The sequence below is a fragment of the Apibacter sp. B3546 genome (assembly GCF_009827885.1).
Classification (GTDB): Bacteria; Bacteroidota; Bacteroidia; order Flavobacteriales; family Weeksellaceae; genus Apibacter.
In genome coordinates this window covers 1-115,343 of record NZ_WINW01000037.1, presented here as the reverse complement: position 1 = coordinate 115,343, position 115,343 = coordinate 1, and the positions used below count along the sequence as shown (strand labels likewise).

Annotated in this window: 103 protein-coding genes, 4 tRNA genes and 1 riboswitch (1 of these 108 running past the window's edge); of the genes, 54 read left to right on the top strand and 53 right to left on the bottom strand. The window is 30.9% G+C overall.

Features of this window, described 5'->3' with window-relative positions:
* The 8 genes from ccoN to GFU93_RS09065 all read left to right on the top strand — a co-directional run.
* Positions 1 to 1,587, top strand: the 3' portion of a protein-coding gene (gene ccoN, locus GFU93_RS09100) for a cytochrome-c oxidase, cbb3-type subunit I (protein WP_160568895.1). 645 nt of this gene lie to the left of the window's left edge; only the last 1,587 of its 2,232 coding nucleotides appear in the window; its start codon lies off the left edge, out of view; it ends in the stop codon at positions 1,585 to 1,587.
* Between the two features lie 4 nt (positions 1,588 to 1,591).
* Positions 1,592 to 1,792, top strand: a complete 201-nt coding sequence (locus GFU93_RS09095; protein ID WP_160568892.1) for a CcoQ/FixQ family Cbb3-type cytochrome c oxidase assembly chaperone — start codon at positions 1,592 to 1,594, stop codon at positions 1,790 to 1,792.
* Between the two features lie 4 nt (positions 1,793 to 1,796).
* The gene (locus tag GFU93_RS09090; protein WP_160568890.1) at positions 1,797 to 2,801 is read left to right on the top strand and encodes a cbb3-type cytochrome c oxidase N-terminal domain-containing protein; all 1,005 of its coding nucleotides are present in this window, start codon (positions 1,797 to 1,799) and stop codon (positions 2,799 to 2,801) included.
* Between the two features lie 157 nt (positions 2,802 to 2,958).
* Positions 2,959 to 4,419 carry a cytochrome c oxidase accessory protein CcoG gene (ccoG, locus tag GFU93_RS09085; RefSeq protein WP_160568888.1) on the top strand — a complete coding sequence of 487 codons (1,461 nt, stop codon included), beginning with the start codon at positions 2,959 to 2,961 and terminating at the stop codon, positions 4,417 to 4,419.
* Positions 4,420 to 4,421: 2 nt separating this feature from the next.
* On the top strand, positions 4,422 to 4,883 hold the full coding sequence (locus tag GFU93_RS09080; RefSeq protein ID WP_160568886.1) for a FixH family protein: 462 nt from the start codon (positions 4,422 to 4,424) through the stop codon (positions 4,881 to 4,883).
* Positions 4,874 to 5,605, top strand: coding sequence for a sulfite exporter TauE/SafE family protein (locus tag GFU93_RS09075; protein WP_105296788.1), 732 nt, complete (start codon positions 4,874 to 4,876; stop codon positions 5,603 to 5,605). The genes GFU93_RS09080 and GFU93_RS09075 overlap by 10 nt, the downstream gene beginning before the upstream one ends.
* Before the next feature lie 65 nt (positions 5,606 to 5,670).
* Complete coding sequence (locus GFU93_RS09070) at positions 5,671 to 6,417, top strand: ABC transporter permease (protein ID WP_166004694.1); 747 nt, start codon at positions 5,671 to 5,673, stop codon at positions 6,415 to 6,417.
* A 3-nt stretch (positions 6,418 to 6,420) separates the two neighbouring features.
* Positions 6,421 to 7,197 (top strand): ABC transporter ATP-binding protein, encoded by a 777-nt coding sequence (locus GFU93_RS09065; protein ID WP_105296789.1) that lies wholly within the window; start codon positions 6,421 to 6,423, stop codon positions 7,195 to 7,197.
* Between the two features lie 14 nt (positions 7,198 to 7,211).
* Here the strand turns inward: GFU93_RS09065 and GFU93_RS09060 are convergent, their stop codons facing one another.
* Positions 7,212 to 8,309: a mannose-1-phosphate guanylyltransferase gene (locus GFU93_RS09060; protein WP_105296790.1), complete on the bottom strand. Its 1,098-nt coding sequence runs from the start codon at positions 8,307 to 8,309 to the stop codon at positions 7,212 to 7,214.
* The gene (locus GFU93_RS09055) at positions 8,306 to 8,920 is read right to left on the bottom strand and encodes a SprT-like domain-containing protein (RefSeq protein ID WP_160568884.1); all 615 of its coding nucleotides are present in this window, start codon (positions 8,918 to 8,920) and stop codon (positions 8,306 to 8,308) included. The genes GFU93_RS09060 and GFU93_RS09055 overlap by 4 nt, the downstream gene beginning before the upstream one ends.
* 168 nt (positions 8,921 to 9,088) lie before the next feature.
* On the opposite strand from GFU93_RS09055, the gene GFU93_RS09050 reads away from it, so the two are divergent.
* From GFU93_RS09050 to GFU93_RS09010, 9 genes are all read left to right on the top strand, one after another.
* Positions 9,089 to 10,318 (top strand): regulatory iron-sulfur-containing complex subunit RicT, encoded by a 1,230-nt coding sequence (locus tag GFU93_RS09050; protein WP_160568882.1) that lies wholly within the window; start codon positions 9,089 to 9,091, stop codon positions 10,316 to 10,318.
* 19 nt (positions 10,319 to 10,337) lie between these two features.
* The gene (locus tag GFU93_RS09045; protein ID WP_160568880.1) at positions 10,338 to 10,790 is read left to right on the top strand and encodes a gliding motility lipoprotein GldH; all 453 of its coding nucleotides are present in this window, start codon (positions 10,338 to 10,340) and stop codon (positions 10,788 to 10,790) included.
* Positions 10,791 to 10,811: 21 nt separating this feature from the next.
* Positions 10,812 to 13,217: a penicillin-binding protein 1A gene (locus GFU93_RS09040; RefSeq protein ID WP_160568878.1), complete on the top strand. Its 2,406-nt coding sequence runs from the start codon at positions 10,812 to 10,814 to the stop codon at positions 13,215 to 13,217.
* Between the two features lie 225 nt (positions 13,218 to 13,442).
* The gene (locus GFU93_RS09035) at positions 13,443 to 14,120 is read left to right on the top strand and encodes a LysE family translocator (protein ID WP_105296795.1); all 678 of its coding nucleotides are present in this window, start codon (positions 13,443 to 13,445) and stop codon (positions 14,118 to 14,120) included.
* A gap of 83 nt (positions 14,121 to 14,203) precedes the next feature.
* Positions 14,204 to 16,648 carry a TonB-dependent receptor domain-containing protein gene (locus GFU93_RS09030; RefSeq protein WP_160568876.1) on the top strand — a complete coding sequence of 815 codons (2,445 nt, stop codon included), beginning with the start codon at positions 14,204 to 14,206 and terminating at the stop codon, positions 16,646 to 16,648.
* Positions 16,649 to 17,014: 366 nt separating this feature from the next.
* On the top strand, positions 17,015 to 17,584 hold the full coding sequence (locus GFU93_RS09025; RefSeq protein ID WP_160568874.1) for a Crp/Fnr family transcriptional regulator: 570 nt from the start codon (positions 17,015 to 17,017) through the stop codon (positions 17,582 to 17,584).
* 86 nt (positions 17,585 to 17,670) lie between these two features.
* A complete protein-coding gene (locus tag GFU93_RS09020; RefSeq protein WP_160568872.1) occupies positions 17,671 to 18,006 on the top strand; it encodes a cupin domain-containing protein in 336 nt (111 codons plus the stop codon).
* Between the two features lie 400 nt (positions 18,007 to 18,406).
* Positions 18,407 to 20,251 carry a M1 family metallopeptidase gene (locus GFU93_RS09015; RefSeq protein ID WP_160568870.1) on the top strand — a complete coding sequence of 615 codons (1,845 nt, stop codon included), beginning with the start codon at positions 18,407 to 18,409 and terminating at the stop codon, positions 20,249 to 20,251.
* A gap of 9 nt (positions 20,252 to 20,260) precedes the next feature.
* Complete coding sequence (locus GFU93_RS09010) at positions 20,261 to 21,040, top strand: type III pantothenate kinase (protein WP_105296798.1); 780 nt, start codon at positions 20,261 to 20,263, stop codon at positions 21,038 to 21,040.
* A 184-nt stretch (positions 21,041 to 21,224) separates the two neighbouring features.
* On the opposite strand, the gene GFU93_RS09005 is transcribed toward GFU93_RS09010, so the two are convergent.
* From GFU93_RS09005 to GFU93_RS08990, 4 genes are all read right to left on the bottom strand, one after another.
* Positions 21,225 to 22,091 carry a hypothetical protein gene (locus GFU93_RS09005; RefSeq protein WP_160568868.1) on the bottom strand — a complete coding sequence of 289 codons (867 nt, stop codon included), beginning with the start codon at positions 22,089 to 22,091 and terminating at the stop codon, positions 21,225 to 21,227.
* 305 nt (positions 22,092 to 22,396) lie between these two features.
* Entirely contained in the window at positions 22,397 to 23,422 is a 1,026-nt protein-coding gene (gene hemE / locus GFU93_RS09000; protein ID WP_160568866.1) for a uroporphyrinogen decarboxylase, read from the bottom strand.
* A complete protein-coding gene (locus GFU93_RS08995) occupies positions 23,415 to 24,068 on the bottom strand; it encodes a uroporphyrinogen-III synthase (protein ID WP_160541683.1) in 654 nt (217 codons plus the stop codon). The genes hemE and GFU93_RS08995 overlap by 8 nt, the downstream gene beginning before the upstream one ends.
* Before the next feature lie 252 nt (positions 24,069 to 24,320).
* Positions 24,321 to 25,304 carry an ABC transporter ATP-binding protein gene (locus tag GFU93_RS08990; RefSeq protein ID WP_160541682.1) on the bottom strand — a complete coding sequence of 328 codons (984 nt, stop codon included), beginning with the start codon at positions 25,302 to 25,304 and terminating at the stop codon, positions 24,321 to 24,323.
* A gap of 309 nt (positions 25,305 to 25,613) precedes the next feature.
* Here GFU93_RS08990 and GFU93_RS08985 point away from each other — a divergent pair, with 309 nt between their 5' ends.
* Positions 25,614 to 27,710 carry a type IA DNA topoisomerase gene (locus GFU93_RS08985; RefSeq protein WP_160568864.1) on the top strand — a complete coding sequence of 699 codons (2,097 nt, stop codon included), beginning with the start codon at positions 25,614 to 25,616 and terminating at the stop codon, positions 27,708 to 27,710.
* 70 nt (positions 27,711 to 27,780) lie between these two features.
* On the top strand, positions 27,781 to 28,173 hold the full coding sequence (mscL, locus tag GFU93_RS08980; RefSeq protein ID WP_160541680.1) for a large-conductance mechanosensitive channel protein MscL: 393 nt from the start codon (positions 27,781 to 27,783) through the stop codon (positions 28,171 to 28,173).
* Between the two features lie 46 nt (positions 28,174 to 28,219).
* Here the strand turns inward: mscL and GFU93_RS08975 are convergent, their stop codons facing one another.
* On the bottom strand, positions 28,220 to 29,656 hold the full coding sequence (locus GFU93_RS08975; RefSeq protein WP_160564677.1) for an OmpP1/FadL family transporter: 1,437 nt from the start codon (positions 29,654 to 29,656) through the stop codon (positions 28,220 to 28,222).
* A gap of 23 nt (positions 29,657 to 29,679) precedes the next feature.
* On the bottom strand, positions 29,680 to 31,044 hold the full coding sequence (locus tag GFU93_RS08970) for a hypothetical protein (RefSeq protein ID WP_160568862.1): 1,365 nt from the start codon (positions 31,042 to 31,044) through the stop codon (positions 29,680 to 29,682).
* Between the two features lie 177 nt (positions 31,045 to 31,221).
* On the opposite strand from GFU93_RS08970, the gene proS reads away from it, so the two are divergent.
* Both proS and GFU93_RS08960 read left to right on the top strand, forming a co-directional pair.
* The gene (gene proS, locus GFU93_RS08965) at positions 31,222 to 32,694 is read left to right on the top strand and encodes a proline--tRNA ligase (protein WP_185150475.1); all 1,473 of its coding nucleotides are present in this window, start codon (positions 31,222 to 31,224) and stop codon (positions 32,692 to 32,694) included.
* Positions 32,695 to 32,858: 164 nt separating this feature from the next.
* Positions 32,859 to 34,106 (top strand): 3-deoxy-D-manno-octulosonic acid transferase, encoded by a 1,248-nt coding sequence (locus tag GFU93_RS08960; RefSeq protein ID WP_255448673.1) that lies wholly within the window; start codon positions 32,859 to 32,861, stop codon positions 34,104 to 34,106.
* A gap of 87 nt (positions 34,107 to 34,193) precedes the next feature.
* On the opposite strand, the gene GFU93_RS08955 is transcribed toward GFU93_RS08960, so the two are convergent.
* The 3 genes from GFU93_RS08955 to GFU93_RS08945 all read right to left on the bottom strand — a co-directional run bounded on the left by GFU93_RS08955 (position 34,194) and on the right by GFU93_RS08945 (position 35,902).
* Positions 34,194 to 34,895, bottom strand: a complete 702-nt coding sequence (locus tag GFU93_RS08955) for a 16S rRNA (uracil(1498)-N(3))-methyltransferase (RefSeq protein WP_160568860.1) — start codon at positions 34,893 to 34,895, stop codon at positions 34,194 to 34,196.
* A gap of 265 nt (positions 34,896 to 35,160) precedes the next feature.
* Positions 35,161 to 35,487 carry an SUF system Fe-S cluster assembly protein gene (locus GFU93_RS08950; protein ID WP_160568858.1) on the bottom strand — a complete coding sequence of 109 codons (327 nt, stop codon included), beginning with the start codon at positions 35,485 to 35,487 and terminating at the stop codon, positions 35,161 to 35,163.
* A 1-nt stretch (position 35,488) separates the two neighbouring features.
* Complete coding sequence (locus GFU93_RS08945) at positions 35,489 to 35,902, bottom strand: BrxA/BrxB family bacilliredoxin (RefSeq protein ID WP_160541676.1); 414 nt, start codon at positions 35,900 to 35,902, stop codon at positions 35,489 to 35,491.
* Positions 35,903 to 36,058: 156 nt separating this feature from the next.
* Here GFU93_RS08945 and rnpA point away from each other — a divergent pair, with 156 nt between their 5' ends.
* On the top strand, positions 36,059 to 36,430 hold the full coding sequence (gene rnpA / locus GFU93_RS08940; protein ID WP_160568856.1) for a ribonuclease P protein component: 372 nt from the start codon (positions 36,059 to 36,061) through the stop codon (positions 36,428 to 36,430).
* 236 nt (positions 36,431 to 36,666) lie between these two features.
* On the opposite strand, the gene GFU93_RS08935 is transcribed toward rnpA, so the two are convergent.
* The 8 genes from GFU93_RS08935 to GFU93_RS08900 form a co-directional block, all read right to left on the bottom strand.
* Entirely contained in the window at positions 36,667 to 37,260 is a 594-nt protein-coding gene (locus tag GFU93_RS08935) for a MarC family protein (RefSeq protein WP_160568854.1), read from the bottom strand.
* A 61-nt stretch (positions 37,261 to 37,321) separates the two neighbouring features.
* Positions 37,322 to 39,148 (bottom strand): BatD family protein, encoded by a 1,827-nt coding sequence (locus GFU93_RS08930; RefSeq protein ID WP_160568852.1) that lies wholly within the window; start codon positions 39,146 to 39,148, stop codon positions 37,322 to 37,324.
* Entirely contained in the window at positions 39,148 to 39,864 is a 717-nt protein-coding gene (locus tag GFU93_RS08925; RefSeq protein ID WP_160568850.1) for a tetratricopeptide repeat protein, read from the bottom strand. The genes GFU93_RS08930 and GFU93_RS08925 overlap by 1 nt, the downstream gene beginning before the upstream one ends.
* A gap of 130 nt (positions 39,865 to 39,994) precedes the next feature.
* A complete protein-coding gene (locus GFU93_RS08920) occupies positions 39,995 to 40,873 on the bottom strand; it encodes a VWA domain-containing protein (protein ID WP_160568848.1) in 879 nt (292 codons plus the stop codon).
* 144 nt (positions 40,874 to 41,017) lie between these two features.
* The gene (locus GFU93_RS08915) at positions 41,018 to 42,019 is read right to left on the bottom strand and encodes a VWA domain-containing protein (RefSeq protein ID WP_160568846.1); all 1,002 of its coding nucleotides are present in this window, start codon (positions 42,017 to 42,019) and stop codon (positions 41,018 to 41,020) included.
* Complete coding sequence (locus GFU93_RS08910; RefSeq protein ID WP_160568844.1) at positions 42,009 to 42,923, bottom strand: BatD family protein; 915 nt, start codon at positions 42,921 to 42,923, stop codon at positions 42,009 to 42,011. The genes GFU93_RS08915 and GFU93_RS08910 overlap by 11 nt, the downstream gene beginning before the upstream one ends.
* 2 nt (positions 42,924 to 42,925) lie before the next feature.
* On the bottom strand, positions 42,926 to 43,792 hold the full coding sequence (locus tag GFU93_RS08905; protein ID WP_160568842.1) for a DUF58 domain-containing protein: 867 nt from the start codon (positions 43,790 to 43,792) through the stop codon (positions 42,926 to 42,928).
* Positions 43,793 to 43,812: 20 nt separating this feature from the next.
* Positions 43,813 to 44,817, bottom strand: coding sequence for a MoxR family ATPase (locus GFU93_RS08900; protein WP_160556903.1), 1,005 nt, complete (start codon positions 44,815 to 44,817; stop codon positions 43,813 to 43,815).
* Positions 44,818 to 45,017: 200 nt separating this feature from the next.
* Here GFU93_RS08900 and lipA point away from each other — a divergent pair, with 200 nt between their 5' ends.
* Positions 45,018 to 45,875, top strand: a complete 858-nt coding sequence (gene lipA, locus GFU93_RS08895; RefSeq protein ID WP_160541667.1) for a lipoyl synthase — start codon at positions 45,018 to 45,020, stop codon at positions 45,873 to 45,875.
* Positions 45,876 to 45,975: 100 nt separating this feature from the next.
* Here the strand turns inward: lipA and GFU93_RS08890 are convergent, their stop codons facing one another.
* Genes GFU93_RS08890 through yidD form a run of 3 tightly spaced genes read right to left on the bottom strand, consistent with a single transcriptional unit; the run spans position 45,976 to position 48,112 of the window.
* On the bottom strand, positions 45,976 to 47,010 hold the full coding sequence (locus tag GFU93_RS08890; protein WP_160568840.1) for a glutaminyl-peptide cyclotransferase: 1,035 nt from the start codon (positions 47,008 to 47,010) through the stop codon (positions 45,976 to 45,978).
* Between the two features lies 1 nt (position 47,011).
* A complete protein-coding gene (lgt, locus tag GFU93_RS08885) occupies positions 47,012 to 47,866 on the bottom strand; it encodes a prolipoprotein diacylglyceryl transferase (RefSeq protein ID WP_160556900.1) in 855 nt (284 codons plus the stop codon).
* A gap of 6 nt (positions 47,867 to 47,872) precedes the next feature.
* The gene (gene yidD / locus GFU93_RS08880; protein ID WP_160541664.1) at positions 47,873 to 48,112 is read right to left on the bottom strand and encodes a membrane protein insertion efficiency factor YidD; all 240 of its coding nucleotides are present in this window, start codon (positions 48,110 to 48,112) and stop codon (positions 47,873 to 47,875) included.
* Positions 48,113 to 48,296: 184 nt separating this feature from the next.
* Here yidD and GFU93_RS08875 point away from each other — a divergent pair, with 184 nt between their 5' ends.
* The 3 genes from GFU93_RS08875 to GFU93_RS08865 are packed head-to-tail and all read left to right on the top strand — an operon-like array spanning position 48,297 to position 50,365.
* Complete coding sequence (locus GFU93_RS08875; RefSeq protein WP_160568838.1) at positions 48,297 to 49,538, top strand: U32 family peptidase; 1,242 nt, start codon at positions 48,297 to 48,299, stop codon at positions 49,536 to 49,538.
* Between the two features lie 23 nt (positions 49,539 to 49,561).
* Positions 49,562 to 49,792, top strand: a complete 231-nt coding sequence (locus GFU93_RS08870) for a ferredoxin (RefSeq protein ID WP_105296827.1) — start codon at positions 49,562 to 49,564, stop codon at positions 49,790 to 49,792.
* Between the two features lie 3 nt (positions 49,793 to 49,795).
* On the top strand, positions 49,796 to 50,365 hold the full coding sequence (locus GFU93_RS08865; RefSeq protein ID WP_160568836.1) for a 5-formyltetrahydrofolate cyclo-ligase: 570 nt from the start codon (positions 49,796 to 49,798) through the stop codon (positions 50,363 to 50,365).
* Here GFU93_RS08865 and GFU93_RS08860 read toward each other — a convergent pair.
* Together GFU93_RS08860 and GFU93_RS08855 are read right to left on the bottom strand one after the other, a co-directional pair.
* Positions 50,332 to 50,898 carry a hypothetical protein gene (locus tag GFU93_RS08860; protein ID WP_160568834.1) on the bottom strand — a complete coding sequence of 189 codons (567 nt, stop codon included), beginning with the start codon at positions 50,896 to 50,898 and terminating at the stop codon, positions 50,332 to 50,334. The genes GFU93_RS08865 and GFU93_RS08860 overlap by 34 nt on opposite strands.
* Positions 50,888 to 52,015: a hypothetical protein gene (locus GFU93_RS08855; RefSeq protein ID WP_160568832.1), complete on the bottom strand. Its 1,128-nt coding sequence runs from the start codon at positions 52,013 to 52,015 to the stop codon at positions 50,888 to 50,890. Before GFU93_RS08855 ends, GFU93_RS08860 begins: the two co-directional genes overlap by 11 nt.
* Before the next feature lie 164 nt (positions 52,016 to 52,179).
* Here GFU93_RS08855 and GFU93_RS08850 point away from each other — a divergent pair, with 164 nt between their 5' ends.
* The 3 genes from GFU93_RS08850 (at position 52,180) to GFU93_RS08840 (ending at position 53,217) form a co-directional block, all read left to right on the top strand.
* Entirely contained in the window at positions 52,180 to 52,440 is a 261-nt protein-coding gene (locus GFU93_RS08850) for a hypothetical protein (protein ID WP_160568830.1), read from the top strand.
* A 104-nt stretch (positions 52,441 to 52,544) separates the two neighbouring features.
* Positions 52,545 to 52,814: a hypothetical protein gene (locus tag GFU93_RS08845; protein ID WP_160556893.1), complete on the top strand. Its 270-nt coding sequence runs from the start codon at positions 52,545 to 52,547 to the stop codon at positions 52,812 to 52,814.
* 43 nt (positions 52,815 to 52,857) lie between these two features.
* On the top strand, positions 52,858 to 53,217 hold the full coding sequence (locus GFU93_RS08840; RefSeq protein ID WP_160541657.1) for a hypothetical protein: 360 nt from the start codon (positions 52,858 to 52,860) through the stop codon (positions 53,215 to 53,217).
* A gap of 86 nt (positions 53,218 to 53,303) precedes the next feature.
* Here GFU93_RS08840 and GFU93_RS08835 read toward each other — a convergent pair whose 3' ends face one another.
* Both GFU93_RS08835 and prfB read right to left on the bottom strand, forming a co-directional pair.
* Positions 53,304 to 54,215, bottom strand: coding sequence for an SPFH domain-containing protein (locus GFU93_RS08835; protein ID WP_160568828.1), 912 nt, complete (start codon positions 54,213 to 54,215; stop codon positions 53,304 to 53,306).
* A 62-nt stretch (positions 54,216 to 54,277) separates the two neighbouring features.
* A complete protein-coding gene (gene prfB, locus GFU93_RS08830) occupies positions 54,278 to 55,396 on the bottom strand; it encodes a peptide chain release factor 2 (protein WP_160568826.1) in 1,119 nt (372 codons plus the stop codon).
* Between the two features lie 422 nt (positions 55,397 to 55,818).
* Between prfB and GFU93_RS08825 the strand changes: the two genes are divergently transcribed.
* Together GFU93_RS08825 and GFU93_RS08820 are read left to right on the top strand one after the other, a co-directional pair.
* Entirely contained in the window at positions 55,819 to 56,337 is a 519-nt protein-coding gene (locus GFU93_RS08825) for a mechanosensitive ion channel family protein (protein WP_160568824.1), read from the top strand.
* Between the two features lie 24 nt (positions 56,338 to 56,361).
* Positions 56,362 to 57,321, top strand: coding sequence for an MBL fold metallo-hydrolase (locus GFU93_RS08820; protein ID WP_160568822.1), 960 nt, complete (start codon positions 56,362 to 56,364; stop codon positions 57,319 to 57,321).
* Between the two features lie 52 nt (positions 57,322 to 57,373).
* Here the strand turns inward: GFU93_RS08820 and sucC are convergent, their stop codons facing one another.
* The 4 genes from sucC to GFU93_RS08800 form a co-directional block, all read right to left on the bottom strand.
* Positions 57,374 to 58,567, bottom strand: coding sequence for an ADP-forming succinate--CoA ligase subunit beta (sucC, locus tag GFU93_RS08815; RefSeq protein WP_160568820.1), 1,194 nt, complete (start codon positions 58,565 to 58,567; stop codon positions 57,374 to 57,376).
* A gap of 217 nt (positions 58,568 to 58,784) precedes the next feature.
* Positions 58,785 to 60,971 (bottom strand): thiol protease/hemagglutinin PrtT, encoded by a 2,187-nt coding sequence (locus tag GFU93_RS08810; protein WP_160568818.1) that lies wholly within the window; start codon positions 60,969 to 60,971, stop codon positions 58,785 to 58,787.
* A 234-nt stretch (positions 60,972 to 61,205) separates the two neighbouring features.
* A complete protein-coding gene (locus tag GFU93_RS08805; protein ID WP_160568816.1) occupies positions 61,206 to 63,383 on the bottom strand; it encodes a thiol protease/hemagglutinin PrtT in 2,178 nt (725 codons plus the stop codon).
* Positions 63,384 to 63,713: 330 nt separating this feature from the next.
* Positions 63,714 to 65,681 carry a S9 family peptidase gene (locus tag GFU93_RS08800; RefSeq protein WP_160568814.1) on the bottom strand — a complete coding sequence of 656 codons (1,968 nt, stop codon included), beginning with the start codon at positions 65,679 to 65,681 and terminating at the stop codon, positions 63,714 to 63,716.
* 168 nt (positions 65,682 to 65,849) lie between these two features.
* Here GFU93_RS08800 and GFU93_RS08795 point away from each other — a divergent pair, with 168 nt between their 5' ends.
* Positions 65,850 to 66,455 (top strand): 2,3-diphosphoglycerate-dependent phosphoglycerate mutase, encoded by a 606-nt coding sequence (locus tag GFU93_RS08795; protein WP_160568812.1) that lies wholly within the window; start codon positions 65,850 to 65,852, stop codon positions 66,453 to 66,455.
* A gap of 725 nt (positions 66,456 to 67,180) precedes the next feature.
* Positions 67,181 to 67,534, top strand: a complete 354-nt coding sequence (locus GFU93_RS08790; RefSeq protein WP_160568810.1) for a DUF1493 family protein — start codon at positions 67,181 to 67,183, stop codon at positions 67,532 to 67,534.
* A gap of 271 nt (positions 67,535 to 67,805) precedes the next feature.
* Here GFU93_RS08790 and GFU93_RS08785 read toward each other — a convergent pair.
* The 6 genes from GFU93_RS08785 to GFU93_RS08760 form a co-directional block, all read right to left on the bottom strand.
* Positions 67,806 to 67,877 (bottom strand) — tRNA-Glu (locus GFU93_RS08785).
* A 15-nt stretch (positions 67,878 to 67,892) separates the two neighbouring features.
* Positions 67,893 to 68,147 carry a 30S ribosomal protein S20 gene (gene rpsT / locus GFU93_RS08780; protein WP_105296844.1) on the bottom strand — a complete coding sequence of 85 codons (255 nt, stop codon included), beginning with the start codon at positions 68,145 to 68,147 and terminating at the stop codon, positions 67,893 to 67,895.
* Between the two features lie 89 nt (positions 68,148 to 68,236).
* Positions 68,237 to 68,307: transfer RNA gene (locus GFU93_RS08775), tRNA-Gln, on the bottom strand.
* Positions 68,308 to 68,356: 49 nt separating this feature from the next.
* A tRNA-Val gene (locus GFU93_RS08770) sits at positions 68,357 to 68,431 on the bottom strand.
* Positions 68,432 to 68,527: 96 nt separating this feature from the next.
* The gene (locus GFU93_RS08765; RefSeq protein ID WP_160568808.1) at positions 68,528 to 69,751 is read right to left on the bottom strand and encodes a folylpolyglutamate synthase/dihydrofolate synthase family protein; all 1,224 of its coding nucleotides are present in this window, start codon (positions 69,749 to 69,751) and stop codon (positions 68,528 to 68,530) included.
* A 99-nt stretch (positions 69,752 to 69,850) separates the two neighbouring features.
* Positions 69,851 to 70,612: a class I SAM-dependent methyltransferase gene (locus tag GFU93_RS08760; RefSeq protein WP_160568806.1), complete on the bottom strand. Its 762-nt coding sequence runs from the start codon at positions 70,610 to 70,612 to the stop codon at positions 69,851 to 69,853.
* 264 nt (positions 70,613 to 70,876) lie between these two features.
* Here GFU93_RS08760 and nhaA point away from each other — a divergent pair, with 264 nt between their 5' ends.
* Complete coding sequence (gene nhaA, locus GFU93_RS08755) at positions 70,877 to 72,073, top strand: Na+/H+ antiporter NhaA (protein WP_221411326.1); 1,197 nt, start codon at positions 70,877 to 70,879, stop codon at positions 72,071 to 72,073.
* 43 nt (positions 72,074 to 72,116) lie between these two features.
* Entirely contained in the window at positions 72,117 to 75,032 is a 2,916-nt protein-coding gene (locus GFU93_RS08750) for a pitrilysin family protein (RefSeq protein ID WP_160568805.1), read from the top strand.
* A gap of 157 nt (positions 75,033 to 75,189) precedes the next feature.
* Here the strand turns inward: GFU93_RS08750 and GFU93_RS08745 are convergent, their stop codons facing one another.
* The 4 genes from GFU93_RS08745 to GFU93_RS08730 all read right to left on the bottom strand — a co-directional run bounded on the left by GFU93_RS08745 (position 75,190) and on the right by GFU93_RS08730 (position 77,870).
* Positions 75,190 to 75,813 carry an L-threonylcarbamoyladenylate synthase gene (locus tag GFU93_RS08745; protein WP_160568803.1) on the bottom strand — a complete coding sequence of 208 codons (624 nt, stop codon included), beginning with the start codon at positions 75,811 to 75,813 and terminating at the stop codon, positions 75,190 to 75,192.
* A 32-nt stretch (positions 75,814 to 75,845) separates the two neighbouring features.
* Positions 75,846 to 76,235 (bottom strand): peptide-methionine (R)-S-oxide reductase MsrB, encoded by a 390-nt coding sequence (gene msrB / locus GFU93_RS08740; protein WP_255410572.1) that lies wholly within the window; start codon positions 76,233 to 76,235, stop codon positions 75,846 to 75,848.
* Positions 76,236 to 76,388: 153 nt separating this feature from the next.
* On the bottom strand, positions 76,389 to 77,405 hold the full coding sequence (locus GFU93_RS08735; protein ID WP_160568801.1) for an AI-2E family transporter: 1,017 nt from the start codon (positions 77,403 to 77,405) through the stop codon (positions 76,389 to 76,391).
* Between the two features lie 36 nt (positions 77,406 to 77,441).
* Positions 77,442 to 77,870: a type II 3-dehydroquinate dehydratase gene (locus GFU93_RS08730; protein ID WP_160568799.1), complete on the bottom strand. Its 429-nt coding sequence runs from the start codon at positions 77,868 to 77,870 to the stop codon at positions 77,442 to 77,444.
* 97 nt (positions 77,871 to 77,967) lie between these two features.
* Between GFU93_RS08730 and GFU93_RS08725 the strand changes: the two genes are divergently transcribed.
* Positions 77,968 to 78,051 (top strand) — tRNA-Leu (locus GFU93_RS08725).
* 168 nt (positions 78,052 to 78,219) lie between these two features.
* Here the strand turns inward: GFU93_RS08725 and GFU93_RS08720 are convergent.
* The 4 genes from GFU93_RS08720 to GFU93_RS08705 form a co-directional block, all read right to left on the bottom strand.
* A complete protein-coding gene (locus GFU93_RS08720; RefSeq protein ID WP_160568797.1) occupies positions 78,220 to 79,383 on the bottom strand; it encodes an HNH endonuclease in 1,164 nt (387 codons plus the stop codon).
* Positions 79,376 to 81,187, bottom strand: coding sequence for an AAA family ATPase (locus GFU93_RS08715; RefSeq protein ID WP_160568795.1), 1,812 nt, complete (start codon positions 81,185 to 81,187; stop codon positions 79,376 to 79,378). Before GFU93_RS08715 ends, GFU93_RS08720 begins: the two co-directional genes overlap by 8 nt.
* Positions 81,188 to 81,630: 443 nt before the next feature.
* Positions 81,631 to 82,266 carry an NAD(P)H-dependent oxidoreductase gene (locus GFU93_RS08710; protein ID WP_160541640.1) on the bottom strand — a complete coding sequence of 212 codons (636 nt, stop codon included), beginning with the start codon at positions 82,264 to 82,266 and terminating at the stop codon, positions 81,631 to 81,633.
* An 18-nt stretch (positions 82,267 to 82,284) separates the two neighbouring features.
* A complete protein-coding gene (locus tag GFU93_RS08705) occupies positions 82,285 to 82,797 on the bottom strand; it encodes a MarR family winged helix-turn-helix transcriptional regulator (RefSeq protein ID WP_221411325.1) in 513 nt (170 codons plus the stop codon).
* Between the two features lie 248 nt (positions 82,798 to 83,045).
* Here GFU93_RS08705 and metN point away from each other — a divergent pair, with 248 nt between their 5' ends.
* The 12 genes from metN (at position 83,046) to GFU93_RS08645 (ending at position 95,293) form a co-directional block, all read left to right on the top strand.
* Positions 83,046 to 84,077, top strand: a complete 1,032-nt coding sequence (gene metN, locus GFU93_RS08700) for a methionine ABC transporter ATP-binding protein MetN (RefSeq protein WP_160568793.1) — start codon at positions 83,046 to 83,048, stop codon at positions 84,075 to 84,077.
* On the top strand, positions 84,070 to 84,723 hold the full coding sequence (gene metI, locus GFU93_RS08695; RefSeq protein ID WP_105296857.1) for a methionine ABC transporter permease MetI: 654 nt from the start codon (positions 84,070 to 84,072) through the stop codon (positions 84,721 to 84,723). The genes metN and metI overlap by 8 nt, the downstream gene beginning before the upstream one ends.
* A gap of 30 nt (positions 84,724 to 84,753) precedes the next feature.
* The gene (metQ, locus tag GFU93_RS08690) at positions 84,754 to 85,557 is read left to right on the top strand and encodes a methionine ABC transporter substrate-binding lipoprotein MetQ (protein ID WP_221411324.1); all 804 of its coding nucleotides are present in this window, start codon (positions 84,754 to 84,756) and stop codon (positions 85,555 to 85,557) included.
* 29 nt (positions 85,558 to 85,586) lie between these two features.
* Positions 85,587 to 86,246 (top strand): monofunctional biosynthetic peptidoglycan transglycosylase, encoded by a 660-nt coding sequence (mtgA, locus tag GFU93_RS08685; protein WP_160568789.1) that lies wholly within the window; start codon positions 85,587 to 85,589, stop codon positions 86,244 to 86,246.
* Between the two features lie 27 nt (positions 86,247 to 86,273).
* Positions 86,274 to 87,518, top strand: coding sequence for a type IX secretion system plug protein domain-containing protein (locus tag GFU93_RS08680; RefSeq protein WP_160568787.1), 1,245 nt, complete (start codon positions 86,274 to 86,276; stop codon positions 87,516 to 87,518).
* A gap of 113 nt (positions 87,519 to 87,631) precedes the next feature.
* Positions 87,632 to 88,063 carry a hypothetical protein gene (locus tag GFU93_RS08675; RefSeq protein ID WP_160541635.1) on the top strand — a complete coding sequence of 144 codons (432 nt, stop codon included), beginning with the start codon at positions 87,632 to 87,634 and terminating at the stop codon, positions 88,061 to 88,063.
* Positions 88,064 to 88,099: 36 nt separating this feature from the next.
* Positions 88,100 to 89,107 carry an aspartate-semialdehyde dehydrogenase gene (locus GFU93_RS08670; protein WP_160541634.1) on the top strand — a complete coding sequence of 336 codons (1,008 nt, stop codon included), beginning with the start codon at positions 88,100 to 88,102 and terminating at the stop codon, positions 89,105 to 89,107.
* A gap of 107 nt (positions 89,108 to 89,214) precedes the next feature.
* Positions 89,215 to 90,972 carry an ABC transporter ATP-binding protein gene (locus GFU93_RS08665; RefSeq protein ID WP_160568783.1) on the top strand — a complete coding sequence of 586 codons (1,758 nt, stop codon included), beginning with the start codon at positions 89,215 to 89,217 and terminating at the stop codon, positions 90,970 to 90,972.
* 120 nt (positions 90,973 to 91,092) lie between these two features.
* Positions 91,093 to 91,476 carry a DUF3276 family protein gene (locus tag GFU93_RS08660; protein WP_105296864.1) on the top strand — a complete coding sequence of 128 codons (384 nt, stop codon included), beginning with the start codon at positions 91,093 to 91,095 and terminating at the stop codon, positions 91,474 to 91,476.
* Positions 91,477 to 91,692: 216 nt separating this feature from the next.
* On the top strand, positions 91,693 to 92,403 hold the full coding sequence (locus GFU93_RS08655; RefSeq protein ID WP_160568781.1) for a C40 family peptidase: 711 nt from the start codon (positions 91,693 to 91,695) through the stop codon (positions 92,401 to 92,403).
* An 11-nt stretch (positions 92,404 to 92,414) separates the two neighbouring features.
* Positions 92,415 to 92,509: riboswitch (TPP riboswitch) on the top strand.
* A gap of 58 nt (positions 92,510 to 92,567) precedes the next feature.
* Positions 92,568 to 94,706, top strand: a complete 2,139-nt coding sequence (locus GFU93_RS08650; protein WP_160568779.1) for a TonB-dependent receptor — start codon at positions 92,568 to 92,570, stop codon at positions 94,704 to 94,706.
* 89 nt (positions 94,707 to 94,795) lie between these two features.
* The gene (locus GFU93_RS08645) at positions 94,796 to 95,293 is read left to right on the top strand and encodes a DUF255 domain-containing protein (RefSeq protein WP_160541630.1); all 498 of its coding nucleotides are present in this window, start codon (positions 94,796 to 94,798) and stop codon (positions 95,291 to 95,293) included.
* Here GFU93_RS08645 and GFU93_RS08640 read toward each other — a convergent pair.
* On the bottom strand, positions 95,280 to 97,274 hold the full coding sequence (locus tag GFU93_RS08640) for a ComEC/Rec2 family competence protein (RefSeq protein WP_160568777.1): 1,995 nt from the start codon (positions 97,272 to 97,274) through the stop codon (positions 95,280 to 95,282). The genes GFU93_RS08645 and GFU93_RS08640 overlap by 14 nt on opposite strands.
* A 161-nt stretch (positions 97,275 to 97,435) precedes the next feature.
* Between GFU93_RS08640 and GFU93_RS08635 the strand changes: the two genes are divergently transcribed.
* Both GFU93_RS08635 and GFU93_RS08630 read left to right on the top strand, forming a co-directional pair.
* Positions 97,436 to 99,898 (top strand): TonB-dependent receptor, encoded by a 2,463-nt coding sequence (locus tag GFU93_RS08635; RefSeq protein WP_160568775.1) that lies wholly within the window; start codon positions 97,436 to 97,438, stop codon positions 99,896 to 99,898.
* A 188-nt stretch (positions 99,899 to 100,086) separates the two neighbouring features.
* Entirely contained in the window at positions 100,087 to 100,695 is a 609-nt protein-coding gene (locus GFU93_RS08630; RefSeq protein WP_160568772.1) for a TetR/AcrR family transcriptional regulator, read from the top strand.
* On the opposite strand, the gene GFU93_RS08625 is transcribed toward GFU93_RS08630, so the two are convergent.
* Positions 100,692 to 101,903, bottom strand: coding sequence for a mechanosensitive ion channel family protein (locus GFU93_RS08625; protein WP_160568770.1), 1,212 nt, complete (start codon positions 101,901 to 101,903; stop codon positions 100,692 to 100,694). The two genes, GFU93_RS08630 and GFU93_RS08625, sit on opposite strands and share 4 nt — an antisense overlap.
* 95 nt (positions 101,904 to 101,998) lie before the next feature.
* Here GFU93_RS08625 and GFU93_RS08620 point away from each other — a divergent pair, with 95 nt between their 5' ends.
* Together GFU93_RS08620 and GFU93_RS08615 are read left to right on the top strand one after the other, a co-directional pair.
* The gene (locus GFU93_RS08620) at positions 101,999 to 102,499 is read left to right on the top strand and encodes a DUF456 domain-containing protein (protein WP_105296872.1); all 501 of its coding nucleotides are present in this window, start codon (positions 101,999 to 102,001) and stop codon (positions 102,497 to 102,499) included.
* A gap of 40 nt (positions 102,500 to 102,539) precedes the next feature.
* Positions 102,540 to 103,403: an MBL fold metallo-hydrolase gene (locus GFU93_RS08615; protein ID WP_160568768.1), complete on the top strand. Its 864-nt coding sequence runs from the start codon at positions 102,540 to 102,542 to the stop codon at positions 103,401 to 103,403.
* Positions 103,404 to 103,462: 59 nt separating this feature from the next.
* Here the strand turns inward: GFU93_RS08615 and pta are convergent, their stop codons facing one another.
* Both pta and GFU93_RS08605 read right to left on the bottom strand, forming a co-directional pair.
* Positions 103,463 to 105,556 carry a phosphate acetyltransferase gene (gene pta, locus GFU93_RS08610; protein ID WP_105296874.1) on the bottom strand — a complete coding sequence of 698 codons (2,094 nt, stop codon included), beginning with the start codon at positions 105,554 to 105,556 and terminating at the stop codon, positions 103,463 to 103,465.
* A gap of 141 nt (positions 105,557 to 105,697) precedes the next feature.
* On the bottom strand, positions 105,698 to 106,471 hold the full coding sequence (locus GFU93_RS08605; protein WP_160568766.1) for an MBL fold metallo-hydrolase: 774 nt from the start codon (positions 106,469 to 106,471) through the stop codon (positions 105,698 to 105,700).
* Positions 106,472 to 106,505: 34 nt separating this feature from the next.
* On the opposite strand from GFU93_RS08605, the gene GFU93_RS08600 reads away from it, so the two are divergent.
* Positions 106,506 to 107,933, top strand: a complete 1,428-nt coding sequence (locus tag GFU93_RS08600) for a TonB-dependent receptor (protein ID WP_160568764.1) — start codon at positions 106,506 to 106,508, stop codon at positions 107,931 to 107,933.
* A gap of 12 nt (positions 107,934 to 107,945) precedes the next feature.
* A complete protein-coding gene (locus tag GFU93_RS08595; RefSeq protein ID WP_160556856.1) occupies positions 107,946 to 108,263 on the top strand; it encodes a DUF4286 family protein in 318 nt (105 codons plus the stop codon).
* Positions 108,264 to 108,324: 61 nt separating this feature from the next.
* On the opposite strand, the gene hemL is transcribed toward GFU93_RS08595, so the two are convergent.
* The 5 genes from hemL to GFU93_RS08570 form a co-directional block, all read right to left on the bottom strand.
* The gene (hemL, locus tag GFU93_RS08590; protein WP_160568762.1) at positions 108,325 to 109,611 is read right to left on the bottom strand and encodes a glutamate-1-semialdehyde 2,1-aminomutase; all 1,287 of its coding nucleotides are present in this window, start codon (positions 109,609 to 109,611) and stop codon (positions 108,325 to 108,327) included.
* Between the two features lie 14 nt (positions 109,612 to 109,625).
* On the bottom strand, positions 109,626 to 110,711 hold the full coding sequence (locus GFU93_RS08585) for a glucosaminidase domain-containing protein (RefSeq protein ID WP_160568760.1): 1,086 nt from the start codon (positions 110,709 to 110,711) through the stop codon (positions 109,626 to 109,628).
* Complete coding sequence (locus tag GFU93_RS08580; protein WP_160568758.1) at positions 110,708 to 111,613, bottom strand: 1-aminocyclopropane-1-carboxylate deaminase/D-cysteine desulfhydrase; 906 nt, start codon at positions 111,611 to 111,613, stop codon at positions 110,708 to 110,710. The genes GFU93_RS08585 and GFU93_RS08580 overlap by 4 nt, the downstream gene beginning before the upstream one ends.
* 141 nt (positions 111,614 to 111,754) lie before the next feature.
* The gene (locus GFU93_RS08575; protein ID WP_160564768.1) at positions 111,755 to 113,143 is read right to left on the bottom strand and encodes a peptide MFS transporter; all 1,389 of its coding nucleotides are present in this window, start codon (positions 113,141 to 113,143) and stop codon (positions 111,755 to 111,757) included.
* A gap of 33 nt (positions 113,144 to 113,176) precedes the next feature.
* Positions 113,177 to 114,679, bottom strand: coding sequence for a peptide MFS transporter (locus GFU93_RS08570; protein ID WP_185150474.1), 1,503 nt, complete (start codon positions 114,677 to 114,679; stop codon positions 113,177 to 113,179).
* Between the last annotated feature and the right edge of the window lie 664 nt (positions 114,680 to 115,343).

Sequence of the window (115,343 nt, the reverse complement as noted above, 5' to 3'; positions counted from 1 at the left end):
CAATGGTGGTTCGGCCACAATGCAGTAGCATTCTTCTTGACTACTCCTATCTTAGGATTAATGTATTATTATTTACCTAAAGCTGCCAATAGACCGGTTTTTTCTTACAAATTATCTATTATACACTTTTGGTCCTTAATATTTGTCTACATGTGGGCCGGTCCTCACCACCTACTATATACCTCTTTACCTGCATGGGCTCAAATGCTGGGAACCGCATTTTCCATTATGCTAATAGCACCTTCTTGGGGAGGTATGCTTAACGGGTTATTAACTTTACGAGGTGCATGGGACAAAGTACGAGAAGATCCTATTCTTAAAATGTTTGTAGTGGCAGTTACTTGCTACGGTATGGCTACTTTTGAAGGTCCTTTATTAGCTACTAAAACATTAAACAAAATCGGACATTTTACCGATTGGGTTATAGGACACGTGCATTTAGGAGCTTTAGGATGGAACGGTTTCATCATTTTTGGAGTTATTTATTATATCATTCCAAGAATATTTAAAACTAATCTATATTCTGTAAAATTAGCCAACTGGCATTTTTGGTTAGGAACTATGGGAATCATCTTATATGTTATCCCTATGTACATGAGTGGTTTTACTCAAGGCTTAATGTGGAAACAATTTAATCCGGATGGAACTCTTGTTACAAAGAATTTCCTTGAAACCGTTACATCGCTAAGATATTTCTTTATATTTAGATTTATAGGAGGGGTACTTTATCTTTCAGGAGCCATATTATTAGTTATAAACATTATTGCAACTGTTAGAAAAGGTACATTTGTAGCTAACGAAGAGGCAGAAGCCCCTGCTTTACATGTTTCTCCGGCAAAAGGCCCGAATGAAAAAACGCATTCCTGGTTAGAAAGAATGCCTCTATTCTTCTCTGTTTTAGCAATAATTGCTTTGGCAGTTGGTGGAGCCGTGGAAATTTTACCAACCATATTCGTTAAATCCAATATACCACAAATAACAAGTGTAAAACCCTATACCCCTTTAGAATTGGAAGGAAGAGACTTATACATCCGTGAGGGTTGTAATGCCTGTCATTCCCAAATGATACGTCCATTTAGAGATGAAGTAGTTCGATACGGAGAATATTCTAAAGCAGGAGAGTACGTATACGATAGACCTTTCCTTTGGGGATCTAAAAGAACCGGACCTGATTTACACAGAGAAGGAGGAAAAAATCCGGATTCATGGCATTTTACTCACTTATTCGACCCTAGAGAAACTTCTCCCGGATCCATTATGCCTAGATATCCGTGGTTAATTTATAACGAATTAAATGTCTCCAAAACTAAAGAAAAGTTAGAATTAATGAAAAATTGGTTCAATGTTCCTTATGAACAAAAGGATATTGACAATTATAAATCAAATATGGAGGCTCAAGCAAAAGAAATTGCAGCCAGTATATTTACAGACAGACCCGACTATAAAGCCGGTTTTGATGCCTCTGCAAAGGCTGAGGGTGCTAACTTTGTTCCATTGGAAAAAAGGGAAATTGTAGCTATAATTGCTTATTTACAAAGACTTGGTGTTGATATCAAAAAAACACAGGTAGAAACGGCAAATAATTAGAAAAATGCTCAAATTTTATAATAAAATAATTGCAGGAGTAGATAATGCCGTAATTTATCAAAGCTTAGCTCTTCTGCTTTTTGTCTTATTTTTTCTTGGAGTAACTTTTATGGTAATGAACAAACCAAAAAATTACTATAATGATATGAGCAATCTACCCTTAGAAGATAATGAAAAAAGAACTAATAATATAAATACTAAATGATCATATGAAACCTAGAACACCCTTTGTCATAAATGCTATCTTATCGGTATTTTTAATTACCGGTGCATTTTACATGTTCTTGCAAAACTTTGATTTCATCACAAATCCTATATTTTTAGCCACTATTGCCATTTCTTTTGTGTTATTACTTATTAACAATTCTTTAAATGCTTTAATAGATGCTGAAAAATTTAAGTTACTTTCTGACAGTGAAAAAAAGGACTATTTAGAACTTTTAAAAACCCCTTATTTAACTCGACTTTGGAGAGACGCATTCAAACAAAGCAAAGCAGAAGAAACCGGTGAGATTAAATTAATAGATCATGGGTATGACAATATAAAAGAATTGGATAATCAATTGCCTAGATGGTATATAGGTTTATTTGCCGTAACTATCACTTACGGTGTTGTGTATCTTTTTTCCTATGCATTTACAAGTTTTGCGCATCCGGATGTTGAATATGAAGAAGAATATAAAACTCAGATGGCTGAAATTGCCGAATATGAAAAGATAGCTCCTCAAGCCACTATAGAAACCGCTCAATTTAATCCGGATGCAGTAGCAGATGGAAAGGTAATTTATGAACAAATTTGTAAAACTTGTCATGGCGAGGGAGCTAAAGGACTTTCCGGTCCTAACCAAACGGATGATTATTGGATTAATATTCAAGAAGAATACAATAACGCAAAAGAAGACTCTGAATTTAAAAATATTTTTTATACAGTATGGAACGGTAGTAAAAATAATCCTACTATGAGAGCGTTCGGAGCGACCGGAGAAATAAAAGGAAATGATATTGTTAAAGTGGCAAGTTACTTGTACCAACTTAATAAAAATTCTCCTAAAGATTCTGAAGGCCGTTCAGTAGATAAAACCGCCAAAGAACCTCAAGGTAATTTAGCCCCTTGGTCCAAAGCATATAAAGGGGGATCCGGTACAGCTGCAGCACCAACTGAAACAACTCCCCCGGCTGCAACTACGCAAAACTCATCAAACTCAGAGAAGTAAAATAAAAATTATATAAAAGTCTGTTTAGTTTCAATTGAAGATTAACAGACTTTTGTTTTTAAATATAATTTTACTCTTTTTTATAAATGTATAATTTAAAGAAATAAAGTATAATTATAGATATCAAACTTAATAATTAACTAATAAACAAAACACCATGTCTCAGGAAACGGAGGATAAAAAAATTCCTGACCTTGAACAACAAAAGGAAGAATTCAGAGAGAACCTTGCTACTGCAGACGTATCAGGAGAAAGAAAATGGGTTTATGTCCGAAAGCCTCATGGCAAATTCACAAAATACAGAGATATAGTCAGCGCATTCCTTCTCATCATTTTGTTTATATTCCCATTTGTTAAAATCAATGGAAATCCTATTTTCCTATTTGATATATTAAACAGGCAATTCTATATATTCGGAGCTTATTTTTCCCCATCCGATTTCTATCTTTTTGGTATAGGTTTAGTAACAACCACGGTTTTTATCATTGTATTCACCGTGACATATGGGAGAATTTTTTGCGGTTGGATATGTCCACAAACTATATTTATGGAACATGTTTTCAGGAAAATTGAATTTCTTATCGATGGAGACAGAAATATGCAAATTCGCCTCGACAAACAAGAATGGAACGGCCAAAAAATTAAAAAGAGGATTTTAAAATGGTCCATCTTTTTAATTGTTTCTTTACTAATATGTGCTGTATTATTTTCCTACGTTTTAGGCACCGATGAGATACTAAAAATTTTTAAAGAAGGTATTTCAAAAAATGTCACCGTATTTATAGTATATATCATATTTACCACTTTATTTTATTTTGTATTTGCTTGGTTCAGAGAACAAGCCTGTACTTTTGTTTGTCCATATGGCAGACTTCAAGGGGTACTAATTGATAAAGACACGATAAATATTGCTTATGATTTCGTGAGAGGAGAAGGTACTGCCGGAAGAGCAAGTTGGAGGAAAAATGAAGACAGAAAAGCTTTAGGAAAAGGAGATTGTATAGATTGTAAACAATGTGTTGAAGTTTGTCCAACGGGTATTGATATAAGAAACGGAAGTCAATTGGAGTGCGTGAACTGTACTGCTTGTATTGATGCTTGTGATATGGTAATGACCCGAATGAAAATGCCAACAGGTCTAATTAGGTACGCTTCGGAAAATATGATTGAAAAAAGAACGGATTTCAAATTTACTCCGAGACTAATTGCCTACACTATAGCTTTATTGGTTTTGACATCGGTTTGTATATCATTATTGTTCATTAGATCAAGTGTGGAAACCAAATTTTTAAAAATTGTAGGTACTCAGTTTACTATCGAAGAACAATTAGTTGTTGATGAATATCAATTTATATTTTCTAATAAAACTACCGAAAAGAAAAAACTAAACGTAAAAATACTTAAACCCAATCATGCAAGTATAACTTTAGTAGGATATGGTACACAATTTATCATACAACCTAAACAAACTCTCAAAGGTACAGCCACTATTAAAATTCCTCAGTCTGATTTAATTAAAACCAAAGAAGAAGTAATTATTGGTATCTTTGACGAAAATGGTAAGAAAGTAGATGAATATAAAACTAATTTTATTGGTCCGTCTAAAATCCGATTTTAATTATGAAATTTAAATTTACTTGGGGGCACGGGGTTATTTTAGCACTTGCCTGCTTTATTATATTTATTTGTACATTGATATTCACCATAGAATTTTCAAAGAATACTTTTGACCTGGTAACAGATAATTATTATGAAGAAGAAATAAATTATCAAAAAGAGATTGATGCTACCAACCATGCTGCTTTATTACAAGAAAAACCTAAAATTGAAATATTACCTGAATCCGGCATTAAAATAATCTTTCCAAAAGAATTTAATTATACTAATACCACCGGAAAATTTAAACTTTCCAGACCCAATTCTCAAGCTTTAGATATTAACAAGAAAGAACTTGATTTATCTCCTTCTAACACCATATTAATACCGTCTAAAGTCTTAGTAAAAGGAAATTATACATTAAAATTATATTGGGAAAAAGAAAAAACTAACTACCAGATGGAAATACCTTTAACATGGAATTAGATATCGTTTATTTATATACAGCACTTAGTTTAGGGCTATTGGGGGGATTTCATTGCATAGGCATGTGTGGCCCGATCGCTTTTTCCATTGGTCTGGATGCTACTAATAAATTTAAATTCTATACTCAGAATATTTTATATCAATTGGGAAGAATAACTACTTATTCTTTATTAGGAGGCATTTTAGGAATTGTAGGTAAAAGCTTTAATATAGCCGGATATCAAAAATACATATCTATCTTTGCCGGTATTCTATTAATTCTCATGGTATTATTGCCGGGAAAAACCACTGAAATCGGAGATAATTTCAGACCGATAAATAAGTTCATGATTAAAATTAAACTATTTTTAGGTAGATTTCTTCAAAGGAAAGACAATACTTCCCGATACCTTACCGGAGTACTTAATGGATTTCTTCCTTGTGGAGCAGTTTATGTGGCTTTAACCTCTTCGATTGCTGCCGGTGGAATTATTCAAGGTATGCTATTTATGGCCGTTTTTGGATTAGGGACATTTCCTTTCATGTTCATAACAACATTAACCGGTAAATTTATTGGAGCTAAAGTTAGATTCAAGATTCTAAAAATATTTCCCTACTTTATAGTTTTAATAGGCATTTTATTCATACTAAGAGGGTTGGGTTTAGGCATTCATCTATTGTCTCCCTCAGATAAAGCTTTAAAATTGGAACAAAGATCGCATGCGAAAAGTTGTTGCCATTAAAACGGTTTCCTTTAAAAATAATCTTTCTTTTTTTAAAAATAAAAAAATAGTAACTTCGCACCATTATGGGGATGATTTCGAATATTGGAGCATATTCTTTCTTAATGGCAAGGGTTTTTAAAAAACCCCAAAAAAGAAAAATTTTCAGAAAAAATTTACTTAGAGAAATAAATGATTTAGGAGTTAATTCCGTGGGTTTGGTTGCTTTCACCTCTTTTTTTGTGGGTGCTGTCGTTGCCATTCAAATGTATAATAATTTCAAGACATCCTCTTTCCCTATTCCTGATTATTATGTGGGATATGCAACCAAAGTGGTTCTTATACTGGAATTTTGCCCTACAATAATTAGTGTTGTATTAGCCGGAAAAGTGGGTTCTTTTATTGCATCGAGCATCGGTACTATGAGAGTAACCGAACAGATTGATGCTTTGGAAATTATGGGTGTAAACAGCCCATCGTATCTTATTCTTCCGAAAGTGGTTGCTTCTTTATTTTTTAATGTAATCTTAATCATGATTAGTCTTTTGATGGGCATTCTGGGAGGTTATTTTGCGGGAAGTTTTTCAGGAAGCTGGGCCCCGGTAGATTATGTTCAAGGACTACAAATGGCATCACCTGATTTCTTTATTTACTATTGTTTTATAAAAACTATCGTATTTGCCTTTATCATAGCAACAGTACCTTCTTATTATGGTTATACCGTAAAAGGTGGTTCATTGGAAGTTGGGCGTAATAGTACTTCAGCTGTTGTATGGACAACAGTCCTTATCATCATCACAAATTTAATGTTAACTCAACTTTTACTAGATTAAACAATGATTTCAGCAATAAACGTTACTAAATCATTTGATGGTGTAGAAGTCCTTAAAGGGATTACTACTACTTTTAAAAAAGGAAAAACAAATTTAATTATCGGACAAAGTGGTTCCGGAAAAACTGTTTTTCTTAAATGTCTTCTTGGCTTATTTGAACCTACTTCCGGACAAATTCTATACGAAAATACAGATGCATCCAAATTATCTGTATCTGAAAGGCAAAATTTACGAAGTGAAATAGGAACCGTGTTTCAAGGGAGTGCCCTGTTTGATTCCATGACGGTTGAACAAAATGTAAAGTTTCCTCTTGAAATGTTTGCAAATATATCTGAAAAAGATATGAGGGAACGGGTAGATCAAGTATTAGAACGAGTAAATCTAACGAATGCGCGTAAGAAATTTCCATCTGAAATTTCCGGAGGAATGCAAAAAAGAGTAGCTATTGCACGTGCTATTGTTAATAATCCAAAATATTTATTTTGCGATGAACCAAATTCAGGTTTAGACCCTCAGACTTCTCAAATAATAGATAAACTTATTCATGAAATTACTCGTGAATACGACACAACTACTATTATAAATACTCACGATATGAATTCGGTTCTTGAAATAGGTGAAAATATAGTTTACTTAAAAAACGGAGTTAAAGAATGGGAAGGAGATAAAAACTCTATCGTAACTTCTGATAATCAAGCTTTATTAGATTTCGTATTCTCTTCAAAAATATTTAAAATGGCTCGTGAAGCCATGCTATATCATCAAAATAATAAAAAGTAAGAAACGAAGAAATATTATTCTTTTGAAGATTTCTTACTTTCTTCCAATTTTTTAATATTTTCTAAATAATCCTTAATTTTTTGATCATTATTTCGGGGACATATTAATAGTGCTTCTGAAGTATCCACTATTATAAAATCTGTTAGTCCATCAATAATATATATTTTATTCGAGAGGTCTGTTTTTATAATGGTATTACTGGTATCGTATGTATAAATATTGTTACCGTGTACTGCATTCCCTTCTTCATTTTTGTTAAAGTTCTCATATAATGCACTCCATGTTCCTAAATCACTCCATCCAAAAGTAGAAGGAATTACCCAAACATTATCAGATTTCTCTAAAATGCCATAATCAATTGAAATTTTTTCAATTTTAGAATAAATTTTTTCTACAGCCTCCGGCTCTTTATCTGTATTATATTCAGGGATTATAGATTCAAAAGATCGATACATATCCGGAAGATATTTTTGATAAGAACTTAGAATACTTCGGCTTGACCAGATAAAAATTCCTGAATTCCATAAAAAATTCTTACTTTTTAAGAACTCTTTAGCCGTTTCTAGATTCGGTTTTTCTTTAAAAGATTTCACTTGATAAAGCCCCTCTTTGCCTTCCTTAATGTACTCAATATATCCATATCCGGTGTCAGGTCTTGTCGGAGCAATACCTAAAGTTACCAATATATTATCATGACTAGCATGTTTTAAAGCGTTTAATACATTAGTAACAAATTGATTCTCATTGATAATTAAGTGATCTGAAGGAGCAACGATAATACTTGCATCCGGATTTAATTTATGGATTTTTTCTGCCATATAAATGTTACAGGCAGCTGTATTCATCATTTTGGGTTCACCGATAATTTGGTTTTTTGAAATATCGGGTAATTGACTCAATGTAAGATCAACGTATTCTTGATTAGTGATAACAAAAATATTTTCTTTTAAGATAATTTTACTTAATCTTTCAAATGTTTGCTGAATTAATGTTTTCCCTGTACCTAAAATATCATGAAACTGCTTTGGGAACTTTGTGGTGCTTATTGGCCAAAAACGACTACCTATACCTCCGGCCATAATTACACAATAATAATTCTTATTCTTTGTCATAAAACATTTATTTCAGTAACCGGAGCATTCTCCGCAATCAAATATCTTTTACCTGTATTTTTTTCAATGCAAATATAGCGAGTTTTTGATTTCTTTAATTTATAAAAAAATTTATTGTTAATTTTAAATAAAGCATTTACATGTAAATCTTTCAATAACAACGCATTCGGATCTTGTTTTCTTATAAAATATTCAGATAATTTTTTATCTGAATAAAAACTTGCTTTGGGATTCTGCATAAAAACTTTCAATATCACTTTTAATTCTTCTTCATATACATCAATACTTTCAGAAATCATTTCAGAAAATGTTTTTTTCCACTCTTTACCATGAGGTTGAATTCTTCTAGAATACAAATCAAAAGCTCTTAAATGTGCTATTTCATGGGTTAAAGTTAAAAAACATAACGATTTTAACATACCCGAATTTACTGTTATTATATGAGGATTACCTTCTTGTGGAACTCTATAATCTCCTAATTTAGTTGATCGTGGTTTTTTTATAACCAAATGAAACCAATATGGTTCCAGCCATTTTTCAATATAAGCTATTGCTTCCTTAGGGATATGGGGATTTAATTTTGAATAATCTACTTTTTTAGAAGTTTCCACTATATTTTTAAATAATTCTGTAAATTTTCTTCAAAAGTAAGCCTTTTATATTAAATAATGGAATATAACGACTAGATACCTTTCTCAAGAAAGGTAATTGTAAAAAATATTTTTAAGACTTATAACTTTAAAAATATCTATCTTTGTGAATTAGATTAATATCAAAATATGGAAACATGCAGTTCTTGTAGTTCGGGAGAACTACCTAAAGGATGTAAAAATAATGGAGCTTGTGGAACTGGAAATTGCAACAGTAAACTTTCTGTATTCAATTGGTTATCCGACATACACCCCCCTACTCAAAAAAATCAACCCCAATATATTGAAGTACGATTTAAAGACGATAGAAAAGATTTTTATCTAAATGATTCCCATTTACCCCTATCAATTGGCGACATAGTTGCTGTGGAAGCTAATTCAGGACATGATGTAGGGATTGTATCTTTAACCGGAGAATTAGTCAAAATCCAAATGAGGAAAAAAAAGGCTAAAATTGATGAACTGTTTAAAGTTTATAGGAAAGCATCTCAAAAAGATATTGAAATTTGGCAAAACTATAAAAACAAAGAGCACTCGGTTATGCTTGATGCGAGACAAATTGCCAGGAGTTTGGGACTTCAAATGAAAATTTGTGATGTAGAATTCCAAGGGGATGGGTCAAAAGTTACGTTATATTATACGGCAGAAGGCAGAGTAGATTTTAGACAGTTGATAAAGGAATATGCTATGTCCTTTCGCTCAAAAATTGATATGCGGCAAATTGGTTACAGGCAGGAAAGTGCCAAAGTGGGAGGAATTGGATCCTGTGGGCGAGAGTTATGTTGCTCTACTTGGCTGACAGATTTCAGATCAGTTAATACTGCGGCGGCAAGATATCAACAATTATCCATCAATCCGCAAAAATTAGCCGGACAATGTGGTAAATTGAAATGTTGTCTTAATTTTGAGTTAGATACCTATGTGGATGCCTTAGCTGATTTTCCTTCCAGCCAAACAGTATTAGAAACTGAAAAGGGTAAAGCATATTGCATTAAAGTGGATGTATTTAGAAATCAAATGTGGTTTACATATACTGATAATTCTATTTCTTGGTATCCTGTAAATATTTATGAGGTTAAAAAATTAGTTGAACTTAATAAAAAAGGTGTAACTATTAAACCATTAGATGAACTTCAGGAAAAAGAAGATTTAAAAGTTGATTTAATTGAAGAAAATAATTTGAATCGATTTGAAAAAAAATCGAAATCAAATACTAAACGGAAATCCAAAAATAAAAATCAACAGCGAACCAATTCAAAAAATACAACTGAAAAGCCTAAACCAAAAGCTAAAACTAATACTAACATTCAATCAAATTCTAATCAACCAAAAAAAAGAACTCCTAAAAAACCTAAGTAATTTTTTAGAACAATTTTAAATGAAAAAATTTCTTTTTATATCTCTTTGCTCAATGTTTCTTTTCATAAATTGTAATCATAAGTATGAATACTCACAAATGAAAAGCATCAATAATTCTTGGAGTAAAAAAGATACTTTAAATTTTAATTTTACCGTTAAAAATGCTTCCTACAAAAAAAATATAAATTTTATAGTAAGGAATAATGAGGATTATCAGTTTAGTAATCTCTATTTATTTATTAAATTAAAAGAAGGAAAAAAAGTTATTAGTACCGATACCTTAAATTATATATTAGCTGATAAAACAGGAAAGTGGCTTGGTTCGGGCATGGGATCCATTAAAGAAATTTATTTTCAATATAAAAAAGATTTCTCATTTACTAAAAACGGGGACTATACACTTTCCGTTGTTCAAGGAATGAGGAAAGACACTTTAAAAGGCATTGTAGACTTTGGAGTAACTATTGAATAAACTTACCATAGAATATATATTATGGCATTAACAAATAAAAATAAGAATAAGACCAATACTATAAATAAAATAAATAAATCTAATACCACTAAAAAATTTATAAGAAAATTTTTTATATGGTTTTGGGGATTATTTTTTGCCGGAATTTTATCATTTGCTTTGCTTTTTTTATTAACAATTTATGGCTTTTTTGGAGAAATGCCCAATGTTAGAGATTTGGAAAATCCGGATATATTTGTTGCCTCTGAAATTATATCTGCAGATGGTGTTGTAATTCAAAAGTTTGAAAAAGAAAAAAGAATCCCGGTAGAATATCAAGATTTACCTCCCTACCTTATTTATGCTTTAATGTCTAAAGAAGACGAACGTTTTCCTTACCATTCAGGGGTTGATAAAAAAGCTTTATTCAGGGCTGTTTTTTATGGTGGAAAAAGAGGGGGGGGTAGTACTATTACCCAACAGTTAGCTAAACTTCTTTTTACGCAAAAAGATGATGACGAGGGTAACTTTTCTTACAAAGGGGTATCGCAAAATAAATTTCAACGAGCTTTCCAAAAAATAAAAGAAATTATAATCGCGGTTCAACTTGAAAAATTATATACTAAAGATGAAATCTTAACTCTTTATTTAAATAAATTCGATTTTTTATTTAATGCTAATGGTATTGCAACCGCATCCAAGGTATATTTTAATAAAAATGTTAAAGATTTGGATCTATCACAAAGTGCCACATTGGTAGCTATGTTAGAAAATCCGGTGGTAAACAATCCTAAAATTAATCCTGAAAATGCTAAAAAAAGAAGAAATGTTGTCTTAGGCTTGATGAAGGACCAAGGTTACATTACTGAAGCAGAATTCAATTCGATTAAAGAAACTCCTATTGAGCTTAACTACAGACCGGTAAAAGAAATTGGCGAAGGATATTCCGCTTATTTTAAACATGCGTTAAAAAAGGAAGTAAATGCCGTTTTAAATGATTATGAAAACCAAACAGGAAAAAAATATAATCTTTATAAAGACGGACTAAAAATATATGTAACTCTAGATTCTAGAATGCAAAAATATGCTGAAGAAGCAATTGAAAAGCATTTAAAAAATCTACAAAAATCTTTTTTCAGAGAGCAAAAACAAAGGAAATATGCTCCTTTTTACACTTATCCGGGAGATCCCAAAATTGATTTTTTATACAATAAACTCATGACAGATGCCATGAAAAGAACCGGAAGGTATAAAAACCTGAAAAATAAGGGATTATCTGATGAGGAAATTGTTGCGGAATTCAAAAAACCAATCAACTTACAAATCTTCACATGGAAAGGCGATAAAGATACTTTACTATCTCCTTGGGATTCTATAAGATATCATAAACATATTATTCAAGCCGGACTAATGGCAATGGAGCCTCATTCGGGAAATATAAAGGCATGGGTTGGAGGAATCAATTGGAAACATTTTCAATACGATCATGTTAAACAAGCACGTAGACAGGTAGGTTCTACATTCAAACCTTTTGTATATGCCACAGCCATTAAAAACCTTAATTACACCCCTTGTACACAAGTTTCAAATGCAACTTATACCAAAGGTAAATGGACAGTTGCCGGAAACGGCGCTTCTATGCCTTTAAAAACAGCTCTTGCCTATTCCAAAAATGCGGTAACAGCAAGGTTAATTGATGCTACCGGATATGATGCAGTTATAAAAATGGCCAGAGATTTAGGAGTTGAAAGTCCTATTCCCAGAAACAATACTATTGCCTTAGGATCTGCAGACTTAACCATTTATGAAATGGTTGGAGCCTATAGCACTTTTGCAAATTTTGGAAATTACACTAAACCTGAGATGGTTTGGCGTATTGAAGACAGCAATAATAAAGTAATCAAAGAATATCAACCACAGGTAAGAGAAGTTATGAATGAAATATACGCTTACACTATGATTGAATTAATGAAAGGGGTAATTGATCAAGGTACAGGTCGAAGAGTCAGGAGTATGGGCATTGATGCTGAAATTGCAGGTAAAACAGGAACGACCAATAAAAATGCCGACGGATGGTTTATAGGAATTGCTCCTAAATTAGCTACCGGCATATGGGTTGGATGGGAAGACAGATATGCGCATTTTGAATCAACTTCCATTGGTCAAGGAGCAAGTATGGCTTTACCTATTTGGGCCTATTTTATGCAAAAAATATATGCTGATCCTAAATTGGAAATAACCCAAAAAGATAAATTTGCCAGACCGGAAACTATGAATGATAATTTTAGTTGTGATGATTTAGCTTCATACGGTGCTTACGACGGAAGTTATTCTTCAGATGAGGATGGAGGGTATTATAATTCATCGAACGAAAACCATGGTTCTAACAAAACGGAAAATATAAATCGAGATACCAGAAAAAAAGATACGGTAAATTTTGATAAATAAATAATAAATAAGTTAATTCACTCTTTATTTTACATTAAAAATAAGCAGATAAACTTTATTATTATAAAGAGCATTTTTTTTATTTTTTTTGTATTTGAGATAAAAATTAAGGATTACACTCAAATAAACATGATAAACTATCCATAAAATAATCTCATCTAACTAATATCTGTCACATTATGTTAACACAAAATTACGTACCTTGCAAATTATTATAATAATTTAATGATTTCTCTAATCACATCTGCAATTTTACTTGGGCTAATTCTCAGTCTTGTTTTAATAGGTCCCGTATTTTTTCTTCTGATTGAAACCAGTCTTACTAAAGGTATAAAACCTTCCATAGCTCTTGAAGCCGGTGTAATCTCTGCAGATATACTTTGTATATATGTTTCGCATACAGGTAGTAAAGGTTTACTAAAGTTTATAGACACTCATCCATCAGTTTACATGATTGCCGGTTTTGTAATTTTTATTTACGGATTATACAATATTCTTTCAAAAGGTAATTTGCATATTAAAACAGATGCTAATATTGCGACTACCAATTATTTTAAAACCTATATGAATGGTTTTTTACTTAATTTGGTTAATATTGGTGTTATCGTATTTTGGCTGACAACAGTTGTATTAATATCCGCACAATATTCAAAACCTTCCGATTTTTATTTATACATAACCATTTTATTAATTACTATGGTGTCTGTTGATATGTTAAAAATATTTTTAGCTTCCAAGTTTAAGCATCAGCTGACCGATCAACTTGCCTATAAAATAAAAAAAATTGTAGGTATTGCCCTTATCGTATTTGGTATTATTATCTTTGGTAAAAGCTTTATTAAAACTAAAACAGAAAATCCTTTTGAATTAATCGAAAATAATAACTTCCGAAAGAAAAAGTAACACTAAAAAATAACTCTTCTTATTTACTTTACGATGTAACCTTTCAGTTTTAGCTTTGTCTATACTGAAAATAAAATTAATAAATGACTTCAAGTAAATCCATACTATCAACATTTTGTTTAGTACTATATACCTTTATATTTTCACAAAACATTGTTATAACAGGAACCATAATTACAGATAATAACCGTCCCGTACCCTACAGCAGCATTACACTAACCAATTTAGAAGATACTTCTAAAGTATTTGGAGGATTGGCTGACGAAAAAGGTAAATTTTCAGTTAAAGTAACACCGGGAGAATATGAATTGGTGATAGATCAGGCGGGATTTGATTCATATGTCGATCAAAAATCGCTTCTTCAATCCACTTCCTTAGGAAATATAAAGATTGAACAAACGGCTAAAGAATTGGAGGGAATTGTTGTAGAAGGTAAAAAGCCATTATATAAAGTTGAGTTGGATAAAAAAATATATGACGTTTCTCAAGATTTAACAGCCAAGTCCGGTACTCTTTCAGATGTTATGCAAAATGTTCCATCGGTGAATGTGGATGTAGATGGAACGGTTAGTTTACGAGGTAATGACAATGTTAAAATTTTAGTTGACGGTAAACCTTCTGCCATGTTAGGAATTAATGATACTGCCGAAGCTTTAAAATCCATACCGGCTGATATGGTTGAAAAAATCGAAGTAGTTACCAATGCTTCTGCTCGTTATGAATCTTCAGGAACTGCCGGTATTATAAATATAATTACCAAAAAAAATAGAAAAAAAGGTGTTACAGGAAGTATTCAAATGTCCGGAGGATCTCCACAATCGTACGGTACATCCATTAATTTAGGATACGGCAAAAAAAAATGGAATTGGTTTACCAATATCGGTTTTAGGTATGGTAAAAATAAAGGTAAAGAGAAAAAAAATTACATCGGTTATGATATGAACCACCTTATGGATGAAAATTCCCTACAAGATTCTAAAAGGAATAGAGAAAGAACTTCCCTAAATGCAAGTACGGGATTTAATTTTACTTTTGACGAACATAACTCATTATCTACATCTATAGGGTATAATTATAATACCAGCAATTATTTAAGTACCACCCACTATAATACCACATTATATCCCTCACTTATACAAAGCCTTACAGAAAGAAAAGAACGAGAAAACAGAAATAATTACGGAATCGACGGAAGCCTAAATTTTACGCATAATTTTTTTAAAAAAGGAAATGTATTAACCGTTGACGGATTCTACTCCTATAATCTAAAAGATTCCGATTCTAAAATCTTTGACCGAATTCCCGGTTTAAATACCAATGATAATACGCAAACCAAAATAATGTTGAAATCTGATTATGTATTGCCTTTTAAAGAAGGTTCTCAATTAGAAGCCGGAATGAGAGCTGATTATTCTAAAATTAAATCAGATTTTTCTTTAAATGAATTTAAAAATAATTCGTGGGTAGTGAATCCTGACCAAACAGACAATACGGTTTATCAAGAAAACATTTTATCTTCTTATTTACAATATGGAAATAAATGGGGGGGATTTTCATTTTTAGCAGGATTAAGAGAAGAAACGTCAATTATCAAGGTTGTTTCTCGTCAAGCTAATTCAACCATTACTAAAAATTATACGGACTTATTCCCTACTCTGCACCTAAATTATGATCTAACGGAAAAAAGCCAATTGCAAATCAGTTACAGCCGAAGGATATTTCGCCCGGACAGCAGAATGCTTATCCCCTATAAAAACATTTCTGATGACAGGAATACTCGTCAAGGAAATCCGGACTTAGACCCTTCCTATATCAATTCTTTTGAATTGGGATACAACCTTCAACAAAGTAATTGGGGAATTACTCCTTCTTTGTATTATCAACGAACTCAAGATCCTTTACAATTCATAACTACATCAGACCCTCTCGGAAATTTAAATACCATGCCTACCAATTTAGGACATGAAAATAGATACGGTGGAGAATTGTCTTATTCAGTAAATCCTTATAAATGGTGGAAAATTTTTGGAGATGTAAATTTATTTCAATACGAAAGCTATGGGAATTATTCGTATGAAAAAATTAATACTATAACCGGAAGTACCACCTTTGTTACCGAGAATTTAGATAAAAAAGGGTTTACATGGAGAACTCGTATGAGTATGACAGTAAAACTCCCGGAAAATTTTAATTTTCAATTACAAGGAAATTACATGGCACCTTTTAAAAATGGACAAAATAAAAGTAAAGAAATGTACGGAATGGATTTAGGAATCAGCAAAGATATATTAAAAGGTCAAGGGACATTTCTTTTCAATATTCAGGATGTTTTTGATTCTAAAAAAAGGAAATTTAAAACATACGGAGATGATTTTTACAGATACTCGGAAATGCAATGGCGTCCAAGACAATTTACCCTATCTTTTACTTATAGATTCAATAATAGTAATGATAAAAGGAGTAATAATAAAAAGAATCGCCAACAAAATACTGATACTAATTCCGATTTTGACGATATAAACATGTAAGCCTTATTTTTTAAGTATTAACATCACAAAAATCGCATGGGTGATTTCATAACTGTATAAAAACTATTAATATAGCCCATAAACTTTTATAATTCATTATATATTATTTCTGTAATGGTTATTTATAAACAAAAAAGTTCTGAACTTTTAATTACTATATGAAATAGCCGATACTTATGTTATATAAATCTGTTTCCTACTTATAAATTCATTATAAAAACGATGTAAAGTTGCAATATCACTTAAACACTATATTTTAATATCTAATCTGTACAATGGAATATCTGAAGTTCGAAAGTTAGTTAATAAATTCCTTTTGCACAAAATTATTTATTACTTAGGTATATTTACATAAAAATACAACATATGTTTTTAAAGGATTTAATTTGTATTAAATTAGAATTAGCAACTCAATATTATACCAGATTATCGGAATTGCTGGAAGTAAAAACATTGTTTAAAAAAGATTTTCTTATAGAAGAAGGACAGATTTGTTCTATTATTGGTTTTGTGAAAACCGGAGTTCTAAGATCTTATTTAGATAAAGATGGAAAAGAATTTAATATTGACTTCTATTTTCCAGAATCAATAGTAACTTCATACAGAAGTTTCTTAACAAGACAACCAAGCATTGGCAGTATACAAGCATTGGAAAATTCAACTATTTTATGTCTTTCTCAAACTAATTATGATTTGCTTCTCAATGAATCAAAAGCATGGTTTAAAGTTGCAAAATACATTTCAGATACTTTATTCGTTAAAAAATGCCAAAAAGATATTTCTCTTTTAATGAATACTGCTTATGAAAGATATAAATTATTGCTACAAACATATCCAAATGTGGAACAATTGATACCACAATATCATATTGCTTCTTATATAGGAATTGAACCCGAATCATTAAGCCGTTTGAAATCTCTTAACATAAGTCAATGAAAAAATAATTATATACAACTACCTTTGGATCAAATTAATTTAATAAACACATAATTAGTTAGTGTTTTTTATTTAAATATATAATCATGTTAAAAAGTAATGTTACAAGAAAAGATCTAAAGACTGTTGTATTAAAGAACCAAACCGTTTCAAGAATTGAAATGAAGGAAGTCATCATCCCTCCAAAAGGAAAAGCAGATTATCACCTTCATCTCTGTCCGGTTATCGGTCATGTATTATCCGGAACCTTGTTATTCCAAATTGAAGGACATGAACCGGAAATCATTAAATCCGGAAATGTGTTTTACGAACCTAAAAATCAACCTATTAAACATTTTGACAATGCTTCTGATTCAGAAAATCTTATTTTTTTAGCATATTATTTACTGGAAGATAATGAAGATCTAATAACTATATTATAAAAATAGTAGACAATGTTTAATAAACATGTATAAATTATCATAAATACAAGAAAAAAAACACATAAAAATCACTTCTTTCCTATCATGATAATTATTAAGTTTTAAAATTCAACATTTGGAAAAATTATTATTCTCTAATTAGTTGCATTAAAACAATACTTTATATTTTCCTCAAATTATATGATTTGGGGATTTTTAAATATTTATACTATATCTTGTTATTTTATCGTTACTAGTAACATTCCTTTTAAGGATATAATTTTCTTACTATAAAACATTTCATTAACTTAAATATCTGCACAAATGATAAGATATTCCAGCAAAAGTTAAAAAATTATTGAAATGTAATTTATTACTTATTTAATAAAATTAATCTTTAAATTGCGTTAAATCAATTTTAATGAAAAAAATATTTTTTATTTGTTTCCTAACCTTAGGATTACTATCTAATTCACAAATAAATAAATACTATCAACAACAGGCAGATTATAAAATGAATATTGATGTTGATGTTAAAAATTACCAATATAAGGGTCATCAACAAATTACTTATACAAACAATTCCGAAGACACACTTTCTGTTTTTTATTTCCATTTATATTGGAATGCATTTCAACCAAATTCAATGATGGATCAGAAATTACAGGAACTAAATAAGACTGCTGACAAACGAATGATTACCGGTGAAGGGAAATCACGAATCTCATCGTTGAAATCTAATGAAATAGGGTATCAAAAAATTAAATCCTTAAAACAAGAAGGTATACCGGTTACGTTTACTGTTGAAGAAACTATTTTAAAAGTTCAATTGGCAAAACCTATATTACCCCATACCACCACTCATTTTGAAATGGAATGGACCTCACAGATTCCTCCTGTTATTCGAAGAGCCGGAAGAAATAATTCCGAAGGCATTGATTTAACCATGACCCAATGGTACCCGAAAGTAGTAGAATACGATTATGAAGGATGGCATACCTTTGATTATATCGCAAGAGAATTTCAAGGAGTTTTTGGAAATTATGATGTAACGATAGCAATTGATAAAAATTATATTATTGGAGCCGGTGGAGTTCTCCAAAACCCCAAAGACGTTAAAGGATATCTTGCAGATGCTCAACCGGTTGTTAAAAAAAATAAAACATTCTGGCATTTTAAAGCAGAAAATATTCATGATTTTGCCTGGGCTGCCGATCCTGATTATACAGTTGATTCAATCTCCATAAAAAACGGACCTTTGGTTTATTTGATTTATCAGAAGTCTAAGCAAACCAATTATTGGGAAGAATCTAAGCCTTATATCAAGGAATACTTTTCTCTTATGAAAGAAAACTTTGGCGCCTATCCCTATCCAACCTATTCTTTTATTCAAGGAGGAGACGGTGGCATGGAATATGGGATGTGTACTATGATCATGGGAAATGCAAAATCTTTGGAAGGACTTGCCGATTTGATGTTTCATGAAGCCTCTCATTCTTGGTTTCAGCATATACTTGCTTCCAATGAAAGTATGAGAGCTTGGATGGATGAAGGGTTTACTTCGTATGCAGAACATTTAATGATGGCTAAAATATTTCCTGACCATGTAAAAAATTATCCAAACCCTCATTATAATAGTGTTGAATTTTACACAGAATTTATAAAATCTAGACAGGAAGAAGTAATGGGTATTTTTTCCGATCATTTTTTAACTAATAATGGCTATAGTGTTGCTGCCTATATTAAAGGCGAGTTGTTTTTAGTGCAATTAGAATATATTGTTGGTAGACAAACTTTTTTCAAAATAATGAAAAATTACTTTGAAACATGGAAATTTAAACATCCTACCGACAGGGATTTTATACATATTGCTCAAAAAATATCAGGCATGGATTTAAAATGGTATTGGAACTATATGACTTATACCACACGGACTATTGATTATGCTATTAAAAGCGTAGAAAAAGAAGGAAAAACCACTAAGGTAACACTTGAAAATCTGGGTAATTTTCCGATGCCGATAGATGTTAATGTAACATATTCAGATGGTTCTAAACAAATATATAATATTCCTTTAAATATGATGCATAATTATAAGAAACAAGAATCTGATGTTAATCAGAAAAATCTACCTTATTGGAAATGGACACAAAAGGAATATGAATTTAGTCTGAATGTATCACCTGAAAAAATTAAATCTATTGAAATTGACGCGACCTATCGAATGGCAGACATCAATAGAGAAAACAATATTTATCCTAAATAAAATATACATATGCTTTTAGTAGTAAACATCGGAAATAGCAATATACGTTTTGGAATATTTCAAGAAGAAGAGTGTATTAATTCATGGGTAATGAATACTAAACCTTATAAGAGTGAAGATGAGCTATTTTCTCAATTTAAAATGACCTATCAAAACTATGGGATTAATCCTAATGATATCACCGAAATAGCAGTAGGCTCCGTTGTTCCCCATTTAACATATCCTGTAAGAAAATCGCTAACCCGTCTTCATAATATAAAAACAGTTCAGGTAACCAGAAATACCCCTACAGAGCTAACGTCCAGTACCCCGCAAATGGGTACCGATCTTTATGCCAATGCATATTATGCCTATAAAAAATATAAGGGGACAAAAATTATCGTAGATTTCGGGACTGCATTAACTTTAACTTGTGTCGACAAAACCGGAGATATAAAAGGGGTAATTATTGCTGCTGGTGTCATTACTTCTTTAAATTCTCTAATTGGAGCAACTGCACAACTTTCAGATATTGAAATGCGCACTCCTAAAAGCGTACTTGGTAAAACCACGGAAGAATCTATGCAAAGTGGAATGGTGTTTGGTTTTTTAAGTATGGTTGAAGGATTAATTGATCGGATTAATAAAGAATTAGGGGAAGACACTTTTGTAATAGCTACCGGAGGACTCGGCCATCTATTTGCTCCCTTAACAACTAAAATTCATATTTATGATCGTTTCCATACCATAAAAGGCTTACGGGAACTATACTTAAAACAAACCTTAGAAAATGAAAATTCTAAATTTTAGTTACCCATTTTGTATGTATAATTATAGATAATAATGCATACCTTTTTCTATTTTAAACTTTGTGATATATCATAAATCTAAAAATACACACAATACATAAAATAGTTGTAGTATCTTTTATAAAAATATTTACATAAATAAAATTAGAAGTTATCCCCTTTTTTACAACTACTATTTTTATTAATTAATTGATTCTTAAAATATCAATAATTTTAACTCCAAGATTATTTGGTAATATAGGTAAAGCTGTATCGGCTCGAAACATAATCTTATATCCTTGATTAATTGAATTTGAATCGGAAAGTGTAGGAAAAGCTATTTGAAATTTTACACTACTGCCGACATTAGTTCCTGCGGGAACAATAATTGCATCTGAATAAACCGTTTCTCCGGTAGCATTGGATACAATTGAGACATAAAATATACCATTAGTAATCGGTTGTCTGTTTAAAATTTGATATTCAAAATTAATGCGGAAAAAATTGGCTTGATCAGCCAGTTTGTTTTCAAAAAGTAGTGTTCCTGAATCACCATTTTTAGGACTGAGAATATCTAACGGCGAACTTGATGGTGAGGGCCAAGTACCATTTACAAATTGAGGATTTACTGCGACTGAATTATTTTGAAGTAATAATCCGTACGATTGAGTTCCTGAAAGAGGAACATACCCCGATTGATTAATGCTTATTTTTACACCTACTAAATTTTTACCATCTGAAGGCGAAATACTATTGTTGTTATTACTGGAATAAAGGCGTTGCCATTCATGTCCATTAAACATATAAACTCCGGCTTCTCTAGTATAAACTTGGTTATTAATTGTTTCTGTAAATCCATCCGGATCATAAATAATTAAACCGTTTGCAGGTTTTTTAATTGTAACGGTATCTTTTATAGAAGTAATATTTACTCGAGGAGGTAAAAAACCTTTATTAGAAGATTTTATGTCTAAAATGGAAGAGCTGTCCGGAGTTTCTGTACCTATACCTACTTGTCCAAAAAGAATAATTGCATGCACAACGAAAGCGAAAATTGATAAAATTTTCTTCATAAAATTAAATTTAAAAATGTTATTTTGGGTAAAAATTGAGAACTTTAAATCTTCTCAGACAGATAATTTAGATGTAGAGGCATTTAAATAATTTACAAATATCATGCCCATATAGTGCTATGTATGAATTATTTACAATTGATCAACTATACAATTTGAAGTAAAAAACGTTTCGTTGTAGAGGATATATGCAATCCCGCTGATCTTTATTCGATGATGGTATATTTTTTCTAAAAGATATAACTATGAAGTTATGTAAAAACTAATTATTATTTAAGTAATATACATATTTCAACGATTTATTGCTATTCTTTAAATTCCACAATAGCCTTAATAAATGCCTCAGCATTTTCTAAAGGGACATTTGGTAAAATTCCATGACCTAAATTGGCTATATATCGTTGAACACCAAAATCACGGATCATTTGTTGTGCTTCAGAATATATTTTTTCAGGAGAAGACAGCAATTTAGCCGGATCAAAATTTCCTTGTAATGTAATTACGCCGCCCGTAAATTCTCTGGCTTTTTGAGGCGTGATTGTCCAATCTACTCCTAAAGCAGAAGCCTTAGATCGGGACATGGTTTGTAGTGCATACCAACAGCCTTTTCCAAACACTATAACCGGAACTTTGGGCGCTAAAGATTCAATAATCTGATTTATATAGTTCCATGAAAATTCATCATAATCTTTAGGAGATAGCAAGCCTCCCCAACTATCAAAAATTTGTACGGCATCTACACCATATTCAACTTTTTTTAATAAATACCGGATGGTATAATCTGTAATTTTTTGCAATAATACATGAGCCCGTTTTGGATTTTTAAAGCAAAACGATTTAGCTTTATCAAATGTTTTAGAACCTTTACCTTCGACAGCATAGCATAAAATCGTCCATGGGCTTCCTGAAAAACCGATTAAGGGAATTTGATTATCTAGAAGTTTTTTGGTAAGGGTTATAGCTTCCAATACATATCCTAAACTTTCTTCAATCGGAGGATTTTGCAATCTATCAATATCAGATTCAGAAGTGATGGGATTTTCCAAATAGGGGCCTACGGATTCCTTCATTTCAAAATTCAATCCCATGGCTTGAGGAACTACTAAAATATCTGAGAATAAAATAGCCGCATCTATAGGAAACCTTTTTACAGGCATTAGAGTTATTTCTGCTGCCAATTCAGGAGTTTGACAACGGGTAAAAAAATCATACTTATCTCGTAAAGCTCTAAATTCAGGTAAAAATCTACCAGCTTGACGCATCATCCATACCGGTGGACGTTCGACATGTTTACCTTTTAAAGCATCCAGAAATAAAGTATTTTTAATCATTTATTTTCTTTTTTATTAGTTCAAGTAAGGATTCCTTTGTTGTATCTTCCGGATAATATATTTTGTATTCTCCCAGTGTACTAACCGTTTCAGCGGTGGTTTTACCGCTTGTAAATATAATAGTTTCCTGCGGAATCTCATTCATGGAACTAAAGGATCTTACTGCAGAAGGACTTGTAAAAACAATAGCATCATATTGCTTATCTATTTTATGAGGAGTTAAAAGGGTTTTATAACATTCTATTCCAACAACTTCCACTCCATTTTTACGTAAAGCATCCGGTAAAATAGTAAGCGACAAATTTCCTTTAAAAAAAACATATTTTTTTATATCTGTTTCCAGCATTCTTTCCAACAAATCTTCAGCATAATTGGTTATAAATGCAATATCTCTGTTCTGTCCGTATAATTCTTTTGCGGTACTTTTTCCTACTACAAAAAATTTACCTTCCAATTCTATATCCTTGATTGCTTTTGCAGAATTTTTACTGGTTACAATAAACGAATCAACATCTAAAGGAATTTGCTTAATAAATTCATAATAAGGATAGATTTCTACATATATAAAAGGAATATAATCAATTTCATATTCCTGCTCATAATCATCCGGAATTGAGAAAGAAGAAGTAAATAATATTCTTTTCATATTAAATTGATTTATACAAATATACTGTTATTAAATGCACCTAAAAAATCAAAAACTAAAAATATCTTCGTTTTGTAACAAAATTCATACATTTTATTATTTTTTTATCCTTATTACTGAGTATTTAAAACAATATTGCATTTAGAATCATTATTTTTAAAGTATAATTAATAGGAAATTCAACCTACTATACTAAGTGGCTAAGCAATAACGATTATTTGGTAAATCTATAATGAGATTTTAAACTATTAGTTAATTAAATTTATTATCCAATAATTTCTGATATTCATAAAATTGTAAAAAACACCCTTTGCCAATCGGTAATGATTCATCACTAATAAACCAAAATCTTTTAAATTTTGAAATACTTTCCACGAGATAATGACTGCCCATAAAATAACTTCTTATTACTTTTACAGGAATACCCGATTGAGAAATTATAAATTGATGTGGATAAATTAGAATTTCATCTTCTACTAAATCTTCAAACAGGTTCGGAAAATCTGATCTTTTTAAAATGGTATTTTCACCAAATAAATTGGCAACATAGGTATTTTCGGGATTTCGATATATATCATGAGGATTGCCTTGTCGTATAATTTTACCTTCTTTAACAATCATCATTTCATCTGCATATGCCAAAGCGTCTTCTATTTCATGGGTGGCTAAAATAATGGAAATATTATTTTCTTTAGCAAAATCAAAAACAGCTCTTTTTAGTATATTTTTCTTAAAAGTATCGACTTGAGAAAATGGTTCGTCTAATAACAATACTGAAGGAGTTTGAGCTAATGCTTTCGCCAATGCTACTCTTTGTTTCTGTCCTCCGCTTAGTGAGATAGGTTTTTCATCTACATAATCCGCCATGCCCACTAAATCGAGCAAAAACATAATTCTGTTTTGCTTTTCTTTCAAATCTATATTAGAGAGAAATTTACCCACATTTTCGCCAACGGTTGCATAGGGCATAAGCCCGAAATCTTGTTCCAAATATTTAAATTCAGGTTCTCCGGGAACTAAATTTCCTTTAAATCCTGCTAATTTTTTTCCTCTATAAATAACTTCTCCACTCTCCCATTCCAACAAACCATAAACTAACTTTAAAATGGTACTTTTACCGCTTCCACTTTCTCCTACAAGTGCCAGCATATTTCCTTGCTTTAAAGAGAAAGAAAGAGATTCAATTATTTTTTTATCTTTAGTGTATGAAAAACATAGATTCTTAACTTCTAACATATAGACTTATTTGTAAAATTCTCTGATTATGATTCAATGCTACAAATGATACTGGATTAAGCATAATTTCACAAATTTAAACTATTAATGCTAAAAACATCTTTTAAACTTTTATTTATTTTACTATAAATTTAATGCGGTTTTAACTGTTCTTTGGACAAAATTTTGAATATAATTTTTATAATTAATATCAAATATTGTTTTCAAATCATAAATTATTCAAATGCTAATCCGACCTTTTTTTAAAAGATCAATTACTTAGTATACTTAAAAAATTGCAATTTTGCAGGAAAAATCCTTCCATCAGTAATGATTGTATGTATAGCTGAAAAACCAAGCGTCGCTAAAGATATTGCTCAAATTGTAGGGGCAAAAGAGAGAAAAGACGGATTTTACCAGGGAAACGGTTATCAAGTTACCTGGACTTTTGGTCATTTGTGTACGTTAAAAGAGCCTCATGATTATAACCCGAACTGGAAGTATTGGTATTTGGAAGACCTTCCTATCATACCGTCTAATTTTGGGATTAAGCTTATTTCCAACAAAGGGGTGGAAAAACAATTCAAAGTAATAGAAAGCCTGGTTGCTGAATGTGAAGAGGTAATCAATTGCGGGGATGCCGGACAGGAAGGTGAATTGATCCAACGGTGGGTATTGCTTAAAGCAAAATGTAAAGTTCCCATAAAACGATTATGGATATCATCTCTTACAGAACAGTCTATAAAAGAGGGATTTGAAAACCTTAAGGATTCTTCCCAATATGAAAATTTATATGCTGCCGGAAGTGCCCGCGCAATCGGTGATTGGCTTTTGGGAATAAATGCTACCCGACTTTTTACTAAAAAATTTGCCATAAATAAAACCTTGTTATCAATCGGTAGAGTTCAAACGCCAACATTGGCAATGATTGTTCAACGGCAAAAAGAGATTGATTCTTTTGTTATTGAGGAATACTGGGAGTTAAAAACCATGTATAAGAATGTGGAATTCATTGCTGATATCGATCGATTGAAAAGCGAAGACCGAGCTAAAAAAGGATTAGAATATTTACAGAAATATCCTTTTGAAATAGTTTCTTTCGAAAAGAAAGAGGGAAAAGAAAAGAATCCTCGTTTATTTGATTTGACTTCTCTACAAGTAGAGGCAAATAAAAAGTACGGTTATTCTGCTGATCATACTTTAAAATACATTCAAAGCCTCTATGAAAAGAAATTCGTTACCTATCCTCGGGTTGATACCACTTATCTTTCGGAAGACTTATATCCTAAGATCTACGGAATTCTTTCAAGCATGAAATATTATGAACATCTTATTGCTCCTCTTTTAGAAAATCCGATACCAAAATCGAAAGCTGTTTTCGATGACACTAAAGTTACGGATCATCATGCTATTATACCTACCGATATTTTACCCGAAGGTATCTCGACTGATGAAAAAAAGATTTACGATCTTGTTGCCCGAAGATTTATTGCCGTATTTTATCCTGAATGTAAAATTTCCAATACTTTGGTAACTTCAAAAGTTGGTGAAGTACCCTTTAAAGCAAGCGGTAAACAAATTTTGGAACCGGGATGGAGAATCATCTATGAAAAAGATAAAAAAAATGAAAAAGAGGAAAATTTAATTCCGGTTTTTGAGGTTGGAGAAAGCGGTCCTCATGATCCATTCATTCATCAAGGAAAAACTACACCTCCTAAATATTTCACCGAGGCTACTTTATTAAGAAGTATGGAAACCGCCGGTAAACAAGTAGATGATGAAGAAATGAGAGAAGTAATGAAAGATAATGGTATTGGACGTCCTTCTACTCGAGCAAATATTATTGAAACTTTACTACACAGAAAGTATATCGAGAAAAAAAGAAAAAATATTTATGCCACCTCAACGGGAATGGATCTGATCGACACGATACAAAGCGAAATTTTAAAAAGCGTGGAGCTTACAGGTCTCTGGGAAAAAAAACTCAGACTCATTGAAAAAGGGGAATATTCTTCCGATCTATTTAAAAAGGAACTTATCGAAATGGTAACCGACCTGACCCAAGAAGTTAAAAACAGTCAATACAGACGAATATCCATTCAAGAGAAAAAAAATACTGAAATAAACGAAAAATCTAAAAAGCAAACCACACCCCTACGACCTGTAGAAGATTTATTCTGTCCAAAATGTAAAACTCATAAATTGATCAAAGGTAAATCTGCTTACGGCTGTTCCGATTTTAAAAATTGCAGTTTTACTATACCTTTTGAAATATTCGGCAAAAAATTAACTTTAAAACAAATATCAGATCTAATAGGTAAAGGTAAAACAACAAAAATAAAAGGATTTACAGTTCCCGAATCTCAGGAGAAAAGGGACGGTATTTTATTATTTGATGAAAATTTCGGAATAGTATTTGAAACCTAACCAAATCAACATATATTATGTTAATTTGAAATTTAATTTATTTTTGCAATTATAATTAAAATTATTATTTATGAGTTTAATAAAAGAATTTAAAGAATTTGCCCTAAGGGGAAATGTGGTTGACATGGCTGTCGGTGTAATTATCGGGGGCGCATTTAACCAGATTATCACGTCTTTAGTTGAAGATATTATCACCCCTCTTGTTCTCACTCCTGCATTAAAGATGGCTGATTTGACCGATTTGGCTAAATTAACCATTCCGGGAACAGCTATTAAATATGGTAACTTTTTATCCACTTGTCTATCATTTTTAATTATTGCTTTTTGTTTATTTATGATGATAAAAGTGATCAATAGGCTTAATAAGAAAGACGAAGAGAAAAAAGAACAAGATAACACACCTAAACCACCTTCTCAAGAAGAATTATTAACTGAAATCAGAGATTTACTCAAAAATAAATAAAAAAAAATCCTAACAAAAGTTAGGATTTTTTATTGTGAATATATTTTTAAAACCTCATACCCAAAGTTAATACAAAATTATTTTGGATATTGTTAACTTTTCCTAAATACGGTTTATCTAAACTTATTGCAAGATTGGATCCACCCACCGTATAAAAGTCACCGGAAAGGGTTGTGCGATAATCTGTTTTAATATATTGATATCCTAGGTCCACAAAAAATTGACCAATATCATATCCGGCTCCAAAAGACAATTTATTTTTTTCACCTGCCAAGTAATTTTTTACAAATACAGGATCGCTGTTTGTATCCCATATTCCTGATATAGAATTACTTTTTACCGGAGAAGAAGCATAAGCGTAACCGGCTCGTAATTTAAGTTCTCTAAACCTGTACTCAATACCTGCGCGGTATTCTTGGGAATTTCTTACGTAGTCATTAACAAAATTATTATTTAACCTATAGTCAACATCTCCTTTAAATTCCATGTCTTTATTAAAGTAATTAATAAAATCAAAATTGAAGGCCAAGGAATTATCATCATCAACGATATTGGAAGCAAAAGCGCCACTTAATACCAATTTTCCGGGAGATACATTTTTATAATGATCATAATAAACATAATCTTCTACGAATTGTCCTTTATCATCGTATCCATATATCCATCGGTAATCATCCATATCAGACCACCAAATAGGAGAATGATAGGCAGCCCCTAAACGAATCTCAGGTGTAATTTTACCGATTACCCCAACATTTAATCCGAAACCGTTGGCTTCTTGACTATAAGGCGTTAATTGCTCATTGAATTTCATATATTCCCCATCTACTGTGTTTCTATGACCATATTCAGAATTGCGATCAATATTTAAATAATGCCAATCTAATCCAATACCGAAATATAATCTATCCATGTAATTGGTTGCCAAACTGAATTTCATTTTTGATTTATATCCATTGGTATACTGATCATAATTTACCATTTCATAAAGTTGATCTACATTATCTTTATTAGGATATAAATAATTTAATTTGGTATTTCTGGAAAAATTTACGTCGTTATCTACTCTTTGATAAGAAAAGTTTACTCCAACGTTTACTTTAAATATATCTGCTTCATCACCTAAAGCCAATGCAACTCCGGCACCGGGAACATTAAAATTGGTATCGGTATTGGAATTTACTCCGTTGCCCATAGTAGCTTTATTTTTATTCGATAAGATACTCATTGAAATATTCGCTACAGAATTTCTAAAAATACCTAGACCGGCAGGGTTTGTTTCAACGGCACTAAGATCACCCCCTAAAGCTCCCATAGATCCCCCCATACCTATATATCTGGCAGTACCTGTTGTATTATTGGAATTATCACCAAAAATAGTAAAAGCATCCGACACATCATTGGGATAAAATCTATTGGTTTGTGATTTACCTATCAAAACCATGGATGAAAGGATAAAACCGTATAATAATTTCTTGTTCATAATTTGAGTTATATTATTATATATTATCTTCTACCACCTATAACGCCTCCGCGACCACCTCCCATGGAGCCTCCTCCAAAGCCGCCACGGCTGCCACTACTTATGGAACCTCCTCCAAAGCCTCGATTACCTCCTCCAATTATAGATCCGCGAGAACTTTCGCGACTGCTTGAACTTGGGGTTTGATAGTTCGGTGAAGATATTCTAGAAGAACCTGATTCGTAATTTCTGGATCCTCCCATAATTCCTGTACTGTTTCTAGATCCTCTTATTGTACCTGAATTGGATGATTCTCTTCCGGTTCCGGAATTTCCAATCCCCACTTGATTTCTTGATCCTTCCAATGTACCTACATTATTTCTGGAACCTCTAATTACGCCTGTGGATCTTGATCCTTCTGAATTAGTTATCGTATTATTTCTTGAGCCTCCAATTACAACCCCGGAATTGTTTCTTGAATTTTCGGGAGTAACAACTGCGGCATTAGCTCTTGAGCCGCCTATAATTGAACCGTTTCTTCCACTTTCATTGTTTCTTGAAATAGTGGATGTAGAACCTCTATTGATTCTTGAATTACTTATCCCATTACTTCGGCTTCCCGAAATGATGGTATTTCTACTATTTTGTCTTTGAATATCTTGTATTTGCCTAGAACGAGACGTTCCGTAAGATCTTGAAATATATGAGTTTCCTCTTGAACTATTCAAATAGGAAGACCTTGAACCGTAATTGGCATAATATCTTGAACAACACCAACCATTATCCCAATAATGGTGATGAGGTCTCCAATAACCCGGATAATTCCAACCCCAAGATGGACCCCAATATGAAGGATAATCCCAGCCCCAACCGGACCAACCCCAGCCTACTGAAACGCCCCAATTCCATCCATAATAAGGACTCCAATAACTTCTCCATCCCCAATAGGGTGCGCCCCAATAATAGGAATAATAAGGACTGTAACCTCCGTAATAATAATTATTAACTACGGTTCCGCCATCATCTCCCCAACCGTCTCTGCTATTATTATTGGAATAAGATTGATTGATTTCATCACTGTAGCGATAAACAGTATTGGAAGAAGCATCACTATGGTTAGAATCATCATCGTATAATAAATCACTGGCATTAGAAGTTGGATCAATATATTTTTTACCTATCCTTACTTGACTGTCTGAATATGAATTGGATGAGCTTGTACCCTCATCATATACGTAATCATAAGACTTTTGTTTATTATTTTTTCGAGTCTTATTTGAATAATATACACTATCCTCACCGGCATATGAAGATTGGCCGACATAACATGATGTTAAAAAAACCGACACCCATAAGAGAGCACCAACTTTCATGAAAACTCGTCCTAAATTACAACTGATATTCTTCATGATATTTTTTTAGTAGTTTATATATTTATTATAATTTTGTTCTTGAATCATTTTAAATTCGCAAAAGTCGTACCAATTAAGAAATACCTATTTTGCTGCAATAGTAATGTGACAAAGTATCTTAAGAATTATGACAGTTATAATTACAGAAAAGTTTAAAAACAGTAGAGAAGCATTATGGCAACACTTACATCAAGAGAAGAAGATTACAGTAAATGGTATAACGAACTGGTAATAAAAGCCGATATGGCTGAAAATTCCGGGGTTAGAGGATGTATGGTTATAAAACCTTATGGATATGCTATTTGGGAAAAAATGCAACGACAATTGGATCAGATGTTTAAAGATACCGGACATGAAAATGCCTATTTTCCTTTGTTTATTCCCAAATCTTATCTGTCTAAAGAATCGGATCATGTGGAAGGTTTTGCCAAAGAATGTGCTGTAGTTACTCATTATCGATTAAAAAATTCTCCTGACGGAAAGGGAGTGATTGTTGACCCGGATGCCAAATTGGAGGAAGAATTGATTGTTCGGCCAACTTCTGAAACCATAATTTGGAATACTTATAAAAACTGGATTAAATCTCACAGGGATTTACCTATTTTAATTAATCAATGGGCTAATGTAGTTCGTTGGGAAATGAGAACCCGATTGTTTTTAAGAACTGCTGAATTTTTATGGCAAGAAGGACACACTGCCCATGTATCCAAAGAAGAGGCTATTGAAGAAGCTGAAAGAATGTTAAATGTTTATACCGATTTTGTTGAAAACTTTATGGGTATTCCTGTAATTCAAGGGGTAAAATCTCCTGCGGAAAGATTTGCAGGTGCTGAAGAAACTTATTGTATTGAAGCTATGATGCAAGACGGTAAAGCGTTACAAGCCGGAACTTCTCATTTTTTAGGTCAGAATTTTGCCAAAGCATTTGATGTGAAATATCAATCAAAAGAGGGTAAACAAGAATATGTTTGGGCTACCTCTTGGGGAGTATCTACCCGTCTTATCGGAGCTTTAATCATGTCTCATTCCGATGACCATGGATTAGTACTTCCTCCCAATATAGCTCCAATCCAAGTAGTTATTGTACCTATTCATAGAAATGAAGAACAATTAAATGCAATTTCTGAATTAGCAGATATACTTATATCTCAACTTAAAAAGTTGGGAATTAGTGTTAAATTTGATGATAGAACTGAATATAAACCGGGTTGGAAATTTAATGAATATGAGTTAAAAGGCATACCGGTTCGGGTTACCATTGGCCCTAAGGATCTTGAAAATAAACAAGTTGAAATAGCTCGAAGAGATACTTTAGAAAAGCATCAACATTCTGTAGATGGTTTAGCTGAACATATTCAAGATTTATTGAAAGAAATTCAACAAAATATTTTCAATAAAGCAAAATCAAACAGAGATTCTTTAATTACCGAAGTAAATTCTTACGAAGAGTTTAAAAAAGTATTGGACGAAAAAGGCGGATTTATTTCTGCTCATTGGGATGGTTCGTTAGAAGTAGAAGAAAAAATAAAAGCTGAAACGAAAGCAACCATTCGTTGCATCCCTTTAAATGCTAAAGAGGAAGTGGGAGAATGTATATATTCAGGGAATCCTTCCAAAAGAAGAGTCTTATTTGCGAGAGCTTACTAACTTATAGTACTTTTTATCGAACAGATATTTGTACTATTTTCAAATATTAATTTATTTTTCAACTCAAATATGAATAAAAATTGCCTTAATTGAATTAAGGCAATTCTTTTTAAACTAGTGTTTTGAAAAAAGTTAAATTTTTAAATAACAGTAACAGATAAATTTTGAATTCATTTTTATATTCTTTCGGCATTAAACTCATGGGAGCAGGAATGAAGATTGCTTCTTTATTTCATCCTAAAGCAAGACTTTGGGTACAAGGAAGGGCTCATGTCTTCTCGGAAATACAAAATAAAATTTCACCAACGGATCAAGTGATTTGGATGCATGCATCATCTCTTGGTGAATATGAACAAGGACTTCCTGTGTTAACTGCTTTAAAGAAAAAATTTCCAAAACATAAATTTGCTCTTAGTTTTTTTTCTCCTTCCGGATATGAAGTGGTTAAAAATAATTGTATAGCAGATCTTATATTTTACATTCCCTTAGATACTCCATCAAATGCCCATCAGTTAATTGAACTCTTACATCCCGGCTGTGCTATTTTTGTAAAATATGATTTTTGGTATCATATATTGCAAGCAATTGCGGCAAAAAAAATACCTACTTTATTTATCTCAAGTATTTTTCGTCAAGACCAGATATATTTTAAGCCTAACGGGAAATGGTTTGTATCGATTTTAAAGAAAGTAAGTCATTTTTTTGTACAGGATGAAAATTCAAAAAAGTTATTAAATTCTATCGGCATTCAACAAGTAACGGTTTCAGGGGATACACGTTTTGACAGAGTTAAAATGTTAAGTAAACAGAATAACCACTTAAGCTGGTTGTCTTTGTTTAAAGGAACCAATACCTTAATTGTTGCAGGAAGTACGTGGAAAGAAGATGATACGCTGTTAAAAAACTTTATTAATTCTTCTTTCTTTATGAATTGTAAGATACTTATCGCTCCACATAATATGAATCATGAATATTTTCAGAAATTAAAAGCGGAGTTATTACCTAAAACGGTATTATTTTCAGAATTAAGTCACACCCATCCTGCAGACTATCAAGTCCTAATTTTAGATACGGTTGGTATATTGACAAAAGTTTATTCCTATGCCGATATTTCTTATGTGGGAGGTGCATTTGGTAAAGAAGGGGTACACAACGTATTGGAGCCGGCTGTTTTTGCTTCTCCTGTTTTATTCGGACCCATTTATGATAAATTTATCGAGGCCGTAGAATTAATCCAGTGTGGAGGAGCAAAAGTAATTCACAATCAAAATGAATTTAATGAAGAACTCGTTGAATTACTTACAGATACAAATAAAAGGTATAGAATGGGTGAAAGGGCTCGCGAATATGTTTTTAGTAAACCTGATTCGGTTCAAGTTATTGTTGATTATTTGGTTCATTTACAACAATGAACTTAAAACTTAATTTTATAGGTCATAACATTTTATTTAAAATTATAATCAATAAAAAATTGATCATATAATTTTTAATGATTCCGTTTATGGTTGGTTGTGAAAAAAATAATAACTGGAGGCAATGAAAATTCCGGCAGTTTCTGTCCTCAAACGATTCGCTCCTAAACTAACCCCTGTAGAGCCTAAAGAATAAAGCTCTTCTACTTCTTTTTTAGAAAAATCTCCTTCCGGTCCAACCATCAAGGTTATTTCTTTTTCTCTGTTTAACGTTTCGTTTAAAGTGATCTTCTCATATTCTTTATAACAATGGGTAAGGTATAATTTTGTATTCGAAGATTGTATAAAATCCTTCAAAGGTGTCAATGGATAGAGTTCAGGAAAATTTATTCTCAAAGATTGTTTACAGGCGGTTTCAATTTGTTTCTTGATTTTTTCTGTATTTAAAACCTTCCTCTCTGAATTAGTACATAAAAGTGGGGTAATTTTAGATACTCCTAATTCAACTGCTTTTTCTACAAAAAACTCAAATCTGTCTATATTTTTGGTTGGAGCAATAGCAATATGTAATCCATTTTGTCCTCTATTTGAATGGGGAAAAGTTTCAATTATTTGAACCTTAACTTTCTTTCCTGTTATTAGTAATTGTCCTTTTATTAATGCTCCTTTTCCATTAGTCACATAGACCATATCTCCTTCTTTCATTCGCAACACTCGTACTATATGGTGTTCTTCTTCTTCCCTTAGTTGTACTTCATTCGGATGTATCTCTCCTATAAATAATCTCATGAGATCAATCTTATACTTAACAAATGTAATTATTTACCGGTGAATTGAGATGATAGTATTTATTGAGTTAAAGTTGTATAAATTTTTTAACCATTTGCTTCAATTTCAACATAATCTCAAATTTCACTTTTCTATTATCACTTAAATTTATTCAATTCCACTACTTTTTAAATTTAGGAAAAAAGGACAGATTAATGCAATTAAATCTGTCCTTTACTATCATTTACTTACTAGAGTTTAGTTACTTAGCTTTTGTCTTATGATGCTATAAAAGTCCTAAATTAAATTTAGCTTCTTCGCTCATCATATCTTTATCCCAAGTTGGTTCGAAAGTAATTTTTACATTTACTTCTTTTACTTCATCTATAGCACTGATTTTTTCTTCTACTTCCATGGGTAATGTTTCTGCCACGGGACAATTAGGGGTTGTCAAGGTCATCAATATTTCCACGTCTCCTTCTGTACTAATTTGAATATCATAAATTAATCCAAGTTCATAAACATCCACGGGAATTTCAGGATCGTAAACCGTTTTTAATTTTTCTACGATTTTTTCGGACAGGGATTGTATCTGTTCTTCGTTTAAAGACATGTTAGCAAAATTCAGCGTATGCTTGTTTTAAATTTTCAGCAATTATTTCAGGAGAATGACCTTCAATATGATGTCTTTCTAAAAAATGAACCAATTCTCCATCTTTAAAAAGTGCTATGGACGGAGATGAAGGTGGAAAAGGGGCAAGATGTTCTCTAGCGGTTTTAACTGCATCCACATCAAATCCTGCAAATGAAGTAGTTAAATGATCCGGTTTTTTTCCTTCGCCTTCTACAGACAATATTACTCCGGGACGAGCTCCTCCGGCAGCACATCCACAAACGGAATTAATTATTAATAAGGTTGTACCGGGTCTTTTTAATGCTTCTTCTACTTTTTCTGATGTGTTTAAATCTTCAAAACCTTTATTTGTTAATTGCGCTTTCATTGGCGCAACCATTTCTTCTGGATACATATTTTATATTAGTTTTTATTGTTATACAAAATTAATTAATGTTTATGATTATTACAAATGCCCTATCTTTGACAAAACATTTCTTGAAATTTTATGTAATCAAAAGTCTCAATAATATCATCTTTGGGAATGGTATTGTGATGAAATGCATATTATATGAACCAAAAGTATACGAAAGAAGAACATTTAAAAGGATATAAGCTTATTAAATATTTGTTTGAAAAAGGGACGTGGAATAAAAAGTATCCTTTAGCTATGGTTTATTGTCCTTCTCCTGAATTTTTGGAAACCCATAAGGTTGGAGTGTCCGTTTCTAAAAAAATTTTTAAACATGCAGTGGATAGAAATCGGATAAAAAGACTTTTGCGTGAATGTTTCCGCTTGCATAAAAATGAGCTAAACAACACTTTTACAACATCTCATTTACTAATGATTGTCTATAATGGTAAAGACAAAAAAATACCTGGCTATAAAGAATTGGAGAGTTGTTATTTAAAATTGCTTGAAAAAATTAAATCTTCTGATTAATTTATTTGGTTTGGGATAATTTTTTTAGTCCTTTTATTATGAATACTATTAAAATGCCTACAATAGCAAATAAAATTGAATAAAAATATTTATCGTTTGGATCGGTAGTTATCCCATAACTATAATTAATTCGCGTTGCATTAAAAATTATTAAGAGGACAAAAGCTAAAAGAGTAAGATTTAAAAAATATTTCATCTTTATATTTTTACAAATATACAAAATGAGATCTTATTTTTTAAGGAGATACTTTTTCTAACAAAGAGGTTATGTTTGCAGTAAATAACTTAATGGAAATAGCTAATAAGATAATACCGAAAACTTTTTTCATAATTGAAATTACTCCTTGTCCTAAAATTTGTTCTAATTTACCCGAATATCTTAATACTAAATATACGACTACCATATTAAGAAGTATGGCTATGATAATATTTTCCGTATGATATTCTGCTTTTAAAGCCAACACGGCGGTTAAAGCTCCTGCTCCTGCTATTAAAGGAAATGCCAAAGGAATTATGGAAGCAGAATGCGGCTCATCGATTTTATTAATTTCAATGCCCAAAATCATTTCCAGTGCAATAACAAATAAAACTAAAGCACCTGCTACAGCAAATGAATATACATCAATTCCTATAAGTTTTAGTAGTTTATCACCAACGAACAAAAAGGATATCATGATTGCACAAGCAACAAATGTTGTTTTTTTAGCCTGAAGATAACCGACTTTACTTTTTATGCTTACTATTACGGGAACACTGCCAAAAATATCTATAATGGCAAATAAAACCATAAAACAACTTGCTATTTCCTGGATAGAAAAATGTAAAGGCATAGTAAAATTATATTTTTAAAGAATTTTGTTAATTAAATTTCCTAAAAAGTTTTTAGGCGCTCTATTTTTTTATATTTAATTTCTTAATTAAGTCTTTAGCTTTTGTATATACAGATTCTAGGGATTCTTGTTCTGTTACGCTTGAATATCGTTCAATTTGAGATTGAATAACCATATTCTTCCATTCTTCTGAAATTTCATCTCCTAATCTCTGAGCTAATTCATCTTCTAAGTCTGAAGTATAAACAAAACTATAATTTTCTAAATTTAAATATTGTTTTGCTGCTTCTATCAAAGTCTTTTCTAAAAGAATGTAAAATTCTTTTTTATCTGTTCCTTCTTGTGCTAAATGATTTAATTGTGATAATTCATTTTTAAAATCATTAGTAATGTTAGAGCTTGTATAAGGTAAATTACGTGATGTAAATTTTTTTTCTTTATTTAATGAATCAAACGATTGTTCTTCTTCTTGTTTTTTTAGCTTATTTTTTTTATTTCTTTTAATTATTACTATACAAATTCCAAGGATAACAATAATTGATAAAACTCCTGAAAATAATATAATTATCAATATTTTTCCTAAGCTTCTATGATCTCTTTTCAATACTTCAGTGACCTTATTTTTAATGGCAGATTTGGGATCATATTGGTTGACATCACTCGTGTCCTTTTTGATGACCGTACCGGTTTTATCATCATTTTTTGCTAAAGTATTAGCTGATACTTTAATGGGAATTGGCTGTACAATTAAACTTTTATATTTTTCATCTATGGGATCAAAATAGCTAACTGATTCTACATTTATATTATAAGTACCTTCTTTTTGAGGAACTAATATGGTAGACGTATTTAATTTTCCTTTTATGCCTTGTAGGGTTGCCTCTGAATCAAATTTACTTTTAGGGGTATATTGTTCTATATCATCAGATATTAGAAGTCTTGGGGATTTAAGAAGCGTAAGATTTCCCTTACCATTTATTTCTACATTTACAGTTACTGCTTCTTCTGCTTGTAAGTCTTTTTTGTTTGCTGAAGCCCTAATAGTAAATTGACCTACCAGCCCATGAAAATCTTTTGGAGCATTATCAGGAAGTCTCTTAACTTGTAATGTAACCGGTGCCGATTTAATATTTAAGTCGTGTTCATCAAAAAATCCATCCGGAATTGTTAATGTTAAGGTAAATGGATTTATGACAAGAGTTCCCGATTGAGTTGGAAACATAACATAAGTCCCTATAACTCTTGAAAAATAGGATTCTCCATTAATTATTTCCTGTTCGTAGGTATTGCTTCTTTCTTTTACCGGCTGTACAAATACCCCCTGCCAATCCGGAGAAACCAGATTGGTCATACTATTGAGTAATTCAATCCTTCGAGTATAAAATTTTAAATTCGCAACTACCCCTTCATTTTGATACGGATTCTTTTCTGATACTTTAAATTTAAGAAATACTTCACCCAATTTTGAATTAAAAGCTGTGTCATCTTCACTTCCACTAGAATTTCCTGACACAATTATTACGGTGGGCTTGGTCTCATATTTCCTATTATTAACAGTTATTTGTGCGGCATCTATACGGATATTCCCTTTTTTAACAGCTCTTAATATAATTTCAATTCCATATTCGAAAACACTATTCCCTTCATCATCAAAGCTTTGGTTCTGAATAACCTGCCTGCCAATTACCTGCGTATTTGAAAAAGAAGGTAATTTTAAACGCCCCATATTTTTAATTTCTTCATTTTTTATGGAAAGTAAAAATTGTAGGCGTACAGGTTCGTTGACTCCTACCTCATTTTTTTGGGGTATGAGTTGAAAAGAAACCTGAGCTTTTGCCCAAATTCCGCTTAAAAAGATAAGTAAAAAGAGTATTACATATTTCTTCATCACCAATCTTTGCTACTTTGTCCTTGATTTGAATTAGCTCTTTTATTAATAATCTTTTGATGCGCTCTTTTTTCTTGTTCTTCCATTGCTCCTAAAATATTTTCATAATGTTGATTAGAGGCATCTGACAGATTAGCATTATTTGTATCTGCTTGTGATTTCTGATTGTTTATTGAATTTTTTTCATTTTTATTGGGCTGTGTTTCTTTATGATTTATAGAATTATCTTTATCTTTTTTATCGGTTGAATTATCAGTTTTATCTTCTTTAGCATTGGATGAATTCTGATGATCTTTACCATTTTGCTGAGAATTATCCTTTTTATCTTCTTTATCTCCTTGGTTCTTATCTTGATCTTTGGAATTTTGCTCTTCTTGTTTTTGTTGGGCTTCTTTTACTTTTTGTTTTGACATTGTATAATTATACCTCGCCTTATCATCTTTCGGATTTAATTTCAAAGTATTTTTAAAAGCTTCGGCTGCTCTTTCATATTCTCCTTTTTGAAAATAGCTGTTTCCCATATTGAATAAAGCGTTGGCTTTTTCCGACTGATTTGCTGCCAATTGGAGTGATTTTTCATATTGAATCAATGCATCATCATATTTTTTTAGTTTATACATGGCATTTCCTAAATTGTAATTAGATCTATATGAATCTTCTCCGTCTTGTATCGAATTTAAATAATTAGCTGCTGCATCTTTATAAGATTCAGCCAAATATTTATTATTACCCTCTAATAAATGCTTTCTTGATGCTTTCGTCTGAGCTTGAAAAATATTTATTAGTGAAATAAAAATTATAACTAAATATTTATTTTTTAAATACATTTTAACAAAGATACTAAGATTAAATCATAAAATCTCTCCTATAATTTGTTAAAGAAACAATAAAAATAACTAAAAATGCGGCTCCTATAAAATAATGAAAATACTGTTTTGTGTCGTAATTAATACTTACGGATTGGTTAGTTTTGTCTAAGGTAGACATGGATTTAAATAGCTTAGTAACAACATCTTTTGTATTATGACCGCCATAGAAATATTTACCTCCGGTTCCTGCTGCCAATTGTTTTAATGTACTTTCTTGCAATTTCGTTAATACAATATCCCCATTATCATCTTTTTTGTATTCTGAATATTTACCTTCATAAAATAATGGTATGGGTGCTCCCTGAGTTGTACCTACCCCTACGGAAAATATGGAAATTTTATTTTTCTTTGCCGTATTTATTGCCCGTTTAACATCTCCTTCATGGGCTTCTCCATCAGATATTATAAAAATCACTTTGGATGTATTGGAAGTTTGAGATAAAAGAGTAGAAGCTTTTAAAACGGCATCTGCTATATTTGTTCCCTGGGTTGTAATAAGATTAGTATCTATACCATTTAAGTAGAGCTGAGCAACGCTATAATCACTGGATAAAGGCATAATGGGATAGGAATTTCCTGCAAATGCTACTATTCCTACTCGATCCCCCCCTAGTTTAGATAAAAAATCACAAACAATTTTTTTGGCTTTTTCCAATCTTGAAGGAGCTATATCTTCTGCATTCATGGATTTGGAGACATCTATTACAAAAACCAAATCAATTCCTTCACTCTTTACTTCTTTTTTCTCTGTTCCTCCTAAAAAGTTAGCTAATCCGAAAATCATCAGGATATAGGCTATGATTATTCCTATATTACTTAAAATAAATTTTGAATAATTTACCTTTCCAAAAATCATTTTTTGAAAACTTGGTTCAGCAAATTGATTTATTTTGGACTTTTTCCATTTTATGAGATATAGTAATCTCCATAATAGAAAGGGTATGAATAACAATAAATAAAAATATGATATTTTCTCAAACTGCCAATTCATAATATCTTTTTAATTTATACTTCTAACTACAAAGCCTCTTAAGAATAATTCTAGTAACAAAAGTATTAATGCAGGAAATAGAAATATTCTATATTTCTCTTTATAATTATAATATTTTAAATCATTTATATCTGATTTTTCTAATTTATTTATTCTATTGTAAATATTTTGAAGACTTTCCGAGTCAGTAGCTCTAAAATAGGCTCCGCCTGTTTTTTGGGCTATTTTCTTTAATAAATCTTCATCAATTTCCACTTTTTGTTTTTCAAAATAAATTTTTCCGGTAAAGCGGTCTATTTGAGTAGGAAATAATGCGTAGCCATTAGTACCGATACCTATGGTATAGACTTTAATTCCTTCAGCAGCTGCAATATCTGCTGCAACAATTGGCTCTACATATCCGTCATTATTTACTCCGTCTGTCATTAGAATAACTACTTTACTTTTTGCCTTACTTTTTTTAAGATGATTGACAGCTGTAGCTAAGCCCACCCCTATAGCCGTTCCTCCTTCCAATGTCTGCGTTCTTAGATTTTCAATTTGTTGAATAAGAATTTTTCTGTCTACCGTAAGAGGAACCATAGTAAGTGCTTCCCCGGAATAAGCAATTAACCCGATTCGGTCAACATATCTTTCTAATGCAAATTTCTGCGCTACTTTTTTAAGTGCTGATAATCTATCCGGATTCAAATCCTTTGCTAACATACTTAAAGAAACATCTACAGTCAGCATGATATCTATTCCCTTATCGCTCTGGTAAACTTGCGAGGTGCCTATAACTTTAGGTCTTGCCATGGCAAATATTAATAATGCTAGGATAAGCAAACGTATCCAAAATAATAAAGGCCTTAAATATGTTTTATAATTTTTTTCCGATTTAAAAGCAGAGACATTCGGTATCAATACCGCCTTTGTCTTAACTTTCGTTCTAAATTTTAAATATATAAAAATGGGTATTACCAGTAAAAGAAGCAACATCCAAGGATAACCAAACAGTATATTATGATTCATCTTGCAGTTTTATTTTAGGTGAATCTGTTTTAGTAAGATTTATGAAATTAATTGCCTTTTCCATATGTAATTTCGTTTCTTTCGGAGTTGGTTTATATTTCGCAAACTTTGCCAAGTCTGAAATTTTGAATATAACGCTCAGATTTTCAATTTCATTTTCATCTAGCCATTTCTCTTTTTTTAAATACTCCAATAAATCATCAGATAAAAGTTTGGTTGCCGGAAAATTCCAACGAGCTTCCATATAATCTTTTATTATGGACGTTAATTCTGAATAATATTTTTTATATAAATCTTTAGCTATATAATCAGACTTCTTGAGCTTTTTCAATCTTTTAATGGCTAATACATCCGGTTCGCTTTTATGGGTTTCCGATTTTTTCTTCTTTCTTCTTATCAAATAGATGATTACACATACTAGGATTACAAGTAATAATAGTACATACCCTAGATAAGGCTGTATATAATCCCATACATTTTTAGGAATCTGTACAATACTTTTAATATCGAATAAAGGAGTTTTTACGCTATCCGTAACAACAGGAGCTACCGTGACTTTATAGGAAGGAGTAAAATATTCTTTTGAATTGACTAAAATTCTTTGAGGCGGAACCGAAAAAGTTCCTTCTTCATAAGCTGAAAAAATTATACTGTCACTTATAAAAATAGAGTTGTTTTTACTTAACGTATCTTTTTTTTGTCTTAAAACTTCAAATTTTTCACTGAGTGTATCTGTAATCGTTGGAAAAATTATGGTATCCTTTTGACCGGTTTTAACTGTTATTTTTAAAACAATAGGTTCTCCAAATTTTATATAATCTGTAGAAATTTTGGAAACAGGGATTTGTGCATGAATAAGTATTGCTGCTATAAAAAAATATACTATGAAAATTTTAAACTTCACAATTAATGATGTCCTCTAAAATAATTAAACAATATTTTTATATAATCACCTTCGGCAGGAATATTTAGAAAACCGGCGCCATTTTTAATAAAAGCATTTTCTGTTGTAGTAGTTAATCGCTGATAATATGCTGAATATTTATCTCGAACAGTTTTTGAAGAAGTATCCACCCATTGCAATTTTCCTGTCTCTAAATCTTCAAGATAAATTAAGCCCATATCGGGAAATATTTTCTCCCAACGATCGTAAACTCGAATCCCTGTAATATCATGCTTTTTAGTCAATATCCGTAAATTTCTTTCAAAATAGGTGACATCAAAATCAGATATAAGAAAAATGGTAGATTTTCTTTTTATAGTTTTTATAATAAAATCAAAAACTACCGATAAATCTGTTTTAGTATGTTTAGGCTCTGCTTCTAAAATCGTTTTTATGATTCTTACAATATGAGCATTTCCTTTTTTGGGAGCAATAAAATAATCAATTTTATCCGAAAATAAAACCAACCCTACCTTATCATTATTTTTAATGGCAGAAAGAGCAAGAGTTGCTCCTATTTCAGCAACCAATTCTTTTTTTAATTGTTTTTTGGTTCCAAAATTCATCGAGGCGCTAATATCTATTAAAATCATAGATACCATTTCTCTTTCCTCTTCAAATATTTTTACAAAAGGTTCATTAAAACGGGCTGTTTTATTCCAATCAATTTTTCTGACATCATCACCAAATTGGTATTGACGAACTTCTGAAAATGTCATTCCTATGCCCTTAAAAGAACTGTGATATTCTCCTAAGAATATTGAATTAATTCTTCTTTTAGACTTTAGCTCAATAAGCCGTACCTTTATTAGAAGTTCTTCTGTCGTCAATTTTTTTGTTTTTTATAATACTACGGAGCTTTTACTGAATTGAGAATTTGATCAATAATATCCTCGGAAGTTATATTTTCTGCTTCTGCCTCATAGGTTATTCCGACGCGATGACGAAGGACATCTTTGGCAACGGATTTAACATCTTCCGGTACTACAAATCCTCTTTGGTTTAGAAAAGCATTTGCTTTTGCCGCCAATGCCATACTTATGCTACCTCTAGGGGAAGAGCCGAAAAGTATGTAAGGTTTAAGATTTGGCATATTATATTTTTCCGGATAACGGGTAGCAAATATCACATTTAGGATATAACTTTCAATCTTTTCATCCATGTAAATTTCTTTTACCAACTCCCTCGCCTCAAATATTTTTTCTAAAGTGATAATTTTTTTAACCTCATGTTTTTCTCCTGAAATATTTTGTCTAAGGATTGTTCTTTCTTGCTCAAAATCAGGATAAGAAACAACGCATTTTAACATAAATCTATCGACTTGAGCTTCAGGGAGTGGATAAGTACCTTCTTGATCGATAGGGTTTTGTGTTGCCAAAACCAAGAAAGGTTCTTTCAATTTAAATGTTTCATCTCCAATGGTTACCTGTTTTTCCTGCATGGCTTCCAACAGAGCTGATTGAACCTTAGCCGGAGAACGATTAATTTCATCTGCCAAAATAAAGTTAGCAAAGATAGGTCCCTTTTTAATAGAAAAATCATTTTCTTTCATATTATATATTAAGGTTCCTAAAACATCCGCAGGTAATAAATCAGGCGTAAATTGAATTCGAGAAAACTCTCCATCAAGAGCCTCTGCAAGTGTTTTTATTGCCAAAGTCTTTGCTAATCCGGGAACACCTTCCAATAAAACATGACCGTTACTTAATAAACCAATTAACAGGCGGTTAATCATGTATTTTTGACCAACGATCACCTGATTTATTTCTTTACTTAGTAAACTAAAATCTTTGCTTTTTTCCCGTACTTTTTCAATAATAATTTTTATATCTTCGGAAGTCGATGTATACTCCATGCTTTCTAAAAATTAGCTAGCTGCAAAGTTCACTATTTTATTCTAATTGTGCTGCTAATAAATCGTTAAAATTTATATTAAAACTCCTAATTTTATGTATTTATAGCAGTATAATTATATAATTATATTTTTTTTATATTTATAGCTTAAATAATTATCCGTAATAAAGTTACTAACTTTGTACGATACAAATTTGTTTTATGGACTCGTCAACAATAACAAAACCTAAATGGATTCGGGTTAAGCTGCCTTCCGGTAAGAATTACAAAGAACTTAGGGGAATTGTAGATAAATATAAGCTTAATACGATTTGCCAAAGTGGAAGCTGTCCAAATATGGGAGAATGTTGGGGTGAAGGCACGGCTACTTTTATGATTTTAGGTAATATCTGTACCAGAAGTTGTGGGTTTTGTGGTGTTAAAACAGGGCGACCTTCCGAAATTGATTGGGAGGAACCCGAAAAAGTTGCGCGTTCTATTAAATTAATGAAAATTAAACATGCGGTATTAACTTCCGTTGACCGTGATGATCTTAAAGATATGGGATCTATTATTTGGGCAGAAACCATAAAAGCGGTACGCAGAATTAGTCCCGGCACAACCATGGAAACTTTAATTCCTGATTTCCAAGGAATTCACAGGCATATAAATAGAATTTTAGAAGCTGCCCCTGAAGTTATATCCCATAATATGGAAACGGTTAGAAGATTAACCCGTGAAGTACGTATACAGGCAAAATATGATCGAAGTTTGGAAGTTCTCCGATATATGAAAGATCAAGGGCAACGAAGAACGAAAACAGGAATTATGCTAGGTCTAGGAGAAAAACCTTCTGAAGTTTATGAATCTATTAGAGAAATACATGACGCCCGAGTTGATGTAATCACGATCGGTCAATATTTACAACCTAGTAAAAAGCATCTTCCTGTAAAGGAATTTATTTCGTTGGAACAGTTTAAAGATTATGAAGATTACGCTAAAAGTTTAGGAAATTTCAGACATATTGAAAGCAGCCCGCTAGTTCGCTCATCTTATCATGCTGAAAAACATGTAAATTAAACTATTCCTTAAGTTAATGTATATAGAGAATGGAAATGGTGTTTTTTTTCTAAAATTATATTTTAGCTATAATCACGATTCACTAGAAAAATCATTTTACTTACTTCGTAAATTCAACTTTATAAATTTTAGACCATAGTTTTCCAGTAATTAAGAAAGTATCTCCATCAACATAGGCAATCCCATTTAAAACAGCCTCCTCATTGGATTGATTCATTTTTACTAAATCCGAAAAATCTGCTTTAGCAACCACAATTCCTGTACTAGGATCAATTTTTAAAATGATCGGTTCATCAAAAACATTGGCATAAATAAATCCGTTAGCGTACTCCAATTCATTAATCCTAGAATAAATATTTTCGTAACCAATTACAGAAATACTCTTTTTTAAATTAAAATCTTTATCATAAAACTTTAATTCAGAAGACCCGTCAGAAACAACCATTTCATCTCCTATGGTTGTTGCTCCCCAACCTTCATATAAAGTACCCGGATAGTTGAATTCTTTTAAAAGTTTAAAATCTGATGCATTGTAAATGAATCCTTTTTTTTCTCTCCAAGTAAGTAAATATAATTTCTCATTTAGCAAGGCAAACCCTTCTGCGAAAAATTTAGGGTCTATTTTAACGCTTTGAGAGTAAGAAGTTGAACCTAATTTATATTTAACTAATAATGATTTCCCATAAAGTCCTGAACTTTCCGTAATCCATCCGTCTTTATAGATAAATCCTTGTGTAAATAATTCAGGATTGTGTGGAAATTCTTGGATCAATTTATAATGTAGATCCTTTTCTTTTTCGTTTGGAAAAACAGTAAAAGTTGCATCAATTTCTTTTTTATATTTTCCGTTATAATTGATTGTGAGTACTATATAATTTGTTCCCAACTTGGCATTGGATTCATCTAAAGTAATATTTTTTTTATCGTATGTTTGATCATTCAATTTAATACTATACGAATCAATAATTCCATCTTGGGTATTAAATTCTAAAGGTAATTTATCTCCTATGTGTAAGGGTTTATCATCTAATTTATCGAAATTGGTACTAATACTTATATTCTTAGGATCTTTACAACCCACTATACTTATAACAATCAGCAAACATAGTATTAGTTTTGTTATTAGATTTTTCATTTTATATTGCTTTTGATGTATAAATCCTGTTTTTTGCAGTAACTAGTATGCAAATTCCTGCGATAATAAAGGGTACACTTAACCATTGTCCGGTATTTAATCCCAGCCAATTAATATATTCTTCTCCCTGCGGTTCCTTAAAAAATTCTACGATAAACCTGATACCGAAAAGTACGATTAAAAAATATCCAAATATCCAACCAGAATATTTCTTTTTATCGGTTTTTAAATAGATAAACATCAGGGATATAAACAAAAGTAAATAGCCAAAGGCTTCGTATAATTGAGAGGGATGGCGTGGAACAATACTACCGTATTCATCGGTATCCTGTTGAATAAAAAGTACTGCCCATGGAAGTGAAGAAGGCTTTCCAATAATTTCCGAATTAAAAAAATTCCCAAAACGTATAAACATTCCTCCTATGGAAACAGGAATAACTATTCTGTCTAATATCCAATAAAAAGTTCGTTTTAAATATTTTCTTGTAAATAGATATAAAGAAATTAGAATTCCTATAGCAGCTCCATGACTGGCTAAACCTGAATAGCCCGTAAATTCAAAATGAGGTTTGGTTCGTATGGGTAAGAAAACTGCTAATGGATCTTGTATAAATAATTGTTTTTGATAAAAGAGTACATGCCCCAATCTAGCACCTATTATTACCGCCAGAAACATATAGATGAACAAGGGATCTAATAATTTTTTATCTTCCTTATCTTTTTTAAAAATAAATTCCATGAGATAAAAACCTAAGCCAAAAGCAATCACATACATCAAGCTGTAGTATCTTAAGGTAAAGCTGCCTATATGTATACCTAAACTCGGATCCCAGGTAATATATAAAAGTTGATTCATCTAGTTTTAATTATGTTTTTTATGTGGCACCGGATCATACCCCTCTCCTCCCCAAGGATGACAACGAAAAATACGTTTACTTCCCAACCAAAATCCATAGAACAGTCCATGAATTTTTAATGCTTCCAACATATATGCGGAACAGGTGGGAGTAAACCTGCAATTATTTCCCATCCAAGGAGATATAGCGATCTGATAAAAGCGTATTAATACAACTAGTGGGAATATTGCTATTTTCCTTATCATTATATCAATTTCTTTACAAAGATACGGTTTTCTCTAAGATGATCTTATGCGTTAATAAATATTTAACAGGCTAAAATTAACCGTGAAAAATTGAAAGGTTTTAATCATGGTTTACCAACCTAAATAAAGGCTTCTTTTTATATAGGTTATATTTATTATTTTTGCGTAAAATTTTAATTCAGTAATGACAGAAAGTGGAAAGATAGAATTGATGTGTCCGGCAGGTAATTTTGAATCATTGCAAGCAGCTTTGGATAATGGTGCAGATTCAATTTATTTTGGAGTCGAGCAATTAAATATGCGTGCGCGTTCATCTGTTAATTTTACTTTAGACGATTTGGAAGAAATTTCCAAAAGATGTTCTCAAAAAGGGGTACGAACCTACTTGACCTTGAACACAATTATTTATGATCACGATTTATCCATAATAAAAACAGTCTTGGATCGAGCCAAGTCTGCTTCCATAACAGCAGTTATTGCCATGGATCAAGCAGTTATTGCTTATGCGAGACAAATTGGAATGGAAGTTCATATTTCAACTCAAATAAATATTACCAATATTGAAACGGTTAAATTTTATTCTTTATTTGCCGATACCATGGTTTTAAGCAGAGAATTGAGCTTAAGTCAAATTAAAAAGATCACTTCTCAAATTAATAAAGAACAAATTAAAGGCCCGGGTGGAAAATTAGTTGAAATTGAAATTTTTGGACATGGCGCTTTGTGCATGGCTGTATCGGGGAAATGTTATTTGAGTCTACATTCTCATAATTCTTCTGCTAATCGAGGAGCTTGTAAGCAAAATTGCAGAAAAAAATACACCGTTATCGATCAAGAATCCGGTTTTGAGATTGAAATCGATAATGAATATATGATGTCCCCTAAAGATTTATGTACAATTGATTTTCTTGATCAAGTTATTGATTCCGGGGTAAAAGTATTGAAAATAGAAGGTAGAGGAAGGGCGCCGGAATACGTGGCTACTGTAACCAAATGCTATCGAGAAGCCATTGATGCCATTGCTTCCGGATCTTTTACTAAAGAAGCAGTAACCGAATGGATGAAAAAGTTAGAAACTGTTTATAACCGAGGATTTTGGAGCGGTTATTATCTTGGGCAAAAATTAGGGGAATGGTCTGATAATCCGGGATCTAATGCTAAACAAAAAAAGGTTTATATTGGAAAAGGTCGACATTTTTACCCTAAAACTAAAATCGGTGAATTTGAGATTGAGGCTTATAGTCTAAATGTTGGTGATAAAATATTAATTCAGGGACCTACTACCGGTTCACAAGAAGCTGAAGTTTCTTCGATGATGGTCGATGATATACCCGCTCAGGAAGCTAAAAAGGGAGATATACTTACTTTACCTATTGGTTTTAAAATACGTCCATCCGATAAATTATATAAAGTTGTTAAAGCGTAGATTTTCGAATTTTTAATTAAAATATGGTAATCATTACATTGCAAAGAGATAAATGCATAGGATGCAATTATTGTTCGGAGTTTGATCCTGAAAATTTTCGCATGTCTAAAAAAGATGGAAAATCTGTTTTACTAAGGTCTACTGAAAAAAAGGGTTTTTTCACTTTAAAAAATCCTGATAACAATTGTTTTGAGGCTGCAGATAAAGCGGCTAAAGCCTGTCCTGTTAAAATTATTTCCGTAAAAAAAATATGATTCATGTTAAAAAAAGAGGCTCGTAAGAATTTTCTAATGTTAAGATCTTTGCTTACGAAAAAGCAGGTATTATCTAAATCTGAGCAAATTTTTTTACAGTGGAAAAAATCTATTTTGTCCGACTACAATTCTTACCACATTTTCTTAACCATTTCTGACAAAAAGGAGGTTGATACTTCTTTCATACTAAATTATTTGTGGGCTAATCAAAAAAAGGTTTATTGCTCCAAAGTCCATCATAATTCTTTATTACATTTTGAACTTACTCCTGAAACTAAACTTGAAAAAAATCTGTGGGGAATCCCTGAACCGATAGATCAAGATAATATACAAATTAAGAATATAGATTGCATATTTACCCCTTTATTGGCTTATGATATTTTAGGAAATCGCGTAGGATATGGTAAAGGATATTATGACAACTTCCTTAAAAACCACCTTTCTTCCACTAAAGTTGGACTTTCTTTTTTTGAACCCTTGGATTCAATTAACGATATTTCAAGATCGGATATACCTTTGGATTATATTATAACTCCCAATTATTGTTCGGTTTTTCCAATTGAGGTAAAGTAAAATTTAAATTCCGATTTAAATTTTTCCGGATTCTTTTTTAAAATATAATTTGCTTGGGATCTTTGAGTAGAGAAATATTTTTTCTTATTATTATAATAATGAACCTTATAATGTACTACTCCTATTGAATCATTTAGAATAGTAATGGTATCTGATTTTTTCTTTTCAAGTTCAATTGTAACATATTTTACCTTTAAAGAATCCAAATTATTCACAATTTTACTCACATACACCGTGTCTTTTTTAGGAAAATATCCTTTTAATTGTGAAACTATAAGAGTATCAATCTCTTTGTTTGATTTATTTTCGGTTGCTAAAATAGCTAAATCATAAACTTCTTGTAACTTTTGTTCTGTAATATGTGATATTACTGCCAATGAATCCATTTTTTCAGAAGCATAATAATTTTTATTGTTATATTCTTTTATTTTAATGGGATCTTTTTCTCCTTCGTAATATTTTTCCTTCTTACAAGCTACAAAACCTATTATCAGAAAAACTATAATAATTTGAATTATATGCTTATTTTTCATTTTTTTGTATTTTGAATTTTATTAAATCTATTTTTTTGTTCTTATTAATCTGGCTGTTAATCAGAATATAATTTTTGAGTGAGGTAGTAGGAGTAGTCATAAAGTCAATGTATTTTTTCTTATCCAGCACTTCAACACCAAATAATTCATTATCGTATACTTGATAAATAAGTGCATCATCAGCGATTAGTTTATTTAATTCTTCTTTTCTTTGTTTTATTAATTGCGATTTTTTATTTTCATCTGCATCGTTTACACCTGTTGAATAATAATATAACATAATAGCATAATCATCAGGTCTCAATTTAAAATTTCTATTATTATCTTCTCCCTTATCTCTTATTTCTTTAAGTCCGACTACAAAAGATTCCTTTTTATACATAGGTGAGCTAATAGTCATTTTGAGAGTATCTGTTGATGATCGATAGGTAAAACAACCGTTAGAAACAGTATAATATTCAGGAGATACTCCATTTTTTTGGATAATTATTTCTAATTTGGATTTTATTAAAGAGCTTCTATCGGCATCATAAAAACAAAACTTGAAGGTATTTCTATATTCGTAATATTTATCTATTGAAAAAACTACAACTAATAATGCGATCAATCCTAACAGTATATATATTAATTTTTTAATGCCAAACGAATGATTTTTATTTTTAGTTACGTTTATGCCTAAAGATTCTGTTTGTATAGCTTCATCATCATAACCATTAATTTTTACCTCTACATTATCTAAAAAATTTTTTTTATCATCGCCAACAGTTTTGTTTATCAATGGCCCATTCGTCACATGTGAAGTTGGATTGTCTTGAGATATTTTAGATTGATATTTTTCCTGAAATTCTGTCCATCCCCTCTTATATCCACAATATTGAGTTAATAAATTGAGCATATCAATTCTGGGTAATTTTTCAAATGAAGATTTAAAATAGGTATAGAACCATTTTTCGCTAACGTTTCCTCTAACTTTCTGTCTTAAATGTTCTTGAAAATATATAATGTCTAATCCTTTCCATTTTGAAATGTCAGGATTTAAGGTAGGAAAATCTTCTAAAAAGGTTTGGGTAACCTCCTTTTTTAATTGCTCAAAAAGTATTTTTTCCTGACCCTTCATTTGTAAAATAATTTTAACACACTGATAATCAGTATATATTTTTTGTAAAATCCAAAAAACAGTTTTTACAAAAATATTACAAGCATTTGAATCTTGCAACAAAGTTTAACTCTCCTATATTTGTTTCTCTAATTTAAATTATATATAATTAAAAAAACTAAAAAATGAAAAAACTAATCTTAAACATTGCAGCTGTAACTGTTATTGCAACAACTTCTTTCATCGCATGTGATAAAAAACAAGCTAGTAGTGATGCTGCTTCTACAACTGATTCTACTGCAACTGCTGCTCCAGCTGTTGATTCTACTGCGGTTGAAGAAGCTCCTCAAACTCAAGCTCCTGCAACAGACACAGTTAAAGCTGAAGCTCCTAAAGCTGAAGAAGCTGCTGCTCCTAAAGCTGAGGAAGCTGAAAAAGCAAAATAATTTGTTTAAATTAAACAAAATTCACAAAAGGTTACAACTTTTTTGTAGCCTTTTTTCTGAAAGTAAATTTTTACTTTTTTAAAACTTAACAAAAACCTTAAGTGATGAATAAAAATTTTTTGAAATTTACTGCCATCACGTTACTTAGTATAACTAGCTCCTTCATTGCATGTGAAAATAATCATAAAAATAAAACTAATGAAATAAATTCCGTGCAAGGACTAAATGCTCAGCCTCAGCAAGAAATAGCGCCGGCTCCTCCTATAGACAGTTCTGCTAACCTTAAGAACAATAACAATCCTGCTATCCCGGGCATGAATGCTCAACCTCAGCAAGAAATTGCTCCCAGCTCAGCATTAGATGAGAGCAACTAAAAATAAATTAAATTTCAAAAAAATCATTTAAAAATTTATCGTTATGAAAAAAACAATTTTAAACATCTTAACTATTGCTACTATTACTTCTATTTCTTTTATTGCTTGTGAGAAAAAACAAGTTAATCATGTAGATGCGTCTAGTTCAACTGCTGATTCTCTTGCAAAAGATACAGCAACTTTAGGTGAAAAAATTGGAAATTTTACCGATTCTGCTACCACTCATATAAAAGAAACAGCTCATGAAGCTAAAGAAAGCTTAGACAAGGCTGTAGATAAAGTTAAGGACGAAGCAAACGATCAAAACCATAATATCAAAGAAACAGCTAATAACGCTAAAGAAGGCGTAAAAAATGCTGCTGAGGATTCTAAAAATGATATTAAGGAGGCCACTAAAAAATAATTTTTGGATAAATATTTAATATATTTTCATAAAAAAGAGGCATTGGAAATCAATGCCTCTTTTTTTATATTCTTTAATTAATTTTATTACAAGGATCGTTTATCATTTAATTGATCGCTAACTTTTTGTGAAGCTACAAAAGAAGTAATTGTATTAGTTAACATATCACTTGCTGCACTCGGATTATTAGGCAGCAATATTAAATTAGATCGAGAACTGGCTCCTATGGAGCTTAATGTATCGTAATGTTGAGTAACCACAATTAAAGAAGAGGCCTCTTGTGAGTTTATATTTACTCCGTTTAATACTTTAACAGATTCCTCTAAACCTCGTGCGATTTCTCTCCTTTGATCGGCAATACCTTTTCCTTGTAATTGTTTACTTTCTGCTTCCGCTTTGGCTTTAGCTACAATTTTTATACGCTCTGCTTCTGCTTCATATTCTGCGGCAACCTTTTCTCTTTCTGCTGAATTTATACGATTCATTGCTTGTTTAACTTGCTCATCGGGATCTATATCTGTAACTAAGGCTTTCACAATGCTGTGCCCATAGCTCTGCATCGCTTCTTGCAATTCACTTTTAACAGCAATTGCTATGTCATCTTTTCTTTCAAATACATCATCTAAACGTAATTTAGGAACTTCAGCCCGAACTACATCAAAAACATAAGAAGTGATTTGTTCGTATGGATTTTGTAATTTGTAAAATGCATCATACACTGCTGTTTGAACTACTTGATATTGGACTGAAACTTTAAGGTGGACAAATACATTATCTTTTGTTTTTGTTTCAATCATTACATCCAATTGCTGGATTTTTAAATTGACTCTTCCTGCGATCTTATCTATGAATGGAACTTTAAAATTAATCCCTGCATTTCGTGAGGAATTAAATTTTCCAAATCTTTCAATTATTACTGATGTTTGTTGCTTTACAACAAATATAGGCGCGCCTAAAAAAAATAATATAAATAGAACAAATAGTATTATAATACCCATAATTTATCAAATATTTTTAGTTTTATTGTAAACAAATATAAATAATTTTATTTTATCGTATCTTATTGAGGTCTCTGTCCCATCAACATTAAATACGACTTTAAAAAATCATCTATATTACCATTCATAACTGAGTCAACATCTGAAGTTTCAGTACCTGTTCGAACATCTTTAATCAATCGATAGGGCTGCATTACATAATTTCTTATCTGACTTCCCCATTCTATCTTCATTTTACCCGCCTCTATTTCGTCGCGTTTCGCATTTCTTTTTTCAAGTTCAATTTCAAATAAGCGTGATTTTAATAATTGCAATGCTTTTTCCTTATTTTGTAGTTGGGATCTACTTTCTGTATTTTCAATGATGATTTCTTTTTCTTCTGCTGTGTCATCATCTTTATATTTATAGCGTAATCTAACTCCTGTTTCCACTTTATTAACATTTTGTCCTCCGGCTCCACTGGAACGAAACGTATCCCATGAAAGCGAAGCTTGATTAATCTGAATCTCAATGGATTCATCAACTAAAGGATACACATACACAGAAGCAAAAGACGTATGTCTTTTTGCATTGGAATCGAACGGTGAAATTCTAACCAATCGATGCACTCCGTTTTCTCCCTTTAAATAACCAAAGGCATAATCTCCTTCAATCTCTAATGTTACTGTTTTAACACCTGCTACATCTCCGGCCTGATAATTAAGCTCTTTTACTTTAAAATTATGTTTTTCAGCCCACATAATATACATACGCATGAGCATACTCGCCCAATCACAGCTTTCGGTTCCACCTGCTCCTGCCGTTATTTGTATCACAGCGTTTAAATCGTCACCTTCAGAAGATAACATATTTTTAAATTCTATATTTTCAAGCAAAGTAACAACTGCTTTATAATGAGAATTTATTTCATCTTCGGAAATATCTCCTGATTTAAAAAAATCGTATAAAACCACTAAGTCTTCATATTGTGCGTGGATTTCCTGGTACTCTTCAACCCATTTTTTTTTGGCTCTTAATTGTTTTAATATTTTTTCTGCTTCTTTTGGATCTTCCCAAAATGAAGGATCTGCAGATTTTTCTTCTTCATTTTGTATTTCTACTTGCTTTTTTTCTATTTCCAAGTATTCATACAAATCGTTTATCCTTGTCTGTAATTCTTTTAGATTTTCTTGAGTAATCATAAGTAGTACAAAAATACAATGTAAAATTTTATAATTAAAATACCGTATGAAATAATATAATTCAGCATATCCCGGTATTAAATTTTTATAATCTGATAAATTAGTTCTAAATTAAATAAAAATTGATGAATTTTGTTTGTAAATTTGTCTTCGTTTTAACGAGTTCATAATAATTATATACCATAATGCCGAACTTATCATTAATAATAAATAATGTATTGTAAATAAGACATTTCATCTTAGGAGAATATTTCTTTTTTTAAATGAGCCTTAAAACTTATGTGTATATATGAAATAAGCTAAACATTTTTTTCTAAAAAAGTAGTATTGATTTTTTTATTTTGAGAAAAAAATGCCTTTCCAACAGCATTAAACTAGTTTACAAAGAATATTTAAAAACAAAATAAACGATATAATATAAAATGGAATTATTAAGTAAATTTTTTAAAGATTATCACCTTCAATTAATAGCTACTATAATTGTTATTATGGGGATATATTTTTTAAAACTTATTATAAATAAAATAATTTTAAAATATGGTAATCATACCCATATTAAAGAATTACGAACACGTGTAGTGATTAAATATTCAAGTATATTAATTAATATTTTGGGCTTTGTTCTTCTTATAACCATATGGGGAGTTACTCCGGAATGGATATTTGCTACATTTGCCTCTTTTTTTGCGATAGTAGGTGTCGCCTTTTTTGCCCAATGGTCATTATTAAGCAATGTAACTGCGGGTTTTATCATCTATTTCACAGTTCCTTTTCGAATAGGAGACATTATAAAGATTATTGACAAAGATAATCCAATCACCGCAACTGTTGAAGATATTAAGGCTTTCTATGTTGTACTACGTACTGATGAGGGATTACCGGTAACTTTTCCGAATAACTTAATTTTACAAAAAGCCATATTAACTTTAAAAGCTTCCTAATGAAATCTTTAAAAACCTTTTAATTTGAAAATTTTTTTAAATCAATTAATTGTATTTACCCTTTTAATTACCAGGGTGACATCTGCTCAAAATTTTAATAATTCCGGATTCCAAAATTTGAAAATCGGTGATATTCAAGGAGTATTACTTACCGATGGTTACTTTTATAATCCCTCGGTACAACCTGAAATAGCACCTGTAGCAAAAGCCGATGAGGTTAATAAAATACTTTCAGACAATTATTTACCAACGGATAAATTAGAATTGGCCTTAAATGTTTTATTATTAAAAAAGGATAACCATTTAATTTTATTTGACACCGGAACGGGAGAGAATAATGGTAATGGTGGAAAATTGCTTAACGCCCTATCTGTGGTCGGTATTAAACCGGATCAAATTACGGATATTGTTATTACTCATGCTCATTTAGATCATATTGGAGGATTGGTTGCCGATAATAAACCGGTTTTTCCGAATGCCACTATTTATTTAACTAAAAAAGAATATGATTTCTGGACGGGTAAAAAACAGGATTTTTCAAAGTCTAAACGATCAGGAAATGAAGCTGAATTAAAAGAAAGTATTAAAGCAATCAGTACTAAATTAAAATCGATAAAATCGAAAATTAAATTTATTAAGGATAAGGAAACCATTTTAAATTGCATTACATTTTCATTAGCTCCGGGACACACTCCGGGACATATTATTTCAACAATTTATTCCAACAATGAATCATTGGTCCATATTGCTGATTTAGTTCATTATGGAGCATTATTATTCCCACATCCTGAATGGGGAACATCTTTTGACTGGAATTTTGATTTGGCAGTTAAAACACGTATTTCCGTTCTTGATACTTTAAGCAGGGATAAAACCCTTGTTTTTGGTTATCATCTTCCTTATCCGGGTATTGGCTATGTCAAAAAAACAAATTCCAATAGCTTTCAATGGTTAACTTATCCCTTTTTGACTCCTTTACAATAATAATAAAGAAAGGCTATCCATTGATAGCCTTTTTTACTATTTATTTTTATGATTATGCTAAAGCTTTTGTAACCTCATTTGCCGCATCTTCTAAGGTAATAGCAGATATAACTTTTAATCCACTTTCATCAATCATTTTTTTAGCTATTTCTGCATTAGTTCCTTGTAATCGTACTATGATTGGCACTTTTATAAAATCACTCATATTTTTATAGGCATCTAAAATGCCTTGTGCTACTCGATCGCAACGAACAATACCTCCAAATATATTTACGAGTATCGCTTGTACTCTATCATCCGCTAAAATTATTCTAAATGCTTTTTCTACTCTTTCAGCGTCTGCAGTTCCCCCAACATCTAAAAAATTTGCCGGGTCTCCTCCTGAAAGTTTAATGATATCCATCGTTGCCATAGCTAGTCCGGCTCCGTTTACCATACATCCTACATTGCCTTCTAGTTTTACAAAATTTAATCCTGCCTCTCCTGCTAGTACTTCGGTAGGATCTTCTTCTCTTATATCTCTTAATTTTACATATTCGGGATGTCTGAAAAGAGCGTTGTTATCAATGGTAACTTTTGCGTCTACTGCCACAATTTGATTATCTGATGTTTTTAAAACGGGGTTTATCTCGAATAAGGTAGCATCGCTTTTTATATAAGCTTTATATAATGCAGTCACAAATATTACCATATTTTTAAATGCCTCTCCGGATAATCCGAGATTAAAAGCAATTTTTCTTGCTTGAAAATTTTGTAAACCAACCGATGGGTCAATTTCTTCATTAAATATAAGTGACGGAGTTTTTTCTGCTACCGTTTCAATATCCATTCCTCCTTCTGTAGAATATATAATTACATTTCTACCTTTCACTCTGTCTAATAAAACAGACATATAAAATTCTTCTATAGTAGCCTCTCCTGGATAATACATATCTTCCGCAATGAATACCTGATGAACTTTCTTACCTTTTTTAAGCGTTTGTGGAGTGATTAGATTCATTCCTATGATTTCGGAGGCGATTTCTTTAACTTCATCCAATGATTTTGCCAATTTAACTCCTCCTCCTTTTCCTCTTCCTCCTGCATGAATCTGAGCTTTTACCACCCACCAATTGGTACCTGTTTGATCATTCATATCTTTAGCTGCTTCTACAGCTTTCTCCGGTGTAGTAACAACTATTCCTCTTTGAACTCTTACTCCAAATGATGAAAGTATTTCTTTTCCTTGATATTCATGTAAATTCATGGCCTATTACTTTAGATTTTTATTAATCTATTTTATTTTTTTAAATGCTATAAGGACAAATATACAGATTTTTTAAATGAGATATTTATTAATTAGTAATGCAGTGATATAAATAAAATTTCAAACATTTTCATTACAAATCTATATAGTTTTTTATAGCAAAAAGCGTTTCCTTTAGGTTATTGGGAAACGCTTATTTATATATTAAATTTATGAATTATTTTTTAATAAACTTATATTTCATTATTTCTTTAGTCGTTTGAATTTTTATAATGTAAGCCCCTGAACTTAATGAACTCACATTTACCTCATTAGAAGAATCTATATTGCTACACAATACTTCTTTACCTGATAAATCAAAAATTGAAATGGATTTAATTTGTTGTTCTGAATCAGATTTGATATATAAAATATCTTTAACCGGATTAGGATAGATTACAAATTCATTCGTTTTATTTTTCAGCTCTTCTATTCCCAATTTGCCATTTACAATGGTTAGGGGAAGGTAATTAACGGTTGCTCCTTCCAAGAATTGCCATTCTTGACCATCATTTTCACGTGCAAAAATTCTGATTCGATACGCTCCATTTACTATATCATCTGGTATGTAACCTGATATTATATATGATCCATAGTAATGACCTTCTCCGAAATTATTTACTGAATTTTCTCTAAGTATATATTGCAATTCATCCTTCTCATTAGTCAAAGCTAAAACTATTTTTCCATTAAAAGGTTTACATCGATTATTTTCAAATGAAAATTCTACTCTAAGATAATCTTTAGGTTTAGCTTGTCTTATGTTGGCCGTAAGATTTTTATTATTTAATAAATTAAGATTATGCGATTTAACACCATCCAGTAATTCAATTATACTTGTATCATCTACATTTTGAGCCGTTTTAACAGGTATATACGCCTCTCCTTTCTTTTCCACAACTTTTAAACGATACTTCCCCGCTTTAATAGTACTGTTTAGCGTATAATAATTATTGTTATAATTATACGGATGATTACTTTCATCAAGTAGGGTTACCATTGTATTGTTAAGATCATATAAGGCCATATATTGATTTTTATATATAATGGTATCTTCTATACTTATGTTGTATAAATCATGTTTTTCTACAAAACATTCATCTTTATATACTTTATTTTTAGAAATCGAAAGCTTATTTACAAAATATCTATTGACTTTTTCTCCTCCTTCATTGGGTTTTATATTTATGCCTATACTTTGGCCATATTTATATTCTAATGGGGCATTTGAATTGTAATATCCATCTTGATATCCTCCCCATCCAAAATTAAAATGCAAGAGTCCGTTGGAATCGTATCCATCACAAACAAATGCATGTCCCGATCTATTTTCCGTACTTCCTGAATAATAGACGGGTCTACCTTCATTTAATTCTTTTATTATTATCTCCTCCCATTCTTCATCACTGATAGGTATTTCATTAAAATTACCATTATAATATCGACCTCTTATTATATAATCTATACTTTTATCATAACCAAAATAAGTATACAATGATTTTAATGCTTTCTCACTAGAAGTTCCACTTGCTTTTACTCCATATTTCATTTGAGCACTTGCCCCTATATGATACATTAAAAGCCCTACAGCCTTTGCTTGCTCATTAGTATAATTGGGAGTGGGTGAATTATAATACTCATTTAACATATTAGACCAATCATATTCGTATTGTTGTAAATCTATCTGTGGAATGTTATAGATTGCATTGTTACTAGGGTCTGTGGTCTGATAGCCCGGAATGATACCAATTCCTTTGTTAGGGTATTGATAAAATTTCATAATCTGCGCGGTAGCCGTTGCTACACAACCAGTATAAACTTTATAAGGTATTTGACTATTATAAGGTTCATCTTGATTCCATTTTGTTTTTACAAGCGGCTCTAAGGCAGTTAGTCTGGTTTCGATACTTTTTTTTGAAATTCTATATAATTCCCATTCTTTTTGAATTTCTTTGGTTGGCTTGGTTGAGTTATCAAAAGCTTGTTGCATACCCAATTCTACGGTTTTCATCCAAGATTGGAAATTGTCCGGAAGATTAGCTGCATCATAATATCCGGAATTGGCATATCCTATAATCGGATAATTTATATCGTCTGCTGAAATGATTATAAAGCCTTGATTTGCTCCAATGTTGTAAACATAGTAATATTTTTGAGAATGATTTTTCTTTAAGTTACTTATTTCATTCTCTGCCGTATAAACTAATTGTAATTGGAATCTTTGACTTTTTTTTAGGTTAGAAAATTGATTATTAATAAAATTTTCTGCAATACGTTTTGCTTCTTTTTGATCTATTTGTTTTGACCATAAATGTAAATTACTAAATATAAATAATAGTAAAATAGATAATAAAAGTTTTCTCATAATAAAATTTTTCAGTTATCTTCAAATTTAATAAAATAAATAATTATTTATTGAATTATTTTTAAAAAAAATATATATTATGATTATTTATTATATAATTACATAATAATATACTTAAATTTTAATTAATTTTCATTTTATAAAATTAATTTTTTTTAACTACTAAAAAAGGGTGAAGAATTTTCTTCACCCTTTTTTAAATTTTAAATGTTTTACTGATAATTTAAGTAAAATTTATATTTTAATAAATTTATATTTCTTTATTTCTTTAGACGTTTTAATTTTTATTATGTAAGCTCCTGAACTTAATGAGCTAACATTTACTCCGCTAGTAAGATCTATATTGCTTTGCAATACTTCTTTACCTGAAAAATCAAAAATTGAAATGGATTTAATTTGTTGTTCCGAGTCAGATTTGATATATAAGATATTTTTAACCGGATTAGGGTAGATTAGAAACTCATTCGTATCATTTTTTAGTTCTTCTATTCCCAGTTTTCCATTTACAACGGTTAGAGGAAGATAATTAACGGCTGCCCCATCCAACAATTGCCATTCTTGACCATCATTTTCACGTGCAAAGATCCTGATTCGATACGCTCCATTAGCAATATCATCCGGTATGTAACCTGAAATTATATATGATCCATAGTAATAACCCTCTCTTAAATTATTTATTAAATCTTTTCCAAGAATATAGATCAATTTATCCTCATCATTAGTCAAAGCTAAAGCTATCGTTCCATTAAAAGGTTTACATCGATTATTTCCAAATGAAAATTCTACTTGCAGGTAATCTTTAGGTTTAGCTTGTTTTATGTTAGCCGTAAGAACTTTATTATTTAATAAATTAAGGTTATGCGATTTAACACCATCCAGTAATTCTATTATACTTGTATCATCTACATTTTGAGCCGTTTTAATTGGTATATACGCATCTCCTTTCTTTTCCACTACTTTTAAACGATACTTCCCTGCTTTAATAGTACTGTTTAGCGTATAATAATTATTGTTAAAATTATTCGGATTTGTACTTTCATTAAGTAGAGTTACCATTGTATTGTTAAGATCATATAAAGCCATGTATTGATTTTTATATATAATCGTATCTTCTATATTTATGTTGTATAAATCATGTTTTTCTACAAAACATTCATCTTTATATACTTTATTAGTTGAAATTGTAAGCTTATTTACAAAATATTTATTTACTTTTTCTCCTCCTTCATTGGGTTTTATATTTATACCTATACTTTGGCCATATTTATATTCTAATGGGGCATTTGAATTATAATATCCGTCTTGATTTCCTCCCCATCCAAAATTAAAATGTAAGAGTCCGTTGGAATCATATCCATCACAAACAAATGCATGTCCAGAATTTTTGTCCGTATTTCCTGAATAATAGACGGGTCTATCTTCATTTAATTCTTTTATTATTATCTCCTCCCATTCTTCATCACTGATAGGTATTTCATTTAAATTACTGAAATATTTACCTCGAATTATATAATCTATACTTTTGTCATAATCATAATAAGTATACAATGCCTTTAAAGCTTTCCGGCTTGAAGTCCCGCTTTCTTTTACTCCATATTTCATTTGGGCACTTGCTCCTATATGATACATTAATAGCCCTACAGCCTTTGCTTGTTCATTGGTATAATTGAGAGTAGGTGAATTATAATATTCATTTAACATATTTGCCCAATCATACTCGTATTGCTTTAAATCTATCTGCTGTATATTATAGGTTACATTGTTACTGGGGTCTATGGTCTGATAAGCCGGAATGATACCTGTTCCTTTTTTAGGGTGTTGATGAAATTTCATAATCTGTGCGGTAGCCGTTGCTACACAACCGGTAAGAACTTCATAAGGAATTTGACTATTATAAGGTGTTCTTTGATTCCATTTTGTTTTAATAAGCGGTTCTAATGCGGTAAGTCTGGTTGGGATGCTTTTTTTTGAAATTCTATATAATTCCCATTCCTTTTCAATTTCTTTGGTAGGCTTGGTTGAGTTATCAAAAGCTTGTTGCATACCCAATTCAACGGTTTTCATCCAAGATTGGAAATTTTCCGGAAGATTAGCTGCATCATAATATCCGGAATTGGAATATCCTATGATCGGATAATTTATATCGTCTGCTGAAATGATAATAAAGCCTTGATTTGCTCCAATATTATAAACATAATAATACTTTTCGGAATGATTTTTCTTTAGCTTATTTACTTCATTCTCTGCAGTATAAACTAAGTCTAGTTTAAACCCATTACTTCTCTTTAAGTTTGAAAATTGATTATTTATAAAATTTTCAGCAATGTGTTTTGCTTCTTCCTGATCTATTTGTTTAGACCATATCGGCAGGCAATTAAATATAAATAATAAAAAAAACAAAAAATTTCTCATAGTTAATTCTTTAAAAATTATATTCAAATGTAATAAATAAATGCATTTATTATGTGATGTCATTTAATTTTAATAACCAATTTAAGCCTTTATATTTTAATAATACACTTAACATTCACATCTTTAATGGAATAAAATATTACCATAAATTGAAAATAATCTTGCCTTCTTTAATTTTTATAAACAAGCTTGATTAAAAGTTTTTTTTTATATTTATAAAAAAAGGTTGGAAAAAAAAATCTTCCAACCTTTTTTAGACCATTATTTATATATTTTAACTTTTGTAATAGATATAATAAGATTTTATTATATTGAATGGATAATTAAAAACTAAAGTGTCTCTTTTAACCATTTAAAAAATTCTTTTTGCCAAATTATACCATTTTGAGGTTGTTGAACCCAATGGCTTTCTTCCGGAAAATACAAAAGTCGGCTCTTTATGCCTTTTAACTGCGCTGCTTGAAATGCTTCAAGCCCTTGAGTATAAGGAACTCGATAATCTCTTCCCCCATGAATAATCAATATAGGAGTATCCCAATTAGAAACTAATTTAATAGGATTAAATTCTTTATAAGCTTTGGGTTGAGGATTTTCCCAATAAGCTCCACCTATATCATAATTGGGAAAGAATATTTCTTCGGTTGATCCATACATGGATTCTAAGTCAAATACCCCACAATGTGAAATAAAAGTTTTAAATCTTTTCTTATGAATACCTGCTAAATAATAAACCGAATAACCGCCATAACTGGCTCCTACAGCACCTAAACGATTTTTGTCCACATAGGGTTCTTTAGAAACTTCATCAATAGCAGATAAATAGTCTCTCATAGGTTGTCCACCCCAGTCACCTGATATCTCTTCATTCCATTTCACGCCGAAAGAAGGCAATCCTCTTCGATTGGGGGCTACAACAATATAACCGTTGGATGCCATAATCTGAAAGTTCCAACGGAAACTGTAAAATTGAGATACCGTACTTTGAGGCCCTCCCTGACAGTATAATAAAGTAGGGTATTTTTTATTTTTATCAAAATCTGGAGGATATATTACCCAAACCAACATTTTTTTTCCATCAGTAGTGTCAATCCATCTTTCTTCAACTCTACAACTTTTTATCTTTTGATAGAGGTCATCATTTACTGAAGTTAACTTAGTTTCTACTCCGGTTTTAATATTTACTTTATAAATTTCAGACGCATGATTCATGTCTTGACGCTCTCCAACCAAATAATCACCGGTGATACGTATGCTAACATAATCATGCTGACCTTTGGTAATTTGTCTGATTTTTTTTGTTTTGATATCTAACTCAAAAAATTGTTTAGTAGCGTTGATACCGGCCAAAAAATAAATTTTCTTTCCATTTTTAGCCCAAACATAGTCTATTACCGTATTATCCCAAGTTGAAGTTAAATTTATTGTTTTCTGAGTAGCCAAATCATAAATTTTTAGATCATTTTTATCTGCCTCATATCCGTCTGTTTTCATTGACAACCACGCCAATACTCCACCTTGTGGACTAAACTTAGGGTTAGTATCGTATCCTTTATTTTCAACAGTTAAATTTTGCGTTTGTTGTGAAAATATATCATAAAGGTATATATCCGTATTGGTAGAAATTGCATCTTGAGTTCCGAAAAGTTTTTTGGATTGGTAAACTAAATATTTACTATCCGGAGAAAATGAATAATCTTCGGAATTATATTTTTCATCCTTATTGATATCCACTAAACTTCCATTTGTACTACCAACGAATATATGTTTAAATTTTCCATCTTTCCAGGTATCCCAATGTCTATACATTAAATGATCATAAACTTTCACATCTGATTTTTCCATTGTTGGATATATATCTGAGCCTAAAACTTTTTCTAATTTTACCGGTTTAGATATAGCAAAATAGTTGGAATTATTCGCATAAAGTAACCCGGAAAGAATTTCGTTTTCTTTATTAATTTTTTCTGTTTTCTTAGTTTTTAGATTATAAGAATAGATATCTTCTCCCACCGAATATATAAATTCATTTTGTGAATGAAAAGATAATGCTTTTTCCTTGTCTTTACTTTCATTAAGTCTGATAATTTGCCCATCTAGATTTAGATGATATAAATCTCTGGTACTGTTATTTTCATCAACATTATAATATTGAACACCATAAATAATGTCTCCGGTATCATTTACAGCGTCTATAGATACCCTACCTAAACTCCAAAGTAATTCAGGAGTCAAATTTTGTTTTTGTGCCATAGTAAAAATCCCAATTAGAATTGATACAAGTAAACTACTTTTTCTCATTACTAACTCTTTCCGTTTTTTGAAATAATTTCAAAATTAACATTTTCTTAAACACTTATTTCATTACTTCTTAATTTTAATCAGATTTATGGGTAAATTAATAGTCATTATTTTTATATTGGCACAATTATTTCAAGATAATATAGTTAATATAAATATTTTGTAATCATGGCAATTTTAGTATTACTGAGACACGGTCAGAGTGTTTGGAATCTGGAAAATAAATTTACCGGTTGGGTTGATGTAGAATTATCCGACAAAGGAAAAGAAGAGGCTAAAAAAGCCGGCGATCAGCTTAAAGGTTTACATTTTGATTATGCGTATTCATCTGCTTTGAAAAGAGCTCAAGAAACTTTACAAATCGCGTTGAATGAAGCCGGAATAAAAAATGTACCTACGAAATTTGATAAAGCATTAAATGAAAGAATGTATGGAGATCTACAAGGCTTAAATAAGGCTGAAACAGCTAAGAAATTTGGAGATGAACAAGTTCATATTTGGCGAAGAAGTTACGATGTAGCTCCGCCTAATGGAGAGAGCCTTAAAGATACTGCAGAAAGAGTAATTCCTTATTTTGAAAGTGAGATAGTTCCAAAAATTAAGGAGGGAAAAAACATAATCATAGCTGCACATGGAAATAGTTTACGTGCATTAGTTATGTATTTAGAAAAAATGACTCCAGAAGAAATTATAAAATTTGAAATAGCTACAGGAGTGCCCAGACTCTATGAATTAGATTCCAATTTACATGTTTTAAAGGTTAAAAATCTCTAATATGTGTTAACTTCTTATGAAATTAACAAAATTATATTTTTTAAGCTAGCTTAAAATAAAAATATTAAAAAAAGTTCTTTTCATAGTAAGTTATTCTCTTCGAATAGCTTTTCTCAAATATTTAACTAAACATATGGTCCTGATTTCAATTGAAATCAGGACTTTTATTTTATTCTATTCCTTATGAGTTTTAGTTTTAATGAAAATTTCATCAACAAACTATTCAAATTAAAAGCTTTTATATACATATTTTTAATAAAAAATGGTAAGTTTTTGCATATTCATAAAACTATATTATATGTCGATATTTATGTTGTTATGCATTGTATTAATATAAATGTATTTTTATTAAATATATATTTGCAATTTACTATGCCTTTTTATACATTTACAAAATATAAAAACTTTATCATACTACATTAGATCACATACTTTTGAATAACCTAATATTGCCTAATTAGGTGTCTCCAACAATTACTTAGTAAAAAACGAAAATCCTATCTTATAACCATTTAATTCACCTCCTTATCATAGTTGAAATTTATAAGTACTGCATTGATCTGTGTACTTTCTTAGTGATTGATATGAATTGACTATGGTATTGATTGGATTAGATACGTAAACAACTAGTTACGAATTTCAAATGACATTCTGTGTCTTTGAATAAAAATAATCATTTTATTAATGATGTAGTTAAAATTAGAGGTATCATAAATTTAATAAATATGGTTGATCATAAATTACAATTATTTTTAGAGAAAGTTTTATTATCCCAATGGGAGAATAAAATACAATTTAAACCTGAAATGAAATTATATGAAGATTTTGGATTAATTGGACATGATGCAAATGATTTTCTTACATATTTTACGAAAGAATTTAATGTAACGATTAGCAATGAATTTAAATTTAACGAAAGGTTTTATCCTGAAACCTATTCAGCTTTAGATATATTAAAAAGTATATTTAATAAAATCGTAAATATCTTTCTTTATCAACGATTAATTTATGAAAAAGAATTAAAGGATCTTAGTATAAAAGAATTAGAATTAGCTATTGAAAGGGGGGTGCTATTATAATACAATTGATTTAACCAGTAACTATATATTTTAAAAAATGATATTTTGCTTCATTTATTGTTATTCTAAACTTTTTAAATAACAAAAGGTCTCTATATTAAAAAGATTTGAGCATTGGAGAATTATAAGAAGCCATTAAATCGAATAGTAAATAAACATTATAAAATATTACAATTAATTTATTCATAATTATTTCTTACTTCCTGAAATGACAATTAATTTACATAAAAAAAGGCTTAAATTACCAAAAGTAACTTAAGCCTTAGATTAGTAGCCCGTAGGGGAGTCGAACCCCTCTTGCCAGAATGAAAATCTGAAGTCCTAACCGATAGACGAACGGGCCTACTATTATTTTTATTTACGCTAATGCGTTAACGTGCTTGTTTAATTTAGATTTCAAGTTAGACGCTTTATTCTTATGAATAATGTTTCTTTTTGCTAACTTATCAATCTGAGAAAAAACAGCCGGTAATTTACCTACCGCTACAGTTTTATCTGTTTCAGCTCTTAATTCTTTAATAGCTGTACGAGCTGATTTATGATAATACTTATTACGTAATCTTCTTACGTGATTCTGTCTTATTCTTTTTATTGCTGACTTATGATTTGCCATTTTAATTCTTTCTTTTCATTATCTATTTGCGGTGCAAATGTAATTATTTTTTACAATCCTACAAATATACTTTTTCATTTAATTTGTTGTAGACCCACAGGGATTCGAACCCCGACAAACGGTACCAAAAACCGGTGTGCTACCGTTACACCATGGGTCTGTACCAACAAAAAAACCTTAACTGAAAAAAATCAAGGTTTTTCTTGTTGTGGGCGATGCAGGATTCGAACCTGCGACCCCCTGCTTGTAAGGCAGGTGCTCTGAACCAGCTGAGCTAATCGCCCCTTTAAAACAAAGATATTTAAGAGCTTTTCTTTATTACTTTGTTCCGTAATTGGATTGCAAATATACGCTCATTTTTTATACTTGCAAATATTTTTTTAAAAAATTTCTGCTACCACAAAATTACTTCCTCCTATAAAAATCAAATCTTCTTTGTCAGACTGGGTTTTAGCGGCATCAAATCCTTCTGCTACACTATCGAATTTTTGATAATTCTTGAAGTATAAATCTATTTTTTCGGAATATTCATTGGGATGTAGCCCTCTTTGAATAGCCGGTTTTACAAAATAATAGAGGGCATCAATCGGCAATAGTGGAAAAATTTTATCTAAATCTTTACCTTTTACAAAGCCGATTACAATTCTCAGTTTTTTATAGGTTACCCGTTTAAATTGTTCGGCCAATTGTTTAAAGCCATCCTCATTATGGGCTGTATCGCAGATAATCATTGGATTCTCATTTTGCAATAATTCCCATCTTCCTCTAAAGTTCATTGAATCTTTTACATGCAAAAGGCCCTTTTTAACCTGATCAACAGATATTGTAAATCCTTTATCATTTAAAACATCGATGATACTTACTACCGTTTTTTTATTTTTTTCTTGATATATACCTTTTAAATCTGATGGATATTTTACCTTATTTTTTGTCGCATCTATATATTCGGCATTACGCTCTTGAGCAATATGGACTAGTAATTTTTTAACCTCTTCCTTATCTTCTCCAATAACTACAGGAATTCCGGGTTTAATAATCCCTGCTTTTTCTGTGGCTATTTTTTCAAGTGTATCTCCCAATAAATCCACATGATCCATCGATATACTGGTTATTGCACATACTTCGGGAGTAATGATATTTGTTGAATCCAACCTTCCGCCTATTCCAACCTCTATTACAGCTATATCAACTTTTTCTTTGGCAAAATAGCTAAAAGCCATAGCAGTTGTTAATTCAAAGAAGGAAGGATTAAAATCCTTAGTAAAATGATCTCTAATAGTAATTAAAAAATTATATACAAACTCTGCGGGGCATTCTTTTCCGTCAACCCTTATCCGTTCAGTGAAATTTTTAAGATGAGGAGAAGTAAATAATCCCACTTTATACCCGGCTTCTTTTAAAATGGAGGCGGTCATATTAGAAACACTCCCTTTTCCATTAGTTCCCGCAATATGTATGGATTTAAATTTTCTGTGAGGATTTCCTAAAATTTCACTCAGTTTTATTATATTTTCAAATCCGGGCTTATATGCAGAATTCCCGACATTTTGATAATTTGAAACTTGGGTATACAACCACTCTAAAATTTCTTCATATGTCTGCATGACTAAAAATAATACGATTTATATTATTAAAAATTAAAATACACTTGAAGTAATCCGTAAAATTTTAAATAACTATTTTTTAATAAAGAAATTATTTCTCTATACTTTTTTTACAATTCCCACATATTTTCCTTCAAATTCAACAATTACCGTTTGCAAATGATTTTGATTTACCCAATCCATAAAAGCGGAATTATCTCCAATATCATCACTGATAAAAAAGCCGTTTTTTTCTATTCTTTCCCATAGTAAAGGATAGGCCCACATTCTACCTTTATAACTTTTATCACTGTCATAATGGGCTATCTCAAAAGTCTGTTGTTCTTTGAATATTTTAGGCAGGGATTCTTTATCTGCTTGTCTAAATAATTTCCAATAGTTTCTAAGATTATCAGGAACTACACATCCAACAAATTTATCATTATTCCTGTCCAAATAAGGCATATCTGAACTATACAAATTTCCACCTCTTTTTTGTAAAGACAATAAAGCCGCCAAAGAGCTCCATCCGTAAGCTACTCCGGTTTCTATAACATTTTTAGCCTGAGTATATTCACATAATGCGTAGATAAGATCTAATGCTCCGGCTCCGCCCATTTTAACCGGACAAGCCGCCTCAATTTTTTTTGACTCCTCCATTGGTCCTGCAAAATCTTTATATAAAGAGTATTCATTTTTTGTAATCTGGTAAATTGCATCTTGCTGACTGATTGCTCTTTCTGCACACCATATTTCGGATTCTTTTTTTCCTTGAACCGCGCTCCCTCTGTCGAAAATATTTTTATAAATTTTTCTTACTAATTCCGGATATAATTGTGGTCTGGCTAAATAACCGAAAAATGTTCTTAAAACTGATTGCATTTATATTTTACTTTTTATTATACTGATATGATGCAAATGTAGTTAAAATACTTATACCATTAGATTGCTAACTATTTTGGACATATAGAGTGTTAATTCCCATGAAAAGGTTCGTTTTATCTTTTTCTCAATTTTTATAATTAAATAATTAATAGTATACCGTTTGATTTATAAGTGAACATAAATTTAAAAATTATATTTTAGCTATATATATTATCCTCGATAATTCAAATCTTAATAATTCAATACAGTAATTAGCAATAAATGAGTAGAATGCGAAAAACGATTAAAGATTTTATGAATAATGAGAAGTCCGTAGGAATACTTCTTATCTTGTGTACAATCTTTTCTATAATATTGTCAAATTCAACTTTTCACACTTTCTATCATAATTTTTGGGAAACATCAGTTTCTTTCAAATTAGGAAATGAATATCTTTTTAGCTCACAGGGGATGCCTTTAACTGTATCTGAGCTAATAAATGATGGGTTAATGAGTATATTTTTTTTAATGGTGGGATTGGAACTTATCCGTGAAATACATATTGGAAAACTTTCCAATCGTTCGCAAGCCCTTTTACCTGTTTTGGGTGCTATAGGCGGAATGATTATTCCTGCGGGAATATATGCATATTTAAATTTCGGAAAAGACACCATTTCAGGCGCCGGAATTCCTATGGCAACCGATATAGCATTTGCGTTGGGGGTATTGAGCTTATTAGGAAAAAAAATTCCCTTGTCTCTCCGTGTTTTTCTTACTGCCTTAGCTGTAATTGACGACTTAGGGGCTATTTTGGTTATAGCCTTTTTTTACACTAAAAAACTTTCTTGGATCTTTTTATTTTTTGCCTTATTCATATGGACGATACTATTACTTTTTAAAAAACTAAAGATCAATCATTTATATTTATATATAATCGGCGGTATAGGAATTTGGTATTGCTTACTTAATTCCGGTGTACATGCAACTCTTGCGGGTATACTACTGGCATTTGCCATACCCTTTGAAGGAGGTAATCCCCATGGTCAAGCCATGAAATTACTATCTATACTCCAATTACCTGTCAATTTTATAATACTTCCTCTTTTTGCACTTGCCAACACAGCCTTATCTATTCAATTAAATATTCAAGAGCTTTTCTCTCAATCGTACACTCTTGGAATATTTTTTGGCTTAATCGTTGGAAAACCTTTAGGAATTATTTTATTTACTTATCTGGCTTGTGCTTTGAAATTTTGTAGGCTTCCTTCGGAAACAGATTGGAAGCAAATGATAGGAATCGGTTTTTTAGGTGGAATTGGATTTACTATGTCTATTTTTATTACCTTACTGGCTTTTAATCCGGCTATACATGCCGACTATATAACTCATGCTAAAATTATGATTCTATTTTCCTCCCTATGTTCTGCTTTAATTGGATATATATACTTATATTTTATATTCCGAAAAAATAAAATCTAACAAAAATCTTTTGTATTTTCACACCTTTAAACCTAATAATAATATGAAAAAAATATTTTTATTACTTGTATTAACATTTTTTATAATGACCACGAACGCACAAATCTATAAAACTAAAACAGTAACAGATTCAAAGGGGTATACTTATGAAACGGTAACGAACGATCCCTCCAATTCAAGAATTTATACGCTGAAAAATGGTTTAAAAGTATATTTATCCCGAAATAATGATGAACCAAGAATTCAAACATACATTCCGGTACGTACCGGATCTGCTAATGATCCGTCCGAGAATACCGGCCTTGCTCATTATCTAGAGCATATGATGTTTAAGGGAACCAGTAAACTCGGAACCTCTGATTGGGACAAGGAATCTGTATTATTAAACCGTATTTCAGATTTATACGAACAACATAAAGCCGAAAAAAATCCAAAAAAGAAAAAGGAAATTTATAAAAAAATAGATGAAGTATCCCAAGAAGCATCTAAATACGCCATTGCTAACGAATACGACAAGTTAATTTCAGAATTGGGCGCAACCGGAACCAATGCGCATACTTGGCTAGATGAAACGGTTTATAAAAACAACATTCCATCCAACGAATTAGAAAGATGGTTATTTGTTGAAAAAGAACGATTTTCCGAATTAGTTTTACGTCTCTTTCACACAGAATTGGAAGCTGTTTATGAAGAATTTAATCGAGCTCAAGATAACGATATGCGTTTAGTTAATTATGAATTGATGGATGCTCTATTTCCTACCCATCCTTATGGACAACAAACCACTATAGGAACATCCGAGCATTTGAAAAATCCGTCCATGAAAGCAATTCATGAATATTATGAGACTTATTATGTTCCAAATAATATGGCAATTGTATTGGTGGGCGACTTAAATTTTGATGAAACCATACAATTAGTAGATACCTATTTCGGCAATTTCAAATATAAAGAATTGCCCGTTTTGAAAAAACCCATTGAACAGCCGTTGACCTCTGTTGTTAAAAGAGTAGTAAAAAGTCCATCTTCAGAAAGAATCCAATTAGCTTTTAGATGTAGTGGAGCCGGAAGCAAAGAGGCTCTTTACGTTAAAATGGTTAATATGATTTTGAATAATTCCGGTGCGGGTTTAATCGATATAAATATCAATCAAAAACAATTAGCTCAAGGGGCAGGATCGTATATATCTATTTTTAAAGACTATGGTCTTCATTCCTTATATGGAGCTCCTAGAGAAGGACAATCTTTGGAACAAGTACAAAAACTTTTACTAGATCAGTTAGAAATCATAAAAAAAGGAAATTTTGATGATTGGTTGATTAAAGCTATTGTCAATGATTTAAAAACGCAACGCATCAGCAGCTGGGACACAGCCAACGGGGTAGCAACTCAAATGTATAATGCTTTTATCCAAAATTTATCTTGGCAACAAATTTTAGATGAATTTAATGAGTTGGATAAAATGAATAAAGAGAGTATTGTAAAATTTGCCAATGAATTTTATAAGGATAATTATGTTGTGGTTTATAAAGAAAAAGGAACCAATGATAAACTGGTCCGCGTTGAAAATCCGGGAATAACTCCTATAACTTTAAATCGTACGAAACAATCAGATTTTTATAAAAAATTCTCGCAACTTCCCGAAAAAGAAATTCAACCTCAATTTATAGACTATAAAAAATTAATAACTTTTGATCATGTAAAAAATATTCCTCTTTCTTATATTAAAAATTCAAATAACGAATTAGGAAATCTATATTACATATTTGACTTTGGATCAGATAACAATGAAGAATTGGATCTGGCCTTAAATTATCTTTCCCTTCTGGGCACTGATAAGTATACAAAATCCAATCTTGAAAAAGAGTTCTATAAAATAGGAATCAGTTATTCTATTCAGGTTCAAAATGAACAAATATTCCTAAACCTGCAAGGTTTAGAAAAAAATATTCCAAAAGGTATAGAATTATTTGAACATTTTTTGCAAAATGCTAATCCTGATTCAGAAACATATCAAAAATATGTACAAACTATACTTAAAGCCAGAAAAAATTCTAAATTAAATAAACAGGCAATACTGAATGCTTTAGCTTTGTATGCCCGTTATGGAGAAAATAATAGATTAAGAAATTCTATTTCTGAAGCGGATTTATTAAACAAAAAACCTGCGGACTTAGTTAAGATATGTAAAAGTTTATTCGATTACAAACATGAAATATTTTATTACGGACCGAATGAATCTGTTATTAAAAAAGCGGTTCAAAAATATCATAATTTCGGAAGCGGAAAAGAGTATAATTCCCCTATAACTTATAAGGAACTTGCTTCTGACGGCAGCTTGTTTTTTGCTCCGTACGACATGGTACAAGCCGAAATACTTTTCCAATCAAGAGGAAATAAATTTGATATAGCTAAAATGCCTTATGCAAAAGTATTTGGTGAGTATTTCGGCAGAGGTCTGTCTTCCATTGTTTTTCAAGAAATTCGTGAAAGTAAATCATTAGCTTATTCTGCTTACGCCAGTTATACCATCGCCTCTGATAAGGATAAATACGATTATGTTTCTTCCTATATTGGAACTCAAGCCAATAAATTACCACAAGCTGTTGACGCAATGAAAGATTTAATGAACAATATGCCTGAAATTATTAAACAATTTGACAATGCTAAAAAAAGTGCTTTGAAACAAATTGCTTCAGACCGTATTACTAAATCAGCAATTTATTGGTCCTATCTTTCCGCCAAAAAAAGAGGAATTGATTACGATTTAAGAAAAGATATGTATTCTCAAATACAAACATTGCAACTTAAGGATCTTAAAGATTTTTTTAATCGTGAAATCAAGGGAAAAACCTATAATGTATCTTTAATTGGAAAAAAGGAAAATCTTAATTGGAATTCGGTTAAAAAATTAGGAACTGTTCATGAATTGTCTATTGATGAATTATTTAATTATTAATACATCTTATTCTACATGAATTGTTTAAATTAATGTCCTATTAAAAAAGAAAATTTTCAAATTTTTATAAGAAAAGAACCGAATATAATTATTCGGTTCTTTTTTATTTTATATGTAACTGATTTTTTCGATCAGAAATAGTAAATGTAAATAGAGATTAAATATAGAGATCTAAATCTCCTTTTCCCCGGCGGAGTATTTCCGGACTCCCGGAAGTTAAATCTACAACCGTAGAAGGAGTATAACCTCCCGCACCGCTATCAATAACTATATCTACTAATTTATCATATTTCTCGGCTATTAATTCGGGATCTGTAATATATTCTAAAATCTCGTCATCATCATGTGTTGAAGTGGATGCTATGGGATTGCCTAATTTTTCAACGATCATTCTAGGAATATTATGATCGGGAATTCTAATTCCTACTGTTTTTTTATTCTTATAATAAGAGGGCAGCGTATTGGAAGCCGCAAGAATATAAGTAAAAGGCCCCGGCAAAGTTCTTTTCAGAAGTTTAAATAGATTCGTTTCAATGGGCTTAGTGTACTGAGATAAATTTCGTAAATCATTACAAATAAAGGAAAAGTTTGTTTTTTCCAGTTTAACATTTTTAATTCTGGAAAGCTTTTCCATGGCTTTGTGATTAAAAATATCACAACCCAATCCATAAACCGTATCGGTAGGATAAACAATTATTCCTCCCTTTTTTAACACCTCAACTATTTCATTAATTGCTTTTTCTGAAGGATTTTCCGAATAAATTCTTAGGATTTTGGCCATAATGTTAATTCTTACAATTGGTAAATAATGTATTATTCTTTTACAAAATCCAGTGAAGCAGAGTTAACACAATATCTCAATCCGGTTTTTGTAGGGCCATCATTAAACACATGTCCTAAATGACTCCCGCAATTAGCACAAAGGATTTCCATTCGGGTCATACCATGAGAGGTATCTAATTTTTCGATAATTCGGCCTTTGGCTATTTCATGATCAAAGCTGGGCCATCCGCAATGCGAATCAAATTTAGAATCACTATCAAACAGAACCGCACCACAAGCTTTGCAAGTATACACTCCTTTTTCAAAATGCATATTGAATTTTCCACTGTAAGGTGCCTCTGTTCCTTTTTCTCTCAAAATGTAATATTCTTCGGGAGAAAGCTGCTTTTTCCACTCTTCTTCTGATTTTGTTACCTTCATTTTTGTTTCTTTTTTGGTTACTTCTAATCTGTCTTTAGAAATGCAAGATAGTATGAGTAATCCCAAACCTATACTAACTGCCGACTGAAACAGTTTATTAAATTTATTCATGGTAAAAAACAAAATTCATTCCAATAGTAGAACTACATTTTCTTAAGGATTATCGCTAAATTCGTTATTGTAAACATCTAAAAGCAGGAAAAAGCTGGATAATAATATAGGACCGAAAATTAATCCGATAAATCCAAAAATATTCATTCCTAATATTACCCCAAAGATGGTAATTAACGGATGAACATCGTCCAGTTTTTTAAGTAATGTAAACCTCACGATATTGTCCGATGTTCCAATAATTATAATGCCGTACAATAAAATAAATACAGATTGCCAGGTTTCTCCGGAAGTGAACAATAAAATGGCAACCGGAACATAGGCCAATGCAGAACCTACGATAGGCAACATGGATGTAAAAGTTGTAACCGCAAACCAAAACCATAAATTATCCAATCCTACAATGGCATAGCCGACAGCTCCTACCATCCCTTGAACAACAGCAACTAATGGGATACCGATGGCATTGGATTGGATCATTTTTTTCAACCTTTGCCCTAGCCTTTCGGTATTTTGTTTTTTTAAGGGAGACCATTTTAAAAAGGTGCTTTCAATTTTCCTGATATTCATAATCATAAAATAGAATAAAACAAAAGAAAAGAAAAAAACAACTACAGAATTTACTGTTGAATTTAATATTTTAGGCACAACCTTGCCTACCCAGGTGGTCGCTTGAATGATATTGTCTTTGCTAAGTATATTTAGTCCGTATTTTGTTTGTAAATCATTTACAATACTGACCAGAGAATTATTTATTTTATCAAAATAAGTTATAGCCGTATGTACCTGAGAATAGGTCAATTCAATAATAAAATAAACCGGAATCGAAATGATCAATAAGGCAAGAAGAAAAACTATACTAATTGATATCCATTTTTTCAATCCCTTTTTTTCTGTCAGATATAAGAAAAAATCTTTGGATAAGGCATATAATGTAATTGCTCCTAAAAAGCTGGGAAGAAATATAGCCAATTGGCTTATAATAAGGATAAAAAGAGATATTATTATAATCAAAAACAATATCTGATGTATTACTTTTCCACTTATTTTTTCATTCATTTATACTATCAATTACTTATTATTTATACTCGCTAGTTAAGGTTGTTTCATTTTTATTAAATATTCAATAGCTTCTTCATAACCGGGTAATCCTTTGCCTTTAATCTGATGTACACAAGCATCTTTAATGACTGAAATTTTTCTAAATTCTTCTCTTTTTTCAATATCGGAAATATGAACTTCAATAGCCAGTGCGGTTACGGATTTTATAGCATCGTGTATTGCATAGGAATAATGAGTATATGCTCCCGGATTAATTACAATACCTTCACATTTAAAACCTTTTTCATGAATCTTATCAATAATCGAGCCCTCATGGTTGGTTTGATAGTATTCTAATTCCACATCAATAAATTTTTTTTGCAAATGTTTAAAATAATCTTCAAATGAATAATGACCGTAAATATCTGTTTCTCTTTGTCCAAGCAGGTTTAAATTAGGACCGTTTATAATTAATATTTTCATAATCTTTTTTTACGAATATAAGGAAGAATGAATGAAATAAAAACATAAATTTTGGCGAAAAAGAATATTTAAGTATATTTGCACACCTGAAAAAAATGCCCAGGTGGCGGAATTGGTAGACGCGCTGGACTCAAAATCCAGTGGTAGCAATATCGTGCGGGTTCGATTCCCGCCCTGGGTACACGTAAATCGCAACTATTTATAAATTAACAAGTTGCGATTTTTTTTATATAATATACCTATTTGATTTCTTTAACTTTTACCTAAACCTTTTTAGCAAACCCGAGCTTTACCGCCTGGTTTTTACTATTTTTTCGATCTCACTGATTTTTATCGAATTTCTTTAAAATTAGCTAATTTTATTTTTTATTACTCCCGTTGCAACAGCAATATCTTTGGTTAATTTAGCTAAGGGTCTTTTAGTAAATTCTTTTTCATCATAAAAATTGCCATAAGCTAATTGATAGGCCTCTTCTAAGGTCAGATGAATATCGGGAAATGCTTGCTGTAAGGTTTCTATATATTTATCATTAAATATACATCTTTTCTTTATAATCTCTTGTACAATATCTCTGTGTTCATTTGCTATTTTATTATATTCAAAAACTTTGATATTTCCCTTTACTTTTTCTTGTAAACGTTGATCCTCATTTTCCTCATTTATCTTAGTGAAAACCTTTATTTCATCAGTTTTGCCAATAGCACCCAAATAGGTTTCCGGTTTGTAATCATATTTTATTAATTGGTGCTTAGGATTGGATTCATAGGGTGACAAATATTTTTCATAAGAAAAATCAACAGTTCCTTTACAGTCTCTATTGCAAACACTACATGAAGGAATCAAATTAAAAAAATTTAGTGCTAATAAAGGATGTTTACTTTTGGGCAAGAAATGATCAAGTTCGGGCCTGGTTATTTTTTTTACTCCTTTAGATAAAGTAAACGTATATTGGCGATTGCAATAGCAACATACTTGTATTCCTAGTTTTTTAGTCAGTTGATAGGGCCCCCATTCTTTTTCCGGTGTAATTTTCTGAAACCAGTTTTCATAATCAAAAATCTTATTTAGCAAAATTTTATAATTCCTATATTTTTCTTCATATTTTTTATATAGAACGATGTCTTCTTCATTTGAACTTAAATCCAAACCTAAAATACGACGACAATTAGTATGTAAATCATTAAGTATCTTTAAAACCTTCTTGAAATCTTTAAGTTCTTCACGGAATAAAGATTTATTTTTTAATTTTTTATATTTTTTATCAACACTTTTATTGTCTTTAAAGATTACTTTAATAAAAGAATCATATTGTGAATGATGCAACTTAATTTTTTTTATATTATTCTCAATATCATCGTCTTCTATTTTTCCTTGATGGGTTAATTGTATCGTTTCAAATAAATTTTTATAAAAATCAACTCTTTTTTTAACTTCTTTGGAAATAAATGAAATGTGTTGTTCTCTGGCAGTTAACAGATCAGATTCTGAAATACATTCTCGTATACTAATCATGAGTTTTGTTTTTAAGATTTTTAAGATAATTTAATCTTTCTTCCAATTCTTGTATTTCATTATCTATGGAAGGCCCAAAAGCCTCATTATACATTTTAATGAGCTTACTTTGGATTATATGTTCGTCAACCATACGGATTAATTTTCTAATCCTTTGTTGTTCTTCTTGTGAAATGTCAATGTGTTGATTATTGTTTTTATTTTCAATCATCTTATTCAAAACATGGATCACTTCTTCAATTTTCTTTTTAGCAAAATCTCCCACTAATCCATCTTCTAAAAAAAAGGAATCTGCCAATAAATTTGAAATATTAGCGCCAAAAGTTTTTCTTTTGTTTGTTAATACTTTTGTATAATTTTCACCTTTTCCCAAAAAAAGAATATTTTGATGAGGTATATCTGAAAGAGTTAGAGGGTCATGGGTGGTGAAAATGATTTGAAGCTTTTTATTAACAAAAATTAATGGTAGAATCTCTAAAAGCATGTTAATGTATTTCTTCTTCCACAAAGGGTGAAAGCATACATCAGCTTCATCCAGTAAAATTAAATATTCATCTGAAATATTATCTATACCTATTTCATTCTCAATACGAGAAACTTGTTCATTAAAAATTGAAAATTGTTCGTACATCAATTTTTCACCACTGCTTAACTCTCTATCTGTAGAAAAATTAAATAAAGGCTCATCAGTAACTTTAAAATGTTTTTTAAATTCTTTTGTAAAATCCTGATAAGCATCTATAATTTCTAATGTTTCTAAATCATTAGCAATGAAATCGTAATCGAGAAAACCGCGATAAACGCTAAAATAATTAAATTTATTTGATTTTTCAATTGTTGATAACAAAATATCAATTAATTTTTTTATTTCTTGTACAGGTAATTGAAATTCTATATTATTAACTTTGATATAGGCATTATCTAAATACCAAAAAAAAGCATCTTTAAGACCATAAATTTTTTTAGTTTTTAAATATTCCACGGTTTTACCTCCTCTTATAAAACCTTCACGTATGTATATGTTACCCGTTTCCTCAAAAATTAAATGTATTCTCTTTATTACATCCTTTATAATTTTTACTTTTAAATTTTCTTTATCTTCATTATTTAAATAAACTTTTCTCTCTAATATTTTTTCTCGTTCTTTTTGTTTTCTTTCTCTATCGTCTTTAAAATATTGAAAAAAAGGCTTAAATGTATCCGGTATATTATAATAATCTTTATTGGAATGATTTATTTTTATTTTTATATTATTTATCGTAGGCAGTCCCAGTTCTAATAATTTAGTATATACTTTTTTGTTTTTAATTAACCTAAAAATTCTTTCTAACATTGCATTATTATGAATTTTCAAGAACCTTGAAAATTCCGGGTCAGCATACTCACTATCTTTTTTTAATATTGAATATTTTGAAAGTGTTAGAACATTTTGGAGGGGTGAGCTGGTATTCGGAGTATCATTATATCCAAGAATTGAATTATAATAAAATATTAATTTGGAATTATGGGGTATTTTTTTACCATCCGTTCCTATAAATTGGCAGTTACCATCTCTTATGGCTTTTAGCAAAGTGGATTTACCCGCACCGTTATTTCCTACAATAGCGGATACCGATTGAATATTTTCTCCCCAAAAATTTGAAATGTACTTAGGCTCTTTTTTTGAACCTGATGAATTTTTATTTTCAATATAATTTAAATCTGTATCCATCGCCTCATTAACCAGATTTAGCGTTAACGCCTCATGATCTGAGCCGAAAATATAAGGCAAGGTCCCTTTAGGGATATGTATTTTAGAAATCATAATATATTAGTTTTTTCAGATAATAAAGATAAAAATTTGTCTTGATTGAAATAAATTTTTTTAATCTTTATTTTTTTATTTGTCTACCATATATTTTACATTCTAAATACCTTAAAACATTTTTAGATATATAAACAGTTTTACTTAAAGTTCCGATTAATTTTTTTATGGTTTATATATTTCGTAAATCGTATATCCGTTAAGTTCCTATACATTCTATACTTAGTAACAACGAAGGTATACCTCGGAAACAATAGGTATAACTTATTCTCCGGGCATACCCTCTTACCCCTAATTAGTTTCCGATGGCTATTTCATTACTTTTTAACTGCTTAACTGTAATTTTTAAATTTTCATACTCATCCAAAAAAATAAGAGAACTTTAATAATAAAGCCTCTTATTGTTTTTAATGATTAAAATTTTGTGTAAACTAAGTTTTTCTCTAAACTATTTTAATTAAAAAATCTTTTTTAGGGTGTCTAACTTTTGGATAATTAACTAACCAATCATTCTCTTCATCTCGGTAACCCAAAGGAAGCATGACAACACTTCTTAAACCCAGTTCGCGTAATTGTAAAAGTTCATCTATAGCCTGATTATCGAATCCCTCCATCGGAGTAGTATCAACTTTTAATTCTGCAGCAGCAGCAATCGATAAACCAAAAGCTATGTACGCTTGTCGTGCTGCATGTTCAAAATTATTTTCAGCAGCTGAATTCAGATATACTCCTTTAATACGATCCGTATAGCTTTGATAAGCATCAGAAGGCTGATTGCGTTCTCTTGTTATATGTCCGTAAATAGTATCGATTCTTTCTTCTGTATAATTATCCCAAGCAGCAAAAACTAAAATATGTGAACAATCTTCAACTTGTTTTTGGTCCTTAGACAGGGAAACCATCTTTTGCTTTAATTTCTGATTAGTAATTTCAATAACCTTAAACGGTTGTAATCCGGAAGAAGTGGGAGCTAGCCAAGCTGCTTCAATGATTTGATCTACCAACGATTGTTCAACTTTTTTTGAGGCATCGAATTTTTTTGTTGCATACCTCCATTTAAGTGAGTCTATTAATTCCATATAATTAATTTTAATATATTATTTTGATTCTGATTTATTCTTGCATTTATTCTTACATTTTGTCGTAACAATAGATAATAACTTATAAAATTCTTTCTGAAGTTCTGATAATTCATTTTCCTCCATTTCCAATTCTGCCTTAAGGTTATGAGGAATTATCCATGCTTCTTCTTTCATTTTCCTTCCTTGATCTGAAAGATGAATCAACATATGCCTTTCATCTCTAGTAGACCGACATCTCTTTATAAGTCCGTTTTCCTCCATTCTTTTAAGCAGTGGAGTTAAGGTTCCGCTATCTAACCACAACATTTCGCCTATATCTCTCACGCACATTTCTTCATTTTCCCATAAAACTAACATCACTAGATACTGAGGATAAGTTACCCCTAATTTTTCTAAATGTGGCCTATAAAGCGTTGTAATCAATCGGGACAACGCATAGATGGGAAAACATAATTGATCTTTTAATTGTAAACTTTCCATACCGTTTTTAGATTGAGTAAAATTAAATTGTACACAATTAATATGCAAGTTTTTTAGTTTATTTTATTAATAAATTTATTTTCAAAAGTTCTTACTTGGTTTAATTATATACTATTTCATTTTTATAAAATTTACACCTCCAAATAAACTAATTTATTATAAACTTATAATGGTTCGCATGATTTAAAATGTTCTCCAAGCAGTAAATGTTGTAAATTAATATGAGTTTCTATATACTATTTGTACCTTTGCACAAATCCTAATCGTATAAAGACTTAAAAAATTTAATCAATTAAATGATTGAGTTAAAAAATATTACTAAAACATTCGAACATAAAGGCAAAAAAAACATAGCCCTTTCCAATATTTCTCTTTCGGTTTCCGAAGGAAAAATAGTTGGTGTTATTGGCGAATCCGGTGCAGGAAAAAGCACACTGATAAGATGTGTTAATCTACTGGAAAGGCCTAATTCAGGAGAGGTTTGGATTGATGGTCAAAATTTGATGGAATTATCTCCTTCCAAATTAACCTCTGCCCGTAGAAATATAGGAATGATTTTTCAGCATTTCAATCTGCTTTCCTCCCGAACTGTATTTGATAACATTGCTTTTCCCTTGGAATTAAATCACACTCCCAAGACTAAAATAAAAAATAGAGTTTATGAATTGGTTGAACTGGTAGGACTTACGGATAAATTAGACAGTTATTCGGCGAACCTTTCCGGAGGACAAAAACAGAGAGTTGCTATTGCCAGAACGTTGGCCAACAACCCTAAAGTTTTATTATCCGACGAAGCAACCAGTGCTTTAGACCCCTCCACTACTCGCTCCATTTTATCTCTACTCAAAGATTTAAATAAGGAATTGGGAATCACTATTTTATTGATTACCCATGAAATGGATGTGGTAAAACAAATTTGTGATGATATAGCTGTCATGAACGGTGGAAAACTAATTGAACAAGGAAGTGTTTCTGAAATTTTTTCAAATCCTAAAACGGAATTAGCTCAGCGTTTTATATCTTCATCCTTACATTTAGAGATACCGGTAGATTATCAAAAACGCATTACCCATATGCCGGAAGAAGGAAAACATCCTTTACTAAAACTACAGATATCTGGTAATACGGTCGATGAACCGGTATTATCCGAAATTTCCAGATTATTTGATATTAACAACAATATTATAAGCGCTCAAATGGATTATGCGGGGGGAGTTAAATTCGGGGTCATGCTAACGGAAATTATCGGTACGATTTCTAAAGAAATGGCTGCTATTGAGTATTTAAAAAGTAAAAACATTAAAGTAACTTTATTAGGATATGTCTAATTCAATTATTGATCTCTTAGCAAAAGGAACTTGGGAAACCATAGTCATGACTTTTGTCTCCGGCTTTTTCGGTTATTTGATAGGATTGCCTGTCGGAATCCTTCTATTTATCACCCGCAAAGGCCAATTTAAAGAAAGTCTTGTTTTCAATCAAACGGTTTCCACCCTAGTAAATATATTCCGCGCCATTCCTTTTATTATTTTAATTGTTTGGATGATTCCTTTTACACGGATGATTGTAGGAACTTCCATAGGAGTTCCTGCAGCTTTAGTTCCTCTAAGTTTGGGAATTGCCCCGTTCATCGCCAGAATGGTTGAAAACAGCCTGCTGGAAGTACCTAACGGTTTAGTTGAAGCTTCTAAAGCTATGGGAGCAACTCCTTTTCAAATTATTAAAAAAGTATTGTTACCCGAAGCTTTGCCTTCATTAATTAATTGCGCTACCATTTCTTTAATTACTTTAGTCGGTTATTCGGCTATGGGAGGAACTGTTGGAGCCGGAGGATTGGGAAAAATTGGATATCAAGAAGGATACGTAAACAAGAATATGGAAATTATGAATTTTGTTTTATTATTATTAGTTTTACTTGTTTTTGCGATCCAATTTGTCGGAGATTATCTTTCAAAAAAAGTGGATCATCGTTAAAAATTAAAAAAAGTCTAAAATAATATGATAATGAGAAAACTAATAGTATTTACCTTACTTGCTTCTGTTTTTTTTCTAAGTTCTTGCAAGAATGACCGGGCAAATAATCCTAATTATATTAAGGTTGGAGTTGAATCGGGGCCGGAGTTTGTGGTTGCCCAAACCGCTCAAAAGGTTGCTAAAGAAAAATACGGCTTAGATGTTGAATTGGTAGAATTCAACGATTATATTTTACCGAATACGGCACTTAATGATGGGGATATTGATATTAATATTATTCAACATAAACCATTTTTGGATAATATCATCAAACAAAGAGGATATAAACTTGCCATAGTAGGAAATACTTTTATTTATCCATTGGCCGGATATTCTAAAAAAATAAAATCGCTTGATCAATTACAACCCGGCAGTACTATAGGAATTCCAAATGATGCCACCAACAGAGGAAGAGCATTACTGCTTCTTCAAAAAGAAGGATTAATCAAATTAAAAGATCCTAAAAGCCTTATTTCAAGCGCTTCTGATATAATTGAAAATCCTAAAAATTTAAAGATAGTCGATATGGATCCTGCTATTTTAACTGAAATTCTAAATGATGATAAAGTAGCTGTTGCCATTATCAATAATACATTTGCAGCCAAAGACGGTTTTACATTAAAAGATGGTCTTTTTGTTGAAGACAAAGATTCCCCTTATATGAATATAATCGTTTCAAGAGAAGATAATAAAGATTCTGAAAATGTAAAAACATTTGTTAAAGCTTATCAATCGGATGAAGTTGCAGAAACTACCGATCGAGAATTCAAGGGAGGAGCTGTTAAAGGCTGGTAATTCATCCGTTTTTAATCAATCAAATTTTAATGAAGATTTTTAGATGGATTAAATGGATTTTTATTGGTTTATGGGTACTTTCTATTGTAATGGTTTTTGTATACAAATGGTTGCCTGTTCCATACACTGAACTTATGTTAAAAAGATTTTTTGTGAATGGTTCAACCATTGAAAAAAAATGGATTCCGATAGAACGTATGAATAATTCCATAAAACTTGCGGTAATTTCCAGTGAAGATCAAAATTATTTTAAACACGGCGGATTTGATTTTAAAGAGATTCAAAAAATAATTGAAAAACAAGGATCTCCCAAAAGAGGAGGAAGCACCATTTCACAACAAACCGCAAAAAATGTTTTTTTATGGGAGGGTAGAAATTATGTTAGAAAGGGCCTGGAAGTATATTTCACTTGCCTCATTGAGTGGATTTGGGGTAAAAAAAGAATATTGGAAGTCTATTTAAATGTTATAGAATTCGGTGATGGAATTTATGGGATAGAAGCCGCTTCTCAACATTATTTTCACAAATCGGCTTCTCAGCTCACAAAAAGCGAGGCTGCAACTTTAGCAGCTCTTTTACCCAATCCCCGAGAATATGGAAAAAAAATTAATGGAAAGTTCATTCAAAAAAGAAAACTATGGATCATGCGACAAATGTCTAATTTACAAGGCTCTGTAAAATTTCTGTAGTATACATAACTTAAAAAAAAACTAAAAATGCTCAAAAAGATTCTCTTCTTCTGCTTACTTTCTCAGCTCTGTTTTTCTCAGCAGGCTTTAGAAAAAGTATATAGCTCATCCGTCAATGGTATACAATTATTCAATCCCGATACGAATGATGAAACTCCTTTTATCTCCATGAACAAAGGTATGTTTGTGCTTACTTTTGACCTGTTAGATAGAGGCTACGAAAAAATTTACTATACTATTAAGCATTACGATAGAAATTGGAATGAAGATCATCTTTTTGAATCAGAATATATCGACGGATATACCTTACCTCAAATATACGATTATCAACCTTCCTTTAATACGAGACAAAATTACACTCATTATACCTTAGAATTCCCAAATAAAGACATGCAACCTAAGGTATCCGGAAATTATCTCCTAACAGTTTTTACTGATAGCCACAAACCTTTATTCAGTAAGAGAATTGCGTTTTACGACGATTTTGCTCATATTAATGTCGGATATGAGAGGTATTCTACATCTAAAAACCCGAACATAACACAGCGAGTAAAAGCACAAGCTGTCGTCTCGGGGATTAATTCAATCTCCACCCGACAACTTTCTTTATGTTTACTTCAAAATAACAATTGGCAAAATGCGATCTTTAATATAGAACCACAGTTTGTAAACGGTAATTCTTTCACGTTCGGACAATTGACCAATTCTTTTGAAGGCGGTAATGAATTTTATACTTTCGATACCAAAAATATTTCCATTCCGGGTTACGGAGTATTTAAATCGGAAGAAAATAATCCGCTTTATCTTACCTATTTATATTCCATTGCTCCGTTTCCGCTTGACTATGCCTATAATCCTGATGTCAACGGTGCTTATTATTTCAGGAGATTTGATCTTAACCAGGAAAGGGATGCCCGAACAGAAGGCGATTATACTCCGGTAACTTTTTCTTTGGAACTTAAACAGCCTTTAGAAAATAAAGATTTGTACGTTGTAGGATTATTCAATAATTATGAACTTTCCGATTCTAATCGGATGTTTTACGATGAAAATCAAGGTTTATACGTAAAAACAATGCTATTAAAACAAGGGTATTATAATTACACTATTGCAACCGTTGACAAAAAAAACAACCATTTTAGCATTTCAGAAATTCCCGGTTCATTTTGGCAAACAGAAAACCTATATCAAGGTTTGTTATATTATACTCCTTTTGGAGGCACTTATGATGCACTTATAGGCTACGGAGAAATTAGAGCCAACAGATTATAATTCTTATCTAGTTATACGGTATTTAAAATTTGAATAAAAACGATTAAAATACCCTTATATTTCTATAGGTTTACTATTTTTGTTACATATTAAAATGAAATAGAATCAAATTTATGTATATCCTTTTTAAAAACATACACCATTATGTAGGTATGATTACCCTCGTTTTTGTTTTATTACTTACTGTTGTATCGTTTATTTATTATTTACAGGAAAGACCTGTCAGTGGTCAGGTGAAAAGAATCTCTCTTATAACTTTGATATTCACACATACACAGATACTTCTTGGAATACTATTATTTTTCAGCTCTCCTATCTTTCAAAATGCCAGTATGAAAGATATTATGGGAATTGCTGCAATACGAAGAAATTATATAGAACATCCTTTCTCTATGGTTTTGGTTGGAGTTTTAATTACAATTGTAAATGCAAAAATTAAAAAAGCACCTAAAATTTCAGTTTGGACACTTCTTATGTCTGTCGTCTCACTTGCTTTAGTACTTGGAATGATACCTAGAGCATTTTGGAACAGTTTATTACCCTAAAAGATAAATAATTAAAAATCATTAAAGTATATATTTATGAAAATTGCAATTGTTGGAGTAAGCGGAGCTGTTGGGCAAGAGCTTCTCAAAGTTTTAGACCAAAGAAATTTTCCTTTAACTGAATTAGTACTTTTCGGATCCAAGAGAAGTGCAGGACAAGTTTATAAATTCAAGGACAAGGAATATACAGTCAAGGAACTTCAACATAATGACGATTTTAAGGGGGTAGATATTGCTTTAGTTTCTGCAGGAGGAGGTACTTCGTTGAATTTTGCGGAAACCATCACTAAATATGGTGCGATCATGATTGATAATTCATCTGCGTTTAGAATGGATGATGATGTACCCTTAGTAGTACCGGAAGTAAATGCGGAAGATGCATTGAATACTCCAAAAAATATTATTGCAAATCCCAATTGTACAACTATTCAAATGGTGGTATCTTTAAAACCAATTGAACAATTATCACATATAAAAAGGGTGCATGTTTCTTCTTATCAATCAGCATCCGGAGCAGGTGCTTCTGCAATGAAAGAATTGATTGAACAAGCAAAACAATCAACTGCCGGTGAGGAGGTCTTAGTTGAAAAATTTGCTCATCAATTGGCTTTTAATTTAATCCCCCATATTGATGTGTTTACAGAAAATGGATATACTAAAGAAGAAATGAAAATGTATAATGAAACTCGTAAAATTATGCATTCCGATATACAGGTATCTGCAACCTGCGTTCGTGTCCCTGTTATGCGGGCACATTCTGAAAGCATATGGGTGGAAACTGAGGACGAATTAACCGTTGAACAAGTTAGAAACGCTTTTGAAAATTTTAATGGGATAATTGTTGAGGATAATCCTTCAGAAAAAAAATATCCTATGCCTTTATTCTTATCAGGAAGAGATGAAGTTTTTGTAGGAAGAATCAGAAAAGACCTTACCAATCCTAAAGGTATTGCTTTCTGGAGTGTAAGTGATCAAATACGTAAAGGTGCTGCTTTAAATGCTGTTCAAATTGCAGAATATTTGATTAAACATAAAAAAAGATAAATCGCAATCTATACCATAGATGAAAAAGTGTATCCGATTGAATCCAATCAGATACACTTTTTTAGTTTATACGAAATAAAAACTACAAGTTTTGTAACTTTGCTTTTATGAGTGCCTTAAAAACTTTAAATCCATATTTTTTAAAACACAAAAAACTCCTTCTGTATGGAGTTGTATTTATAATACTTTCCAATTTTTTAACTATTTACCCTGTAAAATTTATTGGAAAGGCCATTAATATTATTGCTCAATCTCTTACCCATTCAGATTCGCTAGATAAAAAGCAATTAATGAAGCAGCTTCTTCTTTATGGAGGAATTATTGTGCTTGCTCCAATCACTTCCGGAATCATGAAGTTTTATATGAGACAAACCATAATCGTTGCTTCCAGAAGAATCGAATTTGAACTTAAAAATAATATATATAAACATTATCAAACGCTTTCTTTCAGTTTTTATAAAAAATCTAAAATAGGAGACCTCATGAATCGCATCAGCGAAGATGTGGTAAATGTTCGCCAATATTTAGGCCCCGGAATTATGTATAGTGCCAACTTATTTATAATGCTTATACTGATTCTCGGGTATATGCTGGCTTCTGATCCGGTGATGACTTTTTATGCTATTCTACCCTTGCCGTTTCTTTCTTATTTTATATACAACCAAAGTACCATTATTAATAAGAAAACTAAAATTGTACAAGGCAAACAATCGGAACTTTCTTCATTTGTTCAAGACTCTTTTTCCGGGATAAGAGTTATCAAATCGTTCACTAAAGAAGACTATATCATATCAAAATATATAAATCAATCGAATCAATATAGAAATGAATCCCTTTCGCTTTCTACTACAGAAGCCATTTTTTCTCCTTTAATGGTTTTAATCATCGGATTAAGTAACTTATTTATACTCTATATTGGGGGCCAAAGATATATAGATGGTAAAATAAACGTCGGGACTATTACAGATTTTTTTCTTTACCTTAATGTTTTAATTTGGCCATTTACAGCTTTAGGATGGGTTATATCTATGGTCCGAAGAGCTGAAGCCTCCATGGAAAGAATTAATGATTTCTTGAACGTTAAAGAGGAGGTTAAAAATACCAACTTTAATGTATATCCTATAAAAGGTAAAATCAGATTTGAAAATGTTTCTTACACCTATCCGAATACAGGAATACAAGCTCTTAACCGTGTATCTTTTGAAATACAACCCGGAGAAACGATTGTGTTTATGGGAAAGACGGGATCGGGAAAAACAACTATTGCTCTGTTATTGGAACGTCTTATTGAGCCGGATTCAGGAGCAATTTATATTGATGATGAACCTTTGTCCCAACATAATTTAAATGTAATACGAGATAAAATCGGGTACGTACCTCAGGAAAGTTTTCTTTTTTCGGATACCATTTTTAATAACATTTCTTACGGGGTTGAAAATGCGACATTGGAACAAGTTGAAGAATATGCTAAAAAAGCAGAAATTCATTCCAATATCATGGAATTTAAAGATAAATATCAAACGGAAATCGGTGAACGGGGGGTAACCCTATCGGGAGGTCAAAAACAGCGTATATCGATTTCAAGAGCATTGATTAAAGATCCTACCATATTTTTATTTGATGACAGTTTATCTGCCGTCGATACTGAAACGGAAGAAAAAATATTATCTAATATTGAAAATGACATTGATATTAAAACAACAGTGATTATTACTCACCGCGTCTCATCCGCTAAACATTCAGATAAAATTATTGTGCTGGATCAAGGACAAATAAATGAGATAGGAACTCATGCAGATCTTATTTTAAATCAAGGTTTTTATTCTGAATTATATAAAAAACAAATTACGCAAAAACTATCATAAAAACAATTGTAATATTAAGAGTATTTTTTATATTTTTGCTCTGTTTAAACAAAAAAAATTAAATTTTATTATCCCTTAAAAGATATTATTTAAGGCAATAAAAAACAAAACACATATATGATGAATGATTTTGAAAATGTAGAGAAGAAAGAAAATGAAATTTTCTCTAAAGTATTAAGAGCAGGAAAAAGAACTTATTTTTTCGATGTAAGAGAAACTAAAGCAGGTGATTATTATCTAACAATTACTGAGAGCAAAAAGAATATTTCCGAAGAAGGCGCTTTAGGTTTCAAGAAATTTAAAATCTATTTATATAAAGAAGATTTTAAAAATTTCAAAGACATCTTTGAAGAAACTACCGCTTTCATTATTAAAGAAACCGGAGAAAAAGTTATTTCCGAAAGACATAGAGACGATTTTCATCTTCAATCCGAAGAAAATAAAGACAATGCAAATTCAGCAAATATTTCAAATTATACTAACGTTGAATTCGATGACATTTAGATAATATTTTTTAAAAATCTAAATTTATACCATATAAAAAAGCAGATATTTATCTTGAAAATATCTGCTTTTTATTACACCTATTTCATTAACTTTTATTTAACATATTCTAAACATTGTGTTAAATATATATAAAAAAAGTTAAATTGATCGTATAAATATCTATATGATTCTTATTTTTGATCAACATAAATTAGTTGTATCATCTTTGAATATATGAAGTCTTTAATAAAAATACTCTCTGTAATTATAGTAATTTCAACTTCTGCTACCTCATGTGTATCTAATTACGTAGCAAGTAATAACGATACCTATAAATATCCTACCACTAACGAAATGCTAGTTTATCATCCTAAAACTGTTAAACTTTACAGTACGGCATCGGTTAGTGATGAAAATTATTCTACAACATTAAGAAAAGATGCTGCTTTACTAGAAAACAGCAATATCTATGCCGAAAGCAGATTTTCAACTAGAGCTTATAATTTGCTTAGTGAAGCCAGAACTTATTTAGGAACTCCTTATAAATACGGAGGAACAACAAGAAGAGGTATAGATTGTTCTTCTTTTGTTCAGCATGTGTTTGCTGCATTAAACATTTCTTTGCCTCGAACATCAATTGAACAATCCCATAGAGGAACTTTCGTTTCTAAACATAATCTAAAAAAAGGAGACCTTATTTTCTTTGCTCATACTCCTAAAAGCAGAATTTCTCATGTAGGTATTGTTGAAAGCGTAAGTCCAACCGGGGAAATATTTTTTATTCACGCGTCTTCGTCCAAAGGGGTTACTATTTCTTCTCTGGATACTGCTTATTGGAGTGCGAAATTTAGAACAGGTAAAAGAATTTTAGATTCTGATATAGATATTCAAAAAATACATGAAGAAGCTCAAAATGATACTAGTCTAGCTAAAGCTTCTGTATAAAAATTAATTTTAACACTACGAAGGGGTGCTGTATATAACGGCTGAGATTATACCCTAAGAACCTGGACAAGTAATGTTGTCAAGGGAAATCTTAGATAAAGATTTCAAATTATTGAAATCTTATTTTTTTTAGTCCTGTAACATATCCCTGAAATTTATTTATTATGAAAAAAAGGGATTGGTTTTATTTATTAGTTATCGCTCTTTTTAGTTTAAGCCTACAAGGACAGATTAAGAAAGATTCTTTAATTGAATTGAAAGAAATTATTGTTTCAGGCAATGCTCCCATTACTAAAGAACGTATTACCTCAAAACAACTTGAAGGCAAAAATTTAGGTCAAGATATCCCCTACTTGTTAAAAAATAATCTTTCGGTAGTTTCCACTTCAGATGCCGGAGCGGGAGTGGGTTATACCGGTTTAAGAATAAGAGGCAGTGACCAGACACGAATAAATGTTACTTTAAATGGAGTCCCTATCAACAATGCAGAATCTCAAGGTCCTTTTTGGGTAAATATGCCCGATATTGCCTCTTCATTATCTAACCTTACCATACAAAGGGGTGTAGGTACGTCAACGGAAGGAACGGGATCTTTCGGTGCTAGTATTAATGCAAAAACTCAAACACCGTCTGAAACTCCTTATTTCCAATCAGATCAATCTGTGGGTTCGTTTAAAACACATAAGCACACCTTTGGATTGGGGACGGGTAAATTTTTTAATGACGCACTTACTTTAGATGCCAAAGTATCTTTTATAAAGTCTGATGGATATATAGACCGTGCTTTTTCTGATCTTTTCTCTTATTATGTCAATGGTTTGTACGAAAAAAATAAGATATCTATCGGGTTAATGACATTTGGCGGACAAGAAAAAACCTATCAAGCTTGGAATGGTGTTAATGAAGAAATGATGAAGAAAAGAAGGACTTTTAATTCATGCGGAGCCATTTATGATCAAGATGGAAATATTATCCGATATTATACTAATGAAACCGATAATTATAATCAAGATCATTATCATTTATATTTTAAACAAAGGTTTACTAATTCTTGGGTATTAAATTCCACGCTTTTTTATACTCGTGGTAAAGGATATTATGAAGAGTATAAACAAGATTCCAAATTATCCAATTATAAATTAAATGACCTTATAATAGGTAATGAAACTATTTCGCGTTCAGATTTGATTCGAAGACAATGGCTGGATAATAATTTTTACGGAATATTAAATCGTGTAACCGGAACGATTAATAATTGGAATCTTGAAATTGGAATGGGTGCAAATACCTATAAAGGATATCATTACGGAAATGTTATTTGGGCTCAATATTTTTCAAATGGCTTGAAAGATCATGAATATTACAGAAATAAAGCAGATAAAGACGAATATTCAGGCTTTTTTAAAGCTATAGTAACTCTTACACCCAACTTGGACTTATTTGGAGATATTCAATATCGATCCATACAATATAAAGGTCATGACCTCCCGGGTGGAGAAAGTGTTTATAAGAATGGTGGACCTATAAAATTTGATAAAAACTATAATTTTATTAATCCCAAAATAGGAACATCGTATAAAATTGATAAAGGTTCTATCTATGTAACCTATGGATTAGCTCAACGAGAACCCAGCCGAAACGACATATTGGAAAACAAAAATGTAAAAGCAGAACTTCTTCATAATGTGGAGCTAGGAATCCAACAAAATTTCCGTGAATTTTCATATTCTGCAAACTGGTACGGAATGTATTATATTAACCAATTAGTATTAAGCGGTAAAATAAATGATGTAGGAAGTTTTATACGAGAAAACAGCGGTAAAAGTTATCGAACCGGAATTGAACTTTCGGCAGCCTATCAATTTTCAACTCAATTTTCACTTTCTGCTAATTCAACCTTAAGCATTAATAAAAATATAAATTTTAAAAAGGAAACTGATTCAGATATAAAAAAACTAGGAAATACTACGATCGCTCTCTCTCCCGCTTATATTGGAAATGTTATAGCAGAATGGAAGCCTATAAAAAATTTAAATTGCAAATGGATGAACCAATACGTTAGCAGTCAATATCTGACCAACGAAGAGCCTAAAAATGGAAAATTGGGCAGTTATTTTATTTCTGACATGGTATTTGAATTTTCTCCATCACTTTTTTCGATGAAATCTTTTAATTTGAAACTTGCCTTAAATAATATTTTCAATACTAAATATGAAAACAACGGATATTATTATGATAATACTCCCTTTTATTATCCTCAAGCCGGATTTAATTTTTTAACAGGCATCAGCTTTAAATTCTAACTATATGCTTTTGTGAAAACCTCGGATAAAAAGTTTATTTTAGTTGACTGATTCTATTTAAATATATATTTTTGTATTAAAGATTTAATATGAAAAATCTGTTTATTTTATTTTTTGCCTTATCGATTATAAACTTATCTGCTCAAGATAAAAAATTAATCCAGTGGAAAAATTTATCAGAAGGTGACAGTCTTCAAGTGCATGGAGATAATAGGTTATTATTTGTTGATATTTTTACTGACTGGTGCGGTCCTTGTAAATTTTTAGATAAGTATACATTCCAAAATCAAGAAGTAGCCTCTTATATTAATGAGAATTTTATCCCGGTGAAATTTAATGCAGAATCTAAAGAATCCATAACTTTTAAAGGAAATACGTTCGATTACATTACAAATGGACAAGCCGGAATACAATCTTGGGCTTATTATGCATTAGGGGGTAATTTAAGATATCCTTCCATGGCATTAATAAATGAAAGAGGAGAAACAGTTTCAGTAATTTCAGGATTTATGCAGCCCGAAGAGTTTTTGAATACTATAAAAAATGTAAAATCTCAATTAGACCAAAATTTAGTCAAAGACAACTAATAAAAGCTCCTTGCCTTGAGGTATACCAACATTTTGAAGAATTATTGTTGTTACGCCAATGCTTATTATTGTTTCCTGTAATTATAATTGTACCGTCTGAAACTATTTCACATTCAATTAATGGATTATTTACAATCAGATAATCAACGGAATCCTTACAATTTTTTGAAGATTTATTTAATATTTGAATTTTTTTACCTTCCCATTTATAAATTTTATCTCCCTTATAAGGTCTTATTTGTATCTCATTGATTCTTTCTCCTATGCTGTAAGGATCTATAATATATCGCTTTACTAGTTCCCAATTTTCAGTTGAATCTCCTACGACTAGCAATTTCTTGCCATCCCTGAATCCCAGTAAAGAATTTTTATGATTGAATACTATAAAATTTTTCTTTCCGGATAAATGATAATCATTATATAAAATACTCAACTGAAAGAGAACTATGCACAATAAAGGCGGAATTAGATGGTTCAATTTTAATCCTGAAAGATAATTTTTTAAAAAAATCAGAGAAAATGAGATCAAAAACAATTCCCATAAACTCAATGGAATATTTTTTAGCATTAGTGGTTCAACCGATGATACATAATAGGTAGAATCTACCAAAAGCTTAACTAAAAAATCATAAATAAATGAAAAATATTCTTGATACTCCCACGGTAAGAAAACCAAAAATAACTCTACTATTGATGAATAAGTAATTATAAACGTATAAGGTATTATCAAAATATTGATAGGAATCGATAACAATGAAAATTGATGAAAATAAAATAATACAAAAGGAAGCGTTCCTATCTGTGCAGCTAAAGTAACCGCTAATGGATTTACGATCCATTTATTAATTTTTTTATTCTTACTTTTCATATGATAAATCAAGATGGGGGACAACCAGACAATAAAAAATACGGCTATATAACTTAATTGAAAACCCACGGAATATATTTCATTCGGATCGCATAAAAGAATAATGAAAGCAGATAAGGACATACTGTGATAGATAGAACCGGTACGTTTCAACAATTCAAAACAATAATAAATCGTTATCATTAAACATGATCGGAAAACAGAAGAGGTAAGTCCGACCAAACAGCCAAAAAACCATACAAATAGTAATGAAATGATAATGATGGTTTTTCTGTTTCCACTTTTCATCATTAGGGTTAATAGGTTGAAAATAATACCAAATAGCAGAGCAATATGCATTCCTGATATAGCTATTAAATGCATAATTCCGGATTTGGAATAAACATCAATAGATTCTTTTTTCATTTCCGACCGATCACCCAATAAATATGCTTTTAAAAATTCTTTTGAATCTTCTCCTAATGTTGAACTTTCAATTTTTTTAACTAAATACTGATTAAAATTTTTAATCGAATAAATTAGTGATGCATGCGGCGATTCTGAAATAATTTCATCTACTCTGCCCGTCTGCAAAATATAATTTCTTTTTAGATAATTCGAATAATCAAATTGATGAGGATTCAAAGCCCCTGTAGGATCAGTAATTGTAAGCTTCAAAATATATTCATTGCCTAGAGTTAAAACCGAATTATATTTTTGTTTATCAACAAAGAGCATAATAGATCCTTTGGTTTGAAACTGTTTGTTTTTATATGAAATACTTGTAACCTCTGCAGTATATTTTCGAAAATTTTTAGTTGAATTATTTTGTTCTTTTAATATAACTGTTAGCACTTGAGATTTTCCATTTTCCTTATAATTTATATAATGATCATCTAATAAACTACTATTTAATTCAACCACAACCATTCCAAGTAAACTCCAGCTTACTAAAGTTAAAATTGAAAATATGCCTTTGTAATCAACTTTATTTATAATAAATCCTAAGAACACTAAAAGTAACCCCAATAAAATTAATACATAAGGAATCGGAATGAAAATGAGATCACATAAAAAAATCCCCATTATCAAAGCCAAAAAATAATATACATAAGGATTTTTTGAAAAATTCATAGAAGTTTATTTAGCTAAAAATAAAAAATTTAAAGTTGAAAGTATATAAAATTCTACATTTTGTTGCATTTTTTTTCAATATAGATTTTAGTATTTTATTTAATACTATTATATTTACTACTGTAAAAGAATACAAAAACAAACTAATTAAATTAATATTTATGAATCTAAAGTATAAAGCATTAGATCTATTTTGCTTTTTAAGCATTATGGCTCCTACGGCTATTGGTTTTGCACAAAACATATCTCCGGATTCAACTCAAATTTCAGAAAAAGAAATTGACGATGTTGTAGTCATTGGAAAAGGAGTTATTGATGTTGTAAAAGAAAGAGAAACCCCTATTGCTGTCTCTATTATTAAAAAACAAGAAATCAGGGATAAAGGAGGAAATCAGGAATTTCCTGCACTTATGAAAAATGCACCTTCCATTTATGTTAATGATGCCACCGGATATGGGGATTCAAAAATGATTACAAGAGGATTTAATCAATCCAATACTGCTGTTTTGATAAATGGTCAGCCTGTTAATGGTATGGAAAGCGGAAGTGTGTATTGGACTAATTGGACCGGATTAATAGACATTGCCAACACCATCCAAGTACAAAGAGGTCTTGGGTCTTCTAAACTTGCTATATCTTCCGTTGGCGGCACCATAAATATTGTAACTAAAGCCACTGACAAAAAAGCCGGTTCAACGGCTCGATTTTTAACGGGAAATGACGGTTTTTGGAGAACTAACTATGAATACAACAGCGGTTTACAGGGAAAATGGGGAGTATCTTTTTCAACTTCTACGTGGAGAGGCGACGGGTACAACAGAGGAACTAAAGGTTATGGTCAAAATTACTTTTTATCAATTGGCTTTCAACCCAATGAAAAGCATAATTTCAATTTTATAATTTTTGGAGCACCTCAAAATCATGATCAAAATTATTATACAAAAATATCTGATTTTAAAAGATATGGTTACCGATATAATGTAAATCAAGGGTGGTTACACGGAAAAGAACTTTTATTACGAACCAATTACTATCATAAATCAGTTGCCAATTTAAATTGGGACTGGAAAATCAATGAAAAAAGTACTTTGTCTACCGTGTTCTACGGCTCTTTAGGAAGAGGTGGAGGAACCGGAGGATATGGCTCTAAATACATTGAAACTCAAAACATTTCGACTCCTCAAAGTCCCAACACTATACCCGGAAGCAGAAATCAGGAAAATGGAACCATCAGTTGGGATGCAATTTTCGATTATAATTCTACACATAATAGCGATGGAATAGGAACAGGTAGTGATAATTTCATCATACGATCTTCGGTAAACAATCATCAATGGTACGGGCTGGTATCCAACTTTAATCATAAATTTAAAAAACATTTTGAATTTAATGTCGGAATTGATGGGAGAGCTTATACGGGTACTCATTTTCAACAAGCCAATAACTTTTTAGGATTATCCGGAATTACCGACAATATCTCAACCAATGTAAACGGTACCCATACTGCAACTAAAAACTATAATATTAATCCTTGGAGTTCCTTATTTAGAAATGTAAATAGGGGGCAAAGACTGAGTTTTGATTACGATGAAACCATTCAATATATTGGAGCATTCGGACAATTTGAATATGTTAATCCATTTATGAGCGCCTTTATACAAGGAGTAATTTCCGAACAATATAATTCCAGAAAAGATCGATTTAATTACACTCCCAACCATCAAAAATCTAAAACGCTAAATAATACCGGTTACAATATCAAAGGTGGAGTAAATTTTAAAATTAATGAAAATCACAATATTTTCGGAAATGCCGGATATTATTCCAGACAGCCTTTTCAGAATAATTTATTTTTAAATTGGAAAAATGATGTCAACCCACTAGCTGATAATGAAGAAATTATTGGCTTTGAAATCGGATATGAACTTCATTATAACTTTTTGGATTTAAGTATAAATTTATACAGAACCAGTTGGAATAACAGAGTAGAAACTATTTCAAACGAAAGCATCAATCAAATTGAAAATCGATCAGGCATCGATGAACTCCATCAGGGAATTGAAGTTGAATTTCTTGCTAAGCCTATCAGAAAATTACATTTTAAAGGGCATTTATCTTTAGGCAATTGGAAATATAATGGTAATGCGCATTCTACAACGTACGATTCCAATAATTTGTCCAATATCTTAAGTGAAAAGGATATTTTATTGGATGATGTAAAAACTTCAAACGCTCCCCAATTCAGTTATGGAGTTGGTTTAGTGTATAAAGCGTTTAAAAATTTCACTTTTGATGCTGATTTAAACAGATATGAAAAATTATATTCGGATTTTGATGTAACCCGGGCGGCTACAAATACAAAAATCGATTTAATTGAGCTTCCCAATTATTTTACGTTAGATATGGGAGCTTCGTATACTTTATATTTTGACAAAGCCTCATTACGTTTTAGAGCCAATGTCAACAATGCGTTAAACGATATATTTATGACCTATTCTAAAACCAATATAAAATCCGGCGATAAAGGAGCAGAAAACGTGAAATTTAAAGGAATCGATACCGCGAATCAGGTCTATTTCGGCAACGGAAGAACTTGGAATTTCGGTGTTACCTACAATTTTTAGTTGATAAGTTAACGATAAATAATCCTACATACTCATAAGATGTTATGTTTGATTATTTGGATATAATTCATACGTAATTAAATTCTAAAATATTTTGGTAATTACTTGATAATTACAATAAATAGTAGAGTAAAATAGTAATTATTTTACTCTATTTTTATTATATTTGTTTGAGTAGCATTAACATTATGGATGTAATTAAAGATCAAATTATTAATAAATCAATTGAGCTGTTTACTCAAATAGGAGTTAAAGTGGTCACCATGGACATGATCAGTAAAGATTTATGCATGTCCAAAAAAACTATCTATGAACATTTTTCCAGCAAAGAAGATTTAATAAAAAATACATTCAGTAAATGCATCACCGCTGCTATTCAAGAACTTGAAAATAAAATTAAAAATTGCCCGAATATCATTCAACAAAAATTTATTATTCTTGAAGACAGCAGCCATTTTATTTTTTTTAAAGAAAACAAAACCTTATTTCAACTAAAAAATTTCTATCCGGATATATATACCGAAATGATTTCTTTACAAAACGATTCCTTAAAAACGTTAATTAAAACAAATATTATTTTAGGTATTGAGGATGGATTATACAGATCTAAAATCAATAAAAAATTAACGGTAGAATATTTTTACCTGATTGAAAAGATTATAGCTATTGATGATAAACTTTCAGAAGTTAACGTAAATGATAACGTTATGAAAAAATATTTCATAGAGTTATTAATACGTTCAATTGCTACCAAAAAAGGTTGTAAAGAACTTGAAAAATATATTTCTAAAAATTAAGAAGGAATTACCGAAACAGTTTTAAGTCCGAAAAAAGATGAAATGGAAATGATATGCTCAAAGACCTCTGCTTGAACTTCTTCATATTCATTCAAATCCGAGGTATCGGTAAAACAATAAACCTCTAAAGGAATTCCATAAATCGTCGGATCTAACAGCCGTATCAAAATTGTATCTTTTTGAGATATGCGCGAGTTTTTTTTAAGATAAACTTGTACATACTTTCTAAATATTCCCATATTTGTATGACTTATGCCTTCATCCAATGTAATAGTGGTAAAATATTCTTTGAGAAGGCTACTATTTTTCAGCTCTTCAAATTCTTTTTTTCCTAAAAATTCAATGGATTGGCTATTGAAAACAATTGACCTTTTTATTCTTCGAGTATGCGAAGTTTTCATGGGGTCATAGTTTCTAACTTCTGTGGATATTAAATCATAAGTGGGTATGGTAGACACGGTTTTGTCTTTATTTAAAATTTTAGTGGTAATTAAATTAATGTCCACTATGCTTCCTTCTAAATTATATTTGGAGATAGAAATATAGTCGCCCGATTTTAATTGTTTGGAGTTAGAAATATTAATTCCTGCCACAAATCCTAATATAGGATCTTTGAATACTAGAATTATAACAGCCATGGTAGCCCCTATAAAGGTAAAAATATTAGAACTTGTTAAATCAAATACAATTGAGATAATTATAAAGCTGGATAATACTATAATTAACATTTTAAGAAGTTCCAAAAACGTATTTAATCCAACGGTAACATAGCTTCTGTCTCTATTTTTTACTTGAGCATAAGAATTGATAACACTAATTAGAAATTTAGCAATAAACGTTATTAAAAATATACTGAATGCTAAATCTAAAATATGGAAACTCTGAGGATGAGGGTAAAAAATAACGGGCACTAATAAATAGCATATCCCCAAAGGCAAGAGACGAAAGAAACTGGTAAATACATTTTTTTCAATAAAGGTATTCATCCATATATTTTTTGTATTCGGAACAATTTTCAATACAATTTTTAATAATACTTTACGCTGTAAAAAATCTAAAATCAAAAAAATAACCAGTATTATTAAAACTTTACTTGCAATTTGAGTGATTAAAACCACTTCATCGGGAAAATGATTCGAAATATAGCGATCCAACTGATCGATTATCGTATTTTGGTTTTTTTGCCTTAATGTAGTTGCCTCATTCATTAATCCGTTAAGTTTATATCAATTTATTAGAGATAAAGAGAAAAGTTTATAATTTATTAAGTATCTTTATAATTACTTTTAATGTATCATATTTTATGCCTGATTTAATTTGGATAATTTTAATATTTATTCTCATACTTATTGGAATTATAGGCTCCGTTTTACCTGCATTACCGGGAACACCTATAGCATTTATAGGTTTATTAGTTTATAAGTTATGCCCTCTTGGCGAAAATTTAAGTTGGTGGTGGATTTCTTTTTGTGCGATTTTAACCATATTAGGAATGGTCATTAACTATTTTATGCCTATTCTTACTGTTAAAAAATTCGGTGGTTCCAAATACGGCGCTATCGGGGCTACTATAGGAACATTGATAGGTTTTATCGTACCCTATGGTTTTCTGTACGGACCTTTTTTAGGAGCCTTCGTTGGAGAATTGATTTATGATTTTATGAATAAAAGAGGGGCTTTGAAAGCCTCTTTGGGTGCTTTACTTAGTTATTTTCTTTGTATGGGCGTTAATATAATTATATGCGGAATCATGATGACCATTTTTATTATCCATCTTACCTTTACTTATTTTAGCGTTAATTGATAAATAAACTTTATATTTAAAGTATCAAATACAATACTTTATGAAATTATATCCGATTGAAACCGGAAATTTTAAACTCGATGGAGGCGCTATGTTCGGCATTGTACCTAAATCTATCTGGCAAAAAACACATCCTGCAGATTCTAATAATATGGTCGATTTAGCTATGAGATGTCTTCTTATAGAAGATGGCAAAAGACTAATATTAATTGATACGGGTATTGGAAACAAACAAAATAAAAAATTTTTTGGATATTATTATTTATGGGGCGATTTTTCTTTAGAAAAATCCTTAGCACGATATGGCTTTACCTGTGATGATATTACTGATGTTTTTCTTACTCATTTACATTTAGATCATTGCGGGGGAGCCATTAAATGGAATAAAAGCAAATCGGGTTATAAACCAACATTCAAAAATGCTATTTATTGGAGCAATGAAGATCATTGGAATTGGGCCGTCCAACCTAATTTAAGAGAAAAAGCTTCTTTTTTAAAAGAAAACATTCTTCCCATTAAAGAAAGTGGTCAATTACAATTTATATCCATTCCTAAAGATAATTTCCTGAAAAATTCACCTTTAGGCTTTGATATATATTTTGTTAATGGACATACAGATAAGCAAATGTTACCCGTAATAATTTATGAGGGAAAAACAATAATTTACGCTGCTGATTTGTTACCTACTACCGGACATATTCCAATTTCTTATATTGCGGGATATGATACCCGCCCCCTACTCACTATACCCGAAAAGGAACAAATTTTAAATCTTGCCGAATCTCAAAATTATTTTTTCTTTTTTGAACATGATGCCGTTCATGAACTGTGTACAGTTAAAAAAACAGAAAAAGGAATCAGGCTCGATCAAACGTTTAGCTTTTTGGATATTTTTGGAAAATAAAAAACTCTATCAATCGTAATCAATGATAGAGTTTTTTTACTTCTTTAAATACTATTTTTTTAATTGTCGTTGGCTGCTTGGATAGCTGTAATTACAACCGTATTGTAAATATCTTCTATTTTTGCGCCTCTACTTAAGTCATTGATAGGTTTTCTCAATCCTTGAAGTACAGGACCTAGCGCTAGTCCTCCGGATTCCCTTTGCACCGCTTTATATGTATTATTACCGGTATTTAAATCCGGGAAAATCAATACATTTGCCTTTCCTGCAACTAAAGACCCCGGCATTTTACTGCTACCAACACTTGGAACCACCGCTGCATCATATTGAATCGGTCCTTCAATTAATAAGTCAGGACGCAAAGATTTTACCAGCTCTGTTGCTTTTCTAACTTTATCCACATCTACTCCCGCTCCTGAATATCCGGATGAATAAGAAAGCATGGCTATTTTCGGCTCAATTCCAAATTCTTTTGCAGTTCCTGCAGCAGAAATTGCTATATCTGCCAATTGTTCGTAAGTAGGATTAGGAACAATAGCACAATCACCGTAAACTAGTACCCTATCTTGCAAGAGCATGAAAAATACGGAAGAAACGGTTTTAATTCCCGGTTTAGTTTTAACAAATTGTAATGCAGGGCGTATCGTGTGAGCCGTAGTATTTTGAGCTCCCGAAACCATTCCATCTGCATCTCCTTTATACACCATCATTGTCCCAAAATAGGAGGCATCCAACATTAAATCTTTAGCCTGAGCATGTTCCATACCCTTATCTTTTCTAAGTTCATATAAGGTATCAACATAATCATTTAACTTATCGTTTTCTGTATTATCTAAAACAGAAATCAAATCCGTATTCCAACTTAGTCCCAGTTGGTTAACTTTTTGTATAATTTCATCCGGTTTACCTAAAATTGTGATCTTTACAATTTCATCATCCGCTAACATGGAAGCGGCGCGTAAAATTCTCTCATCTCCACCTTCCGGTAAAACTATATGTTTGTGGGCTGCTTTAGCTTCTTTCAACAAATTATACTGGAACATTCTAGGGGTAATTCCTTCAATTTTAAATGAAGAAATCCTCTTATCAAGCTCCGGCACATCCACATATTGTTCAAACAGGTCAATATTACGTTTAATTTTTGCCGTGTTTTCAGGATAAATTGTTGATTTTATATTGTCAATAGCTGTTGCTGCTTCAAATGTTCCCATATCAACAAGCATAATAGGCATGTTTACACTCGATCCGTCAATCATTTTCATGATTGAAGCATCAGGACCTATTCCGGCAGTTAGTATTATTCCTGAAATTCTTTTAAAATTAGATAAGTTGGAAAGTAAAGTTCCAACGATTAAATCGGATCGATCACCGGGAAGTATAACAACGCAATCTTCTTCAACATAGTTAATGAATTGAGATAGTAACATACCTCCAATCATAAACTTAGTGATGGATCGATTTAAATTTTCACTTCCATGAAGTACTTTAGCTCCTAAAACATCTGCAACTTCTTTTAGTGTAGGAAAGCTTAAAGGTTTATCGTTAGGAATTATAGATAATAAAACGGAATCACCAATGCGTTTCTTACTTTTAGTAATAACTTCTTCTATATCTTTATCACATTTATTAACAATTACCGCAATAACTTTATTATCCTTCTTTAAAAAATTGTTTAATTCCAGACTTATATTTTTAGCTAAATCGTGCGAATTTTTAAATGAATCTTTTACAACAAGAACGACCGGAATATTTAATGATTTAGCAATGATAACATTTAAATCATATTCTAATGAAGTACTTCCTGCTGATATATCAGTACCATCGATTAATACAAAATCAAATCTATCTTCTAATGCTTTATACTTTTGAATAATACTATCGTATGCCTCATTTAATCTGCCACTATTTTGAAGATCAATAATTTCACTTTTAGTAAAAGCGTATGCATCTTCATAACTCTGATTAAGATTAAAATAAGAAATCATAGTTTCAATATGGTTGTCTTTTATCCCATCATCTAAATCATCAATAATAGGACGAAAATAACCAATATTCGGTGTTCTTCTCATTACCATTTGCAATATCCCCAAGCTAATCAAAGATTTTCCGCTATAAGGACATGTAGCCGCTACATATACTGATCTATTGTTCATTTAATATTATAATTGTAAGTATTGCAAAAGTACAAAATTGAGGAATATACATTTAATTAAATTTATAAATTAAAATATATCTAAATAAAGCCTTTTATTTATTATAAAATATGATTTTTAGTAAAAAAATATGCATTCTTATTAAAATTCAACTTTCAATCCGTCATAAGCTAAAAAAACATGATTAGGCAATGTTTTTTCTACCTCTTCATGAAACCCTAGTTGATAGCTGATGTGTGTTAAATAAGCCTTTTTAGGTTTAACTTTCTCAATGATTTCCAATGCCTCAAACAAAGTAAAATGGGAAGCATGAGCTTCCTTTCTTAAAGCATTGATAACTAATACTTCTGAAAATTTAATTTTTTCTATTTCTTCTTCAGAAATGGAAGAAGCATCAGTGATATATGATAATCCCCCTATTTTATATCCTAAAATGGGCAACTTACCGTGTAAAATATGTATGGGTTGAATAGAAACATTTTGAAAAGAGATATCACCATTCACTGAATGTAATTCAAAACAGGGAGCACCCGGATATTTTACTTCTGCAAAAGCATAAGAAAATCTTCTTTTTATATCTTCTAATACCCTTTCCTTTCCAAAAATAGGAATATCTTGTCCTTTTAAAAAATTGATGGGACGCAAATCATCTAATCCTCCAATATGGTCTGTGTGTTCATGCGTTATTAATACGGCATCTACATTGGATTTATTTTCTCGCAACATTTGCTGTCTGAAATCAGGACCGCAGTCAATTAATAAATCCAAACCTTTATATTGAACCAATGCAGAAGTTCGTAATCTTTTATCTTTTTCATCTTGAGACTTACATACCGGATCATTTGAACCTATAACCGGAATTCCTTGAGAAGTTCCTGTCCCTAAGAATGTTATATTACTTTTTTGTAGTACCATAATTTTTGTAAATTTACGAACAAAAGTTGAAAATATGCTCTCTCATAAACAAGTACTAACCCCTAGGCAAAAAGCTCTTCAGATTAATTTAAATAAAGATATTTATGGGACTTTTTCTGAAATAGGAGCAGGTCAGGAAACCGTACGCTATTTTTTTAGAGCGGGCGCAGCTTCTAAAACTATTGCCAAAGCAATTTCTGCCTATGATAAAGAAGTAAGTGATTCTATTTATGGAAAAGAACCGGATAATAGATATGTTTCTCAAGCACGATTGCATAAAATGCTTGACCATGAAATTGAATTAATTGAGAAACGAATCGATAGAAGCAATTGTTCAGGCAGAAAATTTTTTTCTTATGCCAACACAGTTACTACCATCAATTTTAATAAAACTTTTAAAGGGCATGGTTGGGTTGGAATCCGATTTCAATTACACGAATTAGAACCGTATAATGAAATTATTTTACATGTTCGTTTCCATGAAAACGACACTAAATTACAACAGGAAACCTTAGGTATTTTAGGAGTCAATTTAATCTATGGTTCTTTTTTTTACAGTGATAATCCCAAAAAAATAATTTCATCTCTTTATGATGAACTCAGCACCGATCAGATTGAAATTGATATGATTAATTTCAGCGGACCGGATTATGCTGCTGTGGACAATCGTTTAATGAGCTTACAGTTAGTTAAAAACGGAATGGCAGATGCAGCTGTTTTTGAGCCTAACGGAAAAAATGTTCTTCCCGCGGATGAATTATATAATAAAAATATTTTCGCATTAAGAGGAAGTTTCCGTCCGGTTACCCATGTAAACATTGATATGTGTAATCAAGGTTTGAAAATGTTTATGAATGAAAAAAAGGTTACTAAAGAAAATACTAAGGTACTATTTGAGATTACTTTATCCAACCTGCTTGCTTCCGGTGAGATCAATGAACAAGATTTTTTAGATCGGGCAGATGTTTTAGGAAAATTAGGATATACTGTTTTAATTTCTAATTTTTCCGAATATTATCGCATAGTAGATTATTTCAGCAGATTTACTACGGAACGAATCGGTATTTCAATGGGTGTTAATAATTTATTGGACATTTTTAAAGAAGGATATTATAACCACTTAAGCGGTGGTATTATGGAAGCTTTTGGAAAGCTGTTTAAGCAGCATATGCGAATTTATCTTTATCCATATGTTGATCAAGAAACAGGAGAATTTCTCAATTCTGAAAATTTAAAAGTTAATGAAAGCCTTAAAGATTTATACAAATATTTTAAAAAAAATAAGAGGATTGTAGATATTAAAGATTATAATGAATCCTATCTCAGAATTTATGGAAAGCAAATTCTTACTCAGATTGCTTCCGGTAAAAACGGTTGGGAAATTAATATGCCCAACGAAGTTGCCGATATGATTAAAGAAAAGGGTATGTTCGGGTACTCAGTGGATTATGCTATTAATTAATGTTTTAATGAAATGATTATATATTCAGAAAGTTTTCACGTTGAATATCCTTTAGAAAAAGAATGGATCGATTGGGTTAAAAATACTTTAATCCCTGAAATGTATGAAATTCAAATATTTACTAAGGTTATATTTTCAAAAGTTATTTCTCATCCGGATGAATCAGGATGTACCTATTCGCTCCAATATTATGCCGCTAACAAAAAAGATTTAGAAGACTTTTATAAAAACCATTCCGATCGATTTGCTCAATTATTATTTCATAAGTTTGGAACTCGAGTCTTGCCTTTTAAAACTGAATTAGAGCTACTTGAAAGTTTCGAATTTTAATTTGCCATTTCTTCTATATAAAAATAAAATACACTATACAAAGTAATTTATTATTTTCCAATCAAAGAGAGGATATAAATTTTTTTGTATAATCTAATGTTTTTTCAATTTCAATATCTTTTATACAATCAGAAATAAACCATGTTTCATAACCTGAAGGCGGCAAATATATTCCATGGTTTAGTAGATAATGAAAATATTTATTAAACATTTCATGATCAGCTTTTGTTGCATCATCAAAGTTTGAAACTTCTGATATACCAAAAAATACAGCCATCATCGATGAACATTGATTAATACATACGGGTATACCGGCGTTTTTAAAAATAGTTCTTAATTCATCGGATAGGATTTTTGTAGTTTGTGTAATTCTATTGAAAATATCTAAATCATCTTTCAGTAGGCATAAGGTAGTATATCCGGCCCTCATAGCAATTGGATTTCCGGATAAAGTTCCCGCTTGATAAACCTTACCAACCGGAGATAAACAATCCATTATTTCCTTTCGAGCGGCAAATGCTCCGACGGGCATTCCTCCTCCAATAATTTTACCATAAGTTACTATATCTGCCTGAATGTTAAAAAACTCTTGAGCTCCCCCCATCTTTGCTCGAAAACCTGTCATGACTTCGTCAAAAATCAGTAATGACTGATTTTCTTCACATAGTTGCTTTAACTTAACAAGAAAATCTCCTTTAGGAGGTATACATCCCATATTACCTGCTATAGGTTCAAGTATAACTGCTGCAATCTCGCCCTTATTCTTTTCGAAAACAGATTTTACAGATTCGATATCGTTATATTTAGCCAACAAAGTATCCTTTGCCGTTCCTTCCGTTACCCCCGGACTATTAGGATTTCCAAAGGTAACAGCACCACTTCCGGCTTTTATAAGAAAGGAGTCGGAATGTCCATGATAGCACCCTTCAAACTTAATAAATTTATTTTTTGATGTAAAACCTCTTGCTAATCGAATTGCAGACATACAGGCTTCCGTACCTGAATTAACCATTCTTATTTTATCAATAGAAGGCACAGAAGAGGTAATCAATTTAGCAATTTCTGTTTCTAATTCCGTAGGAGTTCCAAATGAAAACCCATTTTTCATTTGCTCTATTACTGCTTCTACTACTTGGGGATGATTATGACCTAGAATCATGGGGCCCCATGAGTTTATATAATCTATATATGTGTTTCCGTCTTCATCTGTAAGATATGCACCTTTTGCCGATTTCATAAAAACCGGAACTCCTCCGACAGATTTAAATGCTCTAACGGGCGAATTTACCCCTCCGGGTATATATTGTTGCGCCTCTTGAAATAAAGCCTTACTTCTTTTAAATAACATCTACCAACCCTATTTTAACTTTTTCTCCCTTTTAATAAAATTCTATCTCCTTGTTTAGGCTCATCTCCCGGAAACATTAAATTTCTTTTGTATAATTCAATTAATGAAATACCATTTTCTTGGGCTATATCGTACATCTTCTCTCCTTCTTTTACAATATGTTCTTTGTTGATTCCTTTTTTCTTTTTTGGATCTAAAAAGATTTTTTGGTTAATTACTAAACTATCTTGAAAGAGTAAATCATTATAAGATTTTAATTGATTTAATGAGATGTGATAGGCTTTTGAAATATCTTCCAACGTATCTCCTTTCCTTAATATAATATATCTTACTTTCCCATTGGGATGAATTCTAATTCTAGAGCTGGGGAATTCAAAATTATTGGTCTTAACGGCTGCTATTTTCTTTACATTTTCTACTTTTTTAGCCGTTACTTTAACCGGAGTTGTTTTTTTGGGAACATCAATTTTTACTGTTTTTGAATTAGCATCTGCCAACAAAATTGATGATTTTTCTACCTGTTCAATACTATTATTGGATTTATATGTATCCGGATATAACTCTGCTAACTTTTTATCTACATTATCAGAGGTTAAAGAATCAAATTGGTATAATTTATATCTTTCAATTAAATTGATTAACATATATGCGTACTTAGGATTAGTAGCATACCCTGCTTTTCTTAAACCATGTGCCCATGCTTTATAATCTTTTCTATCTAATTGAAACAGTTTTTTATAATAGGGTCTTTCTGCTAAAAACAAAGAATGGTCTCTGTAAGATTCTTTTGCAGAGGTATATTTTCTAAAACATTCTCCTCTGGCATCATCATCATGATACATTCTCCCTCCGGTCCAATCATTTTTACATTTAATGCCAAAATGATTATTTCCTACCTGTGCTAAAATACTCTGCCCGTTACCTGTTTCTAAAATTCCTTGTGCTAAGGTAATACTTGCAGGAATTTGATACATTTCCATTTCCTCTACTGCAACTTTAGCATAGGTTTGAATGTATAATTCATCTTTTTTTACAGATTCTTGAGCCAGAATGAAATTTCCTAAAACTATCGCTATTAGAAATATTCCAAATTTTTTCATGTTACAATTATAGGTTTATTTTTCTTCTTTAAGTACTTATTCATTTCTTTAATCCCTTGTAAACCTCCTGTGTGTATTGCTAAAATTTTTTTGTCCTTATGGATTTGCCCCTTTTTTATCATGTCTCTTAATCCGAACATCATTTTCCCTGTATATATAGGATCAAGGGGAATATGATTGAGATAATAAAATTCGTTAATAAAATCGATTAATTCATTCGTAATTTTAGCGTATCCTCCAAAGTGGTACTCCAAATTTACTATAAAATTTTCTTTGCTAGTATGTTTTAATAATTCTTTAACTAAAAAATGAGCGTTTTTTAATACCGGAAATCCGATTACTTGTTGGTGAGGAAATGCTCCTACAGATAATCCAGAAACAGTTCCTCCGGTACCCATTGCAGAAGTAATTATGTCATAAGAAAAGGTTTTTTCTGATAGTATTTCTGCTGCTCCTTTTACAGCCAATGAATTTGTTCCGCCCTCAGGTACTAAATAATGATTAGGAATAGTATTAAGTATATTTTGTATATAACTCGACTGTTCTTTTAATCTATATTCATGCCTGGGTGCAAAAATAAATTCCATGCCATAAGTGGAAGCTTCTGTTAGAGTTAAATTATCTTTCCATTTATCAACAATTTCTTCACCTCGAATTATACCTATAGATTGGAAACCATTTTCATTAGCTGCTGCCGCACAGGCTACAATATGGTTAGACATTGCTCCGCCGAAAGTTACCAATATTTTCTTTCCTAATTCTTTAGCTTTTTGAATATTATATTTTAATTTCCAAAATTTATTTCCTGAAATGACGGGATGAATCAGATCTTCTCTCTTTATATGAAGAACTTGATCTGTTTGTAAGCCCGGAAATTGAAAAGTTTGTATAGGTACATTCATTTTATTTTCATGAATTTATTTTTATATGAATTATATCTAATGATTTAATAAACATTCCATAAACAACTAAAGCATATTCATTTATTCTAATTTAAATAAAGAATATGCTTTAGTGATATAACTTTTTAATTATTTTTAATCTTATCTTACTCCATGCATCATTTTTACTAGTACTTTATTTAATGCGATCATTAATACTCCACAAATGATTACAAATAATGAAATATATAAAAATATTTTACCTGCTCCTAAGGTTTCGACTGTAGAAGCTAAAAAACCTCCTACTATATTCGCAATAAAGGATGCCATTAACCATACTCCCATTAATAGAGATGCTAATTTAGGAGGTGCCAATTTTGTTACTACGGAAAGCCCGACAGGCGACAAACATAATTCCCCTATGGTATGAACAAGATACGTTAAAATTAACCACCATATACTCGCTTTAATGGTAACATCGGCTATATCGCCCCCTCGTTCCGCAACTGCTCCTAACATAAAGAAAAATCCAACCCCTAAAATTATCATTCCTAATCCCATTTTTAACGGAGTCGTTAGTTTTTGTCCTAATTTACTATTCCAAAAATACGCAAAGATCGGAGCTAAAACTACTATAAAAAATGGATTTACCGATTGGAATAATGAAGTGGGTATATTGTATTCTCCAATAAAAGGCAAGTTTACATTTCTGTCGATAAATTTATCTGTATACAATGATAAAGATGAACCGGCTTGCTCAAATCCTGCAAAAAAGAAAATAGCAAAAAAGAAATAAATAAATATAACAGCAACTCTTTGTTTTTCATTTTTAGTTAGTGGAACGTTTGGATCAACATCACTATTTGTATCGTTTTTGGTGACTTTTCCTTGAGGTTTTAACCCAAGATCTCCTAAATATTTTTTCGCCAACGTATTATAGGTAATTTGACCAAAAAACATTCCGACTGCAGCTGCGAGGAAACCATATTTGTACCCATATGATATTATTTTTCCTGCGGCATCTCTTGTAGAGAAAATATCATCGGTCAATATTCCTACAATAATGGGAGCAATCAATGCTCCTAAATTTATGCCCATATAAAAAATAGAGAATGCTGAGTCTCTTTTAGGATCTCCATCTGCATATAAACCACCTACCAAAGTTGATATATTGGGTTTAAAAAATCCATTTCCTATAATTAGAAGGAATAACCCCACATACAGTCCACTTTGGGTATTTAATGAAAATAATGCCAGTTGCCCACACATCATTATAATTCCCCCTATTGTAATGGAATGTCTTTGTCCTAAATATTTATCCGCCAACCAACCTCCAATTAATGGAGTAAAATAAACAAACCCTGTAAAGAAACCATATATTAAGCTGGCTGTTTGAGCATCTATACCTAAACCTCCTTCTAAATAAGATTTTGTAAGATATAGTATTAAAATTCCTCTCATCCCATAATACGAAAATCGTTCCCACATTTCTGTTAAAAACAGTAGGTATAACCCTTTAGGATGCCCTTTTTTAACTTGAGTTTCTGTCATAATATAATTTATACTTAGTTTTACTTATTATTATTATTTAACTTCTTGCATTAATTTCCCTATCAAAGGAGAAAATAGAATTAAAGCAATACCGGTAATTAATGCATAATTGGCCAATTGTCCGAATCCTGTAGTATATGAATATAATTTAGTTACTAAAGATGCATTTTCATCCGGAGAAGACATTTCTGCCCCTAAAAGACCTGCTACATATTGTGCATAAGAACTGGCTAAGAACCACATTCCCATCATCATTCCTGACAAATTTTTGGGAGATAATTTGGTAACTATAGATAAGCCTACCGGAGATAAACAAAGTTCTGCGAACGTCATAACCAAATAGGCTATTGTAAAGATATTTAAAGATGTCATTCCGTTGAAATCGGCAAAATATCTTGTACTATATAAAATATAAAAAGAGCCGGAAAGAAATAAAAATCCCAATCCAAATTTTATTACCGTATTGGGTTCTAATTTTATTTTTGCCAACCATAGCCATAATAATCCAAATAAAGGACTTAAGATTATTACAAATAAAGCATTGGAGCTATTATTTACAATATTAGGATCAATATTAAAAAACAGTAATTTATGACTTAGGTTTCCTTCGGCAAAAATAGCCAAAGCTCCTCCACTTTGTTCAAAAAATGCAAAAAATAGTATTGAAAAAATAATTAAAATCATCGCTGCAACAAGTTTTTTTCTTATTTGTGCGCTTTTTATTTTAATAAGTTCTATAATAAACAAAGCTATTGCCAACGGACCAATGGTATACATAAAATAATCCGTGTATCGAGTATTATGTATCATGGCATAAATAATAGGTATGCATAATAATACTCCTAAGTACACAAACATCTCACGTGTTCTCCTGGTTGAAGGTTTCATATCTATCAATGGTGAGTCACCAATAGGACCTAAATATTTTTTGGTTGCTAAGAAGATTAAAATACCTATTAGCATTACTATAGATGCGGCTAAAAAGCATAAATTCCAGGAATGATATTTTCCTAAATAAACACATAAAACACCACCAAACAAGGCTCCTAAATTTATACCCGAATAAAACAACCCAAATCCTGCATCTCTTCGTGGATCTTTTTCACTGTATAAATCTCCAACCATAGTGGAAATGTTAGGCTTAAAAAATCCGGTTCCAATTATTGATAATGTTATTCCAAAATAAAAAAAATCATGTGGAGAATAAGCGATAATTAAATTACCTAAAACCATGGTTAAACCTCCAATGAAAAGAGATTTTTTAAATCCTAATATTTTATCTGCCAAAATCCCCCCAATAAAAGTAAAGGCGTAAATAAATGCTTGTATCGCTCCATATTTAAGGTTAGAATCTTTATCAGTAACTCCTAATTGACCCACCATAAAAATTGTAAGAACTCCTCTCATACCATAGAAGCAGAAACGTTCCCACATTTCAATCAAAAATAGATATATTAGCTGTTTTGGATATTTTCCGCGAAAATTATGAATTTCTTCTAGAGTAAGTTCTTTATTTTTTTGGATATTGTCATTCATATTATTATCACTGTTAGTAGTATTAATCGTTTTAAATTCATAAATGCTTAAAAATCAATTATTTAATTTTTTTAATTGATTTTTTACTATCAAAAATACTAAAAATTCCTAAAATCAAATAGAAGTATAAGCTATAATCTCAAAAATAATATAATTTATGAATAAAAAATAAAGCTTATTTATTTTATTATCTAAATTTTTTTTTACTTAATAATGAAATAATTTTAAGCTATTATTACTAACAATAAATATAAAGACATATATTTTTATGGATTTTTTAAACTAATTGGTATAAATATTTACTACAAACTATCATGTAAAATAATTTTCTAATTAGTTTAATTTATTATTAATTTTTTAATTCATCATATAATTACTTTTTAGTAGTTATTATATTATGAAATTTGAATTCTCTTAGCTAAAAAAACCTATCAAAAAAGAGTAACTAAAGAAATAGAATCAATAAAACCTATTTCTTCAAATTATAAGATTTCAAAAACTATTTAGATTTACTATTTCTAAATAAGAAGTTCTTTATCGAGATTGAGATTGTTTTTAATAACATTGAAGAATATGTATAGTAAATATCATCATAGACAGTAAAGGTCTGATATAAAATTATGAGAGTTAGCTTATGAGTTTAGCTAAATTAAAAGTTTATAAG

What these genes read in the sequence shown, in the direction of transcription:
- GFU93_RS09095 (WP_160568892.1), top strand. Translation starts at nt 1,592, where the DNA reads ATGCTCAAATTTTATAATAAAATAATTGCAGGAGTAGATAATGCCGTA.
- GFU93_RS09090 (WP_160568890.1), top strand. Translation starts at nt 1,797, where the DNA reads ATGAAACCTAGAACACCCTTTGTCATAAATGCTATCTTATCGGTATTT.
- ccoG (WP_160568888.1), top strand. Translation starts at nt 2,959, where the DNA reads ATGTCTCAGGAAACGGAGGATAAAAAAATTCCTGACCTTGAACAACAA.
- GFU93_RS09080 (WP_160568886.1), top strand. Translation starts at nt 4,422, where the DNA reads ATGAAATTTAAATTTACTTGGGGGCACGGGGTTATTTTAGCACTTGCC.
- GFU93_RS09075 (WP_105296788.1), top strand. Translation starts at nt 4,874, where the DNA reads ATGGAATTAGATATCGTTTATTTATATACAGCACTTAGTTTAGGGCTA.
- GFU93_RS09070 (WP_166004694.1), top strand. Translation starts at nt 5,671, where the DNA reads ATGGGGATGATTTCGAATATTGGAGCATATTCTTTCTTAATGGCAAGG.
- GFU93_RS09065 (WP_105296789.1), top strand. Translation starts at nt 6,421, where the DNA reads ATGATTTCAGCAATAAACGTTACTAAATCATTTGATGGTGTAGAAGTC.
- GFU93_RS09060 (WP_105296790.1), bottom strand. Translation starts at nt 8,309, where the DNA reads ATGACAAAGAATAAGAATTATTATTGTGTAATTATGGCCGGAGGTATA.
- GFU93_RS09050 (WP_160568882.1), top strand. Translation starts at nt 9,089, where the DNA reads ATGGAAACATGCAGTTCTTGTAGTTCGGGAGAACTACCTAAAGGATGT.
- GFU93_RS09045 (WP_160568880.1), top strand. Translation starts at nt 10,338, where the DNA reads ATGAAAAAATTTCTTTTTATATCTCTTTGCTCAATGTTTCTTTTCATA.
- GFU93_RS09040 (WP_160568878.1), top strand. Translation starts at nt 10,812, where the DNA reads ATGGCATTAACAAATAAAAATAAGAATAAGACCAATACTATAAATAAA.
- GFU93_RS09035 (WP_105296795.1), top strand. Translation starts at nt 13,443, where the DNA reads ATGATTTCTCTAATCACATCTGCAATTTTACTTGGGCTAATTCTCAGT.
- GFU93_RS09030 (WP_160568876.1), top strand. Translation starts at nt 14,204, where the DNA reads ATGACTTCAAGTAAATCCATACTATCAACATTTTGTTTAGTACTATAT.
- GFU93_RS09025 (WP_160568874.1), top strand. Translation starts at nt 17,015, where the DNA reads ATGTTTTTAAAGGATTTAATTTGTATTAAATTAGAATTAGCAACTCAA.
- GFU93_RS09020 (WP_160568872.1), top strand. Translation starts at nt 17,671, where the DNA reads ATGTTAAAAAGTAATGTTACAAGAAAAGATCTAAAGACTGTTGTATTA.
- GFU93_RS09015 (WP_160568870.1), top strand. Translation starts at nt 18,407, where the DNA reads ATGAAAAAAATATTTTTTATTTGTTTCCTAACCTTAGGATTACTATCT.
- GFU93_RS09010 (WP_105296798.1), top strand. Translation starts at nt 20,261, where the DNA reads ATGCTTTTAGTAGTAAACATCGGAAATAGCAATATACGTTTTGGAATA.
- GFU93_RS09005 (WP_160568868.1), bottom strand. Translation starts at nt 22,091, where the DNA reads ATGAAGAAAATTTTATCAATTTTCGCTTTCGTTGTGCATGCAATTATT.
- hemE (WP_160568866.1), bottom strand. Translation starts at nt 23,422, where the DNA reads ATGATTAAAAATACTTTATTTCTGGATGCTTTAAAAGGTAAACATGTC.
- GFU93_RS08995 (WP_160541683.1), bottom strand. Translation starts at nt 24,068, where the DNA reads ATGAAAAGAATATTATTTACTTCTTCTTTCTCAATTCCGGATGATTAT.
- GFU93_RS08990 (WP_160541682.1), bottom strand. Translation starts at nt 25,304, where the DNA reads ATGTTAGAAGTTAAGAATCTATGTTTTTCATACACTAAAGATAAAAAA.
- GFU93_RS08985 (WP_160568864.1), top strand. Translation starts at nt 25,614, where the DNA reads ATGATTGTATGTATAGCTGAAAAACCAAGCGTCGCTAAAGATATTGCT.
- mscL (WP_160541680.1), top strand. Translation starts at nt 27,781, where the DNA reads ATGAGTTTAATAAAAGAATTTAAAGAATTTGCCCTAAGGGGAAATGTG.
- GFU93_RS08975 (WP_160564677.1), bottom strand. Translation starts at nt 29,656, where the DNA reads ATGAACAAGAAATTATTATACGGTTTTATCCTTTCATCCATGGTTTTG.
- GFU93_RS08970 (WP_160568862.1), bottom strand. Translation starts at nt 31,044, where the DNA reads ATGAAGAATATCAGTTGTAATTTAGGACGAGTTTTCATGAAAGTTGGT.
- proS (WP_185150475.1), top strand. Translation starts at nt 31,222, where the DNA reads ATGGCAACACTTACATCAAGAGAAGAAGATTACAGTAAATGGTATAAC.
- GFU93_RS08955 (WP_160568860.1), bottom strand. Translation starts at nt 34,895, where the DNA reads ATGAGATTATTTATAGGAGAGATACATCCGAATGAAGTACAACTAAGG.
- GFU93_RS08950 (WP_160568858.1), bottom strand. Translation starts at nt 35,487, where the DNA reads ATGTCTTTAAACGAAGAACAGATACAATCCCTGTCCGAAAAAATCGTA.
- GFU93_RS08945 (WP_160541676.1), bottom strand. Translation starts at nt 35,902, where the DNA reads ATGTATCCAGAAGAAATGGTTGCGCCAATGAAAGCGCAATTAACAAAT.
- rnpA (WP_160568856.1), top strand. Translation starts at nt 36,059, where the DNA reads ATGAACCAAAAGTATACGAAAGAAGAACATTTAAAAGGATATAAGCTT.
- GFU93_RS08935 (WP_160568854.1), bottom strand. Translation starts at nt 37,260, where the DNA reads ATGCCTTTACATTTTTCTATCCAGGAAATAGCAAGTTGTTTTATGGTT.
- GFU93_RS08930 (WP_160568852.1), bottom strand. Translation starts at nt 39,148, where the DNA reads ATGAAGAAATATGTAATACTCTTTTTACTTATCTTTTTAAGCGGAATT.
- GFU93_RS08920 (WP_160568848.1), bottom strand. Translation starts at nt 40,873, where the DNA reads ATGATTTTTGGAAAGGTAAATTATTCAAAATTTATTTTAAGTAATATA.
- GFU93_RS08915 (WP_160568846.1), bottom strand. Translation starts at nt 42,019, where the DNA reads ATGAATCATAATATACTGTTTGGTTATCCTTGGATGTTGCTTCTTTTA.
- GFU93_RS08900 (WP_160556903.1), bottom strand. Translation starts at nt 44,817, where the DNA reads ATGGAGTATACATCGACTTCCGAAGATATAAAAATTATTATTGAAAAA.
- lipA (WP_160541667.1), top strand. Translation starts at nt 45,018, where the DNA reads ATGGACTCGTCAACAATAACAAAACCTAAATGGATTCGGGTTAAGCTG.
- GFU93_RS08890 (WP_160568840.1), bottom strand. Translation starts at nt 47,010, where the DNA reads ATGAAAAATCTAATAACAAAACTAATACTATGTTTGCTGATTGTTATA.
- lgt (WP_160556900.1), bottom strand. Translation starts at nt 47,866, where the DNA reads ATGAATCAACTTTTATATATTACCTGGGATCCGAGTTTAGGTATACAT.
- yidD (WP_160541664.1), bottom strand. Translation starts at nt 48,112, where the DNA reads ATGATAAGGAAAATAGCAATATTCCCACTAGTTGTATTAATACGCTTT.
- GFU93_RS08875 (WP_160568838.1), top strand. Translation starts at nt 48,297, where the DNA reads ATGACAGAAAGTGGAAAGATAGAATTGATGTGTCCGGCAGGTAATTTT.
- GFU93_RS08870 (WP_105296827.1), top strand. Translation starts at nt 49,562, where the DNA reads ATGGTAATCATTACATTGCAAAGAGATAAATGCATAGGATGCAATTAT.
- GFU93_RS08865 (WP_160568836.1), top strand. Translation starts at nt 49,796, where the DNA reads ATGTTAAAAAAAGAGGCTCGTAAGAATTTTCTAATGTTAAGATCTTTG.
- GFU93_RS08860 (WP_160568834.1), bottom strand. Translation starts at nt 50,898, where the DNA reads ATGAAAAATAAGCATATAATTCAAATTATTATAGTTTTTCTGATAATA.
- GFU93_RS08855 (WP_160568832.1), bottom strand. Translation starts at nt 52,015, where the DNA reads ATGAAGGGTCAGGAAAAAATACTTTTTGAGCAATTAAAAAAGGAGGTT.
- GFU93_RS08850 (WP_160568830.1), top strand. Translation starts at nt 52,180, where the DNA reads ATGAAAAAACTAATCTTAAACATTGCAGCTGTAACTGTTATTGCAACA.
- GFU93_RS08845 (WP_160556893.1), top strand. Translation starts at nt 52,545, where the DNA reads ATGAATAAAAATTTTTTGAAATTTACTGCCATCACGTTACTTAGTATA.
- GFU93_RS08840 (WP_160541657.1), top strand. Translation starts at nt 52,858, where the DNA reads ATGAAAAAAACAATTTTAAACATCTTAACTATTGCTACTATTACTTCT.
- GFU93_RS08835 (WP_160568828.1), bottom strand. Translation starts at nt 54,215, where the DNA reads ATGGGTATTATAATACTATTTGTTCTATTTATATTATTTTTTTTAGGC.
- prfB (WP_160568826.1), bottom strand. Translation starts at nt 55,396, where the DNA reads ATGATTACTCAAGAAAATCTAAAAGAATTACAGACAAGGATAAACGAT.
- GFU93_RS08825 (WP_160568824.1), top strand. Translation starts at nt 55,819, where the DNA reads ATGGAATTATTAAGTAAATTTTTTAAAGATTATCACCTTCAATTAATA.
- sucC (WP_160568820.1), bottom strand. Translation starts at nt 58,567, where the DNA reads ATGAATTTACATGAATATCAAGGAAAAGAAATACTTTCATCATTTGGA.
- GFU93_RS08810 (WP_160568818.1), bottom strand. Translation starts at nt 60,971, where the DNA reads ATGAGAAAACTTTTATTATCTATTTTACTATTATTTATATTTAGTAAT.
- GFU93_RS08805 (WP_160568816.1), bottom strand. Translation starts at nt 63,383, where the DNA reads ATGAGAAATTTTTTGTTTTTTTTATTATTTATATTTAATTGCCTGCCG.
- GFU93_RS08800 (WP_160568814.1), bottom strand. Translation starts at nt 65,681, where the DNA reads ATGAGAAAAAGTAGTTTACTTGTATCAATTCTAATTGGGATTTTTACT.
- GFU93_RS08795 (WP_160568812.1), top strand. Translation starts at nt 65,850, where the DNA reads ATGGCAATTTTAGTATTACTGAGACACGGTCAGAGTGTTTGGAATCTG.
- GFU93_RS08790 (WP_160568810.1), top strand. Translation starts at nt 67,181, where the DNA reads ATGGTTGATCATAAATTACAATTATTTTTAGAGAAAGTTTTATTATCC.
- rpsT (WP_105296844.1), bottom strand. Translation starts at nt 68,147, where the DNA reads ATGGCAAATCATAAGTCAGCAATAAAAAGAATAAGACAGAATCACGTA.
- GFU93_RS08765 (WP_160568808.1), bottom strand. Translation starts at nt 69,751, where the DNA reads ATGCAGACATATGAAGAAATTTTAGAGTGGTTGTATACCCAAGTTTCA.
- GFU93_RS08760 (WP_160568806.1), bottom strand. Translation starts at nt 70,612, where the DNA reads ATGCAATCAGTTTTAAGAACATTTTTCGGTTATTTAGCCAGACCACAA.
- nhaA (WP_221411326.1), top strand. Translation starts at nt 70,877, where the DNA reads ATGAGTAGAATGCGAAAAACGATTAAAGATTTTATGAATAATGAGAAG.
- GFU93_RS08750 (WP_160568805.1), top strand. Translation starts at nt 72,117, where the DNA reads ATGAAAAAAATATTTTTATTACTTGTATTAACATTTTTTATAATGACC.
- GFU93_RS08745 (WP_160568803.1), bottom strand. Translation starts at nt 75,813, where the DNA reads ATGGCCAAAATCCTAAGAATTTATTCGGAAAATCCTTCAGAAAAAGCA.
- msrB (WP_255410572.1), bottom strand. Translation starts at nt 76,235, where the DNA reads ATGAAGGTAACAAAATCAGAAGAAGAGTGGAAAAAGCAGCTTTCTCCC.
- GFU93_RS08735 (WP_160568801.1), bottom strand. Translation starts at nt 77,405, where the DNA reads ATGAATGAAAAAATAAGTGGAAAAGTAATACATCAGATATTGTTTTTG.
- GFU93_RS08730 (WP_160568799.1), bottom strand. Translation starts at nt 77,870, where the DNA reads ATGAAAATATTAATTATAAACGGTCCTAATTTAAACCTGCTTGGACAA.
- GFU93_RS08720 (WP_160568797.1), bottom strand. Translation starts at nt 79,383, where the DNA reads ATGATTAGTATACGAGAATGTATTTCAGAATCTGATCTGTTAACTGCC.
- GFU93_RS08715 (WP_160568795.1), bottom strand. Translation starts at nt 81,187, where the DNA reads ATGATTTCTAAAATACATATCCCTAAAGGGACCTTGCCTTATATTTTC.
- GFU93_RS08710 (WP_160541640.1), bottom strand. Translation starts at nt 82,266, where the DNA reads ATGGAATTAATAGACTCACTTAAATGGAGGTATGCAACAAAAAAATTC.
- metN (WP_160568793.1), top strand. Translation starts at nt 83,046, where the DNA reads ATGATTGAGTTAAAAAATATTACTAAAACATTCGAACATAAAGGCAAA.
- metI (WP_105296857.1), top strand. Translation starts at nt 84,070, where the DNA reads ATGTCTAATTCAATTATTGATCTCTTAGCAAAAGGAACTTGGGAAACC.
- metQ (WP_221411324.1), top strand. Translation starts at nt 84,754, where the DNA reads ATGAGAAAACTAATAGTATTTACCTTACTTGCTTCTGTTTTTTTTCTA.
- mtgA (WP_160568789.1), top strand. Translation starts at nt 85,587, where the DNA reads ATGAAGATTTTTAGATGGATTAAATGGATTTTTATTGGTTTATGGGTA.
- GFU93_RS08680 (WP_160568787.1), top strand. Translation starts at nt 86,274, where the DNA reads ATGCTCAAAAAGATTCTCTTCTTCTGCTTACTTTCTCAGCTCTGTTTT.
- GFU93_RS08675 (WP_160541635.1), top strand. Translation starts at nt 87,632, where the DNA reads ATGTATATCCTTTTTAAAAACATACACCATTATGTAGGTATGATTACC.
- GFU93_RS08670 (WP_160541634.1), top strand. Translation starts at nt 88,100, where the DNA reads ATGAAAATTGCAATTGTTGGAGTAAGCGGAGCTGTTGGGCAAGAGCTT.
- GFU93_RS08665 (WP_160568783.1), top strand. Translation starts at nt 89,215, where the DNA reads ATGAGTGCCTTAAAAACTTTAAATCCATATTTTTTAAAACACAAAAAA.
- GFU93_RS08660 (WP_105296864.1), top strand. Translation starts at nt 91,093, where the DNA reads ATGAATGATTTTGAAAATGTAGAGAAGAAAGAAAATGAAATTTTCTCT.
- GFU93_RS08655 (WP_160568781.1), top strand. Translation starts at nt 91,693, where the DNA reads ATGAAGTCTTTAATAAAAATACTCTCTGTAATTATAGTAATTTCAACT.
- GFU93_RS08650 (WP_160568779.1), top strand. Translation starts at nt 92,568, where the DNA reads ATGAAAAAAAGGGATTGGTTTTATTTATTAGTTATCGCTCTTTTTAGT.
- GFU93_RS08645 (WP_160541630.1), top strand. Translation starts at nt 94,796, where the DNA reads ATGAAAAATCTGTTTATTTTATTTTTTGCCTTATCGATTATAAACTTA.
- GFU93_RS08640 (WP_160568777.1), bottom strand. Translation starts at nt 97,274, where the DNA reads ATGAATTTTTCAAAAAATCCTTATGTATATTATTTTTTGGCTTTGATA.
- GFU93_RS08635 (WP_160568775.1), top strand. Translation starts at nt 97,436, where the DNA reads ATGAATCTAAAGTATAAAGCATTAGATCTATTTTGCTTTTTAAGCATT.
- GFU93_RS08630 (WP_160568772.1), top strand. Translation starts at nt 100,087, where the DNA reads ATGGATGTAATTAAAGATCAAATTATTAATAAATCAATTGAGCTGTTT.
- GFU93_RS08625 (WP_160568770.1), bottom strand. Translation starts at nt 101,903, where the DNA reads ATGAATGAGGCAACTACATTAAGGCAAAAAAACCAAAATACGATAATC.
- GFU93_RS08620 (WP_105296872.1), top strand. Translation starts at nt 101,999, where the DNA reads ATGCCTGATTTAATTTGGATAATTTTAATATTTATTCTCATACTTATT.
- GFU93_RS08615 (WP_160568768.1), top strand. Translation starts at nt 102,540, where the DNA reads ATGAAATTATATCCGATTGAAACCGGAAATTTTAAACTCGATGGAGGC.
- pta (WP_105296874.1), bottom strand. Translation starts at nt 105,556, where the DNA reads ATGAACAATAGATCAGTATATGTAGCGGCTACATGTCCTTATAGCGGA.
- GFU93_RS08605 (WP_160568766.1), bottom strand. Translation starts at nt 106,471, where the DNA reads ATGGTACTACAAAAAAGTAATATAACATTCTTAGGGACAGGAACTTCT.
- GFU93_RS08600 (WP_160568764.1), top strand. Translation starts at nt 106,506, where the DNA reads ATGCTCTCTCATAAACAAGTACTAACCCCTAGGCAAAAAGCTCTTCAG.
- GFU93_RS08595 (WP_160556856.1), top strand. Translation starts at nt 107,946, where the DNA reads ATGATTATATATTCAGAAAGTTTTCACGTTGAATATCCTTTAGAAAAA.
- hemL (WP_160568762.1), bottom strand. Translation starts at nt 109,611, where the DNA reads ATGTTATTTAAAAGAAGTAAGGCTTTATTTCAAGAGGCGCAACAATAT.
- GFU93_RS08585 (WP_160568760.1), bottom strand. Translation starts at nt 110,711, where the DNA reads ATGAAAAAATTTGGAATATTTCTAATAGCGATAGTTTTAGGAAATTTC.
- GFU93_RS08580 (WP_160568758.1), bottom strand. Translation starts at nt 111,613, where the DNA reads ATGAATGTACCTATACAAACTTTTCAATTTCCGGGCTTACAAACAGAT.
- GFU93_RS08575 (WP_160564768.1), bottom strand. Translation starts at nt 113,143, where the DNA reads ATGACAGAAACTCAAGTTAAAAAAGGGCATCCTAAAGGGTTATACCTA.
- GFU93_RS08570 (WP_185150474.1), bottom strand. Translation starts at nt 114,679, where the DNA reads ATGAATGACAATATCCAAAAAAATAAAGAACTTACTCTAGAAGAAATT.